Origin of the sequence: Pseudomonas sp. C5pp, assembly GCF_000814065.1 — a bacterium.
GTDB classification, from domain to species: Bacteria; Pseudomonadota; Gammaproteobacteria; order Pseudomonadales; family Pseudomonadaceae; genus Aquipseudomonas; species Aquipseudomonas asiatica.
This window is the reverse complement of sequence record NZ_JWLN01000026.1, coordinates 1-97,533: the sequence shown is the minus strand read 5'-3', so window position 1 is coordinate 97,533 and position 97,533 is coordinate 1. Positions and strand designations below refer to the sequence as shown.

General features: G+C 62.7%; 105 protein-coding genes and 3 tRNA genes. 38 read left to right on the top strand and 70 right to left on the bottom strand.

The window, feature by feature from the left end; genetic code table 11:
* Positions 1-134: 134 nt before the first annotated feature.
* From RR51_RS20310 to RR51_RS20280, 7 genes are all read right to left on the bottom strand, one after another.
* A complete protein-coding gene (locus RR51_RS20310; protein WP_003258855.1) occupies positions 135-563 on the bottom strand; it encodes a GNAT family N-acetyltransferase in 429 nt (142 codons plus the stop codon).
* Positions 556-1,722 (bottom strand): ribosomal protein uL16 3-hydroxylase, encoded by a 1,167-nt coding sequence (locus RR51_RS20305; RefSeq protein ID WP_013973298.1) that lies wholly within the window; start codon positions 1,720-1,722, stop codon positions 556-558. The genes RR51_RS20310 and RR51_RS20305 overlap by 8 nt, the downstream gene beginning before the upstream one ends.
* Before the next feature lie 81 nt (positions 1,723-1,803).
* Positions 1,804-3,174 carry an adenylosuccinate lyase gene (purB, locus tag RR51_RS20300; RefSeq protein WP_013973297.1) on the bottom strand — a complete coding sequence of 457 codons (1,371 nt, stop codon included), beginning with the start codon at positions 3,172-3,174 and terminating at the stop codon, positions 1,804-1,806.
* A gap of 237 nt (positions 3,175-3,411) precedes the next feature.
* The gene (gene hflD, locus RR51_RS20295) at positions 3,412-4,038 is read right to left on the bottom strand and encodes a high frequency lysogenization protein HflD (RefSeq protein ID WP_015270973.1); all 627 of its coding nucleotides are present in this window, start codon (positions 4,036-4,038) and stop codon (positions 3,412-3,414) included.
* Positions 4,035-5,159, bottom strand: a complete 1,125-nt coding sequence (mnmA, locus tag RR51_RS20290; protein ID WP_039614508.1) for a tRNA 2-thiouridine(34) synthase MnmA — start codon at positions 5,157-5,159, stop codon at positions 4,035-4,037. Before mnmA ends, hflD begins: the two co-directional genes overlap by 4 nt.
* Positions 5,160-5,219: 60 nt before the next feature.
* Positions 5,220-5,660: an NUDIX hydrolase gene (locus RR51_RS20285; protein WP_023662388.1), complete on the bottom strand. Its 441-nt coding sequence runs from the start codon at positions 5,658-5,660 to the stop codon at positions 5,220-5,222.
* A 191-nt stretch (positions 5,661-5,851) separates the two neighbouring features.
* Positions 5,852-8,077: an NADP-dependent isocitrate dehydrogenase gene (locus RR51_RS20280; protein WP_013973293.1), complete on the bottom strand. Its 2,226-nt coding sequence runs from the start codon at positions 8,075-8,077 to the stop codon at positions 5,852-5,854.
* Positions 8,078-8,504: 427 nt separating this feature from the next.
* Between RR51_RS20280 and icd the strand changes: the two genes are divergently transcribed.
* Positions 8,505-9,761 carry an NADP-dependent isocitrate dehydrogenase gene (icd, locus tag RR51_RS20275; RefSeq protein ID WP_013973292.1) on the top strand — a complete coding sequence of 419 codons (1,257 nt, stop codon included), beginning with the start codon at positions 8,505-8,507 and terminating at the stop codon, positions 9,759-9,761.
* 73 nt (positions 9,762-9,834) lie between these two features.
* On the opposite strand, the gene cspD is transcribed toward icd, so the two are convergent.
* Positions 9,835-10,095 (bottom strand): cold shock domain-containing protein CspD, encoded by a 261-nt coding sequence (gene cspD, locus RR51_RS20270; RefSeq protein WP_013973291.1) that lies wholly within the window; start codon positions 10,093-10,095, stop codon positions 9,835-9,837.
* 229 nt (positions 10,096-10,324) lie between these two features.
* Here cspD and clpS point away from each other — a divergent pair, with 229 nt between their 5' ends.
* Positions 10,325-10,687 (top strand): ATP-dependent Clp protease adapter ClpS, encoded by a 363-nt coding sequence (gene clpS / locus RR51_RS20265; RefSeq protein WP_013973290.1) that lies wholly within the window; start codon positions 10,325-10,327, stop codon positions 10,685-10,687.
* 30 nt (positions 10,688-10,717) lie between these two features.
* Positions 10,718-12,988, top strand: a complete 2,271-nt coding sequence (clpA, locus tag RR51_RS20260) for an ATP-dependent Clp protease ATP-binding subunit ClpA (protein ID WP_013973289.1) — start codon at positions 10,718-10,720, stop codon at positions 12,986-12,988.
* A 142-nt stretch (positions 12,989-13,130) separates the two neighbouring features.
* On the opposite strand, the gene infA is transcribed toward clpA, so the two are convergent.
* From infA to aat, 3 genes are all read right to left on the bottom strand, one after another.
* Positions 13,131-13,349: a translation initiation factor IF-1 gene (gene infA, locus RR51_RS20255; RefSeq protein ID WP_002553999.1), complete on the bottom strand. Its 219-nt coding sequence runs from the start codon at positions 13,347-13,349 to the stop codon at positions 13,131-13,133.
* Positions 13,350-13,451: 102 nt separating this feature from the next.
* The gene (locus tag RR51_RS20250) at positions 13,452-14,159 is read right to left on the bottom strand and encodes an arginyltransferase (RefSeq protein WP_039614507.1); all 708 of its coding nucleotides are present in this window, start codon (positions 14,157-14,159) and stop codon (positions 13,452-13,454) included.
* Positions 14,160-14,214: 55 nt separating this feature from the next.
* Positions 14,215-14,895, bottom strand: coding sequence for a leucyl/phenylalanyl-tRNA--protein transferase (aat, locus tag RR51_RS20245; RefSeq protein ID WP_015270969.1), 681 nt, complete (start codon positions 14,893-14,895; stop codon positions 14,215-14,217).
* 385 nt (positions 14,896-15,280) lie between these two features.
* On the opposite strand from aat, the gene RR51_RS20240 reads away from it, so the two are divergent.
* The 6 genes from RR51_RS20240 (at position 15,281) to cysG (ending at position 22,940) form a co-directional block, all read left to right on the top strand.
* The gene (locus RR51_RS20240) at positions 15,281-17,830 is read left to right on the top strand and encodes a DNA translocase FtsK 4TM domain-containing protein (RefSeq protein ID WP_442961533.1); all 2,550 of its coding nucleotides are present in this window, start codon (positions 15,281-15,283) and stop codon (positions 17,828-17,830) included.
* A gap of 62 nt (positions 17,831-17,892) precedes the next feature.
* Positions 17,893-18,528: an outer membrane lipoprotein chaperone LolA gene (gene lolA, locus RR51_RS20235; protein ID WP_003258873.1), complete on the top strand. Its 636-nt coding sequence runs from the start codon at positions 17,893-17,895 to the stop codon at positions 18,526-18,528.
* Between the two features lie 12 nt (positions 18,529-18,540).
* On the top strand, positions 18,541-19,866 hold the full coding sequence (locus RR51_RS20230) for a replication-associated recombination protein A (RefSeq protein ID WP_013973284.1): 1,326 nt from the start codon (positions 18,541-18,543) through the stop codon (positions 19,864-19,866).
* Positions 19,863-20,237 (top strand): fluoride efflux transporter CrcB, encoded by a 375-nt coding sequence (crcB, locus tag RR51_RS20225; protein WP_015270966.1) that lies wholly within the window; start codon positions 19,863-19,865, stop codon positions 20,235-20,237. The genes RR51_RS20230 and crcB overlap by 4 nt, the downstream gene beginning before the upstream one ends.
* A gap of 30 nt (positions 20,238-20,267) precedes the next feature.
* Positions 20,268-21,548 carry a serine--tRNA ligase gene (serS, locus tag RR51_RS20220; RefSeq protein ID WP_003258877.1) on the top strand — a complete coding sequence of 427 codons (1,281 nt, stop codon included), beginning with the start codon at positions 20,268-20,270 and terminating at the stop codon, positions 21,546-21,548.
* Positions 21,549-22,940, top strand: a complete 1,392-nt coding sequence (gene cysG / locus RR51_RS20215; RefSeq protein ID WP_039614505.1) for a siroheme synthase CysG — start codon at positions 21,549-21,551, stop codon at positions 22,938-22,940.
* Positions 22,941-23,057: 117 nt separating this feature from the next.
* Here the strand turns inward: cysG and RR51_RS20210 are convergent, their stop codons facing one another.
* The 8 genes from RR51_RS20210 to RR51_RS20175 form a co-directional block, all read right to left on the bottom strand.
* On the bottom strand, positions 23,058-24,017 hold the full coding sequence (locus RR51_RS20210; RefSeq protein WP_013973281.1) for a glutathione S-transferase family protein: 960 nt from the start codon (positions 24,015-24,017) through the stop codon (positions 23,058-23,060).
* Between the two features lie 92 nt (positions 24,018-24,109).
* A complete protein-coding gene (locus RR51_RS20205) occupies positions 24,110-25,114 on the bottom strand; it encodes a glycosyl transferase family protein (RefSeq protein WP_039614504.1) in 1,005 nt (334 codons plus the stop codon).
* Positions 25,111-25,446: a TusE/DsrC/DsvC family sulfur relay protein gene (locus RR51_RS20200; protein WP_003258880.1), complete on the bottom strand. Its 336-nt coding sequence runs from the start codon at positions 25,444-25,446 to the stop codon at positions 25,111-25,113. Before RR51_RS20200 ends, RR51_RS20205 begins: the two co-directional genes overlap by 4 nt.
* The gene (gene tusB, locus RR51_RS20195) at positions 25,443-25,739 is read right to left on the bottom strand and encodes a sulfurtransferase complex subunit TusB (RefSeq protein ID WP_003258882.1); all 297 of its coding nucleotides are present in this window, start codon (positions 25,737-25,739) and stop codon (positions 25,443-25,445) included. Before tusB ends, RR51_RS20200 begins: the two co-directional genes overlap by 4 nt.
* Positions 25,739-26,098 carry a sulfurtransferase complex subunit TusC gene (gene tusC, locus RR51_RS20190; protein WP_039614503.1) on the bottom strand — a complete coding sequence of 120 codons (360 nt, stop codon included), beginning with the start codon at positions 26,096-26,098 and terminating at the stop codon, positions 25,739-25,741. The genes tusB and tusC overlap by 1 nt, the downstream gene beginning before the upstream one ends.
* Position 26,099: 1 nt before the next feature.
* Entirely contained in the window at positions 26,100-26,492 is a 393-nt protein-coding gene (gene tusD, locus RR51_RS20185; RefSeq protein ID WP_013973276.1) for a sulfurtransferase complex subunit TusD, read from the bottom strand.
* A 184-nt stretch (positions 26,493-26,676) separates the two neighbouring features.
* A complete protein-coding gene (locus RR51_RS20180) occupies positions 26,677-28,056 on the bottom strand; it encodes a nucleobase:cation symporter-2 family protein (protein ID WP_039614502.1) in 1,380 nt (459 codons plus the stop codon).
* 287 nt (positions 28,057-28,343) lie between these two features.
* On the bottom strand, positions 28,344-29,015 hold the full coding sequence (locus RR51_RS20175) for a Bax inhibitor-1/YccA family protein (protein WP_003251184.1): 672 nt from the start codon (positions 29,013-29,015) through the stop codon (positions 28,344-28,346).
* A 134-nt stretch (positions 29,016-29,149) separates the two neighbouring features.
* On the opposite strand from RR51_RS20175, the gene RR51_RS20170 reads away from it, so the two are divergent.
* Positions 29,150-29,237 (top strand) — tRNA-Ser (locus RR51_RS20170).
* Between the two features lie 208 nt (positions 29,238-29,445).
* Here RR51_RS20170 and RR51_RS20165 read toward each other — a convergent pair.
* Positions 29,446-29,829, bottom strand: coding sequence for a hypothetical protein (locus RR51_RS20165; protein ID WP_039614501.1), 384 nt, complete (start codon positions 29,827-29,829; stop codon positions 29,446-29,448).
* Positions 29,830-29,979: 150 nt separating this feature from the next.
* Between RR51_RS20165 and RR51_RS31075 the strand changes: the two genes are divergently transcribed.
* Positions 29,980-30,138 (top strand): hypothetical protein, encoded by a 159-nt coding sequence (locus tag RR51_RS31075; RefSeq protein ID WP_161795754.1) that lies wholly within the window; start codon positions 29,980-29,982, stop codon positions 30,136-30,138.
* Positions 30,139-30,242: 104 nt separating this feature from the next.
* Here RR51_RS31075 and RR51_RS20155 read toward each other — a convergent pair whose 3' ends face one another.
* The 4 genes from RR51_RS20155 to RR51_RS20140 form a co-directional block, all read right to left on the bottom strand.
* A complete protein-coding gene (locus tag RR51_RS20155) occupies positions 30,243-30,428 on the bottom strand; it encodes a hypothetical protein (protein WP_015270917.1) in 186 nt (61 codons plus the stop codon).
* Positions 30,429-30,748: 320 nt separating this feature from the next.
* Positions 30,749-30,952 (bottom strand): hypothetical protein, encoded by a 204-nt coding sequence (locus RR51_RS20150; protein ID WP_177328678.1) that lies wholly within the window; start codon positions 30,950-30,952, stop codon positions 30,749-30,751.
* Positions 30,953-31,065: 113 nt separating this feature from the next.
* Positions 31,066-31,644, bottom strand: coding sequence for a cysteine hydrolase family protein (locus RR51_RS20145; RefSeq protein WP_039614499.1), 579 nt, complete (start codon positions 31,642-31,644; stop codon positions 31,066-31,068).
* An 834-nt stretch (positions 31,645-32,478) separates the two neighbouring features.
* Complete coding sequence (locus RR51_RS20140; protein ID WP_039614498.1) at positions 32,479-33,384, bottom strand: LysR family transcriptional regulator; 906 nt, start codon at positions 33,382-33,384, stop codon at positions 32,479-32,481.
* Positions 33,385-33,482: 98 nt separating this feature from the next.
* On the opposite strand from RR51_RS20140, the gene RR51_RS20135 reads away from it, so the two are divergent.
* Positions 33,483-34,244 carry a sulfite exporter TauE/SafE family protein gene (locus RR51_RS20135; protein WP_023662099.1) on the top strand — a complete coding sequence of 254 codons (762 nt, stop codon included), beginning with the start codon at positions 33,483-33,485 and terminating at the stop codon, positions 34,242-34,244.
* A gap of 1 nt (position 34,245) precedes the next feature.
* On the opposite strand, the gene RR51_RS20130 is transcribed toward RR51_RS20135, so the two are convergent.
* From RR51_RS20130 to RR51_RS20110, 5 genes are all read right to left on the bottom strand, one after another.
* The gene (locus RR51_RS20130) at positions 34,246-35,670 is read right to left on the bottom strand and encodes a GGDEF domain-containing protein (RefSeq protein ID WP_039614497.1); all 1,425 of its coding nucleotides are present in this window, start codon (positions 35,668-35,670) and stop codon (positions 34,246-34,248) included.
* A gap of 137 nt (positions 35,671-35,807) precedes the next feature.
* Positions 35,808-37,637, bottom strand: a complete 1,830-nt coding sequence (locus tag RR51_RS20125; protein ID WP_039614496.1) for an SLC13 family permease — start codon at positions 37,635-37,637, stop codon at positions 35,808-35,810.
* 138 nt (positions 37,638-37,775) lie between these two features.
* Positions 37,776-38,159, bottom strand: a complete 384-nt coding sequence (locus RR51_RS20120) for a glycine zipper domain-containing protein (protein WP_013973215.1) — start codon at positions 38,157-38,159, stop codon at positions 37,776-37,778.
* A 74-nt stretch (positions 38,160-38,233) separates the two neighbouring features.
* The gene (locus RR51_RS29535; protein ID WP_003257401.1) at positions 38,234-38,425 is read right to left on the bottom strand and encodes a hypothetical protein; all 192 of its coding nucleotides are present in this window, start codon (positions 38,423-38,425) and stop codon (positions 38,234-38,236) included.
* A gap of 129 nt (positions 38,426-38,554) precedes the next feature.
* A complete protein-coding gene (locus RR51_RS20110) occupies positions 38,555-38,845 on the bottom strand; it encodes an RcnB family protein (protein ID WP_003257402.1) in 291 nt (96 codons plus the stop codon).
* A gap of 114 nt (positions 38,846-38,959) precedes the next feature.
* Here RR51_RS20110 and RR51_RS20105 point away from each other — a divergent pair, with 114 nt between their 5' ends.
* Positions 38,960-39,310, top strand: a complete 351-nt coding sequence (locus RR51_RS20105) for a hypothetical protein (protein ID WP_015270907.1) — start codon at positions 38,960-38,962, stop codon at positions 39,308-39,310.
* A 215-nt stretch (positions 39,311-39,525) separates the two neighbouring features.
* Entirely contained in the window at positions 39,526-40,347 is an 822-nt protein-coding gene (locus RR51_RS20100; RefSeq protein WP_039614495.1) for a class I SAM-dependent methyltransferase, read from the top strand.
* On the opposite strand, the gene RR51_RS20095 is transcribed toward RR51_RS20100, so the two are convergent.
* From RR51_RS20095 to RR51_RS20080, 4 genes are all read right to left on the bottom strand, one after another.
* Entirely contained in the window at positions 40,348-41,115 is a 768-nt protein-coding gene (locus tag RR51_RS20095) for an SDR family oxidoreductase (protein ID WP_039614494.1), read from the bottom strand.
* Positions 41,116-41,151: 36 nt separating this feature from the next.
* A complete protein-coding gene (locus RR51_RS20090; protein ID WP_023662816.1) occupies positions 41,152-42,219 on the bottom strand; it encodes a phosphotransferase family protein in 1,068 nt (355 codons plus the stop codon).
* Positions 42,220-42,424: 205 nt separating this feature from the next.
* A complete protein-coding gene (locus tag RR51_RS20085; RefSeq protein WP_003257405.1) occupies positions 42,425-42,742 on the bottom strand; it encodes an SCP2 sterol-binding domain-containing protein in 318 nt (105 codons plus the stop codon).
* 56 nt (positions 42,743-42,798) lie between these two features.
* A complete protein-coding gene (locus tag RR51_RS20080; protein WP_039614493.1) occupies positions 42,799-43,509 on the bottom strand; it encodes a histidine phosphatase family protein in 711 nt (236 codons plus the stop codon).
* Positions 43,510-43,706: 197 nt separating this feature from the next.
* Here RR51_RS20080 and sohB point away from each other — a divergent pair, with 197 nt between their 5' ends.
* Positions 43,707-44,726: a protease SohB gene (gene sohB, locus RR51_RS20075; RefSeq protein WP_023662815.1), complete on the top strand. Its 1,020-nt coding sequence runs from the start codon at positions 43,707-43,709 to the stop codon at positions 44,724-44,726.
* Positions 44,727-44,880: 154 nt separating this feature from the next.
* Positions 44,881-44,954 (top strand) — tRNA-Cys (locus tag RR51_RS20070).
* 283 nt (positions 44,955-45,237) lie between these two features.
* Here RR51_RS20070 and RR51_RS20065 read toward each other — a convergent pair.
* The 4 genes from RR51_RS20065 to RR51_RS20050 all read right to left on the bottom strand — a co-directional run bounded on the left by RR51_RS20065 (position 45,238) and on the right by RR51_RS20050 (position 47,875).
* A complete protein-coding gene (locus tag RR51_RS20065; RefSeq protein ID WP_003257408.1) occupies positions 45,238-45,528 on the bottom strand; it encodes a DUF1330 domain-containing protein in 291 nt (96 codons plus the stop codon).
* Positions 45,529-45,568: 40 nt separating this feature from the next.
* Positions 45,569-46,123, bottom strand: a complete 555-nt coding sequence (locus tag RR51_RS20060; protein ID WP_039614492.1) for a pyridoxamine 5'-phosphate oxidase family protein — start codon at positions 46,121-46,123, stop codon at positions 45,569-45,571.
* Between the two features lie 55 nt (positions 46,124-46,178).
* On the bottom strand, positions 46,179-46,883 hold the full coding sequence (locus RR51_RS20055) for an SDR family oxidoreductase (RefSeq protein ID WP_039614491.1): 705 nt from the start codon (positions 46,881-46,883) through the stop codon (positions 46,179-46,181).
* 98 nt (positions 46,884-46,981) lie between these two features.
* Entirely contained in the window at positions 46,982-47,875 is an 894-nt protein-coding gene (locus RR51_RS20050) for a LysR substrate-binding domain-containing protein (protein WP_003257411.1), read from the bottom strand.
* Between the two features lie 217 nt (positions 47,876-48,092).
* On the opposite strand from RR51_RS20050, the gene RR51_RS20045 reads away from it, so the two are divergent.
* A complete protein-coding gene (locus RR51_RS20045) occupies positions 48,093-49,307 on the top strand; it encodes an aldose 1-epimerase family protein (protein WP_039614490.1) in 1,215 nt (404 codons plus the stop codon).
* Between the two features lie 314 nt (positions 49,308-49,621).
* On the opposite strand, the gene RR51_RS20040 is transcribed toward RR51_RS20045, so the two are convergent.
* From RR51_RS20040 to RR51_RS20030, 3 genes are all read right to left on the bottom strand, one after another.
* The gene (locus RR51_RS20040) at positions 49,622-49,858 is read right to left on the bottom strand and encodes a hypothetical protein (protein WP_039614489.1); all 237 of its coding nucleotides are present in this window, start codon (positions 49,856-49,858) and stop codon (positions 49,622-49,624) included.
* Positions 49,859-50,023: 165 nt separating this feature from the next.
* Positions 50,024-51,034 carry an alcohol dehydrogenase AdhP gene (gene adhP, locus RR51_RS20035; protein ID WP_039614488.1) on the bottom strand — a complete coding sequence of 337 codons (1,011 nt, stop codon included), beginning with the start codon at positions 51,032-51,034 and terminating at the stop codon, positions 50,024-50,026.
* Positions 51,035-51,256: 222 nt separating this feature from the next.
* Complete coding sequence (locus tag RR51_RS20030; RefSeq protein ID WP_039614487.1) at positions 51,257-51,931, bottom strand: polysaccharide lyase family 7 protein; 675 nt, start codon at positions 51,929-51,931, stop codon at positions 51,257-51,259.
* 260 nt (positions 51,932-52,191) lie between these two features.
* On the opposite strand from RR51_RS20030, the gene RR51_RS20025 reads away from it, so the two are divergent.
* Complete coding sequence (locus RR51_RS20025; RefSeq protein WP_003257414.1) at positions 52,192-52,389, top strand: hypothetical protein; 198 nt, start codon at positions 52,192-52,194, stop codon at positions 52,387-52,389.
* Position 52,390: 1 nt separating this feature from the next.
* Here RR51_RS20025 and RR51_RS20020 read toward each other — a convergent pair whose 3' ends face one another.
* Complete coding sequence (locus RR51_RS20020) at positions 52,391-52,804, bottom strand: DoxX family protein (RefSeq protein WP_015270882.1); 414 nt, start codon at positions 52,802-52,804, stop codon at positions 52,391-52,393.
* Positions 52,805-52,909: 105 nt separating this feature from the next.
* Positions 52,910-52,994: transfer RNA gene (locus RR51_RS20015), tRNA-Leu, on the bottom strand.
* A gap of 202 nt (positions 52,995-53,196) precedes the next feature.
* Between RR51_RS20015 and RR51_RS20010 the strand changes: the two genes are divergently transcribed.
* Genes RR51_RS20010 through RR51_RS19995 form a run of 4 tightly spaced genes read left to right on the top strand, consistent with a single transcriptional unit; the run spans position 53,197 to position 56,492 of the window.
* A complete protein-coding gene (locus tag RR51_RS20010) occupies positions 53,197-53,472 on the top strand; it encodes a hypothetical protein (RefSeq protein WP_024087373.1) in 276 nt (91 codons plus the stop codon).
* A gap of 42 nt (positions 53,473-53,514) precedes the next feature.
* Positions 53,515-54,675 (top strand): two-component system sensor histidine kinase NtrB, encoded by a 1,161-nt coding sequence (locus RR51_RS20005; protein ID WP_039614486.1) that lies wholly within the window; start codon positions 53,515-53,517, stop codon positions 54,673-54,675.
* 6 nt (positions 54,676-54,681) lie between these two features.
* Positions 54,682-56,127, top strand: a complete 1,446-nt coding sequence (locus RR51_RS20000) for an ATPase domain-containing protein (protein ID WP_039614485.1) — start codon at positions 54,682-54,684, stop codon at positions 56,125-56,127.
* A gap of 11 nt (positions 56,128-56,138) precedes the next feature.
* On the top strand, positions 56,139-56,492 hold the full coding sequence (locus RR51_RS19995; protein WP_013973192.1) for a response regulator: 354 nt from the start codon (positions 56,139-56,141) through the stop codon (positions 56,490-56,492).
* 45 nt (positions 56,493-56,537) lie between these two features.
* Here RR51_RS19995 and csrA read toward each other — a convergent pair whose 3' ends face one another.
* The 8 genes from csrA to RR51_RS19960 form a co-directional block, all read right to left on the bottom strand.
* Positions 56,538-56,735, bottom strand: a complete 198-nt coding sequence (gene csrA / locus RR51_RS19990; protein WP_004375914.1) for a carbon storage regulator CsrA — start codon at positions 56,733-56,735, stop codon at positions 56,538-56,540.
* A gap of 253 nt (positions 56,736-56,988) precedes the next feature.
* Positions 56,989-58,011: a DNA topoisomerase IB gene (locus RR51_RS19985; RefSeq protein WP_039614484.1), complete on the bottom strand. Its 1,023-nt coding sequence runs from the start codon at positions 58,009-58,011 to the stop codon at positions 56,989-56,991.
* 57 nt (positions 58,012-58,068) lie between these two features.
* Positions 58,069-59,160, bottom strand: coding sequence for a molybdenum ABC transporter ATP-binding protein (gene modC, locus RR51_RS19980; RefSeq protein WP_039614483.1), 1,092 nt, complete (start codon positions 59,158-59,160; stop codon positions 58,069-58,071).
* A gap of 1 nt (position 59,161) precedes the next feature.
* Positions 59,162-59,842 (bottom strand): molybdate ABC transporter permease subunit, encoded by a 681-nt coding sequence (gene modB, locus RR51_RS19975; RefSeq protein WP_039614482.1) that lies wholly within the window; start codon positions 59,840-59,842, stop codon positions 59,162-59,164.
* Positions 59,842-60,600 carry a molybdate ABC transporter substrate-binding protein gene (gene modA / locus RR51_RS19970; protein WP_039614481.1) on the bottom strand — a complete coding sequence of 253 codons (759 nt, stop codon included), beginning with the start codon at positions 60,598-60,600 and terminating at the stop codon, positions 59,842-59,844. Before modA ends, modB begins: the two co-directional genes overlap by 1 nt.
* Positions 60,601-60,795: 195 nt before the next feature.
* Positions 60,796-61,884, bottom strand: a complete 1,089-nt coding sequence (locus RR51_RS19965; protein WP_039614480.1) for an NAD(P)H-dependent flavin oxidoreductase — start codon at positions 61,882-61,884, stop codon at positions 60,796-60,798.
* Between the two features lie 43 nt (positions 61,885-61,927).
* Positions 61,928-62,098, bottom strand: coding sequence for a hypothetical protein (locus RR51_RS31300; protein ID WP_013973186.1), 171 nt, complete (start codon positions 62,096-62,098; stop codon positions 61,928-61,930).
* A 7-nt stretch (positions 62,099-62,105) separates the two neighbouring features.
* The gene (locus tag RR51_RS19960; protein WP_004375922.1) at positions 62,106-62,408 is read right to left on the bottom strand and encodes a DUF1883 domain-containing protein; all 303 of its coding nucleotides are present in this window, start codon (positions 62,406-62,408) and stop codon (positions 62,106-62,108) included.
* A 160-nt stretch (positions 62,409-62,568) separates the two neighbouring features.
* Between RR51_RS19960 and RR51_RS19955 the strand changes: the two genes are divergently transcribed.
* The 8 genes from RR51_RS19955 (at position 62,569) to RR51_RS19920 (ending at position 70,131) form a co-directional block, all read left to right on the top strand.
* The gene (locus tag RR51_RS19955) at positions 62,569-62,928 is read left to right on the top strand and encodes a hypothetical protein (RefSeq protein ID WP_015270872.1); all 360 of its coding nucleotides are present in this window, start codon (positions 62,569-62,571) and stop codon (positions 62,926-62,928) included.
* A gap of 77 nt (positions 62,929-63,005) precedes the next feature.
* Positions 63,006-63,656 carry a c-type cytochrome gene (locus tag RR51_RS19950; protein ID WP_039614479.1) on the top strand — a complete coding sequence of 217 codons (651 nt, stop codon included), beginning with the start codon at positions 63,006-63,008 and terminating at the stop codon, positions 63,654-63,656.
* On the top strand, positions 63,653-64,567 hold the full coding sequence (locus RR51_RS19945; protein ID WP_039614478.1) for a c-type cytochrome: 915 nt from the start codon (positions 63,653-63,655) through the stop codon (positions 64,565-64,567). The genes RR51_RS19950 and RR51_RS19945 overlap by 4 nt, the downstream gene beginning before the upstream one ends.
* A gap of 302 nt (positions 64,568-64,869) precedes the next feature.
* A complete protein-coding gene (gene galU / locus RR51_RS19940; protein ID WP_013973181.1) occupies positions 64,870-65,709 on the top strand; it encodes a UTP--glucose-1-phosphate uridylyltransferase GalU in 840 nt (279 codons plus the stop codon).
* 188 nt (positions 65,710-65,897) lie between these two features.
* Positions 65,898-67,253 (top strand): glutathione-disulfide reductase, encoded by a 1,356-nt coding sequence (gene gorA / locus RR51_RS19935; RefSeq protein ID WP_039614477.1) that lies wholly within the window; start codon positions 65,898-65,900, stop codon positions 67,251-67,253.
* A 268-nt stretch (positions 67,254-67,521) separates the two neighbouring features.
* Positions 67,522-68,085 (top strand): alkyl hydroperoxide reductase subunit C, encoded by a 564-nt coding sequence (gene ahpC, locus RR51_RS19930; RefSeq protein ID WP_004375926.1) that lies wholly within the window; start codon positions 67,522-67,524, stop codon positions 68,083-68,085.
* A 125-nt stretch (positions 68,086-68,210) separates the two neighbouring features.
* Positions 68,211-69,773 carry an alkyl hydroperoxide reductase subunit F gene (gene ahpF, locus RR51_RS19925; protein WP_039614476.1) on the top strand — a complete coding sequence of 521 codons (1,563 nt, stop codon included), beginning with the start codon at positions 68,211-68,213 and terminating at the stop codon, positions 69,771-69,773.
* A gap of 169 nt (positions 69,774-69,942) precedes the next feature.
* Positions 69,943-70,131 carry a hypothetical protein gene (locus RR51_RS19920; RefSeq protein WP_013973178.1) on the top strand — a complete coding sequence of 63 codons (189 nt, stop codon included), beginning with the start codon at positions 69,943-69,945 and terminating at the stop codon, positions 70,129-70,131.
* Positions 70,132-70,135: 4 nt separating this feature from the next.
* Here the strand turns inward: RR51_RS19920 and RR51_RS19915 are convergent, their stop codons facing one another.
* From RR51_RS19915 to RR51_RS19890, 6 genes are all read right to left on the bottom strand, one after another.
* Positions 70,136-70,783: a YceH family protein gene (locus RR51_RS19915; protein WP_025339663.1), complete on the bottom strand. Its 648-nt coding sequence runs from the start codon at positions 70,781-70,783 to the stop codon at positions 70,136-70,138.
* A 167-nt stretch (positions 70,784-70,950) separates the two neighbouring features.
* Complete coding sequence (sstT, locus tag RR51_RS19910; protein ID WP_039614475.1) at positions 70,951-72,159, bottom strand: serine/threonine transporter SstT; 1,209 nt, start codon at positions 72,157-72,159, stop codon at positions 70,951-70,953.
* A 78-nt stretch (positions 72,160-72,237) separates the two neighbouring features.
* Positions 72,238-72,807, bottom strand: coding sequence for a GNAT family N-acetyltransferase (locus RR51_RS19905; protein WP_039614474.1), 570 nt, complete (start codon positions 72,805-72,807; stop codon positions 72,238-72,240).
* 78 nt (positions 72,808-72,885) lie between these two features.
* Positions 72,886-73,230: a carboxymuconolactone decarboxylase family protein gene (locus RR51_RS19900; protein ID WP_039614473.1), complete on the bottom strand. Its 345-nt coding sequence runs from the start codon at positions 73,228-73,230 to the stop codon at positions 72,886-72,888.
* A gap of 119 nt (positions 73,231-73,349) precedes the next feature.
* Positions 73,350-74,249: a lipid A hydroxylase LpxO gene (lpxO, locus tag RR51_RS19895; protein WP_004375932.1), complete on the bottom strand. Its 900-nt coding sequence runs from the start codon at positions 74,247-74,249 to the stop codon at positions 73,350-73,352.
* A 147-nt stretch (positions 74,250-74,396) separates the two neighbouring features.
* Positions 74,397-75,197: a hypothetical protein gene (locus tag RR51_RS19890; protein ID WP_039614472.1), complete on the bottom strand. Its 801-nt coding sequence runs from the start codon at positions 75,195-75,197 to the stop codon at positions 74,397-74,399.
* A gap of 125 nt (positions 75,198-75,322) precedes the next feature.
* Here RR51_RS19890 and thpR point away from each other — a divergent pair, with 125 nt between their 5' ends.
* On the top strand, positions 75,323-75,868 hold the full coding sequence (gene thpR, locus RR51_RS19885; protein ID WP_039614471.1) for an RNA 2',3'-cyclic phosphodiesterase: 546 nt from the start codon (positions 75,323-75,325) through the stop codon (positions 75,866-75,868).
* A 1-nt stretch (position 75,869) separates the two neighbouring features.
* Here the strand turns inward: thpR and RR51_RS19880 are convergent, their stop codons facing one another.
* The gene (locus tag RR51_RS19880) at positions 75,870-76,466 is read right to left on the bottom strand and encodes an NAD(P)H-dependent oxidoreductase (protein WP_039614470.1); all 597 of its coding nucleotides are present in this window, start codon (positions 76,464-76,466) and stop codon (positions 75,870-75,872) included.
* Positions 76,467-76,559: 93 nt separating this feature from the next.
* Between RR51_RS19880 and RR51_RS19875 the strand changes: the two genes are divergently transcribed.
* A complete protein-coding gene (locus RR51_RS19875) occupies positions 76,560-77,156 on the top strand; it encodes a TetR/AcrR family transcriptional regulator (RefSeq protein WP_039614469.1) in 597 nt (198 codons plus the stop codon).
* A gap of 329 nt (positions 77,157-77,485) precedes the next feature.
* On the opposite strand, the gene RR51_RS19870 is transcribed toward RR51_RS19875, so the two are convergent.
* Entirely contained in the window at positions 77,486-78,391 is a 906-nt protein-coding gene (locus RR51_RS19870) for an AraC family transcriptional regulator (RefSeq protein ID WP_004375934.1), read from the bottom strand.
* 180 nt (positions 78,392-78,571) lie between these two features.
* Between RR51_RS19870 and calA the strand changes: the two genes are divergently transcribed.
* Positions 78,572-79,624, top strand: a complete 1,053-nt coding sequence (gene calA, locus RR51_RS19865) for a vanillin reductase (RefSeq protein WP_039614468.1) — start codon at positions 78,572-78,574, stop codon at positions 79,622-79,624.
* 179 nt (positions 79,625-79,803) lie between these two features.
* Here the strand turns inward: calA and RR51_RS19860 are convergent, their stop codons facing one another.
* Complete coding sequence (locus RR51_RS19860) at positions 79,804-81,123, bottom strand: hypothetical protein (RefSeq protein ID WP_039614509.1); 1,320 nt, start codon at positions 81,121-81,123, stop codon at positions 79,804-79,806.
* 204 nt (positions 81,124-81,327) lie between these two features.
* Between RR51_RS19860 and RR51_RS19855 the strand changes: the two genes are divergently transcribed.
* Entirely contained in the window at positions 81,328-82,527 is a 1,200-nt protein-coding gene (locus RR51_RS19855; RefSeq protein ID WP_039614467.1) for a sugar transporter, read from the top strand.
* Between the two features lie 139 nt (positions 82,528-82,666).
* On the opposite strand, the gene RR51_RS19850 is transcribed toward RR51_RS19855, so the two are convergent.
* From RR51_RS19850 to RR51_RS19840, 3 genes are read right to left on the bottom strand one after another with little or no spacing between them, the layout of a single operon-like run.
* Positions 82,667-83,251, bottom strand: coding sequence for a LysE family translocator (locus RR51_RS19850; protein WP_039614466.1), 585 nt, complete (start codon positions 83,249-83,251; stop codon positions 82,667-82,669).
* 50 nt (positions 83,252-83,301) lie between these two features.
* Positions 83,302-84,132 (bottom strand): AraC family transcriptional regulator, encoded by an 831-nt coding sequence (locus tag RR51_RS19845; protein WP_039614465.1) that lies wholly within the window; start codon positions 84,130-84,132, stop codon positions 83,302-83,304.
* 47 nt (positions 84,133-84,179) lie between these two features.
* Complete coding sequence (locus tag RR51_RS19840) at positions 84,180-85,103, bottom strand: LysR family transcriptional regulator (RefSeq protein WP_039614464.1); 924 nt, start codon at positions 85,101-85,103, stop codon at positions 84,180-84,182.
* 104 nt (positions 85,104-85,207) lie between these two features.
* Between RR51_RS19840 and RR51_RS19835 the strand changes: the two genes are divergently transcribed.
* The 3 genes from RR51_RS19835 (at position 85,208) to RR51_RS19825 (ending at position 86,843) form a co-directional block, all read left to right on the top strand.
* Positions 85,208-85,861 carry an oxygen-insensitive NAD(P)H-dependent nitroreductase NfsB gene (locus tag RR51_RS19835; RefSeq protein ID WP_003260975.1) on the top strand — a complete coding sequence of 218 codons (654 nt, stop codon included), beginning with the start codon at positions 85,208-85,210 and terminating at the stop codon, positions 85,859-85,861.
* Positions 85,862-85,959: 98 nt separating this feature from the next.
* The gene (locus tag RR51_RS19830) at positions 85,960-86,409 is read left to right on the top strand and encodes an antitoxin Xre/MbcA/ParS toxin-binding domain-containing protein (RefSeq protein WP_013973163.1); all 450 of its coding nucleotides are present in this window, start codon (positions 85,960-85,962) and stop codon (positions 86,407-86,409) included.
* Positions 86,406-86,843 (top strand): RES family NAD+ phosphorylase, encoded by a 438-nt coding sequence (locus RR51_RS19825; protein ID WP_015270851.1) that lies wholly within the window; start codon positions 86,406-86,408, stop codon positions 86,841-86,843. The genes RR51_RS19830 and RR51_RS19825 overlap by 4 nt, the downstream gene beginning before the upstream one ends.
* Positions 86,844-86,850: 7 nt before the next feature.
* Here the strand turns inward: RR51_RS19825 and RR51_RS19820 are convergent, their stop codons facing one another.
* Together RR51_RS19820 and RR51_RS19815 are read right to left on the bottom strand one after the other, a co-directional pair.
* On the bottom strand, positions 86,851-88,005 hold the full coding sequence (locus RR51_RS19820; protein ID WP_039614463.1) for a cysteine desulfurase family protein: 1,155 nt from the start codon (positions 88,003-88,005) through the stop codon (positions 86,851-86,853).
* Positions 88,006-88,176: 171 nt separating this feature from the next.
* The gene (locus RR51_RS19815) at positions 88,177-89,103 is read right to left on the bottom strand and encodes a LysR family transcriptional regulator (protein ID WP_013973160.1); all 927 of its coding nucleotides are present in this window, start codon (positions 89,101-89,103) and stop codon (positions 88,177-88,179) included.
* A 140-nt stretch (positions 89,104-89,243) separates the two neighbouring features.
* Here RR51_RS19815 and RR51_RS19810 point away from each other — a divergent pair, with 140 nt between their 5' ends.
* Positions 89,244-90,473, top strand: coding sequence for an acyl-CoA dehydrogenase (locus RR51_RS19810; RefSeq protein ID WP_013973159.1), 1,230 nt, complete (start codon positions 89,244-89,246; stop codon positions 90,471-90,473).
* Between the two features lie 76 nt (positions 90,474-90,549).
* Here RR51_RS19810 and RR51_RS19805 read toward each other — a convergent pair whose 3' ends face one another.
* The 6 genes from RR51_RS19805 to RR51_RS19780 all read right to left on the bottom strand — a co-directional run bounded on the left by RR51_RS19805 (position 90,550) and on the right by RR51_RS19780 (position 97,279).
* Positions 90,550-91,614: a TerC family protein gene (locus RR51_RS19805; protein ID WP_039614462.1), complete on the bottom strand. Its 1,065-nt coding sequence runs from the start codon at positions 91,612-91,614 to the stop codon at positions 90,550-90,552.
* A 292-nt stretch (positions 91,615-91,906) separates the two neighbouring features.
* Positions 91,907-93,214 carry a substrate-binding domain-containing protein gene (locus tag RR51_RS19800; RefSeq protein ID WP_039614461.1) on the bottom strand — a complete coding sequence of 436 codons (1,308 nt, stop codon included), beginning with the start codon at positions 93,212-93,214 and terminating at the stop codon, positions 91,907-91,909.
* Positions 93,215-93,357: 143 nt separating this feature from the next.
* Positions 93,358-94,506, bottom strand: coding sequence for an ABC transporter ATP-binding protein (locus tag RR51_RS19795; RefSeq protein ID WP_013973156.1), 1,149 nt, complete (start codon positions 94,504-94,506; stop codon positions 93,358-93,360).
* A 17-nt stretch (positions 94,507-94,523) separates the two neighbouring features.
* Positions 94,524-95,333, bottom strand: coding sequence for an ABC transporter permease (locus RR51_RS19790; protein ID WP_039614460.1), 810 nt, complete (start codon positions 95,331-95,333; stop codon positions 94,524-94,526).
* A 6-nt stretch (positions 95,334-95,339) separates the two neighbouring features.
* A complete protein-coding gene (locus RR51_RS19785) occupies positions 95,340-96,257 on the bottom strand; it encodes an ABC transporter permease (RefSeq protein WP_015270844.1) in 918 nt (305 codons plus the stop codon).
* Entirely contained in the window at positions 96,254-97,279 is a 1,026-nt protein-coding gene (locus RR51_RS19780) for an ABC transporter substrate-binding protein (protein ID WP_013973153.1), read from the bottom strand. Before RR51_RS19780 ends, RR51_RS19785 begins: the two co-directional genes overlap by 4 nt.
* Between the last annotated feature and the right edge of the window lie 254 nt (positions 97,280-97,533).

Sequence of the window (97,533 nt, the reverse complement as noted above, 5' to 3'; positions counted from 1 at the left end):
CGCGCTGACTTGTGCCTGGAGATTGCTGAAAGAGGCGAAGACGGTTCTACTGAGAAATTGCCTTCGGCCATAGAATCTCCCACAGGCTCCCCACAATCTTCAGAATTTGTGGGGGCCTGTGCGAAGGTCGTGGATCAGGCGCGCGAGTCGCGCACCATGTCCACGTGCGGGATGCCGGCTTCGAGGAACTCTTCGCTGACTACGCGAAAGCCCAGCCGCTCGTAGAACGGCGTGGCGTGCACCTGGGCACTGAGCATCTGCTGCTTCAGGTCGCGGTTCTGTGCTTCGACAATCACCGCGTTCATCAGCGCGTCACCCACCTTCAGCCCGCGCCAGTCCTTCAGCACCGAGACCCGGCCAATGGTGCCGTCAGGCAGCAGGCGCGCGGTGCCGATCGGGTAGTCGCCTTCCAGGGCCAGGAAGTGCGCGGCGGTCGGGTCATCCGAATCCCACTCCAGTTCTGGTGGAACGTGCTGTTCGGCAATGAACACCGCTTCGCGGATGCGGCGGATGTCGGCGTTGTCCTTGTGCCAGTCGGCGAGGCGCACACGAATCTTATTCATTGGCGAATCCCAGGCTTCCTTGTTTGACCAGCTGCTGTACCAGCATAAGGCCATCTTCATCCTGCAGCCATTCGCCCAGGTTGTCGATGTGCAGGGCGTCGGCCGCGCAAACCAGCTTCAGCAGCTCGCGCAGTTTGCCCGGCAGCGGGCAGCTGCGGCCGCTGGCGAACAGCAGCAGGTCTTCTTCGAACTCCGACCAGGCCAGGCGCGCGCTCGGGTTGCGGATCAGGATGGCGCCTTGTTCCAGGGCATCGATCAGTTCTTCCTCGGACAGCTCTTCACCGACGATCTGCTCGGGGTAGCGCGGCTCGGTCATGAACTGGCCGAACCAGGTCAGCAGCAGGTCCTTGTCGCCCATGTGCTTGTCGAGCAGCGCCTTGAGGCGGTCGAGGGCATCGTGCTGGATCTGGTGCGGGTCACTGACCGGCTGGGCGTCGGCGTCGCTGTAGCGTTCTTCATCGGGCAGGAACTGGCCGAGGAAATCGGTGAAGTGGGTCAGCACTTCGGCGGCGCTTGGCGCGCGGAAGCCTACCGAGTAGGTCAGGCAGTCGTCCACGGCCACGCCGTAGTGGGCCAGGCGTGGTGGCAGGTAGAGCATGTCGCCCGGCTCCAGGGTCCACTCATCGCTCTGCTCGAAGTCGGCGAGGATGCGCAGGTCGGCGTGCTCCAGCAGCGAGCTGTCGCTGCTGCACATCTGGCCGATTTTCCAGTTGCGCTGGCCGTGGCCCTGCAGCAGGAACACGTCGTAGTTGTCGAAGTGCGGGCCGACGCTGCCACCAGGGGCGGCGAAGCTGATCATCACGTCATCGATGCGCCAGCTGGGCAGGAAGCGGAAGTTTTCCAGCAGTTCGGCTACTTCCGGGACGAACTGGTCCACGGCCTGCACCAGCAGGGTCCAGTCCTTTTCCGGCAGCTCGGCGAAGGTATCTTCGGTGAACGGGCCGCGGCGCAGCTCCCACGGGTGCGCGCCGTGCTCGAGCACGATACGCGACTCTACTTCCTCTTCCAGGGCCAGGCCGGCCAGCTCGTCGGGGTCGATCGGGCTGATGAAGTCCGGGAATGCCTGGCGCACCAGCAGCGGCTTCTTCTGCCAGTAGTCGCGCATGAATTCGCGGGCCGAGATGCCGCCGAGCAGCTGCAGTGGAGTATCAGGATTCATGTTCAACCTATTGAAAAAATGTAATTTTCGTCCGGGAATAAAAACGCCCGGCCAGGCCGGGCGTTGAACGCGACGGTCAGCTTAGATGCGTTTGGCCTGTGCTGCCGCGTTGCCGATGTAGGTAGCAGGGGTCAGCTGCTTGAGCTCGGCCTTGGCTTCGGCTGGCATGTCCAGGCCGTCGATGAAGGTCAGCAGCGCTTCTGGGGTGATGCCCTTGCCACGGGTCAGCTCTTTGAGCTTCTCGTAGGGGTTTTCGATGTTGAAGCGGCGCATCACGGTCTGGATCGGCTCGGCCAGCACTTCCCAGCAGGCGTCCAGGTCGGCGGCGATGCGGGCTTCGTTGACTTCCAGCTTGCCGATGCCTTTCAGGCTGGCTTCGTAGGCGATGACGCTGTGGGCAAAGCCCACGCCCAGGTTGCGCAGCACGGTGGAGTCGGTCAGGTCACGCTGCCAGCGCGAGATCGGCAGCTTGCTGGCCAGGTGCTGGAACAGCGCGTTGGCGATACCCAGGTTGCCTTCGGAGTTTTCGAAGTCGATCGGGTTGACCTTGTGCGGCATGGTCGACGAGCCGATTTCGCCGGCAACGGTCTTCTGCTTGAAGTAGCCCAGCGAGATGTAGCCCCACACATCGCGGTCGAAGTCGATCAGGATGGTGTTGAAGCGGGCGATGGCGTCGAACAACTCGGCGATGTAGTCGTGCGGCTCGATCTGGGTGGTGTACGGGTTGAACTGCAGGCCCAGCTCGTCTTCGATGAAGGCGCGGGCGTTCTGCTCCCAGTCGATCTGCGAGTAGGCCGACAGGTGGGCGTTGTAGTTGCCCACGGCGCCGTTGATCTTGCCCAGCAGCGGTACGGCGGCAACCTGGGCGATCTGGCGCTCCAGGCGGTACACAACGTTGGCCAGTTCTTTACCCAGGGTGGTCGGCGAAGCCGGCTGGCCGTGGGTGCGCGACAGCATGGGCACGTCGGCGTGGGCGTGAGCCAGGGCGCGGATGGCGTCGGCGATCTGGCGCATCAGCGGCAGCAGCACTTCGTCACGGCCGGCGCGCAGCATCAGGGCGTGGGACAGGTTGTTGATGTCCTCGCTGGTGCAGGCGAAGTGGATGAACTCGCTGACCTTGGCCAGCTCAGGCAGCTTGGCGGCCTGCTCCTTGAGGAGGTATTCGATCGCCTTGACGTCGTGGTTGGTGGTGCGCTCGATTTCCTTGACGCGTTCGGCGTGCTCGAGCTTGAAGTCGGTGGCCAGGCTGTCCAGCAGGGCGTTGGCTTCGGCGGAGAACGCCGGCACTTCGCCGATCTGCGGGTGGGCGGCCAGGCGCTGCAGCCAGCGCACTTCGACCAGGGCGCGGAAACGGATCAGGCCGAATTCGCTGAAAATGGGGCGCAAGGCCTGGGTTTTGCCGGCATAACGGCCGTCTACAGGGGAAACCGCAGTGAGCGAAGAGAGCTGCATGGGGTGTTCTCGGACAGTCAGGCTTTTGGAAGGGCGCATATCATACATGAATTTCGCGCCCGAGTCGGGTGGCTGACCAAAGGTCGGGCCATAAATCAGCTGTGGCATTGTGCATTGCCTGTTCTGGCCCTATCACCAGCAAGGCAGCTCCCGCAGGTACTGCACCGGTCTTGAGCACAGTGCATATCCTGCGGGAGCTGGCTTGCCGGCGATGAGGCCGGAACTGTCAAACCCCTGTCAGGAGGGGCTGCGCATCATGTCGTACAGTTCGTTCAACAGCTTGCGCCGGCTGAATACCAGCTGCCAGCGGTGCCCGCCCAGCTGGCGCCACAGGCGTGCGGCGCGGATGCCGGCCAGCAGCAGGGCGCGGATTTTCGAGGCATTGCTGGCCTGCTGCAGGAAGCGCATGTCGCCATGCACCTGGATGCGCTGGCGCAAGGTGCTCAGGGTGTCCTGGTACAAGGCTCCGCTGGAAGCGATGACGTTTTCATGAACCAGGCCAAAATGCTCGGCCTGGGACTGGATTTGCGGCAGGCGGTTGCCGATGGTGTCGAGCAGGTCGCCGCGCTTGTTCAACTGGCGTTCAAGGCCCAGCATCGACAGGGCGTAGCGCAGTGGCTCGCGCTGCAGGCTGCTGGGGTCGCGCTCCAGCGCACCGACCAGCGCGCGATAGCCGTCGCGCAGGTTCAGGTCGTCACCGCCGAAAACTTCCAGGGTGTCCTTGGGGTCACGGACCAGCAGGCTGCCCAGCATGCAGCCGATGTTGGCCTCGCTGGCCTGGCCGGTGCGGGCGATGCGGTCGACCAGTACGGCGGCCTGGAACACACCGCCCAACGCAATCAGCTGCTCCTGCAGGTTGCTCATGCGCGCGGGCTCCACGGCTCGGCAGCTTCGATCACGCCGCCGCCCAGGCACACTTCGCCGTCGTAGAACACCACCGACTGGCCCGGGGTGACGGCGCGTTGCGGTTCGTCGAACACTGCGCGGTAGCCGCTTTCGGTCAGCTCCAGGGTGCACTGCTGGTCGCTTTGGCGGTAACGCACCTTGGCGGTGAGCTGGCGTGGGTTGCTGAGGTCGACCGGGTTGACCCAGAAAATTTCCGAAGCGAGCAGGGCGCGGGAGAACAGCCACGGGTGTTCATTACCCTGGCCGACCACCAGCACGTTGCGGGTCAGGTCCTTGTGCAGCACGTACCACGGCTCGTCACCGGCGTCCTTCAGGCCGCCAATGCCCAGGCCCTGGCGCTGGCCGATGGTGTGGTACATCAGGCCGTGGTGGCGGCCGATCACTTCACCGTCGGTGGTCTCGATGTTGCCCGGCTGGGCCGGCAGGTATTGCTTGAGGAAGTCGCTGAAGCGACGCTCGCCGATGAAGCAGATGCCGGTGGAATCCTTTTTCTTGGCGGTGGCCAGGCCGTGCTTTTCGGCAATGGCGCGTACTTCGGGCTTTTCCAGCTCGCCAACCGGGAACAGGGTACGTGCGATTTCCTTGCCGCCGACGGCGTGCAGGAAGTAGCTCTGGTCCTTGTTCGGGTCCAGGCCCTTGAGCAGCTCGGTGAGTTCACCGGTGTCGCGGCGGCGCACGTAGTGGCCGGTGGCGATCAGGTCGGCACCCAGCGACAGGGCGTAGTCGAGGAACGCCTTGAACTTGATTTCGCGGTTGCAGAGGATGTCCGGGTTGGGCGTGCGGCCGGCCTTGTACTCTTCGAGGAAGTGCTCGAACACGTTGTCCCAGTATTCGGCGGCGAAGTTGGCGGTGTGCAGCTTGATGCCGATGCGGTCGCACACGGCCTGGGCGTCGGCCAGGTCTTCACGGGCGGTGCAGTATTCGGTGCCGTCGTCTTCTTCCCAGTTCTTCATGAACAGCCCTTCCACCTGGTAGCCCTGCTCCATGAGCAGAAGGGCGGAGACGGAAGAGTCCACGCCGCCGGACATGCCGACGATGACGCGGGTCTTGGCGGGGTCTTTGAGTGCTGGGCTGGTCATGGGTACCGGTGTGTATCAAAGGGGGAAAAACGCCAATTCTATCAAACCTGCGGCGGCGCGTCAGTCGCGCAGCAGGTCGAGGCTGTGCAAGGGGCCTTTGAGGTAATCGTCGAGACAGCGTGGCACCAGTTCGCTGCGCCAGCGGGCGGGGTCGGCCAGCAGTTCGTCGCGGGTCAGCCACACGGCGCGGACGATGTCGCTGTCCAGTGCCAGGTCGGCGTGATGGCGCACGGGGCGGGCGGCGAAGCAGACGCGCTGGTAGGTCACGCCGTTGCTTGGGGCGGTGTACAGGTAGATGCCGACCACGCCGGTGAGCTCGACTTCCCAGGCGGTTTCTTCGAGGGTTTCGCGCAGGGCGGCCTGGGGCAGGGTCTCGTTGGGTTCGAGGTGGCCGGCGGGCTGGTTGAAGACGTGCTGGTTGGCTTTGAACTCTTCGACGAAAAGGAACTTGCCTTCGTGTTCGACGATGGTGGCGACGGTGATGTGGGGTTGCCAGGTCATGAACAGCTCCTTAGAGGCCTGCACAGCCCTTGTGGGAGCGGGTTTACCCGCGAATGCGTCAGTGGATTCGCCATCGCATTCGCGGGTAAACCCGCTCCTAAAGAGTCCGCGCTGGCGGCCAGAAATCGTTTATCCAGAAAGCACAAACCCCGGTGCGTGGCCGGGGTTTGTGCTGTTACTTCAAGCGGACCTTACAGGGCGGCAATGGCGCTGTTCAGGGTCTGGCTTGGGCGCATCACCTTGGCGGTCAGCTCGGCATCCGGAGCGTAGTAGCCACCGATGTCGGCCGGCTTGCCCTGGACGGCGTTGAGCTCGGCGACGATGGTCTCCTCGTTCTCGGTCAGGGTCTTGGCCAGTGGTGCGAAGCGTGCCTGCAGGGCAGCGTCGTCGTTCTGCGCAGCCAGGGCCTGGGCCCAGTACAGGGTCAGGTAGAAGTGGCTGCCGCGGTTGTCGATACCGCCCACTTTGCGCGAAGGCGACTTGTTGGTGTCGAGGAACTTGCCGGTGGCCTGGTCCAGGGTATTGGCCAGCACTTTGGCGCGCGGGTTGTCGTAGGTGTTGCCCAGGTGCTCCAGGGAAGCGGCCAGGGCCAGGAATTCACCCAGCGAGTCCCAACGCAGGAAGTTCTCTTCCACCAGCTGCTGCACGTGCTTCGGTGCCGAACCGCCGGCGCCGGTTTCGAACAGGCCACCGCCGTTCATCAGCGGCACGATCGACAGCATCTTGGCGCTGGTGCCCAGTTCCATGATCGGGAACAGGTCGGTCAGGTAGTCGCGCAGCACGTTGCCGGTCACCGAGATGGTGTCCTTGCCTTCGCGGATGCGGGCCAGGGAGAACTTGATGGCGTCGACCGGTGCCAGGATGCGGATGTCCAGGCCGGTGGTGTCGTGATCCTTCAGGTACTTCTGCACCTTCTCGATCATCACGCCGTCGTGGGCGCGGGCCGGGTCCAGCCAGAACACTGCAGGGGTGTTGCTCAGGCGGGCACGGTTGACGGCCAGCTTGACCCAGTCCTGGATCGGCGCGTCCTTGACCTGGCACATGCGGAAGATGTCGCCGGCTTCGACGTTCTGCTCGAGAACGACCTGGCCTTTGCTGTCGACCACGCGCACGACGCCGTCGGCCTTGATCTGGAAGGTCTTGTCGTGGGAGCCGTATTCTTCGGCCTTCTGTGCCATCAGGCCGACGTTTGGTACGCTGCCCATGGTGGTCGGGTCGAAGGCGCCGTTGGCCTTGCAGTCTTCGATGGTGGCCTGGTAGATGCCGGCGTAGCAGCGGTCCGGGATGATCGCCTTGGCATCCTGCAGTTCGCCAGCGGCGTTCCACATCTTGCCCGAGTCACGGATCATGGCCGGCATCGAGGCGTCGACGATGACGTCGCTCGGCACGTGCAGGTTGGTGATGCCTTTGTCGGAGTTGACCATGGCCAGGGCCGGACGCTGGGCGTACAGGGCCTGGATGTCGGCTTCGATCTCGGCCTGCTTCTCGGCTGGCAGGTCCTTGATGCGGGCGTACAGGTCGCCGATGCCGTTGTTGGCGTTGAAGCCTACTTCAGCCAGGGCGGCGGCGTGCTTGGCCAGCACGTCGTTGTAGAACTCTTCGACGATGACGCCGAACATGATCGGGTCGGAGACCTTCATCATGGTGGCTTTCAGGTGTACCGACAGCAGCACGCCGGAAGCCTTGGCATCGGCGATCTGCTCGGCGATGAAGGCTTTCAGGGCCTTGCGGCTCATGGTGGCGCAGTCGATGACTTCGGCAGCTTTTACCGCAGTCTTTTCTTTCAGTACGGTGGTGTTGCCGTCTTTGCCGACCAGCTCGATGCGCAGGCTGTCGTCAGCTTCGATCAGTGCGGCTTTCTCGCTGCCGTAGAAGTCGCCCTGGGTCATGTGGGCAACGTGCGACTTGGAGTCGGCAGCCCAGGCGCCCATCTTGTGCGGGTGCTTGCGGGCGTAGTTCTTGACCGACAGCGGCGCGCGGCGGTCGGAGTTGCCTTCGCGCAGGACCGGGTTCACGGCGGAACCTTTGATGCGGTCGTAGCGGGCGCGGGATTCTTTCTCTTCCGCGGTGGCCGGCTCGTCGGCGTAGTCAGGGATGTTGAAGCCCTTGCCTTGCAGTTCCTTGATCGCGGCTTTCAGCTGCGGTACCGAGGCGCTGATGTTCGGCAGCTTGATGATGTTGGCTTCCGGGGTGGTAGCCAGCTGGCCCAGTTCCGCCAGGTGATCGCCTACTTGCTTCTCTGCGCCCAGTTGCTCCGGGAAGGCGGCGAGGATGCGGCCAGCCAGGGAGATGTCGCGGGTTTCGACGGCGATGTCAGCCGAAGCGGTGAAGGCTTCGATGATTGGCAGCAGCGAGTAAGTGGCGAGGGCGGGGGCTTCGTCGGTGAAGGTATAGATGATCTTGGAACGGGTGGGCATGCGGGTTAACTCTCTGTGTGCTGAGCGTGCTCGAGTCTCGTGGTGCGCAGGGTAGGCGCATCGCCCTGGCAGCGCCATGAGCGGAAAGTCGAGAGGCTGCGAGCGGTGATGGTGGATGCATCAGTCGAGCGTCAAGTGCTGAGCTGCGGTAACAACCCAGGCTTTATGGCCAGGCTTTGTGTCCATTCATGGCCAAGGGCGGTCCGCATTTTTCCAAGGGATCGCCCCGATGACCCTTCGGTCGCGGCGGAGTATACCAAACCATTCGGGCTAATCAGCAAGGCCAAGTGATATCGGCCCATTTATAAGACCAAAGACTAAGCGGCAATGTGGTGGGTTGTCGCATGCCTTGCAGGTCGGCAGATGTGGTTTAGGCTCAGTGGATCGCATGATGTCCAATCACACCCGACAGCGGAGTAGTGCAAGCATGGGATACCAGAAAATCAAGGTTCCGACCGACGGCACCAAGATCACCGTCAATGCCGACCATTCGCTCAACGTTCCTGACAACCCGATCATTCCCTATATCGAGGGCGACGGGATTGGCGTCGATGTCTCGCCGGTAATGATCAAGGTGGTCGACGCCGCCGTGCAGAAGGCCTACGGCGGCAAACGCAAGATCGCCTGGATGGAGGTGTACGCCGGCGAAAAAGCCACCCAGGTGTACGACCAGGACACCTGGTTGCCGCAGGAAACCCTCGATGCCGTGCGTGATTACGTGGTGTCGATCAAGGGGCCGCTGACCACCCCGGTGGGCGGCGGTATCCGGTCGCTCAACGTGGCCTTGCGCCAGCAACTGGACCTGTACGTGTGCCTGCGCCCGGTGCTGTGGTTCCAGGGGGTGCCCAGCCCGGTGAAGAAGCCAGGCGATGTGGACATGGTGATCTTTCGCGAGAACTCCGAGGATATCTATGCCGGCATCGAGTGGAAGGCCGGTTCGCCCGAGGCGAACAAGGTGATCAAGTTCCTCAAGGAGGAAATGGGCGTTACCAAGATCCGCTTCGACCAGGACTGTGGCATTGGCGTCAAGCCGGTGTCTCGCGAGGGCACCAAGCGCTTGGTGCGCAAGGCCCTGCAGTATGTGGTGGATAACGACCGCGAGTCGCTGACCCTGGTGCACAAGGGCAACATCATGAAGTTCACCGAGGGTGCCTTCAAGGACTGGGGTTATGAAGTGGCGCGCGACGAGTTCGGGGCCGAGTTGCTCGATGGTGGCCCGTGGATGAAGTTCAAGAACCCCAAGAGTGGGCGCGAGGTCATCGTCAAGGACGCCATCGCCGACGCCATGCTGCAGCAGATCCTGCTGCGCCCGGCCGAGTACGACGTGATCGCCACCCTCAACCTCAACGGTGACTACCTGTCCGACGCCCTGGCGGCGGAAGTGGGTGGTATCGGCATTGCGCCGGGTGCCAACCTGTCCGATACCGTGGCCATGTTCGAGGCCACCCACGGCACCGCGCCCAAGTATGCCGGGCAGGACAAGGTCAACCCGGGTTCGGTGATCCTGTCGGCGGAGATGATGCTGCGGCACATGGGCTGGACCGAGGCGGCAGACCTGATCATCAAGGGTACCAACGGCGCGATTGCCGCCAAGACCGTGACCTATGACTTCGAGCGCCTGATGGACGGCGCCACACTGGTGAGCAGTTCAGGCTTTGGCGATGAAATGATCAAGCATATGTAGGGCAATGGAAAACCGGCCGCTTCCATTAAAGTAGCGGCCGGCTTGTTCGTATACCGGCAGGCGGCTCAGCAGATCAGGCGTCGGCAGTGCTGCCGGCTGGCCGTGCGCTGGTCGGCGCAGGCGCGGCAGTGGAAGCGCTGCAGATCTTGACTGCGTGCAGGCCTTTGGGGCCTTGGATAATCTCGAAACTCACGGCCTGGCCGGCCTTGAGCGTCTTGTATCCGTCCATCTGGATGGCTGAGTAATGAGCGAACAAGTCTTCATCCTTGCCCTCTTCATTGATGAATCCGTAGCCCTTGGCATTGTTGAACCACTTGACTTTACCGCTTGCCATCCCTATGTCCCTCTGCAAAGGACTCCATCACTGGAGTATCATCCACTCATCCGCATACGAACCATGCGAAAAATCTGGTTGACTGCGCGGATCTTTATCGACCACGGTGGGTTCTTATTGGTTGTAACACCGTTTTGCCGATAGTCAAGGTCGCCCGGCGCCTGCGCTGGCCGTGCCCTTCGCAGTCAACCCACAACCTTAACCTGTCGCTCATGATGAAATTCTTTCCATGCATGCACCTAGTGAGATTCGACTAACATTCAATCAGGATCGCCCGCAATCGAATGAGGACGACGGCTCAGGTCTTGCAGTTCAGGAAGCCAAGCCGATCCTGCAGGCGCCACCTATGTACAAGGTGGTTTTGTTCAACGATGACTACACGCCGATGGATTTCGTCGTCGAAGTGCTCGAGACGTTCTTCAATCTGAACCGCGAGCTGGCGACCAAGATCATGCTGACCGTCCATACCGAAGGGCGGGCAGTGTGCGGATTGTTTACCCGTGACATCGCCGAAACAAAGGCTATGCAGGTCAACCAATACGCCAGGGAAAGCCAGCATCCGCTACTCTGTGAAATCGAGAAGGACGGTTAATCGCCGACCACTTGGGTATGAGGTGAAGCTATGTTAAACCGCGAGCTCGAAGTCACCCTCAATCTTGCCTTCAAGGAGGCTCGTTCGAAGCGTCATGAGTTCATGACCGTCGAACATCTGCTGCTGGCACTCCTTGACAATGAGGCTGCCGCGACCGTTCTGCGCGCCTGTGGCGCCAATCTCGACAAACTCAAGCACGACCTGCAAGAGTTCATCGATTCCACCACACCCCTGATTCCGGTCAACGACGAAGATCGTGAAACCCAGCCGACCCTGGGCTTCCAGCGTGTGCTGCAGCGTGCCGTGTTCCACGTGCAAAGCTCCGGCAAGCGTGAAGTCACTGGCGCCAACGTGCTGGTTGCGATCTTCAGCGAACAGGAAAGCCAGGCCGTGTTCCTGCTCAAGCAGCAGAGCGTGGCCCGCATCGACGTGGTCAACTACATCGCCCATGGCATCTCCAAGGTGCCGGGCCATGGTTCGCATTCCGAAAGCGACCAGGAAATGCAGGACGAAGAGGGCGGCGATACCGCCTCTTCGAGCAACCCGCTGGATGCCTACGCCAGCAACCTGAACGAACTGGCCCGTGCCGGCCGTATCGACCCGCTGGTAGGCCGCGAGCAGGAAGTGGAGCGCGTGGCGCAAATCCTTGCCCGTCGGCGCAAGAACAACCCGCTGCTGGTGGGTGAGGCAGGCGTGGGCAAGACCGCCATCGCCGAAGGCCTGGCCAAGCGCATCGTCGATGGCCAGGTGCCCGACCTGCTGGCGCAAAGCGTGGTGTATTCCCTCGACCTCGGCGCACTGCTGGCTGGTACCAAATACCGTGGCGATTTCGAGAAGCGTTTCAAGGCGCTGCTCGGCGAGCTGCGCAAACGCCCGCAGGCGATCCTGTTCATCGATGAAATCCACACCATCATTGGTGCCGGCGCGGCGTCGGGCGGGGTGATGGATGCTTCCAACCTGCTCAAGCCACTGCTGTCGTCCGGTGAGATCCGTTGCATCGGTTCGACCACCTTCCAGGAATTCCGCGGCATCTTCGAGAAGGACCGTGCCCTGGCACGACGCTTCCAGAAGGTTGATGTCAGCGAGCCGTCGGTCGAAGACACCGTGGGCATCCTGCGTGGCCTGAAAGGGCGCTTCGAAAGCCACCACAACATCGAGTACAGCGACGAAGCCTTGCGCGCCGCCGCTGAACTGGCCTCGCGCTATATCAATGACCGGCACATGCCGGACAAGGCCATCGACGTGATCGACGAAGCCGGTGCCTACCAGCGCCTGCAGCCGGAGGCCAACCGCGTCAAGCGCATCGACGTGCCGCAGGTCGAAGACATCGTCGCCAAGATTGCGCGCATTCCGCCGAAGCACGTCACCAGTTCCGACAAGGAACTGCTGCGCAACCTCGAGCGTGACCTGAAGTTGACCGTATTTGGTCAGGACCAGGCGATCGATTCGCTGGCCACCGCTATCAAGCTGTCCCGCGCCGGCCTCAAGTCGCCGGACAAGCCTGTCGGTTCGTTCCTGTTCGCCGGCCCGACCGGCGTCGGCAAGACCGAAGCAGCACGGCAGCTGGCCAAGGCGCTGGGTGTCGAGCTGGTGCGCTTCGACATGTCCGAGTACATGGAGCGCCACACCGTGTCGCGCCTGATCGGTGCGCCTCCTGGCTATGTTGGCTTCGATCAGGGTGGCTTGCTGACCGAGGCGATCACCAAGCAACCGCACTGCGTATTGCTGCTCGACGAAATCGAGAAGGCCCACCCGGAAGTCTTCAACCTGCTGCTGCAGGTGATGGACCACGGTACCCTGACCGACAACAACGGGCGCAAGGCCGACTTCCGCAACGTGATCCTGATCATGACCACCAACGCTGGCGCTGAAACCGCCGCGCGGGCCTCGATCGGCTTTACCCATCAGGACCATGCGTCCGATGCCATGGAAGTCATCCGCAAGAGCTTCACGCCGGAGTTCCGCAACCGCCTGGACACCATCATCCAGTTCGGCCGCCTGAGCCACGAGACGATCAAGAGCATCGTCGACAAGTTCCTTATCGAACTGCAGGCGCAGCTGGAGGACAAGCGTGTGCTGCTGGAAGTCAGCGATGATGCGCGCGGTTGGCTGGCGGCCTCGGGCTACGACGTGCAGATGGGTGCGCGGCCGATGGCGCGGCTGATCCAGGACAAGATCAAGCGGCCGCTGGCCGAGGAGATCCTGTTTGGCGAACTGGCCGAGCATGGTGGCGTGGTGCACGTCGACCTGCGCGATGGCGAGCTGGTGTTCGACTTCGAGACCACGGCTGAGGTTGCGTGACAGCGGGGGCCGCGTTGCGGCCCATTCGCAGCACAAGGCTGCTCCTACAGGGAATGCACGCTCCCCTTGTAGGAGCGGCCCCCTGCAATCTGACAGGCACAAAAAAGCCCGGCACATGGCCGGGCTTTTTCATGGCTTGAGCTTAGCGCGCACGGTAGGTGATGCGGCCCTTGCTCAGGTCGTAGGGCGTCAGTTCGACGCGGACCTTGTCGCCAGTGAGAATACGGATGTAGTTCTTGCGCATCTTTCCGGAGATGTGCGCGGTTACGACGTGCCCGTTTTCCAACTCCACGCGGAACATGGTGTTGGGCAGGGTGTCGACGACAGTACCTTCCATTTCGAAGCTGTCTTCTTTCGACATGCAGTAGAGCCCTCGGATCCAGTGTTGGCCCGACGCATAACCGCACCGGGCAAAAAAGTGGCGTGGATTATGCCCGAAAACTGTGTGTCAAGCCAATGCCTTTCAGTTGAGGGTGACCCAGCGCTGGTTTATCAGCAATTCGATAGGCCGATACTGTGTCTTGTAGTTCATTTTCTTGCAGTTCTTGATCCAGTAACCCAGGTAAACCGCTTCCAGGTCCTGGCGCAGGGCTTCGGTGATCTGCCAGAGAATGGCAAAGCGGCCCAGGCTCCGGCGTTCTTCGTCCGGCTCGTAGAAGGTGTACACAGCCGACAGGCCGTTGGGCAGCAGGTCGCACACCGCCACCGCCATCAAGCGGCCATCCAGGCGGAACTCATAGAACCAGCAGAACGGCAGGTCGCGCACCAGGAAGGTGGAGAACTGATCGCGGCTGGGCGGGTACATGTCACCGTCGGCATGGCGCGTTTCGATATAGCGCCGGTACAGGTCGAAGTACTCTTCCTTGAACGCTGGACGTGCGGCGGTCACGGTCAGGTCGGCGTTGCGCTTGAGGATGCGCCGTTGCTGGCGGTTGGGGATGAAGCGCGCCGCCGGGATGCGTGCCGGCACGCAGGCATTGCAGTTCTGGCAGTGCGGGCGGTACAGGTGGTCGCCACTGCGGCGGAAGCCCATTTCCGACAAATCGGCGTACACGTGCACGTCCATCGGCTGGCTGGGGTCGAGGAACAGTGTGGTTGCCTGTTCGTCGGGCAGGTAGCTGCAGGAGTGGGGTTGAGTGGCATAGAACTTCAACCGCGCCAACTCTGTCATGATCAACCCCCTCGGTGAGACTTTGTTTAAGTGTAAGCCAGCTACGGGAACTCGCCTAGGGAAGCCATGTGGCGCTGTTGGGCTGGTCGAGGTGGCGTGCCAGGTAGTCGGCAAACTCGGCGCGGCTGATGGCGTGGGCTCCCAGGCTGTGCAAATGGTTGGTTGGCATCTGGCAGTCGATGAGGACGAAACCGGCCTGGCGCAGGTGGTTGACCAAAGTCACGAAGCCGACCTTGGAAGCGTTGTCGGCGCGGCTGAACATCGATTCACCGAAGAACAGCTGGCCCATGGCCAAGCCATACAGACCACCGACCAGCTCGCCGTCCTGTCGCACCTCCACCGAATGGGCGATGCCGCGTCGGTGCAGCTCGCAGTAGGCGGCACGCATGGTGTCGGTGATCCAGGTGCCGTCGGCGTAGTCACGCGGCGCGGCGCAGGCGGCGATCACCGCGGGGAAGTCTGTGTCGAAGCTGACCTGGTAACGGCCCTGGCGCATCAGCTTGGCCAGCGAGCGCGACACGTGCAGCTGGTCCGGGAGCAGCACCGTGCGCGGGTCGGGTGACCACCAGAGGATCGGCTGGCCGTCCTGATACCATGGGAAGCAGCCATGGCGATAGGCCTGCACCAGGCGCTCGGGGCTCAGGTCGCCGCCGGCAGCGAGCAGGCCGTTGGGGTCATGCAGGGCCTTTTCCAGAGGCGGGAAGGTCAGCGAGTCGCGGGTCAGCCAGGTGAGCATGGTCTATCGTGCGGTGGGGGAGGGGAGAGGGCAGCATGGCGCGGGTGAAAAGCAGGGTCAATCTCTTTGGCTTCTTCGCGGGCGCGCCCGCTCCCACAGGCCATGTGCAGGCTCTGGAGCCTGCGGGGTGCCTGTGGGAGCGGGCAAGCCCGCGAAGAGGCCGGCACAGGTAATGAAAATAGGCAATTTCCTACACATTCATGAAACCGCAGGCACCATCCGCTACATTTGCTGTCACACCTGTGCAAAAACACAGCATAAGCCTTTGTCACAAAAGAAAATGCATGCTCAAATTGCAGCTATATGAAAGTCGCCCCCGGCCAAACCCCCATCTGGCGTGCCGCCATGGCGGCTGGCGGGCAGTAATGTTAAAAGTAGTGGTTCATTGGCCGCACCGTCGGCCGATCACTATTGGACGCGCAGCACGCGCAGGAATAGACGCGTTTTGAAGAAATCCACCGCAACTCCAGCTCCCTTGCCCGTCCCTCTGTGGCGGCAGCAGCTGCATTATCGCCTCAAGGAAGGTGCGTTGATCGCTGTCGGCGCCCTGTGCCTGTACCTGTGGATGGCGCTGCTGACCTACGATACGTCGGACCCGGGCTTCAGCCACACCAGCAACGTCGACCAGGTGCAGAACGCCGCCGGGCGTGCCGGTGCCTACTTCGCCGACATCCTGTTCATGGTGCTGGGGTACTTCGCCTACATCTTCCCGCTGCTGCTGGCGATAAAGACCTGGCAGATCTTCCGCGAACGCCACCAGCCCTGGGACTGGAGCGGCTGGCTGTTCTCCTGGCGGCTGATCGGCCTGGTGTTTCTGGTGCTGTCTGGTGCGGCGCTGGCCCATATCCATTTCCACCCGCCTGCGAGCATGCCGTTCTCCGCCGGTGGTGCCTTGGGCGAGAGCCTCGGCGACCTAGCGCGCAACCTGCTGAACGTGCAGGGCAGCACGCTGATGTTCATTGCCCTGTTCCTGTTCGGCCTGACCGTGTTCACCGACCTGTCGTGGTTCAAGGTGATGGACCTGACCGGCAAGATCACCCTCGACCTGTTCGAGCTGGTGCAGGGCGCCGCCAACCGTTGGTGGGAAGCGCGCAACGAGCGCAAGCGCCTGGAGGCGCAGCTGCGCGAGGATGAACCGGTGATCAAGGCCGCGCCAATGGCCGCCGACAAGCGCGAACCGGCCAAGCCGGCGCTGCGCGAGCGCATTTTCAAGCGTGAAGAAGCACCTGCCCAGCCGGTCGAACCACGTGAGCCAACCCTGTCGCGCGAGCCTGTGGTGCCACGCGAGTCGCCGGCACCTCGTGAGCCGGTAATCTCTCGCGAACCACCTGCCGCGGCCCCGATGATCGTGCCGCCGACACCCGCCAGGGCGCCGGAGCCGAGCAAGCGGGTGATGAAGGAGAAGCAGGCGCCGCTGTTCGTCGACAGCGCGGTGGAAGGCACCTTGCCGTCGATCTCCATCCTCGACCCGGCCGAACAGAAGAAGATCGAGTACTCGCCGGAATCCCTGGCCGGTGTCGGCCAGCTGCTGGAAATCAAACTCAAGGAATTCGGCGTGGAAGTGGCGGTGGACTCGATCCATCCGGGCCCGGTGATTACCCGCTACGAAATCCAGCCGGCCGCCGGTGTGAAGGTCAGCCGTATCGCCAACCTGGCCAAGGACCTGGCGCGTTCGCTGGCAGTGACCAGTGTGCGTGTGGTCGAGGTCATCCCCGGCAAGACCACCGTGGGTATCGAGATCCCCAACGAGAACCGGCAGATGGTGCGTTTCTCCGAAGTGCTGGCCACGCCGCAGTACGACGAGCAGAAATCGCCGGTCACCCTGGCCCTGGGCCACGACATCGGCGGCAAGCCGGTGATCACCGACCTGGCCAAGATGCCGCACCTGCTGGTGGCCGGTACCACCGGTTCCGGTAAGTCGGTGGGTGTGAACGCGATGATCCTGTCGATCCTGTTCAAGTCCAGCCCGGAAGACGCGCGGCTGATCATGATCGACCCGAAAATGCTCGAACTGTCGATCTACGAGGGCATCCCGCACCTGCTGTGCCCGGTGGTCACCGACATGAAGGACGCCGCCAACGCCTTGCGCTGGAGCGTGGCTGAGATGGAGCGGCGCTACAAGCTGATGGCGGCCATGGGCGTGCGTAACCTGGCCGGCTTCAACCGCAAGATCAAGGACGCCCAGGAAGCCGGCGAGATCATCCATGACCCGCTGTACCGCCGCGAGAGCATGGACGACGAGCCGCCTGCGCTGAAAACCCTGCCGACCATCGTGGTGGTGGTCGACGAATTCGCCGACATGATGATGATCGTCGGCAAGAAGGTCGAAGAGCTGATCGCCCGTATCGCCCAGAAGGCGCGGGCCGCCGGTATCCACCTGATCCTCGCTACCCAGCGCCCGTCGGTGGACGTGATTACCGGCCTGATCAAGGCCAACATCCCGACCCGCATGGCATTCCAGGTATCGAGCAAGATCGACTCGCGGACCATCATCGACCAGGGTGGTGCCGAGCAGCTGCTGGGCCACGGTGACATGCTGTACATGCCGCCGGGCACCAGCCTGCCGATTCGTGTGCACGGCGCGTTCGTCTCCGACGACGAGGTGCACCGCGTGGTCGAAGCGTGGAAGCTGCGCGGCGCTCCGGACTACAACGACGACATCCTCAACGGCGTCGAGGAGGCCGGCAGCGGCTTCGAAGGCGGCGGTGGTGGTGGCGATGGCGAAGATTCGGAAAGCGACGCCCTGTATGATGAGGCCGTGCAGTTCGTGCTGGAAAGCCGCCGCGCGTCCATCTCGGCTGTGCAGCGCAAACTGAAGATCGGCTACAACCGCGCCGCCCGCATGATCGAAGCCATGGAAATGGCCGGCGTGGTCACCCCCATGAACAGCAACGGCTCGCGGGAAGTGATAGCCCCGGGCGGCCCGCGCGACTGACGAACACCTTGCCGGGCGCCAACGGTGGCGCCCGGCCTTTTCAATGCTCGATGAGGACTCCCATGCGCGCGATTCGCATGCTGTTGGTTTCTGCCCTGGCCGCGGCTTCTGTGTCGGCCACCGTATCGGCTTTTGCCGGTGAGCAAGACGTACAACGCCTGACCCAATTGCTGGAAAAGTCGCAGACCATCGAGGCCAACTTTTCCCAGCTGACCCTGGACGCTGGCGGCACCAGCCTGCAGGAAACATCCGGCAAGATGACCGTCAAGCGCCCGGGCCTGTTCTACTGGCACACCGATGCGCCGCAGGAGCAGGTGGTGGTATCCGACGGCAAGAACGTCACCCTGTGGGACCCGGACCTGGAACAGGCGACCATCAAGAAGCTCGACCAGCGCCTGAACCAGACCCCGGCGCTGCTGCTGTCCGGTGACGTGTCGAAGATCAGCCAGAGCTTCGACATCAGCTCGAAGGAGCAGGGCGAAGTGATGGACTTCACCCTCAAGCCGAAGACCAAGGACACGCTGTTCGACTCGCTGCGCGTGTCGTTCCGCAAGGGCCTGATCAACGACATGCAACTGATCGACAGCGTCGGCCAGCGCACCAACATCCTGTTCAATGGCGTGAAAGCCAACCAGGCGGTGCCGGACAGCAAGTTCAAGTTCGACATCCCCAAAGGCGCGGACGTCATCAAGGAGTAACCAGAGCTCGCCATGGACCTGTTTCGAAGCGAACCCGTCGCCCAGCCCCTGGCCGCTCGTCTGCGCCCGTCCAACCTGGACGAGTACGTCGGCCAGGAGCACCTGCTGGCGCGCGGCAAACCGCTGCGCGAAGCGCTGGAGCAGGGTGCGCTGCACTCGATGATCTTCTGGGGGCCGCCGGGGGTGGGCAAGACCACCCTCGCGCGGCTGCTGGCGCAGTTCTGCGACGCGCACTTCGAAACGGTATCGGCGGTATTGGCCGGGGTGAAGGAGATTCGCCAGGCGGTCGAGGTGGCCAAGCAGCAGGCTGGCCAGTACGGCCGCCGAACCATCCTGTTCGTCGACGAAGTGCACCGCTTCAACAAGTCACAGCAGGATGCCTTCCTGCCCTATGTGGAAGACGGCACCCTGCTGTTCATTGGCGCCACCACCGAAAACCCGTCGTTCGAGCTGAACAACGCACTGCTTTCGCGGGCGCGGGTGTATGTGCTCAAGAGCCTGGACGAGGCGGCGCTGCGCAAGCTGGTCAACCGCGCGTTGACGGAAGAGCGCGGCCTGGGCAAGCGCAACCTGCGGGTTGGCGATGACGCCTTCAAGATGCTGATGGCCGCCGCCGACGGCGATGGCCGGCGCATGCTCAACTTCCTGGAAAACGCCTCGGACCTGGCTGAAGACGGCAGCGAGATCGATGTCGAGATGTTGCAGAGCCTGCTCGGCGACAGCCGCCGCCGCTTCGACAAGGGTGGCGAGGCGTTCTACGACCAGATTTCCGCGCTGCACAAGTCAGTGCGTGGCTCCAACCCCGATGGCGCCCTGTACTGGTTCGCGCGCATGCTCGATGGCGGCTGCGATCCGCTGTACATTGCCCGCCGCGTGGTGCGCATGGCCAGCGAAGACATCGGCAACGCCGACCCGCGCGCGCTCAGCCTGTGCCTGGCGGCCTGGGATGTGCAAGAGCGCCTGGGCAGCCCCGAGGGCGAACTGGCGGTGGCCCAGGCCATCACCTACCTTGCCTGCGCGCCGAAGAGCAACGCGGTGTACATGGGCTTCAAGACCGCCCTGCGCGAGGCCGCCGAGCATGGCTCGCTGGAAGTGCCGTTGCACCTGCGCAACGCCCCGACCAAGCTGATGAAGCAACTGGGCTACGGCGACGAGTACCGCTATGCCCACGATGAACCCGACGCCTATGCCGCCGGCGAAGACTACTTCCCCGAGGAGCTCGAGCCGCGCCAGTACTACCAGCCGGTGCCCCGTGGCCTGGAACTGAAGATTGGCGAGAAGCTGCGCCACCTTGCCGACCTTGACCGCAACAGCCCCCGCCAGCGGAGAAAGCCGTGATTGCACTGATTGCCGCCGTCAGCGCTGGCGGTATTGCCGGTACCTTGTTGCGCTTTGCCACCACCAACTGGGTGTCTGCCCACTGGCCACGGCACTTCTATCTCGGTACGCTGGCGGTCAACCTGGTTGGCTGCCTGCTGATCGGCCTGCTTTATGGTCTGTTCTTGCACAAGCCGATCGTGCCGGTCGAGCTGCGCGCCGGGCTGATCGTCGGCTTCCTCGGCGGCCTGACGACTTTTTCCTCCTTTTCGCTGGATACCGTACGCCTGCTGGAAAGCGGGCAAGTGCCCCTGGCTTTGGGCTATACCGGTATCAGCGTGGTGGGCGGGCTGCTCGCGACCTGGGCCGGCCTGTCCCTGACCCGATTCTGAACCAACACCTACACATAACGAGAGAACGATATGCTCGATTCCAAACTGTTACGCGGCCAACTTCAGGAAGTGGCGGATCGCCTGGCCTCCCGTGGCTTCAGCCTGGATGTCGCGCGCATCGAATCACTGGAAGAGCGCCGCAAGGCGGTGCAGACCCGCACCGAGCAGCTGCAGGCCGAGCGTAACGCCCGTTCCAAGTCCATCGGCCAGGCCAAGGCCAAGGGCGAAGATATTGCGCCGCTGATGGCTGACGTCGAGCGCATGGCCAACGAACTGGCTGCCGGCAAGACCGAACTGGACGGCATCCAGGCCGAACTGGATGGCATCCTGCTGACCATCCCCAACCTGCCGGACGCCAGCGTACCGGTTGGTGCCAGCGAAGACGACAACGTCGAAGTGCGCCGTTGGGGTACGCCGAAGGCTTTCGACTTCGAAATCAAGGACCATGTCGCCCTTGGCGAAGTCAGCGGTGGCCTGGACTTCGAAGCTGCCGCCAAGCTGTCTGGCGCGCGTTTTGCCGTGCTGCGTGGTCCAGTTGCCCGCCTGCACCGCGCACTGGCGCAATTCATGATCAACCTGCACACCGGCGAGCACGGTTACGAGGAGCACTACACCCCGTACCTGGTCCAGGCCCCGGCCCTGCAGGGTACCGGCCAGCTGCCGAAGTTCGAGGAAGACCTGTTCAAGATCAGCCGCGAAGGCGAGGCCGACTTCTACCTGATCCCGACTGCCGAAGTGTCGCTGACCAACCTGGTGGCCGGTGAAATCCTCGATGCCAAGCAGCTGCCACTGAAGCTGGTTGCCCACACCCCGTGCTTCCGCAGCGAAGCCGGTGCTTCCGGCCGTGACACCCGCGGCATGATCCGCCAGCACCAGTTCGACAAGGTCGAGATGGTGCAGGTGGTCGAGCCGTCCAAGTCGATGGAAGCCCTGGAAGGCCTGACTGCCAACGCCGAGCGCGTGCTGCAGCTGCTGGAGCTGCCGTACCGCGTGCTGGCCCTGTGCACCGGCGACATGGGCTTTGGCGCGGTGAAGACCTACGACCTGGAAGTGTGGGTACCAAGCCAGGACAAGTACCGCGAAATCAGCTCGTGCTCCAACTGCGGCGACTTCCAGGCGCGCCGCATGCAGGCCCGCTGGCGTAACCCGGAAACCGGCAAGCCAGAGCTGGTGCACACCCTCAACGGCTCCGGCCTGGCCGTAGGCCGTACCTTGGTTGCCGTACTGGAAAACTACCAGCAGGCCGACGGTTCCATCCGTGTGCCGGAAGTGCTGAAGCCTTACATGGGCGGCGTCGAGGTCATCCGCTAAATGGATTACCTGCCGCTGTTCCACAAGCTGCAGGGCGGCCGCGTGCTGGTCGTTGGCGGCGGTGAGATCGCCTTGCGCAAGGCGCGCCTGCTGGCCGATGCTGGCGCCGCGCTGCGCGTGGTGGCACCGGATGTCGACGGCCAGTTGGCCGCGCTGGCCCGGGAAGGTGGCGGCGAGGTGCTGGTGCGCGGCTATCAGGCAGCCGACCTGGTCGGTTGCCGGCTGGTGATTGCGGCCACCGACGACCCCGGGCTCAATGCCCAGGTGTCGGCGGATGCGCAGGCCCTCAGCCTGCCGGTCAACGTGGTGGATGCGCCGGCCCTGTGCACGGTGATCTTCCCGGCGATCGTCGACCGTTCGCCGTTGGTGGTTGCGGTGTCCAGTGGCGGTGATGCTCCGGTGCTGGCGCGTTTGATTCGCGCCAAGCTGGAGGCCTGGATCCCGTCCGCCTACGGCGAACTGGCCGGCCTGGCCGCACGCTTCCGCGACAAGGTCAAGGCCTTGTACCCGGACGTCAACCAGCGCCGAGGCTTCTGGGAAACCGTGTTCCAGGGGCCGATTGCCGAGCGTCAGCTGGCCGGGCAGGGCGCCGAGGCCGAGCGCCTGTTGCAGGCGATGGTCGACGGTGCACCGGTGCAGCAGGGCGGTGAGGTGTACCTGGTGGGGGCTGGCCCGGGCGATCCGGACTTGCTGACCTTCCGCGCCTTGCGCCTGATGCAGCAGGCCGACGTGGTGCTGTACGACCGCCTGGTGGCACCGGCGATTATCGAGATGTGCCGACGTGATGCCGAGCGTATCTACGTGGGCAAGCGTCGCGCCGACCATGCCGTGCCTCAGGACCAGATCAACCGCCTGCTGGTCCACCTGGCCCGGCAGGGCAAGCGTGTGCTGCGCCTGAAGGGCGGCGACCCGTTCATCTTCGGCCGGGGCGGCGAAGAGATCGAAGAGCTGGCCGAGCACGGCATCCCGTTCCAGGTGGTGCCGGGCATTACCGCAGCCAGCGGTTGTTCCGCCTATGGCGGGATTCCGCTGACTCACCGCGACTATGCACAATCGGTGCGTTTCGTGACCGGGCACCTGAAGGATGGCACCAGCAATCTGCCGTGGCATGACCTGGTAGCGCCGGCGCAGACCCTGGTGTTCTACATGGGCTTGGTGGGGTTGCCGACCATCTGTGCCGAGCTGATTCGCCATGGCCGCGCGGCCAGTACCCCTGCGGCGCTGGTGCAGCAGGGGACTACGCGTAATCAGCGGGTGTTCACCGGCACCCTGGCGGACTTGCCGGACCTGGTGGCGCAGCATGAAGTGCATGCGCCGACCCTGGTGATTGTCGGGGAGGTGGTGCAGTTGCGTGACAAGCTGGCCTGGTTCGAAGGTTCGCAGAACAGCTGAAATCGTTGGGGCCGCTTTGCGGCCCGTTCGCAGCACAAGGCTGCTCCTACAGGGGGTCGCGTTTCCTGTAGGAGCAGCCTTGTGCTGCGAACGGGCTGCAAAGCAGCCCCTGCAATCTCAAGCCTGCCAAATCCCCTTGCCTGCCAACCGCTCCCGATCATGCGGCAGATTGAAGTCCTGCAGTGGCCCCTTGGGCACGATCCCGTTCGGGTTGATGGTCTTGTGGCTCATGTAGTAATGCTTCTGGATATGCTCCATGTCCACTGTGCCCGCCACCCCCGGCCACTGGTACAGCTCACGCAGCCAGTTCGACAGGTTGTGATAATCGCTCAGGCGGCGCAGGTTGCACTTGAAGTGCCCGTGGTACACCGCATCGAAGCGCACCAGGGTGGTGAACAGTCGCACATCGGCCTCGGTCAGGTATTCCCCGGCCAGGTAGCGGTTGCGGCTCAGCAAGTCTTCCAGGTAGTCCAGTTCGTTGAACACTTCGTCAAACGCAGCCTCGTAGGCTTCCTGCGTAGTGGCAAAGCCTGCGCGATACACGCCGTTGTTCACTGCTGGGTAGATGCGCTCGTTCAGTGCCTCGATGGTCGGGCGCAGCGGCTCTGGATACAGGTCCAGTGTATTGCCGGTCAGTTCGTTGAACGCGCTGTTGAAGATGCGGATGATCTCCGACGACTCGTTGTTGACGATGCGTTTCTCTTTCTTGTCCCACAGCACCGGTACAGTCACGCGGCCAGTGTAGTGCGGGTCATCCTGGGTGTAGCGCTGGTGGAGGTACTGTAGCGCGTCGAGGTGGTCGCCGCTGGAACCTTGCTGCTGGTCGAAAGTCCAGCCATGGTCCTGCATCAGCCAGCTGACCACCGACACGTCGATCAGTGGCTCCAGGCCCTTGAGGGCACGGAAGATCAGGGTGCGGTGCGCCCATGGGCAGGCCAGCGAGACGTACAGGTGGTAACGGCCAGCTTCGGGAGCGGGCAGCTGATTGCGGCGTTGGGCGTTTTCGCGTTTGAACGTGCCGTCCTTGCCGTTTTCATACCACTGGTCATGCCAGCGGCCGTCGATCAAAAGGCCCATGGTGAGCTCCTCGGAACAAAGTTGTTTGTCGTTGGAGCCCAGTCTAGGGAAAAACGTTCGAATAACTAGCGCAAAGACTGCACTCTTACTATCTAGTTATTAGATTGGTTGCGTGCGCCCCAGTAACCGCGTGCCGTGGCGAAAGCCTGCTCACGGTCTTGGCCCAGGCCGCGCAGGGCAAGGGCGATGGTCGCGACCACGGCCATTTCACCGTAGCTGTCCTCGGCCTCGCCGCGCCAGACCGCCAGCAATTGCTCGGGCTGCAGGCTTGGCGGCTTCACGTGGCGGCGTTCGCTCAGCGCAGGCCATTCCTCGTCCCAGGCTTTGCCGGCGGTGGTGCCGTACAGATGGCTGATGACATCGGGGTTGACCTCGATCTCGCCGCCATCACCCTTGATTACCACGGCATGGTCGCCCAGCAGGCGGCTGGCCTCGCGGTGTACTGCCTGGTAGCCGGGGTGGAAGATGCTCTGCAGGCCACAACGCGCAGCCAGCGGGTTGAGCACCCGGGCCAGCGAATGGATGGGCGAACGCAGGCCCAGGGTGTTGCGCAGGTCGATCATGCGCTGCAACTGCGGCGCCCAGTCCTGCAGCGGGAAGAAGGCCAGGCGTTGCTGGCCCAGGGCCCGGCTGACCGCAGCCCAGTCACGGCACAACGGAATTTCCAGCAAGGACAGCAACTGCTCGGTGTACATGCGCCCGGCGGTATGTGCACCGCCACCGTGCATGAGGATGCGCACGCCATTGTTGGCCAGGCATTTGGCAGCCAGCAGGTACCAGGGTAGGTGGCGCTTCTTGCCGGCGTAGGTGGGCCAGTCCAGGTCCACGGCGATGCGCGGCGACTGCAAGTGGGCGCGCAGGGCCTCGGTGAAGCCGGCCAGTTCTTCGGCGCTTTCTTCCTTGTGCCGCAGCAGCATGAGGAAGGCACCGAGCTGGGCATCTTCGACCTTGCCTTCCAGCAGCAGGGTCATGGCCGTGCGGGCTTCTTCACGGGTCAGGCCACGCGCGCCGCGCTTGCCTTTGCCAAGAATGCGCACGAACTCGGCGAACGGGTGTTCGGCAGGGGTTTCCAGGGTAAGCGGGCGAGGTTCTGTCATATGCAGTTGGTCGGCTTGGGCAGGCCCGCCAGCTTGGCGGCGAGTTTGGCGGGAGTGCCGTTGAACAGGCGGTTGAGGTGAGGGCTGTTGCCCTTGTCCGGGCCCAGTTTGAGGGCCGTGTACTTGATCAGCGGGCGCGTGGCCGGGGACAGCTGGAATTCCTGGTAGAACTGGCGCAGCAGTTCGAGGATTTCCCAGTGGTCCGCCGTCAAAGGGATGCCCTCGCGCGCGGCCAAAGCCTCGGCGGCGGCATGCGACCAGTCTTGCAGGTCGACCAGGAAACCGTCCTTGTCCAGGGCGATCGCCTGATCGCCAACGTTGAGGGTATTCATAGCCAGCTGTTGACCTTGTCGTAATGCAGCGACAGTTCGACGAACCCGGCGTAGTCCACGGCCTTGGCCAGCTCGTTGCCGACCGCGCGGGCCTGCACGTCTTCTTCCAGGGCGAACAGGCGCTGGGCCAGGCCGGCGGCTTGCAGCTGGCGGTGCGGTTCGCTGCCGCTGCGCAGGGCATATACAGCATCGCCGCACAGCAGCAGGGCGTCGTCGGTGCCGAGCAGGCGCAGGCAGGTGGCCAGGCGCTCGTCGCCAAACGGGGAGTGGGCAATTACATGCAGGGTCGTCATCAGAGCGTTACCACCTGGTCGAAACGGGCGATCAGTGCGGTCAGGGCCGCGTCGTCCAGCACTTGCACCGGCAGCGCCAGAGTGTCGGCTTCCAGGCCGCGGCGAGTGAGGCTGTGGCTGCAGGCGAACAGGTCCTCGACGCCGAACATTGGCAGCGCCTGCAAGTTGGCGGCCAGGTTCTTCTGTTGCACGGCGGTGGGCTGCTGGTCTGCGGCGAGCTGGAACACGCCGTCATCGAGGAACAGCATGCCCAGCGGCAGATCGAACGCGCCGCCAGCCAGGGCGATGTCCAGTGCTTCACGGGCCGATGGGCCGTTCCAGGGCGCCTGGCGGCTGATGATCAACAAGGATTTGGCCATTTCAGTCGCCTCCGAAGCAGACAAGGCGATCGGCAACTTGCGCCGCCTCATGCAGCTGGCCAAGCCCCGACAGCTCCCAAGGCTTGGGCAGGTTCACGGCCGGCCGCTGGTAGCGGTTGGCCTCGGCCTCGTCGAGCACGCCACGGCGCAGGGCAGCGGCGATGCACACCACTGCGTCCAGCTGGTTGGCTGCAATGAAGGCGCGCCATTGGCCGGCAACATCCAGCTCGTCCTGGGGAGCGACCACGTTGGCCGAGGCACTGTGTACCCCGTCCTGGTAGAAAAACAACCGGGCAATCTCATGCCCGCCGGCCAGCACCGCCTCGGCGTAGCGCAGGGCGCGCCGCGAGGAGGGCGCATGGGCCGGGGAGAACACCGCGATAGCGAATTTCATGGATAACTCATGCAAAAGGAATGGTGCCATGATAAAGCAAAAAAGCCCGCGCCCGCTTGTGCATGGCGGGGCGGGCTTTCTGTCTTGCACCAATCTTCAGGTTTACGCGGCCTCGTGTAGGAGCGGCCTTGCGTCGCGATGGGCTGCATAGCAGCCCCATGGCCCTGACAGAAGGGCTCCAGGCTCAAACCTGTTCCTTGCTCTCCGGCAAGAACCAGTTCAACACCAGGGCACAGATACCCCCGGTAGCCACGCCCGACTCCAGCACATTGCGAATCGCCGCCGGCATGTGCGCCAGGAACTCCGGTACCTGCGCCACACCCAGGCCCAGGGCCAGCGATACAGCAATGATCAGCAGGGCACGACGGTCCAGGCGAGTGCTGGCCAGGATATTGATCCCCGAAGCCGCAACCGCCCCGAACATGACCATGGCCGCACCGCCCAGCACCGGCTCCGGCACCGCCTGGATCACCCCGGCAACGCTCGGGAACAGCCCCAGCAGCACCAGCATCACGGCAATCCACATACCGATATGGCGGCTGGCGATCCCGGTCAGCTGAATCACGCCATTGTTCTGGGCAAAGATCGAGCTCGGGAAGGTGTTGAACAAACCGGCCAGCAGCGAGTTGGCCCCGTTCACCAGCACACCGCCCTTGATCCGCTGCATCCACACTGGCCCTTCGACCGGCTGGCGAGACACCTTGCTAGTGGCGGTGACGTCACCGATGGCTTCCAGCGAAGTTACCAGGTAGATCACCAGCATCGGGATGAACAGTGCCCAGGAGAAACCCAGGCCGAAGTGCAGCGGCGTCGGCACTTGGAACAGCGCGGCTTCGTGCATGCCGGTGAAATCCAGGCGGCCCAGGTAGCCGGCCAGCGCATAACCGACCGCCAGGGCGATAACGATGGCGCAGCTGCGCATCCACACCACCGGGATGCGGTTGAGGATGACGATGATCGCCAGCACCACGCCCGACAGCAGCAGGTTCTCGCCATTGGCGAAGGTGCCATTGGCCATGGCGCCGAAGCCGCCACCCATGCTGATCAGGCCGACCTTGATCAGGGTCAGGCCGATCATCAGCACCACGATGCCGGTTACCAGCGGGGTAATCAGGCGTTTGACGAAGGGCAGGATGCGCGACACGCCCATCTCGACGAACGAGCCAGCGATTACTACGCCAAAGATGGCTGCCATGACGCCTTCAACCGGGGTGCCTTGCTTGACCATGAGCGCTCCGCCGGCGATCAGCGGGCCGACGAAGTTGAAGCTGGTGCCCTGGACGATCAGCAGCCCGGCACCGAATGGCCCGAAGCGCTTGCACTGGACGAAAGTGGCGATACCCGAGATTACCAGTGACATGGAGACGATCAGGTTGGTATCTCGTGCCGAAACACCCAGAGCCTGGCAAATCAGCAGGCCAGGAGTGACGATGGGCACGATGATCGCCAATAGGTGCTGCAGTGCTGCCAGCAGGCCGATCAACAGCCGTGGCTTGTCCTCCAGACCAAGCACCAGTTCATTGGCAGGCGCCGCCGCGCCTGGGCTGTGTTCGTGTGAGCTCATTGCGAAAAGCTGCCCCGGAAGAAAAAAGGAGCGCATTCTACGGGGTGATGGCGAATTGGGGTAGAGCAAAGCACGATGGCGGCATGATCGACGGCTATTTGCCCGTTTATCTGACTTTATGGTCAATTATTGGTGCTTTTGGCCTGAATCCTGCGCGGACCCAGTGGGAGCGGGTTCACCCGCGAAGAAACCAACGCGGTGCCTGGCACCGGCTGCGCCGGTGTTCGCGGGTGAACCCGCTCCCACAAAAAAGCCCGCCGAAGCGGGCTTTCTCTTGCAGCAATCAATCAGTCATCACGACCCATGATGCCAAACAGCTGTAGCAGGCTGACAAACAGGTTGTAGATCGACACATATAGGCTGATGGTCGCCATGATGTAGTTACGCTCGCCACCATGAATGATCGCGCTGGTCTGGAACAGGATGCAGACCGACGAGAACAGCACGAAGCCAGCGCTGATCGCCAGTTGCAGGCCGCTGATCTGGAAGAAGAAGCTGGCCACGACAGCACCCAGCAGGACAAAGAAGCCCGCAGTGATGAAGCCGCTGAGGAAGCTCATGTCCTTGCGGGTAATCAGCACATAAGCCGACAGGCCGCCGAACACCAGGGCAGTCATGGCAAATGCCGAGCTGACCACCTCGGCGCCACCGGCCATGCCCAGGTAACGGTTGAGGATGGGGCCGAGGATAAAGCCCATGAAACCGGTGAGGGCGAAGGTGGACACCAGCCCCCAGGCCGAATCACGAAGCTTGTTGGTAAGGAAGAACAACCCGTAGAAGCCGATCAGCACCACGAACACGTTCGGGTAGCCGACGCGCATCTGCTGGGCCACGAAGGCCATGACACCGCTGAAGGCGAGGGTGAGCGCCAGCAGGCTGTATGTGTTGCGCAGGACCTTGCTGATCTCCTGCTGCTCGACCTGCTGGCCGTGGTGTACGGCGTAATCCTGTTCGCGCATGGCGACACTCCTTGGTAAACCTGTGGTTTTCAAACGTTCAGATGCTAGGAGTCTATCAGAGCTCCCGCAACCCGCGACACAGAGAGTTTGACAGCTTGTTTCATTACGGTATTATGGCGGCCGCAAAACGAGCTGGAAGCGTGGCCGAGTGGTTTAAGGCAACGGTCTTGAAAACCGTCGATGGGCAACTATCCTAGAGTTCGAATCTCTACGCTTCCGCCATATTCAAAGCCCTGATTATTCAGGGCTTTTTGCGTTTTTGGGGCATAGGAAACCATCCATGGGACCATCCGTGGGTATCGTTTGTTTAGGCGCTTCCGATACTTCTTGCTTGGTCGGTTTCGCCAAGGCTCCAACTTAACTGGCTTCATCCCATTCTTACAGGCACGAAAAAGCCCGCCGAGGCGGGCTCCTCGCTTGCTACTGAGCGCTAGCCGCAGCCTCTTAAGCCAAATTGCATTACTGACAACTGCGCGGAAATCTGATCCGTAGGCTGGACCCAAACCTTGTCTCCCAACGTTTCCATACGGTAGTCAATGGAAATAACGCTGTCGTTCTTCCCGGTAATGTAAAGAACGGCGGATCCCTTCATGCCAAGCAATCCGTCAGTATCAAGGGCGACCGAGTCGATTCTGGCCACGGACCTGCAAGTGGCATTCATCTGCCCAAGATTGGTAACGATTTGTGAGCCCAGCTGGCGGACTAGGTCCTCCCCAGTCTTTTCAAAGTCTGCGTGCCTCTTCCATTCGACAGATGCATAGCCGGAACCTACGAGCAGAATGATAAAAACACCTAGCTTTTTGATACGTGACACGGGTGATCCCGATAGATGTAATGTGGCTACGAAATGCGGGGCAAATCAGACTGGATAGGCGTTCCACGCCAGCAGCACCCAGACCTGGATACAGGTTAGTCCCAGGCGCATGAGCCGATCCTTGTGCCCGGTGTTCTACTAGATCTCGAAATGCTCCACATCAGTGCCCTGCAGGCGTTTGATGCAGGCGTGGTCATCCTAGTAGAAGAGGTAGATCCCGTCACCTACAAAACCGCGGACGTTGATGTTCACAATCCGTGGCGCAGCGCGGAGGTGGGTAATATTCTGCAGAGATTGCATAAAGCTTGAGGTCTGCACTGTATCTGTGGGAGCGGCATCAGCCGCGAACACCGGCGCAGCCGGAGGCATACACCGCTTTGCATTCTTCGCGGGCATGCCCGCTCCCGCAGGTTTTATTGCAGGGTCACTGGCTTCATGTCATCCGGTAATTGACGAATAGCTGCCTCTATCCGCTCGATCGGTGCCGCAAGTTCGTCCGCCTCCTTGTCCTTGCCCTCCCTTCTCAGGCGGTCACGCTCAAGGCGCAGGTTAAGCAAATTCTTCTGTAGTTTCAGGGCCGAGGTATTGAACGGATCCATGCTTTTCTCATGCTGAAGGCTTCCGTGCCGCTGTAGGAAAACTGGACCGTAGCAGTTCGAATTTGCTGGAGAAACTGATGTTTCATACAGGCAAATCCCACTACATAGATTCTTCCTACATTGCACGGTAAAAGATCCTACAGGCAGCGTTTCAAATCATGTCTTTCAAACCCTCCTGAGCCCGCATGGTAGGTGGCGATGATAGGTGTTTGGCAATGCAAGCCCTCAAGGCGGATTGATCCAGAGGCTGCAGTGCTTTTCGAAACCTTATGTAGCAATTGCCGCCCCGCGCGCTACAGGTGGTCCGCATCCACCACCGCCTAGGTGAATGTCTGAGGCGCTTCCTGCGGCAAGTTGTTAAGCGGGTTGAAGTCATCCGCCGCTGTAGCGGCTGGCTGGGGCTGCTGTGCTGCAGCCGTGGTGATGTCCGCCGTCAGCAGGCCAGGTGGCAGCAGGGTACAGGCGAGCAGTGGCTGAAACGGTGTGGCAGGGTGGTGGTCGAGTGGCGGGTAGACATCGGGCATGTGCGCCCATCCGCTTCGCCAAGAGCAGGTGCAGATGGTGCGCCCGCTCAATGGCTGGGTCTGGTGTCGCCGCCATGGCAATGACGAGTTGGCTGGTTGCCTGCGCAGAAGCTTCAGCGGTTGACCTGAAGCGAGTCAGCAATCAGAACCTGCTCCGTGCGCAGGATGCGCGCGTAATCCAGAGCCAGGTTGCTCAACGACAGCGCATGTACATCCTCCGCCGGCCAAAGCCGGCCTTGCAGGTCGTGCTGGTCAAAGGTGAAGCAGGCATCTTCCACCACCACCACATCAAAACCGAGATTGTCCGCCGAGCGTGCGGTGGATTCCACGGAGTTGTTGGTAATTACCCCGGCGATGACCAGTGCGTTGATGCTGCGCGCATGCAGCCAGCGCTCCAGGCCGGAGTTGGCGAAGGCATCGGGCACATGTTTGTCGAACACGGTTTCGCTGGCCAGAGGGGTAAATGCGGGCTGGAATTCGCAACCGGACTGGCCCGGCCAGAACACCGAGTCTACCGAGCGGGACAGGTGGCGCACATGGATCACCGGGCGTCCTGACCGACGCCACGCAGCCAGCAGATCGCCTATACGCAGTTCGGCCTCAGGGTTGTTGCGCCGGCCCAGGCGCGGGTGGTGGATGCCAATCTGTAGGTCGATCAACAACAAGGCAGCGTTGGTCGCGAAAGCGGTCATGAAGGGATGGCACTCCTGGGCAGGTTCGAGCGCTTGACCCTAGCACAGCGTGGATGACTACAAAAATTGCTGTCACGCGTACGGGCCAGATGCGCTGCTCTTGTGGGAGATGGCCCAGCCCTTTGGGCTGCGCTGTCGCGTAGATAACTGAAATTGCAAGCAATCCGCGTACCCGGTGGGAGCGGCTTTAGCCGCGCAGAATCCAACGCGGTGCATGGCACCGGCTGCGCCGGTGTTCGCGGCTGAAGCCGCTCCCACAGGGCCCCTGCTAATTCAATGAGTTATGTGCAGTTCTATGGGAGCGGCGCCTTGTGTCGCGAAAGGGGCGCGCAGCGGCCCCATATTTGCATCCCTCAAGAGTGCCGGGGCCGCCCTGCGGCCCTTTCGCGACGCAAGGCCGCTCCCACAAAAGCACCGGTGTCTCACATCTGATCCGCTTTTTTTCCATAAACCTGAATCTGTAACGGTATCAGCCCAAGCCCGACAATATGCCCATTCCCGCATCACACTTGTAGAGGTTCCAATGGGCAAGCTCGCGCTATTCCTGGGTGGTTTTCTGCTGCTGACCATTCTGATCGGTATTCTTGGCACCATTCCGCCAAGCTGACGTTCACCACCGATATCCCTCGCGGCCTGCCTGTCCTTCGGGCGGGCCCATTCCTCTTCGTTGTTGGCCGATTCACCCTACCGATTTGTACGATAAGTCATTCTTTGCACTGGGAAAACTGTCCACAAAAAACGTGGGTAGGTCTGTGGATAAAGTGCTGCAAGCCAAGCCCGCGGCGGGCTCTGTTAAATTGAGCAGAAATTGAACAGCCGTTTCGGGGCGTTGTTTCAGTAGGCCAGGCCGGCGCGGCGCAGGGCTGCCAGCAGGTCGCGTACCCGCGCCGGCAGCTCGCCGGCGGGGTACACGGCATGCATCTGCGGGTCCTGGCCGTTGCTGGAGGTCAGGCGGTACTGCGGGCATACCCGCACCAGCCGCCCGGCCTTGACCTGTGCTTCGCCGACCCAGGCGGCCAGGCGGGCGATACCGGCGCCGGCCAAGGTGCTGTGGTACACCGCGTCACCTGAGTCCAGGCGCAGCCTGGGCCTGGGGCGCAGGCTGGTGATCTGGCCGTCGCGGCAGAAGTGCCAGGCCTTGAGGATGCGCGGGGCGGTGTGCAGGATCAGCGCGTGGCCTTCGAGGTCCTCGGGTTGTTGTGGCGTGCCGGCCAGGGCCAGGTATTCAGGGCTTGCATACAGGTGGCGCTGGTAATCCCACAGTGGGTAGCCGATCAGCTCGCTCGACTGCGGGAAGGCACCGCGCACCACGAAATCGAACTTGCCTTGCAGCGGGTCCAGGGCCTCGTCGCTGTACTGCACATCCAGGGTTACCCGGGGGTGGCAGCGGGAAAACTCGGCAAGCACCTGGGGCAGTACATGTTCACCCAGTACCTGCGGCACGGCGAAGCGAATCCAGCCTTGTGCACTGCCGCTGAGCGCGGCCAGTTCGTCGGCGGCATCACGTTGCACATCCAGCAAGCGTTCGGCGTGTGGCAGCAGGCGCTCGCCGGCTTCGGTCAGGGTCACGGCATTGGCGTTGCGGTTGAGCAGTTTGCTCCCGGCGTTGTCTTCCAGGGTTTGCACCGCGCGGGTAACCGCGCTGGGTGAGCGCCCCAGGGCGCGGGCGGCGGCGACGAAGCTGCGCTTGTGCGCCACGCTGACGAACGCCTGTATTTCCCGCAGCATGTCCAACGCCATTGCCTGCTCCTCGTTGCAGTTTTCGCAATATGGCATTTCAACACAAGCGCGGCACTTTGATTAGCCTTGCAGGCGTCTTAACTGCCTGGAACCGCGTCATGATGGATATCGCTGTGCTTTCCGTGTTCGCCTTCGCCGCTGGGCTGATCGACGCCGCCGTGGGTGGCGGTGGGCTGATCCAGATTCCGGCCTTGTTCAACGTGCTGCCCACCGCGCAACCGGCGGCACTGCTCGGTAGCAACAAGCTGGCGTCGGTGTGTGGCACGGCCTTCGCTGCGCGTTCGTTCATCCGCAGGGTGACGCTGGACTGGGGATTGATCGTGCCGGCAGCGCTCAGTGCGTTCGTAATGTCGTTCGCCGGTGCCGCCACGGTGTCGCTGGTGCCGCCCAGCGTGATGCGCCCGGCGGTGCTGGTGCTGATTGTGCTGATGGCCATCTACACCTTCTGCAAGAAGGACTTCGGCACGCTGCACAAACCCACAAGGATCGGCCGCAAGGAGCAGTGCCTGGCGGTACTGATCGGTGGTGCGATCGGCTTTTACGATGGCCTGTTCGGGCCGGGTACCGGCAGCTTCCTGATCTTCCTGTTCATCCGCTTCTTCGCCTTGGACTTCCTGCACGCCTCGGCGTCGGCCAAGGTGGTGAACATCGCCACCAACCTGGCGGCGCTGGTGTTCTTCGTACCATCAGGCAATGTGCTGTACGCCATCGCCTTGCCCATGGCGGTGTGCAACATCCTCGGCGCGCTGACCGGTACCTGGCTGGCGGTGCGCAAGGGCGCGGGCTTTGTGCGTGGGTTGTTCCTGGTGCTCTTGTGCGTGCTGATCGCCAAGTTGACGTGGGACCTGCTGGGTGGCTAGTTCACATCGCCTGGCGTTGTGGCTCGGCCTGTTCGACGCGATTGCGGCCATGGGCCTTGGCCCGGTACAGCGCCTGGTCGGCGCGTGCCAGCAGTTCATCAAGGGTGGGGGCCGGCATGTCGGTGGCACAACCGGCCAGGCCGATACTGACGGTGATCTGCAGGGACTGGCCGGCCTGCATCACATGCAGGTCCTGCACCGCACGGCGCAGGCGCTCGGCAGTGAACTTGGCCCGATCTGGCGCTAGGCCCGGTAGGATCACGACAAATTCCTCGCCGCCCAGGCGAGCGAACAGTTCACCATCGTGCAACTGGTCCTGCAGGGTGCTGGCGAACTGGCGCAGCACCTGGTCACCGACCGCATGGCCATGGACATCATTGATCGACTTGAAGTGGTCGATGTCTAGCATCATCAGGGTCAGCGGCAGCGCCTGGGCGTGTTGCTGGCGGCTTTCCAGCAGCGCGTTGGCGCGGCGGGTGAAGGCGCTGCGGGTGAGCACACCTGTGAGGTGGTCGATGCTGGCCTGATGCGCCAGGCGGGCCATCAGGCTGCGGTTGGCCTGGCTGACGCAGGCCACCACCAGCGGCCCGAGCACCAGCATGGCGATGCCCAGGCGCGCCGACATCAGTGTGGTCACTCCGGGCTCGCTTTGCGGCACGCTGAAATGCATGAGGTTTTGCGCCACCGCCACGATCAGCGTGCTGCCAGCGGTGAGTGTCAGCAGAGAAACCAGGAACGGTGAGTAAGTCCAGGCGCACCACAGCAGCGCGGCAATCGGGAAGGCAATGGCCCCGGGGCCGCCGAAGGCAATGCTGAACGCCAGCGAGGCCAGCAGCACCAGCAACGGCGCCAGGCGGATGGCCTGGGCGCCACCGCGCACCAGCGCTCGTGCCGAAGGGGCTGTCAGCAGCACTGGCAGCACCAGCACGCTGGTCGAGAACTGTTCACTGAACCAGGCCAGCCAGGTAGCGCGCAACGACTGTTCGAACCACGGCGCGGCCACTGCCGCCGCCATGCTGGCAGCCACTATTGCCCCGGCGGCACTGGCGCCGAACACGCTGAGGACGCCGTGGGGAGTACGCATCCGTCGGTGCAGGCGTGGCAAGCGCGAGAGCATCAGCCAGAGGGTGACCACCACGCCCAGGTTGCACAGGTTGAACCACAGGGCAGGCACCCAGGCGCTGCCGCACAGCAGGTCGGCGCCGACCATGGCCAGCCAGACCAGGGTAAAGCCCGTCAGCGTGGCTTGGCGGGGGTAGCGCAGTAGCACCCCAGCCAGGACCGCATTGACCGGCCAGAACAGCGACAGGGATTCGATCGGGCGGGCCAGGATGCCGCCCAGGGTCAGGGCGAAGGTCAGGCCGAGTAGAACGACGTAGTGCAACAAGCGCGATTGGGCTGGAAAAACCATGGGCTCGACCGGCAAGGCGGAAACGAAATCCAGGACAACGGCTTGAACCACCTGGGGCAATTGCGCATAAGTGTGTTTCGTCAGGGGACTTGATGTCAATCTGCCGCGATCGGTCGAGATAATGCCAAATCGCCTTCATTCGTAGCCAAACCCTACAGCCCGAAGAACCACGGCACCATCAACACGGTCACCAGCATCACCAGTATGGTGAACGGCACGCCAACTTTGACAAAGTCAGCGAAGCGGTATTGCCCCGGGCCAAGTACCAGGGTGTTCACCGGCGATGACACCGGCGTCATGAAGGCCGCCGAGGCAGCCAGTGCCACGGTCATGGCAAAAGGGTAGGGCGACATGCCCAGCTGCGTGGCGGTGCTGACGGCCACGGGGGCCATCAGTACCGCAGTGGCCGTGTTGGAGATGAACAGGCCGATCACCGCCGTGACCGCGAACAGGCAGGCAAGGATGGCACTGGGGCCGGCACCGCCCAGCACGCTGACCAGGCCGCCCACTGCCAGGTCGATGCCGCCGGTTTTCTGCAGCGCCTGGGCAAAGGGCAGCATACCGACGATCAGCACCAGGCTTTGCCAGTGGATGGCCCGGTAGGCGCTGTTCATGTCGATGCAGCGGCCTGCGCCCATCAGCAGGCAGCCGATCAGCGCGGCAATGACATTGGGGACCGCGCCGCTGACCATCAGCCCGACCATCACCGCCAGGCTCAGCAACGCCTGTGGTGCGCGGGTGCGGGCGGGCGCGACCAGGTCGATTTCCGCGGGCAGGCTCAGTACCAGGAAGTCCTTGGGCTTGCTTTGCAACTGGCGCACGGCTTTCCACGGGCCGACTACCAGCAGGGTGTCGCCCAGGCGCAGCTTTTCTTCCACCAGCTGTTCTTCGATCGCCACCTGCTCGCGGCGCAATCCGACAACGTTGAGGTCGAAGCGCGTGCGGAAGGCCAGTTCGAGGATGCTCTTGCCGAGCAGTTTCGAACCCGGTGGCAGCAATACCTCGGCCATGCCCAGCTCCTGGGACTGGTCGATGAAGTAGGCCGCCTTGAAGTGCAGCGGCTCCAGCTGCATGGTCTGGCACAGGCTGCGCAGGTCGTCGCGGTTGGCGAACAGGTCGAGCAGCAGCACATCGCCCTGGTGCAGCACGGTGCTGGAGTCGGCGGCGATCACCCGCGTGGTGAACTTGTGCTGGCGCTCGATGCCGATCACGTTGGCGCCATGCCGGGTGCGCAGCTCCAGCTCGCCCAGGGTATGACCGATCAGCGGTGAATGGGGGCGGATGCGCAGGCGCCGTTCACGGCCATTGAGTTTGTAGTCCAGCACCAGGTCCAGCAGGGTGCGGCGGCTTTCCACGCGGCCGTCCTTGCGCACTTCGCCATTCAGCCAGTGCCGGGTCAGCAGCATGTAGCCGATGCCCAGCACCAGCACCACCAGGCCGAACGGGGTGAAGCTGAAGAAGCTGAAGCCTGCTTCGCCATGGCGTACCAGCTCGCTGTGTACAACCACGTTGGGGGGGGTGGCCACCAGGCTGAGCATGCCGCTGATCAGGCCGGCGAAAGCCAGCGGCATCATCAGGCGGGCGGGCGAAAGCTGCAGGCGTGCAGCGATGCTCAGCACCACCGGAATGAAAATGGCCACCACGCCGGTGGAGCTCATCATCGAACCCAGCCCCGCCACGGCTACCATAAGCAACACCAGCAGGCGCGCCTCGCTGTTGCCGGCCCGCTCGCTCATCCATTCGCCGATACGGTAGGCAATGCCGGTGCGCACCAGGCCTTCACCGATCACGAACAAGGCGGCGATCAACACCACGTTGGGGTCACTGAAACCGGCCAGCGCCTGCTCCACGGTGAGGATGCCCGACAGCGGCAGGGCGAGGATCACCAGTAGCGCGACCACGTCCATGCGTGGGCGGTTGATGACGAACAGGGTGATGACGATGGCCAGCAGGCCAAGGACCCATAGCAGCTCTTGGTTCATGGGGAGGGGGTGTTCCTTCACACGGGGGCACGATAGACAGTAGCAGCCAGTGTGCCGGATTGTGCTGAAGGGGGTGTTGATGTACTGCAGGGTTTGCAAAACAAAAGGGGCCGCTGTGCGGCCCCTTTGTCACTGGAATCAGTGACGGTGACGGTGGTGCTTGCCGTTGTTGTCGCCCAGGTGGTTGCCGATGGCACCACCGGCCGCACCACCCAGGCCGGCACCCACGGTGGAGCCGGTCTTGCCGCCCACCGCGCCGCCCAGCAGCGAACCGCCCGCCGAGCCCAGGCCACCGCCAATGGCGGCTTCGGTACGGTTGCCCTTGCGTGCACCTACCGCACTGCCGGCTGCGCCGCCGAGGCCGGCGCCGATGGCCGCCCCCGTTTTGCCGCCGATCTGTTGACCGACAACGTTACCCAGAACACCACCCAGGCCACCGCCAATGGCGGCGGTACCGTCACCGGCGAAAGCGCCCTGGCACAGCAGCAGGCCGAGGGCAAGGGAAGGCAGAGTCAGACGCATGATACGAACCTCAAAGGAATCATCAGGTTAAGGTGCCGCGCAATGGGCGGCGGGCCAGGGTTGAAAAAGACGTTTCAGCGGTAGTAGCGGTCACCACGATATCGACGATAGTCGTCATCATCGTCGTCGCGGTCATGCCGATGGTGGTGGCGATGGTCACGGTCACGGTCACGCCAGCCATCGTCGTCGTCATGGTAGCGATGGCTATGGCACCCGGCAGTCAGCAGGACAACAGCAATCAGCGAAAGGCTTGCAAGACGGGTCATCACGATATAGGTCCTTGATCCGCAATGGTTTACGGCACACCTCCTGAGACTGGAAAGGATCCATTTGGTTTCGCTGGCAGGCAAAAAATTGTCGTGCCAGCGAGAGCGGCGGGAGTGAAGAGTGTTGAATCAGCGGGCTGACTGGATCGCCAGCACCACACCGTTGGTGATCTGCACCAGCACGTAGCGCCCACCCATGTCTACCCAGTGGCTTTCCTTTTCCGGTGCTGGCAGGCCCTTGGCTTTCCAGTCCTTGATAGCCTGGTCATCGCGTTTGTACTGGTCGGGTGCCTTGTCGCCGACCTTGAGCTCGCGGTTGTGGGTTTCTGGTGCGGTGACGCTTTCTTCGCTGGAGGGGGCTGCGGTGGCAGCCAGGGGCAGGCTGGCAAGGACGGCGAACAGCAGGTGGTGCAGTTTCATGGTTATCTCCTTGTGACGGAATGCCTTATCTGCGACAGCCACCTGAGCGCGACAATTCACTCGCGATGCTTGCCAGTGCTAGAGTCGCCTTCTTTTTTATCCTGAGGATGGAACATGCGTGCGATTCTGCCGATGGCCGCGGCGTTGATGCTGGTCGGTTGTGCTTCTGCGACCATGGAAACGGCCCGAGGCGGCAAGCCGACCGCGCAGCTCGACTCGCACAAGGCGCCGGAACTGGTGGCCCAGTGCATCCAGTTCAGCTGGCAGGAAGAGAAGGTATTCGGCGACGACGCCAGTGGTTATCTCGAACCACGCAAGCAAGGTGGCTTCACCGTGTATACCCGTGAGGCCGAGGCGTTCGTGGACGTGTACCCGCAGGTGGGTGGGGCGCGGGTGGATTACTACGCGCAGAAGAACGACGGTGTGGCCCTGCAGCGCCGGGCGGCGGCGGCGACCTGCCTGTAACGGCTGGTTGACTTGGCAGGGGCTCTGTGTGGTCGGGTGGGAGCGGGCGCGCCCGCGAACACCGGCGTAGCCGGTGCCAGCCACCGCGTTGTTTCTTCGCGGGCACGCCCGCTCCCACAGTGACCGCACCAGCTTTACAATTTTCAGCAAGGCTGTCCTGTCGCAGGGAGATTGGTGGAGGCTAGCATGAGCCCCCACGAATCAAGGAAGACACCATGGACCGCTCACTGCAACTCAACCGCGCCAGCTGGGATGAACGTGCCCCGCTGCACGCTGCTTCCAACGACTACGAAGTCGAACGGCTCGTCCAGCATCCCGAACACCTTTCCGAAACCGTACGCTTCGACCTGCCATTGCTTGGCAATATCGACGGGCTCAACGCCGTCCACCTGCAGTGCCACATCGGTACCGATACCCTCTCGCTGGCGCGCCTTGGTGCCAAGGTCTGTGGCCTGGACTATTCCGCGGCTTCGCTGGCCGAGGCGCGTGCGTTGGCCCAGCGCTGTGCGGCACCCATCGCGTATGTCGAGTCCGACGTCTACGCCGCCGACAAGGTGTTGCCGGCCGGCACGTTCGACCTGGTCTACACCGGCATCGGCGCGCTCTGCTGGCTGCCTCGCATCGAGCCGTGGGCGCGTACTGTCGCGGCCCTGCTGAAGCCGGGTGGGCGGTTGTTCCTGCGCGACGGGCACCCGATGCTGATGGCAGTCAACGAAGACCACCAGGACCGCCTGCAACTCGAATACCCGTATTTCGAACACGAAGAGCCGACGGTGTGGCACAACGACCAGACCTACGTCGAAACCGATCAGCGTCTTTCCCACATCGAAACCCACGAGTGGAACCACGGCTTGGGCGAGGTGATCAGCGCCTTGCTGGCCCACGGCCTGCAACTGACCGCCCTGGTCGAGCACCAGAGCATCCCCTGGGAGGCGCTGCCGGGGCAGATGGTCAAGGGCGACGACGGTGAATATCGCCTGCGCGAGCAGCCCGCACGCCTGCCCCTGAGCTACACCCTGGTTGCAGTAAAAGCCTGATCAGGACAGGTAGCCACCGTCGACATTGAGTGCGGTACCGGTGGTGTAGCTGGAAGCATCGCTGGCCAGGTACAACACGGCGCCGGCCATTTCCTTGGGGTCGGCCACGCGCTTGAGCGGGATCTGCTGCAGCGCGGCGTTGAGGATGGCGTCGTTCTTCACCAGTGCCGAGGCGAACTTGGTGTCGGTCAGGCCTGGCAGCAGGGCGTTGCAGCGGATCCCGAACTGCGCGCACTCCTTGGCGAACACCTTGGTCATGTTGATGACTGCCGCCTTGGTCACCGAGTAGATGCCCTGGAACAGGCCGGGTGAAACCCCGTTGATCGACGCCACGTTGATGATGCTGCCGCCACCTTGCTCGCGCATCAGCTTGCCGGCCTCGACCGACATGAAGAAGTAGCCCCGGATGTTCACGTCCACGGTCTTCTGGAAAGCCCCTGGGTCGGTATCCAGCACGTTGCAGAACTGCGGGTTGGTCGCCGCATTGTTGACCAGGATGTCCAGCCGCCCGAATTGTTCGCGGATGCCGGCAAACACCTGCTGGATCTGCTCCAGTTCACCGATGTGGCAGGCCACCGCCGTTGCCTTGCCACCGGCGGCGATGATGGCATCAGCCACCTGCTGGCAACCGTCGAGCTTGCGGCTGGACACAATCACATGGGCACCTTGCTGGGCCAACAGGTGGGCGATGGCCTCGCCGATGCCACGGCTGGCGCCGGAAACGAAGGCAATCTTGCCGTCGAGGTCGAACAGGTGGGTCTTGGACATGCTGTTTTCCTTGTTATCCGTCGTCTAGGTCGGGGCTCAGAGGCTGGACTTGGCGATGACCTGCAAGGTCATCTGCTCCAGCAAGCGGTTCATGTGGATGAACTGGGCGAAGCGCTTGTCCTGGGTCTGGCCGTGGTAATAGCGGTAGTAAATCTGCTGGACGATGCCGGCCAGGCGGAACAGGCCGTAGCAATAGTAGTAATCGAAGTTGTCCAGGCGGATGCCGGCGCGCTCGGCGTAGTAATCGACGAACTGGCGGCGGGTGAGCATGCCCGGCGCGTTGCTCGGCTGGCGACGCATCAGCTGCACCGGCGCCGGGTCGTCGGCCTCGATCCAGTAGGCCAGGCTGTTGCCCAGGTCCATCAGCGGGTCGCCCAAGGTGGCCATTTCCCAGTCCAGCACGCCGATGATGCGCATGGGGTTGTCGGCATCGAGGATCACGTTGTCGAAACGGTAGTCGTTGTGCACGATGCCGGGCCTCGGGTGGTCGGCGGGCATTTTCTCGTGCAGCCAGGCAGTCACCTGTTCCCAGCGCGGGGCGTCGGGGGTCAGGGCCTTTTCATAGCGGCTGGTCCAGCCCTCGATCTGGCGCTGCACATAGCCTTCCGGTTTGCCCAGGTCGGCCAGGCCGCAGGCGTTGTAGTCCACCTGGTGCAGTTCCACCAGGCGGTCGATGAAGCTCTTGCACAGGGCCTCGGTGCGGTTGGCGTCGAGGCCCAGCTCGGCCGGGATGTCCGAGCGCAGGATAACGCCCTTGACCCGCTCCATCACATAGAACTCTCCGCCGATCAGGCTGCTATCGGTGCAGTGCACATAGGCCTTGGGGCAGTAGGGGAAGCCGCTGTTCAGCTGGTTGAGGATGCGAAACTCGCGGCCCATGTCGTGGGCCGACTTAGCCTTCTGCCCGAACGGTGGACGGCGCAGCACGAAGTCGCGGCCCGGGTAGCTGACCAGGTAGGTAAGGTTGGAGGCGCCGCCAGGGAACTGGCTGATGCTCGGCAGGCCATCCAGGCCGCGGATGTTGGCTTTGAGGTAAGGGTCGATGACAGCCGCGTCGAGTTCTTCGCCGGGGCGTACCTGGGTGGACTGGTCGGTGAGTGTCATGCGTTTTCCTTATTCTCGATCGCAAGGACTATTGGCTAATCTAATGGTCCGCCGGGGATGGGACAAGCGTGCCAGATGCCATATAGGTGGGGGTGTTGCTGTCTGATCAACTGCCTTGATGAAGCGACAGGGCCCGAACAGGCGGGCAAAAAAAAACCGAAGCCGGTCAGGCTTCGGTTTTTCGATCATCCGCTATTTCCAGCCCTCAGGACGGGAACAGCTCGCTGAGCTTCATCGACAGCATCATGTCGCCTTCAACGCGCAGCTTGCCGCCCATGAATGCCTGCATGCCGTCGGTTTCGCCGCTGACGATACCCTTCAGGGTTTCGCTGTCCATCACCAGGGTGCAGTTGGCATCCGGGTTTTCGCCTTCCTGCAGGTCGCAGGTGCCGTCCTTGACGATCAGTGCGTAGTGCTTGTCTTCGTCGGTGATGTTGAAGCCGAACACCAGGTCCAGGCCGGCGGCAGCGGATGGGTTGAACTTCTCTTGCATCTTTTTGACGGCATCAGCTACGGAGGTCATGGCGCATTCCTTATAGAGTGATTTACACGTCCCCGCAGGGACACAACAAGCCGGGCTCATCGATAGGTGACAAGCTCCGGCTCCCTCAACAGCTGCACATGGGCCTGGCTGTTGAAGGAAGACAGTGCCACGTCGCGGCCGCGGAACTTCAGTTGGCTGAGCGACGTGTTGATGATCTGCCAGTTCAGGGCGAACGCCTGGCCGGGGGTAATACAGGTAACCAGGTGGAGCAGGGCGGCAATGGTACCGCCCGAGGTGAATATGGCGATATTGTCACCGCTGCCGGCGGCATCCAGTACGCGCTGCAGGCCGCCTTGCACGCGGGCGGTGAACGCCTGCCAGGTCTCCAGGCCATCGTCGGCATGTTCGCCATCGTGCCAACGCTGCACCATCAGTGCGAACAGGCGCTGGAACTCGCTGCGGTGCTGCGCGCCATTGCGCAGGACGTGCAGGGCGTCGGGCTCCTGAGGCAGCAGCCCGGGCAACAAGGCGCGGATCACACCATCGGCATCGAACTCATTGAATGCTGCATCGGTCTCAACAGCCGGCACCGGGCAGCCATTGGCGTGCAATGCATCCAGGGCCAGGCGCGCGGTATCCTGCTGGCGGCGCAGGTCGCCTGCCACGCAGCGGTCCAGCCTTACACCGAGCTGTGCCAGGTGCTCACCCAGGGCCTGGCTCTGGCGCACACCCACGGGCGAGAGGACATCGTAGTCATCGGCGCCGAAGGAGGCTTGGCCATGTCGGATCAGGTAGAGGTTGCCCACGAAAGGTTCCGGCCTGTTGGAGGTTGCTGCGAGGTTAGGATGCGGCACACGGGCTGTCAACGAAAAAACATACAAGCGTTTGAAAAGGTTGTTTGAAAGATGTTGCCAGCGTTTACCGCGGCTGGCAGCACCTCAGGCGCAACGGTATGCTTGCTACAGTTACGCGCCGTAGTGGCGCAAGTCTTTAAGGAGTCAACGTGGAGTTTCTTGCTGAATACGCAAGCTTTCTCGCCAAAACCGCCACCCTGGTCATCGCCATCCTGATAGTGCTGTCGGCCATCGCCGGGCTGCGCGGCAAGGGGCGGCGCAAGTCGGGTGGGCAATTGCAGGTCACCCGCCTGAACGAGTTCTACAAGGACCTGCGCGAGCGCCTGGAATCCGGCCTGCTCGACAAGGCCCAGCTCAAGGCCCTGCGCAAGCAGCAGGCCAAGGCGGAAAAGCGGCAGAAGAAGGGCAAGGCCGAGGAAAAGGGCCGGGTCTTCGTGCTGGATTTCGATGGCGACATCAAAGCTTCTGCCACCGAAAGCCTGCGCAACGAAATCACCGCGCTGCTCACCCTCGCCACCCCGCGCGACGAGGTGGTGCTACGCCTTGAAAGCGGTGGTGGCCTGGTGCACAGCTACGGCCTGGCCGCATCGCAGCTGGCGCGCATTCGCCAAGCCGGCATCCCGTTGACCGTGTGCATCGACAAGGTAGCCGCCAGTGGCGGGTACATGATGGCCTGTATCGGCGAGAAGATCGTCAGCGCACCGTTCGCCGTATTGGGTTCCATTGGCGTGGTGGCGCAGCTGCCCAACGTCAACCGCCTGCTGAAGAAGCACGACATCGATTTCGAAGTGCTGACCGCCGGTGAATACAAGCGCACCCTAACTGTGTTCGGCGAGAACACCGAGAAGGGCCGGGAGAAGTTCCAGGAAGACCTGGACATCACCCATCAGCTGTTCAAGGACTTCGTTGCCCGCTATCGCCCGCAGCTGCACATCGACGAAGTGGCCACCGGCGAAGTCTGGCTGGGCGTCGCTGCACTCAACCGCAAGCTGGTGGACGAGCTGCAGACCAGCGACGAGTACCTCAGCGAACGCGCGCGCAACGCCAACCTGTTCCACCTGCACTACGCCGAACGCAAGAGCCTGCAGGAGCGAATCGGCATGGCTGCCAGTGGCACCGTGGAGAACACAGTGGTGGGCTTGTGGAGTAAACTCGGCCGCCTGCGCTAACACCTTGAACCCGTTGAAATTTTTTTTCGTTCAGGGGGTTGCAAGGTTAAAGGAATGAAGACATAATGGCGCCCATCGAAACGCAGCAAACTTTGAAAAAGGTTCAGCGTTTCAAGGAGATAGCGAAGCGCAAGCTGCTAGATCCGACCTTTGAGGCCGAGTAGCAAAGTGGTTATGCTCCGGATTGCAAATCCGTCTACGCCGGTTCGATTCCGACCTCGGCCTCCACCATTCGAAAGCCCCGCAGCCATTGAGGTTGCGGGGCTTTTTTCATGCCTGCGGATTTTGCTGACTCTCGTCATTTGGGACAATCCGGGGACATCCGAAGAAAATTGCATGTCCCAAGTGTCCCTGGCGGCCTCCACAATTCAAAACCCCGCAGATGACAGTCTGCGGGGTTTTTCGTTATGGGCCTTCAGTTCTGCTGGAGCCTCCTCCATTAGCGTCGAGAAAGGGGAACGATGCGGGCCGCTATCGCCCCATGGCGGCCGTATCAGCGCTCGACCCTTCATCAGCCTAAATCCCCCTCAACAATGATCAACTCACGACGATAGGCGCGTAATGCCATCGCCTTTGCTTCCGAATAGGCGGGATCGGCATAGCACGCTTTGGCCTGGGCATAACTGTCGAACTCGACCGCTAGCGCCCGCGTGCTGGTATGCGACTCGACCAGCGCTGTCGAATCGAGAACCTTGAGCCTGGCGCCATACTGCTCGGCGATTGGCGCCCACAACCGGACATATTCCTGCTGCGCCTGCGTGTCGGTAACAGCAGTCCCCAGAATGATCCAGTAACCTTTCATCAATTACTCCTGTTTGCATGTTCTGTACGAGAAGCCTGCCTCAGGGAGCCAGCCAGGAGGATTGCCACAATCCTTCATGGCGCAGGAAGCGAGCTCGTTGCTGAACGGGTCGTGTGAGATCCAACCACTCCAGCGTTCGCGGCTCGATGCATAGGATTGCGAAGTGCTCGAAACCGCCCTGGATGCGTTCGTAGGCTACTTCAGGGCTTTCAATCACCTGCCCCGGCACAGCGCCATGACGGAACAATGCCTGTGTCTTGTCACGCGCCGCCGACCAGCAGCGTCGTCGATACTCGATATCCTCGACCAGGGTGGCAAGCCCCTCCATGCGCACCTGGGTCAGGCCGCAAGGGCTCAGTGCCGTTAGTGCAACGCGTGGATCAACGGCAATCTGCGTGCATTTTGCCGAGCGCCTGTCCGCGTAAAAGTACAGCGCGCCTGCACGGGCATCGGCATCTCGCAGCACAACTGTTCTGGAGGCGGGCCATCCTTGCTCGTCCAAGGTGGACAGTTGCATGAGCCGATAAGGGTTGCGCACGGGGCCGACCGGGATCGCCAGTTGCGCCCATATGGTCTGAAACAGATCGTCCAGCATGAAATAACCATGTTCCATGAAACGAGGGCCGCAGCAATGCTGCGGCCACGGACGATCAAATGCTGCGTGTTACGCCGCCATCGACCCTGATGTTCTGCCCGGTGATGTAGGCCGCGCCTTCGCTAGCAAGGAACGCAATGGTCGCAGCGATTTCTTCGCTGGTGCCGTAGCGCTTGAGCGGCACGCTGTCGCGGCGTTGCTCGGTGCTCGGCAAGCTGTCGATCCAGCCAGGGAGGACGTTGTTGATTCGCACGTTATCGCCGGCGAAATTGTCGGCGAAGATCTTAGTGAACGCGGCAAGGCCCGAGCGGAATACCGCAGAAGTCGGGAACAGTTCGCTGGGTTCGAACGCCCAGGCAGTGGAGATGTTGATGATCACTCCGCTCTTCTGACGCTGCATGTAAGGCGTCACCAGCCGAGTCGGGCGAATGACATTGAGCAGGTAAGTATCCATGCCCTTGTGCCAATCCTCGTCGCTGATTTCCAGGATTGGCGCGCGTGGACCATGGCCGGCGCTATTGACCAGCACATCGATACGGCCCCACTTCTCCACGACAGCGTCGACCAGGCGTTGCAGGTCTTCAACCGACTGGTTGCTACCGGTTACACCAATACCGCCGAGTTCGGCAGCCAACGCCTCGCCCTTGCCCGAAGAGGAGAGAATCCCAACCTTGAAGCCTTCGGCGGCCAGGCGTCGTGCTGCCGCAGCGCCCATGCCGCTGCCACCTGCCGTGATAATCGCAACTTTTTCTACTGACATGCTGCCTCCAATCTCTCAATGCTGATTTTTCAGGTGCATTCACCTTAGCAGCAGCCCCATTGGTGAGGGAGACAGCTAAACTTCACTATTACGATAGATTAACTATCGGCAGCTTGTTGCTTGAGCCAGCGTTGGACCACGCTCAACGAGTCCGGCTGTTTCATCTTGCGTGGCCAGACCAGATAAAACGACTTGTCGATCCTGAGTTGCTGGCTAAAAACCTGCATCAGCCGGCCTGCGGCAATGTCATCACCGACGAACGCAGGGCTGGCCAGGGCAATGCCCTGGCCGCTGATTGCCGCTTCAATGGCTAATGAGGTCTGATTGAAACGCAGGTTTCTGGCTGTGGGCTGCATGTGTTGTGGGAACAGCTCTGCAAGGAACTGAGGCCAGAAATTATGGGCGTCGTGCAACATGACGAAATCCTGCAATTGCGCAAAGCTTGCAGGTATTTCGCTGCCTTCGAACAGCTTTGGGCTGGCCACCGCAACGATTAGCTGCTCCATCAGCAGTTCGCTATTCAAGCCCGCTCCGAACTCGGGCTTGCCATAACGGACAGCGATATCCACACCATCGGTGCTGAAGTGCGACAGCCGATCGGTTGCCAGCACACGCAAATCGATGTCTGGATGACTCTGCGCAAAATTGCCGAGCCTGGGAATCAGCCATTTTGAGGCGAAGGTAGGTGTAACGCTGACTGTCAGGTGAGAAGTCTGTGGCCGAAGCAGGCGTGTTGCCTCGTCGATCATGGCCAGTGCACTTCGAATGCTCCCGCTATAGCCCAGGCCTGCATCAGTCAACGCCAAACCGCGGGGTAGGCGTTCAAACAAACGCAGATCCAGGCTTGCTTCCAGCCCGCGTATCTGCTGGGCAACTGCCGCCTGGGTCACACCCAGTTCCTCGGCAGCCAAACGGAAGTTCAAGCGGCGAGCCACCACTTCAAAAACACGCAACGCGTTCAGCGAGGGCAAATCAGGGAAACCGTCTGGCATGGCAATGAAAATTCTATCGAGTTGTGCAGTTTTTCTGTTTCTCTGATGCCTTCACAAGGTTGATAACCTGATCGGGCTCGAAAGATTCACTGTGTCGAGGCTACTCCCCGAAAATAGCTAAAGAAACCCGTGCCACTCGAAAGCATCGCTTGGCTAGCTTGCTGAAACGTTTCTTCGTGTCTATAAAGGGGAACAACTCCAAGAAAGGCAACCTGTTATGCCCCTCCTCAAATTCTTCGTTGCACTTGGCGCCCTGACTGCGGCTTCCAACACCATGGCCTGGGATTACGTTCTGCTCGACACCGACAAAGCCGCCCAGAACTGGCAGATCACCAGCCAGCAACTTGGTGTAAAAACCGACAAGCCCTTCAGCGTTACCTTGCGCACCTTGCACGGCGGTCGGCAAGAGGGTGTCAGCATCGTCGACATCGATAACGGTACGATGAAACTTTCGGTCGTGCCGACCCGTGGAATGAACGTCTTGCAGGCGTCGGTCGGCAATGTGCGCATGGGCTGGGATTCGCCGGTCAAGGAAGTGGTCAACCCGTCCGTCATCGACCTCAACGGGCGCAATGGCCTGGGCTGGCTGGAAGGTTTCAATGAGCTGGTCACCCGCTGCGGTTACGAATGGGTCGGCCACCCTGGCATCGACAACGGCGAACTGCTGACCCTGCACGGTCGGGCTGCCAACATTCCTGCGAACCAAGTCACCCTGCACATTGATGAGAAGCCCCCTTACGCCATTACCTTGCGTGGTGTACTGAAAGAGCAGGCATTCAAGAAAGTCGACTTCTCCGTCGTGACCGAACTGGTCACCGAACCCGGCAGCGTGAAGTTCGCCCTCAACGACACCTTGACCAACAACGGTGACTATCCGAAGGAATACCAGGCGCTTTATCACAGTAACTTCAGCACCCCGTTTCTGGAGCAGGGCGCTCGTTTTGCCGCGCCAGTGAAACAGGTGTCGCCATTCAACGACAAGGCAAGGGCAGATCTGCCCGACTGGCAAACCTACCGAGCGCCGACCAAGGACTATGACGAAACGGTTTACAACGTGGTGCCGTATGCCGATGACCAGGGCAATACGTTGACTGTGTTGCATGACAAGGCTGGCAAGCTGGGCGTTTCGGTCGGCTTCAATACTCGGACATTGCCTGTATTTTCCCTGTGGAAAAATACCGATACACAAGGCCAGGGTTATGTGACCGGGCTCGAGCCGGGGACGAGTTTTTCCTACAACCGCCGTTACCAGCGGCCACTGAACCTAGTGCCGACAATCGGGCCGAAGGAACACAGGCAGTTCCACATCAGCTACAGCTTGTTGGCGGACAAGGTGGCAGTGGACAAGGCCTTGAAGCAGGTTGGCGAGATACAAGGTGGGCGCGAAACCGAGGTGCGGCAGACGCCATTGGTTGATCTGACCAAGGGGTAACGCCGACCAGGGCATGCCGGCCCTGTCGACTAGTCAGATCTATGTTGTTGGTTTCATACCTTTGCTGAAAGGCTGCTTTCGACCCACGGCGGACACTGATCCAAAGCTCTGTAGTCAGTACCGGCCTCATCGCCGGCAAGCCGGCTCCCACAGGAATATCACCAGCCTTCAGGCATGCGCTGTACCTGTGGGAGCCGCGCTTGCCGGCGATGGGCCGCGAAGCGGCCCTGCTTACAGATTTCCGCTCTGGGTCGATAGCTGTCTGTCGCCTACGGCCCTGGGATCCATCGCCCGCCGCTCCGCCCATTCAAACGCTAGCCTTCAGGCGGGGATATCCCACAAACGAATTCATCCGATCCCAGGCGGTGCGAGCCGAACTCCACAACATAGCCAGCCCCGCGGCGCACCGCCTCGGCCCTGGCGGCCTTCTGGTCGGCAAACACATCGACGAAATGCCAGGGATGCCGGTCTCTCAGTACGCCCCATCCAAGTACCCAGCCGTCATTGCCCGGGTCGGGTGGCAGGTTTTTCGCCAAGCTGCGGATGCCCATACGTTCACTCCGATGTGCTAGCCAGTCTTCTGCTTGCGAACCGACTACAAACCACGACTTGGATAAAATCGTGTATCAAGCATAGCGCTTACCTGAAACCAGGACCTAAGGCGCGCCCATTTCAGAGTAGTGTGCGCTGCACCAACAGCCAGCGCACATGGGTCATCACCCCTCGAACTGAATCACCATCCGCCCTTTGATCTTGCCCTCCAGCATCTCATCGAAGATCTGGTTGATATCCTCGATCGGTCGCAGGGTGACCTTCGGCACTACTTTCCCTTCCGCCGCAAACTGGAAAGCTTCCTGCAGGTCCTGGCGGGTACCGACCAGCGAGCCGATCACTTCGATGCCGTCCAGCACCAGACGAGGGATATTCAGGTTCATGGCTTCCGACGGCAGCCCGACCGCAACCAGGCGACCACCCGCACGCAGGGCGTCAACGGCCGAGTTGAAGGCGGCCTTGGCAACGGCGGTAACCACGGCGGCATGGGCACCACCGGTCTTGGCCTGTATGACCTTGGCGGCATCCTCGGTGCGTGAGTTGATGACCAGGTCAGCGCCCATCTCGCTGGCGAAGCGCAGTTGCTCTTCATTGATGTCGATGGCGATCACTTTGGCGTTGAAGACGTTCTTGGCATATTGCAGGGCAAGGTTGCCCAGGCCGCCGAGGCCGTAGATGGCGATCCATTGGCCGGGGCGGATGTTGGAGATCTTCACCGCCTTGTAGGTGGTCACGCCGGCGCAGGTAATACTGCTGGCGGCAGCGGAGTCGAGCCCGTCGGGCACTTTGACCGAGTAGTCGGCCTTGACGATGCAGGCTTCGGCCATGCCGCCGTCCACGGTGTAGCCGGAGTTCTTCACTTCGCGGCACAGGGTTTCGTTGCCGCTGTTGCAATACTCGCAATGTCCGCAGCCCTGGTAGAACCAGGCCACGCTGGCGCGGTCGCCCGGTTTGAGCGAGGTGACGCCTGGCCCTACTGCCTGGACCACGCCGATGCCTTCGTGACCTAGCACCACACCGGTCTTGTCACCGAAGTCGCCATTTTTCACATGCAGGTCGGTGTGGCACACACCGCAGCATTGCATCTTCAGCAACGCTTCACCGTGCTCGAGGGGGCGCAGGGTTTTCTCCACCACTTCCACGCGACGGCCTGGTGCAACAACAGCAGCTTTCATACGAGCCTCCGTATCCTGTTCCGAATGGGCTTGCTTATCGCCGGCTAAGCATAGCCCTGGGCCGATACGGTAAAACTGCCTCAGGTCATGGTCAGAGCCACTGTGCATGCCACAAAAAGAAAAGCCCGCGGCAACGATGCGGCGGGCTGTAAGAACATAGGGAGCAGGTTCAGTGTGCCCAGCGGGATGTCAGCATTTTGTGAAGCTCAGGTGATGGACTTGTCATGCATGGCTCAGCTCAAGCTGGCTGATGACGCACACCGAAGCATCCTCGGCTGGCGTGGTATCGGTGTAGTCCACCTGGTTGTACACCCCGCCATGGAAGTTCAGTGTTCGCGTGGCCCAGGTATCGTTGAACTGGAGCCCCGAGGTCGTGCTGGTGCGGCCATCACAGCTGGCGCTGACCGTGCAGGCACCCGCCCGCGTTACCTCGATGGTGACGGCGAAGCGAGCCCCCAGAGGGACGTCAGTCAGTACCGTACTGTTGGCTGGACTGATCTGGTTGAACTCGCTACGGAATCCGACGGTTATTCTGGCCTTGTTCCAGAACACCTTGATTGGTGGGCTGTCGTCGTCTTTGACATGCAGCTGAGCGATCACCACTTTCTGCGCCAGGTTGACCTTCTCCAGGACCATGGTCTGGTGGTTGCGATGCTGGGCGGCGCTGTTCAGTGCCCAATAGACGGGCTCCTTCCATTCACAGCGGGTGCGGTGGGTGCTTTTGCTGGAGGCGCCCTTGGTCGGGGCGGTCAGGCGCACCGAGCCATCATCCAGGCGGGCAACCACGTCGGGTAGCGTGGCCAGCGCCTGGGCGCCGGTCAGTTCAAGAGCGACCGGGTCGGTTTCGGATTTAGGTACAGGCGTGGTAATGATCAAGGTGTCGATGTTTACAGTCATGAAGGCTCTCCTTGAAAAAACAAAGGTCCTGCATCACTTGCGAGGGTGGCCAGCATGGGCCGGGTTCCATGTGATTTCACTGCACGGGACGGAGGGGGAGTGGCAGCAATAAAAAAGCCCGCCGGGTATGGCGGGCAAGCAACGTTTGAAGGGAGAGCCTGCAGCTTGGGTCCGGCCGGTTAACCCAGCATTAAGCGGTAATGCATTGACCTGTGCAGCCGATCCGCCTATACAGGCCTGCCACCAGCCCAGGAGTCAGCATGCGCGACGAAGATGACCTGCACGAACCCGAACATGATCACCTGCTTGATCACGAATTCCTCTACGACGACACTGAAGAAGAAGCCGATGCCCGAGGCGTCGAGGATGACATCGAGGAAGACGAAGAAACGCTGGATGACCTTGATGAAGAAGAGCGTGATCACCCAGCCTGGTTCGACGACTGCGAAGACGACTGACTCAGCGCCCGTCCACCGAAAAACGCCCGGGGCCGCTAACCGCCAGTAACAACATGCCGCCCATGATGCTGAGGTTTTTCAGGAACTGGGTCATGTTGGCGCTGCGCTCAGGGTCGACCATGTTCCAGAACGGGTGGCCCAGCAGCGCCGTGCCCAGTACGAACAACGCAAACAGGAAGGCCAGCGGCCGGGTGTAGAATCCGAGGATCAGCAGTATGCCGACGGCGAATTCCATGAGCACGGCTACTGCCGCTGCCAGCATGGGGGCAGGAGCGCCCAGTGAAGTCATGTAGCCGACCGTGCCTTCGAACCCGGTCAGCTTGCCCCAGCCAGACAAGACGAACAGGATCATCAGCAGCACACGGGCAATCAGGATAATGATGTCGCGTTGACCATCGAACAGGGAGTAGCGCATGGCGGCGTTCCAGTGGACGGGTTCAAGCTCCACTCTAGCAGCTGCGCAACACCTTGCAGGCGGGCAGCAAAAAGGCGCCGCGAGGGCGCCTTTTGCGAAGAAATTTGGTGCGAGTGGCGGGACTCGAACCCGCAAGGCTCACGCCGACAGATTTTAAGTCTGCTGTGTATACCAATTCCACCACACTCGCACGCTTGAAGGGGCCGTAACGACCAGCTCGCTTCTAAGCAGAAGGGCCTCGCAATCAAGCGCGCTTTATAACCCATTGTTATAGTTGAGTCAACCACAGCGCCTATGATCAACAGAATGAAGGGTCGATCGAATGGGCAATTGACACCTTGCTGTCATTACGCCACTGTTGCCCTTTTATTGGATCCAAAGAGTGTGCGGTGATGACTCTGTCCGATACTTCCGAGCGTATCGTGCACCCACGGCTGTTGTGGCGACTTTTGTTCGTGCTGGTCGTCGTGCTGGCGGCATTTCTCTACCTGAGCCTGATCAGCCTGGGCGGTTATCTGCTGATGCTGGGGTTCGATGCCGAACACTCTCAACCGCAGCGGCTGATGGCCCTGGCCGGTGGCGGGCTTATCCTGCTGGTCGGCTTGTGGCTGCTGAAAGTGGCGATGCCTCGGCGCATCAGCCCTGTGCTGGTTGAGCCTGGGCGTTGAACCTCGCAATGTTTTCCCTCCTGCTGTGCCGGTGGAGTTCGCATGGTTTCAGCTGACCGTCTCGATCACCCTGTCATGCCTGCCCACCGCTATGAACAGCTGGTTCAGTCGGTGGTGGATTACGCCATTTACATGCTCGATCCTTCCGGCCATGTGGTGTCGTGGAACGCAGGCGCGCAACGTATCAAGGGGTACCGAGCCGATGAAGTGATCGGCCAGCATTTCTCGTTGTTCTTCACCCCGCAGGATTGCACCGAGGGCCGCCCGGAGCGCTTGCTGCGCCAGGCGCTGGAGCAGGGCGTGGCGCAGGATGAGGGCTGGCGCGTACGCAAGGATGGCACGCAGTTCTGGGCGCTGGCCGCCCTGGATGTGATTCGCGATGACCAGGGCCAGATTGTCGGCCTGGCCAAGGTGACCCGGGACATCACCGACCGCCGCGAGTCGGCGCTGCAACTGGACGCGGTGCGCGCCCAGCTGTTCCAGGCACAGAAGCTGGAGGCCCTGGGCCAGTTGACCGGTGGCCTGGCGCATGATTTCAACAACATGTTGACCATCATCATCAGCTCGGCGCGCCTGGCGCTGGCCACCCAGGACCCGGCACGCGCCCAGCGCATGCTGCAGCATATTCTCGATGCCGGGCAGCGGGGCACCGAACTGACCCAGCAGCTGCTCAGCTTTGCCCGCCATCGCAAGCTTGATGTGGCTTGCGTCGCCCCGGCGCACCTTGTAACTGCCACCCGTGGTCTTCTGGAGCATGCGCTGCCTGGTTCGATCGACCTGAAGGTGCTGTTGCAACCGGACCTGCCCCTGATCGAGGTGGATGCCGGGCAATTGCAGATGGTCCTGCTCAACCTGTTGTTCAATGCCCGCGATGCCATCACGGGGCAGGGCCAGATCGGCTTGACCGTCGATGTGGTCGAACTGACCGGCGAGGTGGAGGGCCTGCACGGCGGGTTTGTGCGTTTCGAGGTCGAAGACAGCGGCGAGGGCATCGCGCCAGCGGTACTGCCGCGGATCTTCGAACCATTTTTCACTACCAAGCCCTTTGGCAAGGGGACTGGCCTGGGCCTCAGCCAGGTGTATGGTTTTGCCAGGCAGAGCGGTGGTGCCATTTGCGTCGACAGTGAGCCCGGCCGGGGAACTTGCATGCAGCTTTACTTGCCAATCTATCAGGGCCAGACGGACAGCCAACTCGACAGGTAGAACACCATGGCACAGGCACTCAGGCGGCTGGTGACGGGGATCGATGGGCTCGATGCGTTGCTCCAGGGTGGCCTGGTGGCTGGCGCGTCCTACATCATTCAGGGCCCGCCGGGGGCTGGCAAGACCATCCTCGCCAATCAGCTGGCCTGCGGGCATGTGCGCGGTGGTGGCCGGGTGCTGGTGGCCACGTTGCTCAGCGAGTCGCACGAGCGGCTGTTCCAGTACCTGGCGACCCTGGAGTTCTTCGACCCGGCGCTGGTCGGTGATCCGATCCAGTTCGTCAGTGCCTTCGATACCCTGGAGCAGGAAGGCCTGGACGCCGTGGTACGGCTGCTGCGTCAGGAAATCGCCCGCCAGCAGGCCAGCCTGCTGATCGTCGATGGCGTGCTAAATGCCCGGGTGCGTGCGGAAACCGCGCTGGATACCAAGAAATTCGTCTCTGAACTACAGGGCCATGCGGCCTTTGCGGGCTGCACCGTGCTGCTGCTGACCAGCGCCCGCCTGGAAGAGGGTAGCCCGGAGCACACGATGGTCGACGGGGTGATCGAACTGGGCGAGCAACTGTTTGGCAGCCGCGCCGTGCGTCATATACAGCTGCGCAAGACGCGGGGCAGTGCGGCGTTGTCGGGGCGCCATGAATGCCTCATCGATGAAACCGGCATGCATGTATACCCGCGCCTGGAGTCACTGTTCAGCCACCCCAGCCAGGCGGGCAGCGCCACCTTGGAGCGCATCGGCAGCGGGGTGGCGACCCTGGATGATATGCTCGGTGGCGGCCTGGCCACGGGCTCGGTCAGCCTGCTGATCGGGCCCTCGGGTATTGGCAAGACGTCATTGGGCCTGGCATTTCTCGGTGCCAGCAGCCTGCAGGCGCCGGGGCTGCATTTCGGCTTTTACGAAACGCCGGAGCGCCTGCGTATCAAGGCCGCGTCGCTGGGTTACGATTTTGCAGCCATGGAGCAGGCTGGCATCCTGCAGCTTTGCTGGCAACCGACTACCGAGGGCCTGCTGGACCAGGTCGGTGCGCGCCTGCTCGAGCGGGTCGAAGCGCAAGGCAGCAAGCGCGTGCTGATCGACAGCCTGGGGGCGTTCAGCCGCCTGGCCATCGACCCCGCGCGGCTCAATGCGTTTTTCCGCGCCTTGGTCGGCGAACTGCGCGCGCGCGATGTCAGCGTGATGCTGACCTGGGAAATGCGCGACATTTTCGGCGCGGAAATCAGCGCCCCGGCCCCGGACCTGTCGAGCATCGTCGACAACTTGATGCTGATGCGCTTCGTCGAGCTGGATTCGCAGCTGCGGCGCATGCTGTCGATCCTCAAGGTGCGTGACAGCCACCATGACCCTGCCTTGCACGAGCTGCTGATCGGGCCGCAGGGCATTACCCTGCGCAAGGCGTTCGAAGGTGCTTGCGGTGTGCTTTCGGGAACGCCGGTGCCGCAGGGAAGCGGGTGACGGGGCGGGCGATGAACACCATCCTCATCGTCGATGACGAGTACCTGATTGCCGACATCCTCGGTTTTGCCCTGGAGGACGAGGGTTTTCTGGTGGAAAAGGCGAGCAACGGCTGCAAGGCGCTGGAGGCACTGAAGGAAAAGCGCGTTCAGCTGGTCATCACCGACTACATGATGCCACTGCTCAACGGTGAGGAGCTTGTGCGCTCGATGCGTGAAGACCCGGCCTTGAGCGAGTTGCCGGTCATCCTCATGAGTGGCGCGCAGGCCAATCAGGGATGCCCGGAACTGTTCGCCGCGGTGTTCGACAAACCGTTCGACATGGACTGTATGATCGCCAAGGTGCACGAACTGCTAGGCACCTGAAGCGCGGGGCGATCAGGCGCGTCCGTGCGGCTTGAGGCAGGTCGCTCAGTGCGAGTCGTCGTGCTTTTCCGGGGCCGGGCTGCCGGCCTGGATACGCTTGAAAATCTCTTCTCGATGGACCTGGACGTCTTTCGGTGCATCGATACCGATCCTCACCTGCATCCCTTTGACGCCCAGAATGGTGACTTTGATGTCATCGTTGATGACGATGCTTTCGCCAACCTTGCGGGTGAGTATCAGCATGTAGTTCTCCTTGGTGATGTAAAAGTCCGTCGGGCTAGTTGCCACGGCGGCGGGAGCTTGTCCCTCTTCCTTCTCATTAAAGACGCTTTCGGCGGATAGTAATTCCCCGACAGACAAATTCTGTTGCGTGTCTTCAGTCGCAGGTGCCGAAGCAAACCGCCAGCGGTTTGTCGGCCAAGGTGCTCGGTGGCAAGAATAGGGGGCTTGGCGGCCAATGGGAAATTTCTTCGCATCATGGTCTGAATAGACCGGGTTAATGGTCATCCTGTTCCTCGAGTGCCTGAAGAAATAACAGCAAGGCTACTTCTTCACGGTCCAGGCCTTTGCGCACACGGTTCTTCGGCAAGTTGGCCAGGCGCCCCAGGGCATAGTGTTCAAGTACAGCCGGGTGAATGTAACAGCGCCTGCACACTGCCGGTGTATTGCCCAGGCGTGATGCTACCTGGCGGACGATGGCGGCGACCTGGCGCTTGGCTTCGCTCTCGGGCTCCCAGGCCAAGGGCCTCAGCAGGTCCAGGGCGAGGCTGCTACCGGCCCAGGTGCGGTAATCCTTGGCGGTGAAGTCGGCACCGGTCAGCTGCTGCAGAAACTGGTTGACCTCGCTGGAGCCGACGCTATGACGCTGGCCGTCGTCGTCCAGGTACTGGAACAACGCTTGGCCGGGCAGTTCCATGCAGCGCTTGAGCAGGTTGGCCAGGCGCCGATCGTTGAGGCTGACGTTGTGCTCGACGCCGCGCTTGCCGCGGAACTGGAAGCGGATGCTGCTGCCCTTCACCTCGACATGGCGGTTGCGCAGGGTGGTCAGTCCATAGGACTGGTTGTCACGCAGGTAGCGCTGATTGCCGATGCGGATCAGAGTGTGGTCCAGCAGGCTGATCACCAGCGCCATCACCTTTTCCCGGTCCAGGCCTGGCCGGGCAAGGTGGTCGTGCAGCTGTGCGCGCAATTTCGGCAGGGCCTGGGCAAACGCCAGCATGCGCCCGTACTTGTGCTGGTCGCGTATTTCGCGCCACTGCGCGTGGTAGCGGTATTGCTTGCGGCCACGGGCATCGCGACCTGTCGCCTGCAGGTGGCCCTGCGGGTCGGCGCAGATCCACACCTCGGTATAGGCAGGGGGGATTACCAGTGCAGCGATACGGGCGAGGGTATCGCTGTCGCGCACCCGCTGGCCGTCGGCATCCAGGTAGATGAAGCGCCCTCTCCAGCGCCGCCGGGTCAGGCCCGGCTGGCTGTCGTCGACGTAGTGCAGGGTGCGCGGCAGGGGGCAGTCAAGCATGGTTGGCAGGCCTCGATCAGGTCACTGATCAATGGACACCAGCGATGGGGCCGATGCTCAGCCCAGCAGCGCCACCGACTTGATCTGGGCAAACAGCACCTGGCCCGGGTGCAGGTCGAGCTGGTCTGCCGAGAAGCGGGTGATGCGCGCGAGCAAGGCATTGCCGCCAGCATCCAGGCTGACCAGTAAATGGGCCGGGTTGGCGGCCGGGCGGCTTTCGCGCACGCGCACCGGCAAGCGGTTGAGAATGCTCGAAGTGCTGTCGGCTGCCAGGGCCAGGCTGACGTCACGCGCCTGCACCTTGACCCGCAAGGTGCTGCCCATCACCTGGGCAGGGTGGGTGATACGCAACAGCGGCCCGTCGTTGCCGGGCAGGCGCAGGTCGAGCAGGTCGTAGTGCGCGTCATGTGCCACCACCAGGCCTTCGAACACCACGCCGGCATCCTCGCCCTCGGCCAGCGACAGGTCGAGACGGGCCAGGGTTTCGCCGATCGGGCCGCTGGCCACTGCCTGGCCTTGCTCCAGCAACACCAGGTGGTCGGCCAGCCGCGCCACTTCTTCCTGGGCATGGCTGACATATACCAGCGGGATGTCCAGTTCGTCGTGCAGGCGTTCCAGGTAGGGCAGGATTTCGCGTTTGCGCGGCCCGTCGAGTGCAGCCAGTGGCTCGTCCATCAACAGCAGGCGCGGGCTGCTGAGCAGGGCGCGGGCAATGCCCACCCGCTGCGCCTCGCCACCGGACAAGGTCGCCGGCCGGCGTGCCAGCAAGTGGCCGATACCCAGCAGCTGGCAGGCCAGGTCTAGGCTGACCTTGCGCTCGGCAGCGGCCACCCGGCGCCAGCCGAACTCCAGGTTGCCGCGTACCGACAGGTGCGGGAACAGGCTGGCCTCCTGGAACACGTAGCCTACCGGGCGCAGGTGTGGTGCCAGGAAGAATCCGCGGGCGCTGTCTTCCCAGACTTCGCCGTTGACCTCGATGTAGGCGCTGGCGGCCCGTTCCAGCCCCGCCAGGCAACGCAGGCAGCTGGTCTTGCCAGAACCGGAGTGGCCGAACAACGCACTGATGCCGCGGCCGGGCAGGTGCAGGTCTACGTCCAGGGTGAAGTCGTCGCGTGCCAGTTGCAGGCGCGCCACAATCGATGCGCTCATTTCAGCTCCAGCCAGCCTTGCCGCGGCGTCCTGCGTAAAGCAGGAGCAGCACCAGGAACGAGAACACCAGCATGGCACCGGCCAGCCAGTGCGCTTGCGAATAGGCCATGGCCTCGACATGGTCGAAGATCTGCACCGAGACCACGCGTGTCTTGTCGGGGATGTTGCCGCCAATCATCAGCACCACGCCGAACTCGCCCACCGTGTGGGCGAAACCGAGGATGCTGGCGGTGATGAAGCCCGGACGGGCCAACGGCAGCACCACGTGGACGAAGGTGTCCCAGGGGCTGGCGCGCAGCGTCGCGGCCACTTCCAGCGGGCGCTGGCCAATGGCGCCGAAGGCATTCTGCAGCGGCTGGACCACGAACGGCATGGAATAGATCACCGAGCCGATCACCAGGCCGGTGAAGCTGAACACCACGCTGCCCAGGCCCAGCGCCTGGGTCGCCTGGCCCAGCCAGCCATGCGGGCCGAGGGCGATCAGCAGGTAGAAGCCGATCACCGTGGGTGGCAGCACCAGCGGCAAGGCCACTACCGCGCCCACCGGCCCGCGCAGCCACGAGCGCGTGTGCGCCAGCCACCAGGCGATGGGCGTGCCGACGATCAGCAGGATGAGGGTGGTCATGCTGGCCAGTTTCACGGTCAGCCAGATGGCACCCAGGTCACTGGTATCCAGTGGCATCAGATTTCATAACCGTAGGATTTGATCACTGCCGCGGCTTTCGGGCCTTTCAGGTAGTCGACCAGGGCCTTGGCGGCGGGGTTGTCCTTGCCTTTTTCGAGGATTACCGCGTCCTGGCGGATGGGTTCGTGCAGGGACGAGGGAACGATCCAGGCCGAACCGCTTTCGACCTTGCCGTCCTTGTAGATTTGCGAAAGGGCGACAAAGCCCAGCTCGGCGTTGCCGGTGGATACGAACTGGAACGCCTGGGTAATGTTCTGCCCTTCGACCAGCTTGGGCCGGGTGGCTTCGGTCAGCTTCAGCTTGTCCAGCACCTGTGTGGCGGCCAGGCCGTAGGGCGCGGTTTTCGGGTTGGCAATGGACAGGTGCTTGAACTGGTTGTTCTTCAGCACTTCGCCGTTGGCGTCGACATAGCCGGGCTTGGCCGACCACAGCGCCAGGGTGCCGATGGCGTAGGTGAAGCGTGAGCCCGGGGCAATCGCGTTTTCCTGCTCGAGCTTGGCGGGGGTGCTGTCGTCGGCAGCGAGAAATACCTCGAACGGCGCGCCATTCTTGATTTGTGCGTAGAACTGGCCGGTGGCGCCATAGGCAGCGATCAGCTTGTGGCCGGTGTCTTTCTCGAAGTCCTTGGCAATGGCCTGGATAGGGGCTGTGAAGTTCGCTGCGACCGCGACCTGGACTTCATCGGCCCAGGCAGTGCTGAAGGCAAGCAGGCTGGTCAGGGCAGTGGCAGCCAAGTGGGGCGGGCGGATACGCATGAAGACAGCTCCTTGGGGCTTATCGTTATATCCTTAACTATATAGCGATCGGCCATGGGCCGGGAAGGGGGCAGGATGATGCATGGCCAGGTCCGGCCCCTTCGCGGGCTCGCCCGCTCCCACAGTACTGCGCAGCATTCAAAACCAGTGGTGGACCTGTGGGAGCGGGCAAGCCCGCGAAGAGGCCGAACCTGCTTATGCAGACGCCTGGCGGCCGATCACTGCCAGCGCCTTTTCGGCAATCTCCCGGGTCAACTCACCCGCCGGCATATGCCTGCCCAGCCGCAGCGCCTGCCCCGACCAGAGGTTGCTGAAATCGCTATTGCCCTGCGGATCCGTAATCGCCCGCAAAGGCATCAAGGCCCCACCGGCCAGCGGGAAGCGCGGGGCCAAATCGCTCATCGGCCCCAGCTCGCGCATGATGCGGTTGTTGATGCCACGCGCCGGTCGGCCGGTGAACAGGTTGGTCAGCGCCGTGTCGCTGGCAGGTGCGCTGTCCAGGGCCTGGCGATGCGCCGGCGACACCTTGGCCTCGGGGCAGAACAGGTACGCCGTTCCGATCTGCACTGCCGAAGCCCCCAAGGCCAATGCCGCCAACAGGCCGCGGTGGTCAGCAATGCCGCCGGCGGCAATCACCGGCACGCTGACCGCATCGGCCACCTGTGGCACCAGCGCGAAGGTGCCGATCTGGCTGGTGATATCGTCGCTGAGGAACATGCCGCGATGGCCGCCCGCCTCATAGCCCATGGCAATGATCGCATCACAGCCGTGATGCTCCAGCCACACGGCTTCCTCTACGGTTGTGGCGCTGGACAGCACCTTGGCACCACTGGCCTTTACCCGTTGCAGCAGGTCGGCATGTGGCAGGCCGAAGTGGAAGCTCACCACCTCCGGGCGCAGTTGCTCGACCAGCTGGCAGCTCTGTTCGTCGAAAGGCGCCCGGTTGGACACCGGCGTGGGCGCCGTGAAGTCGGCTCCCACTTCGCTGTAATAGGGCTGTAGCGCCTGCTTCCAGCGTGCATCGCGCTCGGCATCGGGCGCTGGCGGCTGGTGGCAGAAGAAGTTCAGGTTCAACGGGCGGCCCGGGCAGCCGGCGCGGAAGGCTGCGATCTCGGCGCGAACCTGGTCGGCCGTGAGCATGGCGCAGGGCAGGGCGCCCAAACCGCCCGCCAGGCCCACGGCAGTGGCCATGCCCGAGCCCGTCGCACCGGCCATGGGGGCCTGCAGAATGGGCAACTCGATACCCAGCAGGTCGAGGATGCGGCGGTCGGGCCAGTGGCTCATGCGATTCTCCTTGCGCGGGCGAGCGGTGCGGCGGGGCGGGTGCTTACAAGGCTTTGCTGACCTGGATGTCGCTGATCTTCTCGGCGTCTTCGCCGTGAATCTTGCGCAGGGCTTCCAGGGCTTGTTCGAGGGAGGCGTCGGGCATCAACGCGAAGTCCCAGCGGCGCTGGCCGTCGAGCTTGTACTTGATGACGTACTTGGTGGTCTGGGTCATGGTTGCCTTATCTGAGTTTCGACGATGAACGACGGACGATCTTGATCTTGTGGGTCAAGGTTGGCTTGCGGGTAACCGAGATCGGGCGGGTGGTCACGGTATCGATGGTGATGTTCCAGAAACCGGTGCTTGGCACGGTGATCTTCGCCGGGAACTTGTCGAAATGGCCACCGTGGTAGGTATGACGACCGCCATTCTTGAAGCTGCGGAAGTTGGCGTCGTTCATCAGGCGGATATTGCAGCGCTGGGAGCACTCGATGACGACGATATCGTCCTCGTTCAGGTGCTCGCGCTGGTGTACGAATTTCATGTGATGCTCCGCAAGGATTGGTTCTGCAAAGGCGAAAGATACCACGATGTCGGGTTACACTGCCGCGCTGTTCCGCCAGGCGTAGATAAATCTGCCAAAGCAGGGAGCAAAACAGCCTGGCTGTGGTCGAAACGGATTCTTGAAGGCAGAGGTGCTGCAAATGAAGTGGATGGTGGCGGCGTTGGCGATGACGCTGGGTGGCTGTGTGAGTGTTACGGAATTGGAACAGTCGCATGAAACGCTGGATGTAATCTCGGGCAAGTCCCCACGTGCGTATGCCGATTGCGTCAAGCAGAAGCTGGCCGATACCCGGGACCCGCTTGTGGAAGAGCAGCGTGGCGATGGCCTACGGCTGATCGTGCCGCAAAAAATCAGTTCGGGCGTCGGCCCGGCGGCGCTGGTGGATATCGACAAGCGTGGCAGCGGCAGCAGCATCAAGCTGCACGAGCGGCTGAACAATTTCCCGCTGCGCCTGGGCGACGTGCGCACCGCAGCCACCCAATGCATTTCGGGTAGTTGATCCAGGGCAACTGATTACGCTCCTTTTGCTTATATGTTTTAAGCCTAAGCTTATAACAATAGAAAAGGAGATTCGTGATGACACCGTTGAGTCGCGCCTTGGTCGGCAGCCTGCTGATCCTGGCCTGGCCCACGGCGCATGCCGCCGATGGCCAGAAAGTCTTCACCCAGGGTGGGGCCAACCCCGCCGCCATGGCTTGCCTGGGTTGCCATGGCCCGGACGGCAAAGGCATTGCCGCTGCCGGCTTCCCGCGTCTGGCCGGGCTGCCGGCCGCTTACCTCAGCAAGCAATTGCGTGACTGGCGCAGCGGCAGCCGCAAGCAGCCGGTGATGGAGCCGCTTGCCAAGGCCCTGACCGAGGATGAGATCAAGGCGGTCAGCACCTATCTGGCCAGCCTGCCGGCAGACCCTGCCGGCGACCTGCGTCGCCAGCAGATCGCCGATGATCCCACCACTCGCATGGCCCTGTACGGCGACTGGAGCCGGCAGATTCCTGGCTGCGTGCAATGCCATGGCCCGGGCGGTGGCGGGGTTGGCGAGCATTTCCCGCCCTTGGCCGGTCAGCCCGCGAGTTACCTGATGGCGCAGCTCAACGCCTGGCGTGACGGCACCCGCAGCAATGACCCCAACCAGCTGATGGTCGGTGTGGCCAAGGCCATGACCGATGACGAGATCAAGGCCGTTGCCGAGTTCTTCGCCCGTCTCGCCAGCCAGGAGGTCACGCCATGAAACCAATGATTCCAGCCCTGCTGCTGCTGGCCATGGGCAGCGTACACGCCGCCCAGATTGCCATGGAAGACCAGTCGCAGTTGAAAGTGCCTGGCGTGCAGGCCGCGCCGCTGTTCGTGCCACCAGCGGAAAGCGAGTTGCCTGACAATGCCTTTGGCAAGATGGTACGCGAGGGGCATGCCTTGTTCGTCGACACCCGCAGGTTGATGCCCGAGGCTGTGGGCAACGGCATGAATTGCAGCAACTGCCACCTTGACCAGGGGCGGCTGGCGCATTCCGCGCCGATGTGGGGGGCGTACCCGATGTACCCCGCCTACCGCAAGAAAAATGATAAGGTCAACACCTATGCCGAGCGCATCCAGGGCTGCTTCCAGTTCAGCATGAACGGCAAGCCGCCTGCGGCCGATAGCCCGCAGATGACGGCGCTGGCGGTGTATTCGTACTGGCTTTCGACCAAGGCGCCGACCGGCGTCGAGATTGCCGGGCGCGGGTACCCGGAGGTTCCGCAACCAAAGGGCGGATACGACTTCAAGCGCGGTCAGCAGGTTTATCGCGAGCAGTGTGCGATTTGTCACGGCGACAATGGCGAAGGGCAGAAGGTGGCGGGCGAGTACGTGATGCCGCCGTTGTGGGGCAAGGACTCCTACAACTGGGGCGCCGGCATGCACCGGATCAATACCGCGGCGTCGTTCATCAAGTACAACATGCCGCTGGGCAAGCCGGGCAGCCTTAGCGATCAGCAGGCCTGGGATGTGGCGGCCTGGGTCAATCGCCATGAACGGCCGCAGGACCCGCGGCTGGTGGAAGGCTCCATCGAGAAGACACGGGTGAAGTTCCATGCCAATGACGGGGTGAACCTGTATGGGCAGAAGGTCGATGGTGTGTTGATCGGGCAGGGCACCGGTAGCTGATGTATTGCCTGTACTGGCCTCTTCGCGGGCAAGCCCGCTCCCACAAGGATCACCACAGACTCTGAATGCTGTGCAGTACCTGTGGGAGCGGGCTTGCCCGCGAAGAGGCCAGTACAGGAAACCCCGATTTCCTGTCATCCAACGGTCATGGATGACAGCAATATTTACGATCCCCCGGAACTATCTACACTGGGTTATCTCTATCTTCCCATCGATCGGCCACAGGTAGGGCATTGTAAGGTGACTGCCGCCTGATTAGACTGCGCCGAATTCCACTGGCCTAGCCTTTTGTAAGGACGTATATGATCAAAAAATGCTTGTTCCCGGCAGCCGGTTACGGCACCCGCTTCCTGCCTGCTACCAAAGCCATGCCCAAGGAAATGCTGCCGGTGGTCAACAAGCCACTGATCCAGTATGGCGTTGAAGAGGCACTGGATGCCGGCCTGAACGAGATCTCCATCGTCACCGGGCGCGGCAAGCGTGCTTTGGAAGACCACTTCGACATCAGCTACGAGCTGGAAAACCAGATCAAGGGCACCGACAAGGAAAAATACCTGGTTGGTATCCGTCGCCTGCTCGACGAGTGCTCGTTCTCCTACACCCGCCAGACCGAAATGAAAGGCCTGGGCCACGCCATCCTGACTGGCCGCCCGCTGATCGGCGACGAGCCGTTCGCCGTGGTGCTGGCGGACGACCTGTGCGTGAACCCGGAAGGTGACGGCGTACTGACCCAGATGGTCAAGCTGTACAACCAGTTCCGTTGCTCGATCGTCGCCATCCAGGAAGTCGATCCGCAGGAAACCAACAAGTACGGCGTGATCGCCGGCGACATGATCCGTGACGACATTTTCCGTGTCACCAACATGGTCGAGAAGCCAAAACCGGAAGACGCCCCGTCGAACCTGGCGATCATTGGTCGCTACATCCTGACCCCGGACATCTTCGACATCATCGCCAACACCGAGCCGGGCAAAGGTGGCGAGATCCAGATCACCGACGCCCTGATGCAACAGGCGCAGAACGGCTGCGTGATCGCCTACAAGTTCAAAGGCAAGCGTTTCGACTGCGGTGGCGCCGAGGGTTACATCGACGCGACCAACTTCTGCTTCGAGAACTACTACAAGACTGGCAAGGCTTACTGATAAGCCGCTACTTGTATCAAAGCTGATAACTGGGGCTGCTTTGCAGCCCTTCGCGGGCACGCCCGCTCCTACAGGTATTGTGCAGGCCTTCAAGGTTGCGCCGGTACTGTGGGAGCGGGCGGGCCCGCGAAGGGTCGCAAAGCGGCCCCAGTGCGTTATGCTGGGCGCCTGCCTAGGAGAGTGAATACATGGCCTACGATTTTGATCTGTTCGTGATTGGTGCCGGGTCCGGCGGTGTGCGCGCGGCGCGGTTTGCCGCCGGCTTCGGGGCAAAGGTGGCAGTGGCCGAGAGCCGCTACCTGGGCGGCACCTGCGTCAACGTCGGCTGCGTGCCGAAAAAGCTGCTGGTGTACGGCGCACACGTCGCCGACGAACTGGAACAGGCCGCAGGCTTCGGCTGGACCCTGGAAGAAGGGCACTTCGACTGGGGCACCCTGATTGCCAACAAGAACCGGGAAATCGAGCGCCTCAACGGCATCTACCGCAACCTGCTGGTCAACAGCGGGGTTACCTTGCTGCAGGGGCATGCGCGTCTGACCGGTGCCAATGAAGTGGAAGTGGAAGGCCAGCGCTACACCGCCGAGCACATCCTCATCGCCACCGGTGGCTGGCCACAGGTGCCGGACATTCCGGGCAAGGAACTGGCCATCACCTCCAACGAAGCCTTCTACCTCAAGGACCTGCCACGCCGGGTGCTGGTGGTGGGCGGTGGCTACATCGCCGTCGAGTTCGCCGGTATCTTCCAGGGCCTGGGGTCGGCTACCACGCTGCTGTACCGTGGCGACCTGTTCCTGCGTGGCTTCGACGGTTCGGTGCGCACGCACCTGAAGGAAGAACTGGAAAAGCGCGGCCTTGACCTGCAGTTCAATGCCGACATCCAGCGCATCGACAAGCTCGAGGACGGCAGCCTCAAGGCCACCCTCAAGGATGGCCGCGAGCTGGTCACCGATTGCGTGTTCTATGCCACCGGCCGGCGCCCGATGCTGGACAACCTTGGCCTGGAGAACACCGGCGTCGAGCTGGATGAACGCGGTTATATCCGGGTAGACCCGCAATACCAGACCACCGCGCCGTCGATTCTGGCGATTGGCGATGTGATTGGCCGCGTGCAACTGACCCCGGTGGCACTCGCCGAGGGCATGGCCGTGGCCCGGCGCCTGTTCAAGCCTGAGCAATACCGCCCGGTGGACTACCAGAACATCCCCACCGCAGTCTTCAGCCAGCCGCCCATCGGCACCGTGGGCCTGACCGAGGAGCAGGCGCTGGAGGCAGGGCACAAGGTGCAGGTATTCGAGAGCCGCTTCCGTGCGATGAAACTGACCCTGACCGACATCCAGGAAAAGACCTTGATGAAGCTGGTGGTCGATGCTGAAACCGACAAGGTGCTGGGCTGCCACATGGTTGGCCCTGATGCTGGCGAGATCATCCAGGGCCTGGGCATTGCCCTGAAGGCCGGTGCGACCAAGCAACAGTTCGACGAAACCATCGGCGTGCACCCGACGGCGGCCGAAGAGTTCGTGACCATGCGCACGGTCACTCGCTGATGCCACTGGCCCCATCGCCGGCAAGCCAGCTCCCACAGGGATTGCACAAGTGCAGAGACCTGCGCGGTACTTGTGGGAGCTGGCTTGCCGGCGATGGGGCCCTTGAATGCCCCGCAATCCTTTGCTCAGCCCATTCCCTTCTATCAATTATCCTCGGTTATAGCCAAAACCAATCAAAAGCATGAGCTTTGCCAATGAGCCTTTATCGGGACCAGCGGTTAGGATTCTCTCCATCAACTGATTCCAACCCCATGAAGGAGCGTCTCTCATGCCAATCATCAACAGCCAGGTCAAACCGTTCAACGCCACCGCCTACCACAAAGGCGAGTTCGTCCAGGTCAGCGAAGCCGACCTGAAAGGCAAGTGGTCTGTCGTGTTCTTCTACCCGGCCGACTTCACCTTCGTCTGCCCGACCGAGCTGGGTGACCTTGCTGACAACTACGCCGAGTTCCAGAAGCTGGGCGTGGAAATCTACGGTGTGTCCACCGACACCCACTTCACCCATAAAGCCTGGCACGACACTTCGGACACCATCGGCAAGATCCAGTACCCGCTGATCGGTGACCCGACCCACGTCATCTCGCGCAACTTCGACGTGCTGATCGAAGAAGCCGGCCTGGCCGATCGCGGTACCTTCGTGATCAACCCGGAAGGCCAGATCAAGATCGTCGAACTGAACGACGGTGGTGTAGGCCGCGATGCTGCCGAACTGCTGCGCAAGGTGAAGGCTGCCCAGTACGTTGCCGCTCACCCAGGCGAAGTTTGCCCGGCCAAGTGGAAAGAAGGCGAAGCCACCCTGGCCCCGTCGCTGGACCTCGTCGGCAAGATCTAAGCCGATGTGTATGTCGCGGGCGGTAGCCAGCCGCCAAAGCTGAAGTACCTACCGCCCCGTAAAAGCGCCCGGGCGACCTCGCCTGGGCGTTTTTGTATCCGAGTTTTGAAAAAGGAATCGCCCGTATGTTGGACGCCACGCTTAAATCGCAACTGAAAACCTACCTGGAGCGGGTCACCCAGCCGATCGAGATCGTTGCCTCCCTCGACGACGGCGCGAAATCCCGCGAATTGCACGACCTGCTGGTGGAAATTGCCAGCCTGTCGAACCTTATTACCTTCAGCGCGGACGGCAGCGATGCCCGTCGTCCATCGTTCTCGCTGAACCGCCCGGGAGCCGACATAAACCTGCGCTTCGCCGGCATCCCCATGGGCCACGAATTTACCTCGCTGGTGCTGGCACTCCTGCAGGTCGGGGGCCACCCGTCCAAGGCCAGTGCCGAAGTGATCGAACAGATCCAGGCGCTGGAAGGCGAGTTCACCTTCGAGACCTACTTCTCGCTGTCGTGCCAGAACTGCCCGGACGTGGTCCAGGCGCTGAACCTGATGGCGGTCCTCAACCCCAACGTGCGCCACGTGGCCATCGATGGCGCGCTGTTCCAGGCGGAAGTGGAATCGCGCAAGATCATGGCGGTGCCGAGCATTTACCTGAACGGCGAAGTGTTTGGCCAGGGCCGCATGGGCCTGGAAGAAATCCTCGGCAAGATCGACACCAACGCAGGCAGCCGCCAGGCCGAAAAGATCAACGCCAAGGGCGCCTTCGACGTGCTGGTGGTCGGTGGTGGCCCCGCCGGCGCCTCGGCAGCTATCTATGCCGCGCGTAAAGGCATCCGCACCGGTATTGCGGCCGAGCGTTTCGGCGGCCAGGTGCTCGACACCCTGGCCATCGAGAACTTCATCTCGGTACAGGAAACCGAAGGGCCGAAGCTGGCCACGGCGCTGGAAGAGCACGTCAAGCAGTACGACGTGGACATCATGAACCTGCAGCGCGGTGAAGCGCTGATCCCGGCCACCGATGGCGGCCTGCACGAAGTACGCCTGGCCGGCGGTGCCTCACTCAAGGCCAAGACCGTTATCCTGGCTACCGGTGCCCGCTGGCGTGAGATGAATGTGCCGGGCGAACAGGAATACCGCGCCCGCGGCGTGGCTTACTGCCCGCACTGTGACGGCCCGCTGTTCAAGGGCAAGCGCGTGGCGGTGATCGGTGGTGGCAACTCGGGTGTGGAAGCGGCCATCGACCTGGCGGGTATCGTCGCCCAGGTGACGCTGATCGAGTTCGACAGCCAGCTGCGTGCCGATGCGGTACTGCAGCGCAAGTTGCACAGCCTGCCGAACGTCAAGGTGATCACCAGTGCACTGACCACCGAAGTGCTGGGCAATGGCGAAAAGGTGACCGGCCTGCGTTACAAGGACCGCACCACCGACCAACAGCATGAAGTGGCGCTGGAAGGCATCTTCGTGCAGATCGGCCTGCTGCCGAACACCGACTGGCTGAAAGGCACCGTCGAGTTGTCGCCGCGTGGCGAGATCATCGTCGATGCCAAGGGCCAGACCAGCATCCCTGGTGTGTTTGCGGCGGGTGACGTGACGACTGTGCCGTACAAGCAGATCGTGATTGCGGTAGGTGAGGGGGCCAAGGCATCGCTGGCGGCCTTTGACCACCTGATCCGCACTTCGGCACCGGCGTAAGCCCGTACTGGCCTCTTCGCGGCTAAAGCCGCTCCCACAGGTACTGCGCAGATTTTGAAAACTGTACAGATCCCTGTAGGAGCGGCTTTAGCCGCGAAAGGGCCGGCAAAAGCAAAGAAATAACCGAGGATGTCTATGATTACTGCAGACACCCTCAGGAATCACACCCATGACCCTGATCAGCCGCGAACCCTGGTGGCTAGTCCCCCCAAAGCCCGGGCAGCAAGAGCAGGACCTGCATTGGGGCTACCTGGAAATCTACGCCGACGGCCGCACCGTGTTCGTCGACCAGCGCCCCAGTGACCGGGAGCTGGCCGAGCGCAAGAGCTGCCGCAACTTCCCCGACCCCGAGCCGTGACGGCTCAGCCTTCCAGTTCGGCCAGGCGTGCCTCCAGCGCCGCGATGCGGGCTTCGAGGGCTTCGATGCGTTCTTCCGACACATTGCCGCCGCTGCTGCGTGCCCCGCCTTCCTGCTGCCGGGCAGCCAGGATTGCCTCGATTTCGGCAGGGTCGCCCAAAGCATGGGTGTAACGGTCTTCGCGCTGGCCGGCCTGACGCGGCAGGTGCAAGGCCAGGCCGCGCGATATCAGGCGCTCCAGCTGGTGCTGGATCTGCTCGGTGTCGTCGAAGTCGTGCAGGCGGTTGCTGCGGGTCAGCAGTTCGTTGAGGGTTTGCGGCCCGCGCAGGAACATCAGGCCCATCAGCACCAGTTGCGCCGGCACCAGCTCAAGTGCCTTGTCCACCCGTTGTTCCCAGCGGTCGGCGCGGCTGCCCATCTGCAGACGGGTCATGTCCTGCCCTTCGAGGGCGCGCAGGGCTTGGCCGACCTGGCCTTGGGTGAGGTTCATGACCGGCTCGCGACTGGTCTTCTGGTTGCAGGCCAGGACCAGGGCGTTGAGGGTCAGCGGGTAGCTTTCCGGGCTGGTGGCCTGCTTCTCGATCAGCGAGCCGAGAATACGGATCTCGATGCTGTTGAAGCGGCCTTCGCCGGCGGTTTCGTGTTCTGACATGGCCCTGTCTCATTGCTGGGGAAAGGCCACTAGGGTAGGTAATGCCATCGTGTTAGGCAATTGGCCCCTGTGGGAGCGGGTTCACCCGCGAACACCGGCGCAGCCGGTGCCATGCACCGCGTCGCCTGATTCGCGGGTGAACCCGCTCCCACAGGGGCCCTGCAAACTCAGGCTTTACGCTCTTCAGCCTGGCACGCCGCTGCGGTAAACAGCACATCGGTCGAAGAATTCAGCGCCGTCTCGGCCGAATCCTGCAGCACGCCGATGATGAAGCCCACCGCCACCACCTGCATGGCAATTTCGCTAGGGATACCAAACAGGCTGCACGCCAGTGGAATCAGCAGCAGCGAGCCACCGGCCACGCCCGAGGCGCCGCAGGCACAGACCGCCGCCACCACGCTGAGCAGCACGGCGGTCGGCAGGTCCACCATAATACCCAGAGTATGCACTGCCGCCAGGGTCAGCACGGTAATGGTGATGGCGGCACCGGCCATGTTGATGGTCGCACCCAGCGGGATCGACACCGAATAGGTGTCCTCATGCAGGCCAAGGCGCTCCGACAGGGCCAGGTTGACCGGGATGTTGGCTGCCGAGCTGCGAGTGAAGAACGCGGTGATACCGCTTTCGCGCAGGCAGAGCAGGGTCAGCGGGTAGGGGTTGCGGCGGATCTTCCAATACACGATCAGCGGGTTCATCACCAGCGCCACGAACAGCATGCAGCCGATCAGCACCGCCAGCAGGTGCAAGTAGCCGAGCAGGGCGTCCAGGCCCGATTGGGCCAGCGTGGCGCTGACCAGGCCAAAGATGCCCACCGGGGCGAAGCGGATGACCACGCGTACGATCAGGGTCACGCCATTGGACAGGTCCTCTACCACGGTGCGGGTGGTTTCGCCGGCATGGCGCAGGGCCACGCCCAGGCCGATGGCCCAGGTCAGTATCCCGATGAAGTTGGCGTTGAGCAGCGCGTTGATCGGGTTGTCGACCGCACTCAGCAGCAGGTTCTGCAGCACCTCGGTAATGCCCCCCGGCGCGCTCAGCGCAGCGTCGCTGGTAGTCAGCACCAGGTTGGACGGGAACAGCATGCTGGCGACCACGGCGACTACCGCTGCGCTGAAGGTGCCCAGCAGGTACAGCCAGAGGATCGGGCGAATATGGGTTTCCTGGCCGTGACGGTGGTTGGCGATCGATGCCATGACCAGAATGAACACCAGCACGGGCGCCACCGCCTTGAGGGCGCTGACGAAGACTTTCCCGAGGAAGGCCATGTCGCGGGCGATGGCGGGCGCAAGCAGGGCCAGGGCGATGCCGGCGATCAGGCCGATGACGATCTGCGTCACCAGGCTGGTGCGGTTGAGGAAGCGGAGGACGGGGGTCATGTGCAACGATATCCCAGCATGTTCAAAAAGGGCGCGACTTTACCATAGACCTTCGTCGAGCAGGGCGGCCTGAAGAAGTCAGCGCCCGCGCCGCCGCGACACCCGCGCCTCGATGTTCTTGCGCCCGATCAGCAGTGGCGGCTTCTCCACTACCGGCTCGTCCGCCAGCCACTTGTACATCACCAGGCAGTCCACCAGCCCCAGGCGGGCATGGCGGTAGGCCTTGGGCAAGCGGCCAACGGTTTCGAAGCCCAGCTTGTGCCACAGCGCCACTGCCACCTCGTTGGTGGCCACCACCGAGTTGAACTGCAGGGCCAGAAAGCCCTCCTGGCGTGCCTGTTTCTGGGAGTGCTCGCACATCAACCGCGCGACGCCGCGGCCGCGTGCCGTTTCACAGACCATGTAGCCGCAATTGCCCACGTGCCCACCGGGCCCGGCGGCATTGGCCTTGAGGTAATACGACCCCAGCATCGCGCCGTCTTCTTCGGCCACGAATGTGCGCATGGGCAGTTCCAGCCACAGCTGGCGGGCCTGTTCGAAGCTGAGGGCCGGGTCGAATGCGTAGGTTTCACGGGCTTGTACGACGGCCTGGAAGGTGGGCCAGAAGTGTTCGAAGTCTTCCGGCGTCATGGGGCGGATGTGGATCATGCGGGTTCCTGCAAGGGCTGGGCCGCCCAGTCTGGGTGGCGCGGCGCCGTCGCGCAAGGGCGGCGACGCCATTTGCGTTCAGCTGTTGGCCTTGCCCACCGCATCCATGGCACGTGCCGAGTAGACCAGCGCGGCGCCGGCATTCATCGCCACGGCCACGCCCAGGGCCTCGGCGATTTCCTCGCGGCTGGCGCCGTGTTTGACGGCCTGCTGTGAATGCACGGCGATGCAACCATCGCAGCGGGTGGTCACGGCCACGGCAAGTGAGATCAGCTCGCGAGTCTTGGCGTCCAGGTGGTTGGTCTTGGCCCCTGCGCCGCTGGCGGTCATGTAGCCGGCCACGGTGTCAGGGGATAGCTGCTTGAGATCGCCGATGCCGGCCATCAACTGCTTACGGTAGGCGTCCCAGTCCATCATGCTCATCGTCTTCACCTTGGGGAGGTTGCGAGTGGAGCTTTCAGGCTAGTCGAAGAGTGGAAAGTGTGAGGCTTGTACTTTGGTTGGTTGCGCGCAGGCCTTTGGACTGCGCGCTCCCACATCGATCAGATATAGATGAACACCAGCACCAACGCCGCGACGAACGCCCACTTCTCCAGGTAGTAGCGCGTGCGGTTGCGCTTCTTCAGCGCCTTGCCACGTTCGCGGATCTTGTAGATACGAGTGAACAGCCGGTTGATGCCACCGGTCTTGTCGCCGGCATCGTTGGGGGCGGCAGCAGCGGCCATGACGTTGCGGCTGAACCAGCGGTTGAACGCGGTTGCCCAGCGGTACTTGAGCGGGCGTTCCACGTCGCAGAACAGGATGATGCGGTTGTGCTCGGTGGTATTGGCCGCGTAGTGGATGTAGGTCTCGTCGAAGATCACGCCCTCGCCATCGCGCCAGGAATACTTCTCACCGTCCACATCGATGTAGCAACCATCGTCGTTAGGCGTGTCCAGGCCCAGGTGGTAGCGGTACGAGCCGGCATACGGGTCGCGGTGGCGCACCAACTTGGCGCCCGGTGGCAGGGTGGCGAACATGGCGGCCTTGACCGTGCCGATGCCTTTGAGCAACTCGGTGGTGCGTGGGCAAAGGGTCATCGCCGACGGGTGGCTTTCGCCGTACCACTTCAGGTAGAAGCGCTTCCAGCCGGTCTTGAAGAATGAGTTGAAACCGACATCATCGTAATTGTCGGACTTCTTGATTTCGCCCACATGCAGCAGCTGTTGGGCTTCCTCGCGGATTTCCTGCCAATGGTCCTGCAGCGTCTGCAGTTCGGGGAAGGCCTCCACCGGCAGGTAAGGCTTGGCCGGGTGCCGGGAAAACAGGTACAGGAAGCTGTTGACCGGGGCCAGGAAACTGGAGTGGTCGCCCAGCTGACGGGTCAGCTTGTGGCGAACGCGACCGCGCAGGTGAACATAGGCGATCGAGAGGACGAAGATGAGGACTAAGGCGATTTTCATGGGCGGATACGTCAAGTAATGGCCATGCGTGATGGCTAAGCCCGCCAGCATAAACAATCGAGTCGATGCTTTATAGAAGAATGTGACGCAACAGTGGCAGACCTTGGTACAAGCGTCACCGCTGTGCCAAGGTCTGCAGGCGATGCATCAGGCCAGAGTCACCTCGATGCTGCCGCCGGTGATGTGATGGTCCTTGCCTTGGTAACTGATTACATAATCAGTGAATTCGGCGGTCAGGGTCCTGTTCTCCACGTTCCACTCATGCTTCACGCAGCCCCCAGTCATGGGAAAGCCCAAACTGCCAATCAAGAAAAGCAGGCGTGCATGTTGTTCATTGAACAGCATCAGGATGCCTTGGGAAGCGTTGTCCACTTGCTGCCTGGCGGAGAGTTGGATGCGCCCGTCTTGAAGTACCTTGGATTTGATGGTTTGAGCGTCAAGGTTGCCCAGCGAGGGGAAAATAGTGGGGTCGAGGTTGGCGGTGACCCGGCCGGTGCCGTTGGTCTTTGCATCGTCGGCCAGTGACAAGGACAACGAGCCATCCACGATCTCAACCATGCCCATGGTGTGTTCAATGGTGTAGTGGAACGTTGCGGCAAATGCCTTGGAAGCCTCATCCATCTCGGTAATATCGATTGAGCCCCCGGTCGCCCAACCTGAGCGACCAATCGAAGTCGAACCGAAATAGGCGTTGATCTCGGCTTTCTCACCTGCACCGATCTTGAGGGATGCGCCCGCCACCAGATAACGTTCCGGGATATTCAGGAATATATAGCTATAAGCGGTATCTGATCCCTCCGTGTACTGAATGGCGAAAAATGAGCGGTTGCCATTACTGATATCTGTATCTATGACATCAGTCGTGAACTCATGCTCACGCTGGTTGCCCCATTTCAGTTTCGCTTGCATGGCAGGCTGGGTATTCCGTGTTTGCTGACGCTGTTTCATAACCGTATCTATATGATTGAATGGAGACCTCAGCGTATGGTTTGGGTCCCTGCCCGCGAAACTGGCAGCCCTGCGAGTTTCCCAGCGCATCAGTACGTGCTTTGCGCATCTTCAGGAGCGGCACGATGACACCGGTCAGCGGACGTATCGAAAAACCATTCAAGCGCCTGTTCTTCGCCTTGCCGGTGAGCGATGCCCAGCGCCGCGCCCTGGCCCAGTGGCGACGTGGCCTGAGCCTGCGCAACGGCAAGCCAGTGCCGGCCGCCAACTTCCATGTGACACTGCTGTTTCTCGGTGACGTGGATACCGCCCATGTGCCTGCTATTTGCGCGGCGGTCGACCAGTTGGCGCTACCGGCCACGGCACCAAGGCTGTTGCTGGACCGCCTGCAGGTATGGCAGCGGGCCAGCGCCCTGGTGCTGGAGGCGCAGCAGACCCCACCGGCCCTGTTGCAACTGGTGTACAGCTTGCAGCAGGCGCTGCTGCCGTTGGGGGTGGAAGCGGCCGACCGTGAGTATCGCCCGCACCTGACGCTGGCCAGGGATTACCGCGGCCAGCCGCCAGAAGCCAGCAGCGCGCCGGATTTCTACCTCGCCGCCCGCCATTTCACACTGTACGAGTCGCGCAAGGGCGCTTACTGGCCATTGGCGCAATGGCCGCTTTCAGGCTGATTCAGGCCATGGCCTCGCAGTCTGCGAACATCTGCTCGCCCAGCGTGCGTGCAGTGTGCAGGTGCAGTGCCGGGGCTGCGCCTTCGCTGTCGTCCAGCAGGGTGGAGCTGAGTACCTCGGCGCCGCAGTAGTCGAAGATGCCGTGCTCGATCTGCACGCGCATCGCCTCGCCATAGCCGTGACGTTCGAAAGTGCCGCTGTCGGCACCGGCGACACCGACCAGGTGCACCTTCATGCCGCGCAGCTTCTTGACGGTGATGCCCCCTTCATAATCGAAGGCCCAGCCATTGCTGAACACCCGCTCGACCCAGCCTTTGAGCAAGGCCGGCAGCGACCACCAATAGATGGGGTAGACCAGCACCAGCGCATCGGCGCGATCAATACGCGCCTGCTCCCTGAGTACATCCGCCGGCGGGGCTGCCAGCCTGCGGTGCACCGCATGGTCGGCCAGGCCGAAACGCGGGTCGAAACCTTCACTGGCCAGGTCGGCGATTTCGCTGCCGTGGCCTGCGTTGGTCAGGCCGGCGGCGATCTGTCGGGCCAGGGCATGGGTGAGGGATTGCGGGTCGTGATGACCGACGACGATCAGGGCATGCATGGTGGGCTCTCCAAGATTGGGATGCAGGGTTACCCAGAGCGCTATATACTCAAGGTAAGTTACGTTTAGTAAGTTACTTTTGGTAGGTAAACGATGTCAAGCGATGATCAAGGCCGCTCGCGCAAGCGCCTGAGCCGCGAAGAGCGCCGTCTGCAGTTGCTCGATGTGGCCTGGCAGCTGGTACGGGAGGAGGGCACCGATGCCTTGAGCCTGGGGCGTTTGGCCGAGCAGGCGGGGGTGACCAAGCCGGTGGTCTATGACCATTTCGAGACCCGGACCGGGTTGTTGGTGGCGCTGTACCAGCAATACGATGCACGGCAGTCGCGGATGCTGGAGCAGGCGCTGGCGCGTTGTGACGCTAGCCTGGCCAGCCGCGCCGGGGTGATTGCCGAGGCGTATGTGGACTGTGTGATGAGCCAGGGGCTGGAGATACCCGGAGTATCGGCGGCATTGGCCGGCTCGCCGGAAATGGAAGCGCTGAAGCGGGCCTATGAGCAGCCGTTTCTGGACAAATGCCGTGAGGCGTTGGCCGGGTTTTCGCCCAGTGGCAACATCGGGGTGGCGGGCATGCGCTTGCTGGCGGGGGCGGCGGATGCCTTGTCGCAGGCGGCTGCTGCGGGGGAACTGGAGGTGGGGCAGGCCAAGGCCGAATTGCAGGCAGCAATAGTGGCGATGGTCGAGCGGCAATGAAGCCTTGAGAATGCCGGGGCTGCTCTGCAGCCCATCGCCGGCAAGCACCACCTCGACTGCATCGACCTCATGCCTTGTGCAGTATCTGCGGGAGATTGCCCAGCCCTTTTGGGCTGCGCTGTCGCGCAGAGAACAACTATCTCTCGTTTGCCGCGTCCTTTGTAGGAGCAGCCTTGTGCTGCGAAGAGGCCGGCACAAGCAATAGACAGGCTTTGGCAGTATCGACCTCTTCGCAGCACAAGGCTGCTCCTACAGAACCTTGCTGAACCAATAAGTCATGTGTTGTTCCATGAGAGCCGGCTTGCCGGCGATGGGGCCAGGGCAGGCGATTACACCGGCAGGCTCTGGTACGGCAATTCATCCCCCGGGCTGCGGGCGAACTGGCGCTTGTACTCGCGGCTGAACTGCGAGGTGCTCTGGTACCCCACCCGGTGCGCGGTCTGCGCCACCCCCAGGCCTTCGCCGATCAGCATCTGCTGCGCCTTCAGCAGCCGCAGGCGCTTGAGGTACTGCATCGGCGCCATGTCGGTGCAGCGCTTGAAGTGCTCGTGGAAGGTCGAAACGCTCATGTTGGCGCGTGCGGCCAGCGCTTCAACGCTCAGCGGCTCGGTGTAGTGTTCGCGCAGGTGGGCAAGGGCGGCGCCGATGCGGGCGAAGTGCCCTTGTTGCTCCACCAGCGCCCGCAACACGCCCGCCTGTGGGCCGCGCAAGGCGGTGTACAGCACCTCGCGTACCCGCGCCGGGCCCAGCACCTTGGCGTCCACCGGGTCCTGCAGGCAGCGCAGCAGCCGTTCCACGCATTCGCGCATCGGCGCATCGAGTGCAGCCGAGGTCATTGAATGCGGGGTTTGCGCCTGCACCGCGGCATCCGGCGCCAGGGCCATGCTTTGCACCAGTTCACCCAGCACGCCGCGGTCGATGTCCACCGCCACGCCCAGCAACGGTGCTTCGGGGGTGGCAAAGGTTTCGCACATGAACGGCACCGACAATGCCTGCACCAGATAATGCCCGGCGCCATATTCCAGGGTACGCGGCCCCAGGCGCGCCAGCTTGCTGCCCTGGGCCAGGATCATCAGGCTGGGTTCGTAGATCTGCGGGCTGCTGGCCACATAGTGGTCCCAGCTCAGCACCTGCACCTGGGGCAGGTGCGTGGGCACGAAGCCTGGGCGCGTGGCAAGGCTGCGGATCAGTGTGCAAAGCGGCGCATTGGCGTCGACGTGGCGGGTCAGTTGCATGATGGACCTGGGCAGAGGATCAGACAGTTTGATCATCGCAGAATGAACGCTCGGCGCCAGATGCTGCATGGCATCTTCGGAGAATCAGGCATCGATACCGGAGAATCAGTCGTGGGCGAAGCGACGCACGGCGCGCAGAATGCGCAGCCTGAATCGTTTCACTTCATAGCGAGGCCCTGCATGTATACCGCCATCGGTTACGCCGCCCAGACCCCCACCAGCCCTCTGGCTCCCATGACCTTCGAGCGTCGCAGCCCGCGCCCTGACGACGTCGCCATCGACATCCTTTACTGCGGCGTATGCCACTCCGACATCCACCAGGCGCGCAACGAATGGGGCATTGCCGTGTACCCGCTGATGCCTGGCCACGAGATCATCGGCCGCGTCACCGCTGTGGGCGACAAAGTGACCACACACAAGGTCGGCGACCTGGTCGGCGTTGGCTGCATGGTCGACTCGTGCCGCCACTGCGAAGCCTGTGCCAAGGACCTGGAGCAATACTGCCTGGAAGGGCCGACCATGACCTACGCCACCCCGGACCGGGTCGACGGTAGCAACACCATGGGCGGTTACTCCAGCAGCATCGTGGTCAGCGAGCACTTCGTGGTGCGCATCCCGGCCGGCATGGACCTGCCCAGCGCCGCGCCAATCCTCTGCGCTGGCATCACCACCTATTCGCCGCTCAAGCACCACGGTGTCGGCCCTGGTCACAAGATCGGCATCCTCGGCATGGGCGGCCTGGGCCACATGGCTATCAAGCTGGCCAAGGCCCTGGGCGCCGAAGTGACCCTGTTCACCCGTTCCCAGGCCAAGGCCGAGGAAGGCCGTCGCCAGGGTGCCGACCATGTGATCGTGTCCACCGATGCCGAGCAGATGCGCGCCGCGGCGGGCCGTTTCGACTTCCTGCTCGATACCATCCCGGTGCAGCACGACCTGAATCCGTACCTGGAAACCCTTAAATTCGATGGCGTGCACATCCTGGTCGGCCTGATCGAGCCGATCGACCCGGCAGTGCATGCGGCCAATCTGGTGATGAAGCGCCGGGTGCTGGCAGGGTCGTTGATCGGTGGTATTGCCGAGACGCAGGAAGTGCTGGATTTCTGCGCCGAGCACGCGATTCGTTGTGATATCGAGTTGCTGGATATCCGCAACATCAACCAGGCGTATGAGCGGATGATTGCCGGGGACGTGAAGTACCGGTTCGTGATCGATATGGCCACTTTGCAGGGCTGATTGGTTGCCTGCCCCGGCCTCTTCGCGGGTGAACCCGCTCCCACAGGTATCGTGCAGGTTTCAGGTTCTGTATTGAACCTTCCCACAGAGACTGCGCAGACCTTGGCGCCTGTGATGTCCCTGTGGGAGCGGGCGAGCCCGCGAAGAGGCCGGTACAGGCAATGAAGATGCTGGATCTGTTACCAGGCCAATGCCCTGTCCCAGCCTTTCCAGAACAACCACCGCCGTACCTCGCCATGCGCCCCGGTACCGATCTGCCAGGCCGGCCGCCCGTTGTCCAGGGCAATCACCGAAACGAACCCGGCATGGCTCGCCGCTACCAGCGTACGCCCGTCGGCACTGATATCCAGCGCGCTGATGGTCGACCCCAGGTAATGCTGCCAATGCTCCGTGCCATCTTCGCCAAATGCCCGCAGGTAACCATAGGCATCCCCCACGATATATTCGCCCTCGCGCGCCACGCCGGCATACACCCGTGCGCCATCCTGTACCAGCGGGGTACGCGGGTCCTGGCTGTAGTAGTCGGTATCCAGCCCCGGCAAGTCGGCCACCCTGACGGCCAGCGTGGCACCGCTATAGAAATGGCAGGCATTGACTATCAACTGGTCACCTGCACGATTGAACAGCGCAAAGTGCGGATACTCGCTGGCCGGGCCGATGGCCGCCACGGGCCGGAGCTGGTCATCCAGCACCAGATGGCGGCTGCCTTGCTCGCCAACCACGATCAACCGACCATCCGCCGATACCGCACCGTGCTCCATGCTCAGCCCCAGGCTGATGTCGTCCGGGTCGGTGCCTTCGTCCAGTTCGTCGAGCACCCGCGCCTGGTGCGGCAGCAGGCGGGTCGCACCGTGGCGGGTCAGCAGGAAGATACCCTCGGCGCTCACCAGCAGCACCCGCTGGCCATCCGGAAAGGGGATCAGCGTGGTCGGCGTGGGCGGCAGGTCGAAGGGCTCGAACGGGTAACCCGGCGGCAACCCCTCCAACCCCGTGGGCCAGGCCAGACGCAGCACCTGCGGGCCGCCCCAGCCATCGGTCACGCGTATGCCCTCGGCATTGGCCAGGGCGAAATAGCGGCGGGCCGGGCAGCGGCCGAAGTGATCGACGCCGATCACCGGGGTCACCCCGAAAGGGTCAATGCGCACCACCTGGCCTTTGTCATGCGGCATGCCGATACGTGCCAGCAGGCTGCCATCCTCCAGCAGCAGGACGTTGCCGATACCTTGCCCGTGCTCCTTGATCAGCGGCAGCAAGGGGTGGTGGGCGGGCGGCCAGGCTTCGCGGAAGGCTTGCTGCTCAAAGGCTTCGACGCCGGGCCGGTTGGCTGCTTGCAGGGCCTGCAGCCAGGCATCGAGCAAATGCTCGGTGGCCTGCGGCAGGGGCTCTTCGAGGTCATCCCAGCCTTGCGCGCGGCCCTGCGCGACATAGTCGTTGACGGCCTGGGCATAGGCGGTGACCGCCTGCTGCCACTGTTGCTGCTGGGAGTGCTGCTGGTCCATGAGCGGATCGGGCTCCTTGTTGCATACGCGTTCGCACAAAGCGCGCATGTTACTCCTTCTGCCCGCCTCGCGGTTGTGAGCCCCCGGCTTGACGCGTACCATGCCGGGCATTCCTTCCAATAACAAAGCGTGCGTCGACACCCCGGCAAGAGGGTGGCTGACGTGCGTCCTGTTGCCTTGCCTGCGGAGAAGCGGTTTGTACCCATGAATGGACCCATACCCACCAACATGCCACCCACGGCGGGTAGCGGCAGCTGGCTGAGCGTCATTGCCCTGGCCCTGGCGGCCTTCATCTTCAACACCACCGAGTTCGTCCCGGTGGCGCTGCTCAGCGACATTGGCCGCAGCTTCGACATGAGCACCGCGCAAGTCGGCCTGATGCTGACCATCTACGCCTGGGTGGTGGCGCTGGCCTCGCTGCCGATGATGCTGCTGACGCGCAACATCGAGCGGCGGCGGCTGTTGCTGTTCGTGTTCCTGGTGTTCATCGTCAGCCACTTGCTGTCGTGGATGTCACAGAGCTTTGCCATGTTGCTGGTCAGCCGTATCGGTATTGCCTTGGCGCATGCGGTGTTCTGGGCCATCACGGCTTCCCTGGCGGTGCGCGTGGCGCCGCCCGGGCAGCAGGCCAAGGCGCTGGGCCTTTTGGCCACTGGCACCACCCTGGCCATGGTCCTGGGCATCCCGCTGGGCCGCGTGGTGGGCGAAGCGCTGGGCTGGCGCATCACCTTCCTGAGCATTGCCGGGGTGGCGATGGCGACCATGCTGTGCCTGATGAAGTCGCTGCCGCTGCTGCCCAGCCAGAACTCGGGCTCGCTGCGCAGCCTGCCGATCCTGTTCAAGCGCCCTGCGCTGGTGATCACCTATGTGCTGGTGACGCTGGTGATTACCGCGCAGTTCACCGCCTACAGCTATATCGAGCCGTTCGCCCTGCACGTGGCGCAGATAGGCGCAGAGCGCACCACGCTATTGCTGCTGCTGTTCGGCGGAGCCGGGGTGTTCGGCTCGGTGCTGTTCAGCCGTTACAGCGACCGCTTCCCGCATGGCTTCCTGGTAGGTTCGATCGGCCTGCTGGCGGCGTGCCTGTTGCTGCTGTTGCCGCTGTCGGGCAACTTCTATGTTTTTGCCGCGTTGAGCATGTTCTGGGGTGTGGCGATCCTCAGCTTCAGCCTGTCGCTGCAGTCCAAGACCCTGAAACTGGCGTCCGATGCCACCGATGTGGCCATGGCGCTGTTCTCGGGTATCTACAACATCGGTATTGGCGGTGGCGCGTTGCTGGGCAGTATCGTCAGCAGCCAGCTGGATGTGGCGGATATCGGCCTGGTGGGCGGTAGCGTGGCAGTGGCCGGGTTGCTGCTGGCTGTGGCCAGCACCCGGCGTTTCCGCGAGGCGCTGACGCACTGACCTGGCGCTGGCGCGTTCTTTGTAGGAGCGGCCTTGTGTCGCGATGGGGCGCGCAGCGGCCCCGGATTTCAGCTTCACAGCGAATATCGCCGGGGGCTGCTGCGCAGCCCTATCGCGACACAAGGCCGCTCCTACAGGCTCAAGCCAGTACGGCAGCCCATGCAGAAATCAACAGCACCCCCGCCAATACCTGGTTGAACACCCGCAACCGCCGCGGTGCCTGCAACCATCGCGCGCTGCCCACCCCCAGCAGCGCCCACGCCGCCATGCATGGCAGGGCAATCAGCCAGAACACCAGCGCCAGCTGCCATACCGGCAACGACGGCGAGGCAAACACCCCGACCACCGCCACGGCCATCAACCACACCTTGGGGTTCACCACCTGCAACGAGGCCGCGCTGAGTGCGCTGAAGCCTTGCGCCGTGGCCGCCTGCAGCGGGGCGGCGGCACTGCGCAGCATCTTCCACGCCAGCCAGCTCAACCACAAAACCCCGGCCCAGCTCATCAACTGCTGGGCCAGCGGGTGGCGCAGCAGCAGTTCACCTAGCCCCAGGCCCACCATCAGCACGATCGCCGCTGCGGCACCGCAGGCCGCAACGACCGGCGCCAGGCTCGCGCACAGGCCAAAGCGGGCCCCATGGGCAAGAATCAACAGGTTGGTCGGCCCCGGGCTGATGCTGGATACCAAGGCAAACAGGATGAAGGGCAACAACGACTGCGACATGATCAAGGGCTCCGGATAAACGAAGCACCATGCTCGCTGCCCGCCGCCTTTCAGTCTGGAAGGTTTGAGCAGCGCCTGCGGTAGTCGGCCGGGGTCAGCTGGTAGGCACGGCGGAACCAGCGCCCCAGGTGGCTCTGGTCGGCAAAGCCCAGGGCCATGGCCACTTCGGTGGGAGTCTGGCCCTGGGCGAGCAGGCGCCGCGCCCGGGCCAGGCGCAGCTGGATCAGATAGGCATGCGGCGCCAGGCCGAATGCGCCCTTGAATGCGCGGGTGAGGCGGAAGCGGTCGATGCCACAGGCCTGGGCCAGGTCTTCCAGGCCGATGTCGCGTTCCAGGTTGGCGTGCAGGTAATCCCGCGCGCGCTGCGCGGTCAGTGGCAGGCGCGGGTCCGGGTTCAGGCGCCGGCGCCAGTGCAGGTGGCGGGTCAGGCAGGCCAGCAGGTCGTCCATGGCCGTCTGCCGGACAATGCGCAAATCCTGGGTATGCACGGCCTGGAAGGCGAGGGCAGTGGCACGCGCCAGGCGCTCATCGTGGCACAAGGTATCGGCGAAGCTGGGCAGGCTGTCGCCCGGCGCGTGTTCGAAAAGTGCCCGCAGTTGGCTGTCCACCCAGGTGGGTTCCAGGTACAGGGTCGAATAGGTGAAGCCGTCCTCGGTGGGCGCATGGCCGTTATGGATTTCACCTGGCTCCAGCAGGAATACGTTCCCCGGCGTGCTGCGATGGCGCACTCGCCGGCAATCGAATTGCTGCACGCCCTGCTCGGTAACGCCAACCAGGAAGCTGTCGTGCCAGTGCGGGTCGTAGGCATGCCCGACGAAATGCGCGCGGACCGACTCGATGCCGGTGTCGGCGTCTTGCTTGAGGTCGATCCAGTTGCTCATGGGGGCGTGCCGTGGCAGAAATCGCTACCTTAGCGCAACGGCCAGGCTCAGTCTGGAACGATTGTGCAGCCTTTGGCCAGCGCCCGGTTACGCAAGGCCTCGAAGCGTTCGCGCAGCCACAGATGCAGTTGTGCCACTGCGGGCGTGAGCTGCTTGCGGTGCGGGCACACCAGGGTGACCGGGGCGGGTTCACCAAAGTGCTCGGGCAGGATGATTTCCAGTTCGCCGGCCGCGATGTTGGCGCTTACATCCAGCCACGACTTGTAGACGATGCCTTCGCCCTGCAAGGCCAGGCGGCGGATCACGTCGGCATCGTCGCTGACCAGCGGCCCACTCACCTGCACGGTGCGGTTGCCCACCCGCCACTTGTCGTAGACCCGGTTGTACTGCATGTACAGCAGGCAGGCATGCTGCTGCAGGGCGTCGGGCGTGAGGGGGCGGCCGTGACGGGCCAGGTAGTCGGGCGCCGCCACCAGCACCCGGCGGTTCCAGTCTGCCAGCGGCAGGGCAATGTAGTTGGCGTCCTGGTTGAGGCCGTAGCGGATCGCCACATCTACCGGGTCGCGGTTGAGGTCGGCAATCTGGTCAGACAGGAAGAAGCGAAGGTGCAGGGCCGGGTGCTCGCGGCGGAAGGCGCTCAGCCACGGCAGCAACATGTTGCGGCCCAGGTCTGACGGTGCCGAAACCTGCAGGGTACCGCGCAGGGTGTTGGCGTTGCCATGCAGGTCTTCACGCCCCTGGCGCAGGCTCTCCAGCACATTCAGGGCAGTCGGCAGGTACAACTCGCCTTCGGCGGTCAGGCGCAGGCTGCGGGTAGTGCGGGCGAACAGGCGCACATCCAGGTCGCGCTCCAGGCGCTTGATCGCGGCGGCCACCTGCCCCGGCAGCAGTTCGGCCTCATGGGCGGCGGCGGTGAAGCTGCCCAGCACGCTGCTGCGGACGAACAGTTCGAGGTCGGCGATGCGCAGCATTTTCACTCCAGGGATGAAAGTGTTGCTGCATTGTGCCGGTTTTTCTTTACTGCAGGAAAGATAAGATGCCCGGCAAATCCTCTGTTCATTCCCGGAGTTGTTGCATGGATACCGTCTCTCTGGCCAAGCGCCGCTACACCACCAAAGCCTACGATGCCTCGCGCCGCATTCCCCAGGCGACTGTCGATGCCCTGCTCGAGCAACTGCGCCATAGCCCTTCCTCGGTCAACTCGCAGCCGTGGCATTTCATCGTTGCCGACAGCGCCGAAGGCAAGGCTCGCCTGGCCAAAAGCACCGCAGAGCGCTATGCCTACAATTCGCCGAAGATCCTCGATGCCTCGCATGTGATCGTGTTCTGCACCCGAACCGAGATGACCGAAGCGCACCTGGATGCCGTGCTTCACCAGGAAGCCGCCGATGGCCGCTTCCGCGATGAGCAGGCGCGTGCCGGGCAGAACCAGAGCCGTCGGCATTACGTCGACCTGCACCGCTTCGATCAGAAGGACGTGCAGCACTGGATGGAAAAGCAGACCTACCTGGCGTTGGGTACTGCCTTGCTGGGGGCTGCGGCACATGGGCTGGATGCCACCCCGATCGAAGGCTTCGACAGCAAGATTCTCGATGCCGAGCTGGGCTTGCGTGAGCGTGGATACACCAGTGTGGTCATTCTCAGCCTGGGCTATCGCAGCGAGGCGGACTTCAATGCCGGGCTGAACAAGTCGCGGTTGCCGGCTTCGCAGGTGTTCACCTTCCTGTGAGGTTGCCGGGGCCGCTCTGCGGCCCCGTCTTTCCGGTCGGCTTGCAAAATCCGGCATATGCCGCATACTTGTCGGCAAACGCCGGAAAGGAGAGAGCCATGCTTGCCGAAGTGCTTCGCGACAACGGTTACCACGAGTACCGGGCGCGCCTGCATGCACTGCTGGAAATCCCCGAGCTCGCCAGTGACTTCGAAATCCACACCCGCATCACCCATGGCTTCGCTGCCACCTGGCTGGTGAAACTGACCGAACTCGGCGTGTTCACCCCTGTGGAGCGTGACCAGATCATTCCCCTGCGCACGCTGAAAACCCGCATCGAACGTGACCAGCCGCTGACCGTGGAAGAAAGCGACCGGCTGTTCCGCTCGGCCCATATCACCGCCATGGCCGAAGCCGTGTTCGGTGAGGCAGGCAAGGCAAAACGCTGGCTGTCCAAGCCCAAGGAGCGCTTCTCGGGGCTGACGCCGATGCAGATGCTAACCACCCAGCAGGGCACCACCCAGGTCGAAGAGATGTTGCTGCAGATCGCCGAGGGCTTCGGCCTGTGATTCTGTGGCGTATCAGCGCCTATGCAGACTTGAGCGGAACGGGCGGCTTGCGTGTCAGCGGCCGCTGGCACCAGGCGGGCCGGCCAGTGGTGTATGCCGCCACCAGCCCGGCCGGGGCGATGCTGGAGGTGCTGGTGCACCTGGAGATCGATCCTGAGGATTTCCCCACCACCATGCGGCTGCTGCGTATCGAGTTGCCCGACACTGTTTCGCAAGCGCAGTTGCCCGCCTTGCAGCCTGGCTGGTCGAGCCAGACCGAACTGACCCGGGGCCTGGGCAACCGTTTTCTGGATGAGTGTTCGGCGTTGCTGCTGCCGGTGCCGAGCGCGATCATGCCCAGCACCACCAATTACCTGTTCAACCCGCGCCATCCGCAGGCAAACAGCGCCAGGCTCGAGGTCGAGGACTTCACCCCGGACAGCCGGCTGTTTTAGGGAAGTTTCACCAAAGTGCCGCTGACGCCGCTGTCAGCACCCGGCCAAACACTTCGAGGGCCTTGTCCACTTCGGCCTCGTTGCTGAAGCGCCCGATGCTCAGGCGCACGCTGTTGCGTGCCTGGCGTTCATCCAGCCCCAGCGCGAGCAGCACATGCGAGGCCGCATTGCTCGCCGAATTGCAGGCCGAGGTGGTCGACAACGCCAGCTCGCTGGCCAGCGCCGCGCTGTTGAAGCCCTTGCTGTCGATACACAGGTTCAGCGTATGGGGAATGCGTTGTTTGGCGCAGCCGTTGAGGGTGACGCCGGGCAGGGCCAGCAGGCCTTCACGCAGGCGCCTGGCCAGTTGTTCGAGGCGCAGGTGTTCGCTGTCGCCGGGCTGGCCGGCCAGGGCAAAGGCACTGCCCATGCCGGCAATCTGGTGGGTCGCCAGGGTGCCGGAGCGCAGGCCTTGCTCATGGCCGCCGCCGTGCATCTGCGCACGCATCAGCGTGCGGGCGCGTGGCCCCACGTAGAGCGCACCGATGCCCTTGGGCCCATACACCTTGTGCGCCGAGAACGACATCAAGTCCACGGCCATGGCGTTCAGGTCGATGGCCAGTTTGCCCACCGCCTGCGCCGCATCCACGTGCAGCAGGGCACCGTGGGCACGTACCTGTTCGCCAATCGCGGCAAAGTCGGTGATCGTGCCCAGTTCATTGTTCACCGCCATCAGCGATACCAGGCGTGTGTCGGCGCGCAACGCTGCCTGCACCGCCGCATGCTGAATCAGGCCGGCGGCATCCGGTGCCAGGCGGGTAACGGCCCAGCCCTGGCGCTCCAGTTCGGCCACCGTGTCGAGCACGGCCTTGTGTTCCAGTTGGCTGGTGATCAGGTGCCCGGGCTGGCCGAGGCCCTGGGCAATGCCCTTGAGCGCCAGGTTGTTGGACTCGGTCGCACCTGAGGTCCAGACCAGTGCATCGGCCTGTGCGCCGACGCGTTCGGCCACTTGCTGACGGGCCTGCTCCACGGCGTGGCGGGCTGCCTGGCCGAAGGCATGGCCACTGGACGCCGGGTTGCCGAAGTTGCCCTGGCCGCCAAGGCAGGCGAGCATGGTTTCGATGACCCGGTCGTCGACCGGAGTGGTGGCGGCGTAATCGAAATAGAGCGGGGCGCTGGGCATGAGGGCGGGTCCGTGTCTGTCGCCGTGAAATCGGCAATCGTTGGAGCAAGCGTACCCGCTACTTCGGAGATATTTTTCACTTCCAGCGGCTCTATTCTGGAAATTATCAAGAAAAATTTCTATCTATCGAGTTTTTCTTGGAATTTTTTTCTCCGCATCCCGCCATTCTGTTCAGGCTGGTTCCAAGGCCCTCTCTTCCTCGGCCACCACACGTTCGCACAACTCGGTGATCTGCTCGCGCATCCAGCGGTTGGCCGGGTCCTGATCGGTGCTTTCATGCCAGTACAGGTGCGTTTCCAGCGCAGGCACCTCCACCGGCAGTGGCTGGTAACGCAACTGATGGCGGCGGGCGAAGCGCTCGGGGACGGTCATCGCCATGTCGGTCTGCTGCAACACCTGCGAGGCCATCAGGTAATGCTGCGAGCGCAAGGCAACCTTGCGCTGCACGCCCATCTTGCCCAGGGCCAGGTCGACATAGCCCAGGCCGTTGCGGCGGCTGGAAATATGGATGTGGGTCATGCCGAGGTAGTTGTCGAGGGTCAGCTTGCTGTCGGCCAGCGGGTGGCCCTGGCGCAGGGCGCAGACATAGCGGTCTTGCATCAGTTTGACGTGGCGTACTTGCGGGTCGGTGTTCAACGGTGCGTCGATGGCGAAGTCCAGGCGGCCGGCGGCAAGTTCCTTGGTGGTCTCGCGGCGCTTGCACAAAAAGCTTTCGATCAGCACCGCCGGCGCCAGGCGACGCAAGCGCTGGAACAGCGGCGGCAGGATGACCGCTTCGGTCAGGTCGGTCATGCTGATGCGGAAGGTTTTGTTGGCCTGTTGCGGGTTGAAGATGCGGCTTTCCTGCACCGAGGTGCGCAGCAGTGCCAAGGCGTTGCGCACCGGCCCGATGATGTTCTGCGCCATGGGCGTTGGCACCATGCCTTGCGCGGTGCGCACGAACAGCGGGTCATTGAAGGTTTCGCGCAGCCGCGAAAGGGCGTTGGACACTGCCGGCTGGGTGATGCCGACGATCTGCCCGGCGCGGGTCAGGTTGGCTTCGGTGTAGATCGCATCGAACACGATGAACAGGTTGAGGTCGACCTTGCTGAGGTTCATGGGCGCCGCTCTTTGTTGGAATTATTGGCCGATCATATATCGGTTATGAATGTTTATACACGCGGAAAATAGGCTAGGTGGATGAGGCCATGCTGCTCTAGGCTCTGGCCCATGTACTCCGAACCGTGAAGGTAGCCCCGATGGATTTCGCCTATTCGCCCAAGGTCCAGGCACTGCGTGAGCGCGTCAGCGCGTTCATGGACGCCTATGTCTACCCCGCCGAGGCGGTGTTCGAGCGCCAGGTCGCCGAGGGTGACCGCTGGCAGCCCACCGCGATCATGGAAGAACTCAAGGCCAAGGCCCGCGCTGAAGGGCTGTGGAACCTGTTCCTGCCCGAATCGGAATACGGTGCCGGCCTGAGCAACCTGGAATACGCCCCGCTGGCGGAAATCATGGGCCGTTCGTTGCTCGGCCCGGAGCCGTTCAACTGCTCGGCGCCGGACACCGGCAACATGGAAGTGCTGGTGCGCTATGGCAGTGAAGCGCAGAAGCGCCAGTGGCTGGAGCCGCTGCTGCGTGGCGAGATCCGTTCGGCGTTCGCCATGACTGAACCGGACGTGGCCTCCTCGGATGCCACCAACATGGCCGCCACCGCCGTGCGTGACGGTGACCAATGGGTAATCAACGGCCGCAAGTGGTGGACCTCTGGCGCTTGCGACCCGCGCTGCAAGGTAATGATCTTCATGGGCCTGTCCGACCCTGAAGGGCCACGCCACCAGCAGCACTCGATGGTGCTGGTGCCCACCGATGCGCCTGGGGTGAAGATCGTCCGCCCGCTGCCGGTGTTCGGCTATGACGATGCTCCCCATGGCCACGCCGAGGTGCTCTTCGAGAATGTGCGGGTACCGTATGAGAACGTGATCCTGGGTGAAGGCCGTGGCTTCGAAATTGCCCAGGGGCGCCTTGGCCCTGGCCGTATCCACCACTGCATGCGCTCGATCGGCATGGCCGAGCGAGCGCTGGAACTGATGTGCAAGCGCTCGGTGGAGCGTACCGCCTTCGGCCGGCCACTGGCGCGTCTGGGCGGCAACGTCGACAAGATTGCCGACTCGCGCATGGAGATCGACATGGCCCGGCTGCTGACGTTGAAAGCGGCCTACATGATGGACACGGTCGGCAACAAGGTGGCCCGCAGCGAGATTGCGCAAATCAAGGTAGTGGCGCCGAACGTGGCACTGAAGGTGATCGACCGGGCGATCCAGATTCATGGCGGGGCAGGGGTGAGTGGCGATTTCCCGCTGGCTTACATGTACGCCATGCAACGCACCTTGCGCCTGGCCGACGGGCCAGATGAAGTGCACCGGGCGGCGATCGGCAAGTATGAGATCGGCAAGTACGTGCCGGCGGAGATGATGCGTAGCGGGCGGTGATTTACCGGCTTGTTCCGGCCTCTTCGCGGGCTTGCCCGCTAAGAGGCCCTTGAAGGCTCACTGGTTCTCTGGATGGTCAGACCCGCATCTGCGGGTCTTCCTCCTTCTCGCTGACCGTGCGATCGGCATTTGAAGGCTGTCTGGGTTGAGCACCCTTGACTTCCGGCTTTTTCCCCCGCGTCTTGACCAACGAAACCACCACCCCACCCAGCAACAACCCGAACGTCACCCCCAGCGACAGCAATGCCGGCACCTTGCCCACCATGCCGTGGTAGAAGATCTTGCAGCCAATGAAGATCAGCACCAGCGCGAGCGCGTACTTGAGGTAAACGAACCGGTGCATCAGCGCCGCCAGCGCAAAATACAACGAGCGCAAGCCGAGGATGGCGAAGATGTTCGAGGTGTAGACGATGAACGGGTCCTGGGTGATGGCGAAGATTGCCGGGACACTGTCGACGGCGAACACCAGGTCGGCCAGTTCGATCAGCACCAGCGCCATGAACAGCGGGGTGGCATGGCGTAGCGCCTTGTGCTGCCCGGGCGGGGTCTGCTGCACGAAGAAGTGCGAGCCGTGGATCTGCTCGGTGACCCGCATGTGCCGGCGCACGAACTTGAGGATCGGGTTGTTGGCCAGGTCGGGGCGGCTATCTTCCTTCGACAGCGCCATCTTCACCCCGGTAAACAGCAGGAAGGCACCGAAGATATAGAGTACCCAGGCGAAGTTCTGCACCAGCGCCGCGCCCACGCCGATCATGATCGCCCGCAGGAACACCACCCCGAGGATGCCCCAGAACAGCACGCGGTGCTGGTAGCGGCGGGGGATGGCGAAATAGCTGAAGATCATCGCCATGACGAACACGTTGTCCATCGACAGCGACTGTTCGACCAGGAACCCGGTGTAGAACTCCAGCGCCGACTGCGCGCCCAACTGGTACCAGACACCGACGCCGAACAGCACGCCGACGCTGAAATAGCCCGAATACAGCAGCAGGCTTTCGCGCATTTCGATTTCCCGGTCGTGGCGGTGCAGCACGCCCAGGTCGAGTACCAGCAAACCGATGACGATGGCCATGAACACCAGCCACAACCAGGTGCTGGTACCGAGGAACGGGGTGGTGAGGAATGTGTGTAGAGCTGTCATGAGCCCCTCCTTGAATGTCGACGTTGCATGGCAACAGTGATCCGACATGGCGGCCTGGCAGCCGTCAGAGGGGCCCGGTATCACATGGGCTTGAGCCTAGACCCGTTTGCCGGTGATGCCGAATGGGGAGCTGTTACATTTCTTTGCCAAGCACGGCACACACTTAAGCACGCTTCTTGTAGGAGCAGCCTTGTGCTGCGAAGAGGCCGGTCAACCTTGCACAAATGTGTTGGCCATACTGGCCTCTTCGCAGCACAAGGCTGCTCCTACAGGGATGTGTGCTGCTTTCAGATCAATGCACCCACACTTCCACCCGGCGATTACGCAGTCGCCCTTGCTCCAGTTCGTTCCCTGCCACTGGCAGTTCATCCCCCATCCCCGTCACCTCCAGCACCTCCACGCCATCGCGCGCCAGCTCACGACGCACCGCCTGGGCCCGCAGGCGGGAGAGCAGGGCGGCGCGACCGGGTGTCTCCTTGGGGTCGCCAAAGCCCACCAGCACCGCCTTGCGCTGCAACTTGCCCGCTTGGCGCAGGTAGTCGGCAACCCGCTGGACATCGCGCAGGGCCTTGTTGTCGAGGCTGGCGCTGCCTTCCTGGAAGCGGAAATTCACGCTCAACCGTTGCGCCTGTAGGGCGAGGGTGCGATAGCGCGGCGGCATGTCGGCCTGAAGGGGCACAGGTTGGGCCTTGATCTGCTGCGAAACGAAACCCTGTTGGGCGACGATCGCCTGGCCCGCGGGACTCTGGGTGAAATCGGCCAGCGCCTTGGCCTGGGGCTTGGGGTTGGCCGGCAGGTAGAAGTACAGGCGCCGTGATAGCGGGTAGTCCTCGCTGGCCACCAGTGCACGCTCCGGCAGCATGGCCGGCGCGTCACCCTCGGCAACCGCCAGCACCTTGGCCCCATGCACCGCCGCCAGGCTGCTGAAGCCGATGGCCTGGCGGTCGGCGCCCACTCGCGCGGCCAGCTCGTCGCTGGACTCGAAGCGTTGGGCCTTGGACGAAAGCTCGCTTTGCTGGGGTTCCAGCACCAGGGCCTTGAAGGTCTCGAAGGTACCGGAGCGGTCGTCACGGGCGTACAGGTGGATGGCCCCGCCGGCAACACCCAATTGCTCCCAGCGCTGGATCTGCCCGGCAAAGATCTGTGCCAGTTGCCCCGTGGTGAGCTGTGGTAGCGGGTTGTCGGGGTGAACGATGACCGCGACGCCATCCAGGCCGATGACTTGTTCGGCGGCAGCGGCGCGCAGGTCGCCCAAAGCCTGCAGTTGGCTTGCTTCGTTGTCGTTGATAGGCCGCGACGCGGCGGCCAGGTCGGCCTCGCCATGGCCCAGGGCGACGAAGCCGGTGCTGGAACCGTGTGCGGCGATGTCGATGCGCAAAGGCTGGCCATGCTTATCGCGAGCGGTGATGACAGTCTCGTTGGCCAGCTTGCCTGGGTATTGTTCGATGGCGGTAGCTTGCTGTGCGCGCAATTGCCCTTGCACCAGCGCTGGCAGCAAGGCCGCGCCGATGGTGTTGGAGCCTTGCACGCGCAGGTGAGCGGGCTCGGCCGGGGTCGCCAGCGGCAGCAGGGTGAGCAGCAAGACAAGCAGGCGGGGCATGCCGGAAGGCCTATGGCATAGAGATGGCCGGCAGATTACGACAGTGGCGTGATGATAATGTGACAGTCCATGGGGCAGTGAAAGGCCGCCCCTGTAGGAGCGGCCTTGTGTCGCGAAAGGGCCGCAGAGCGGCCCCAGCGGTTTCAATGCGCCCCGGCAGACTTGCTCAGGTCACTTTCCGCCCACTCGGTATAGATGCACGCATCCGCCACCGCCCAGCGCACCTTCACGGTATCCCCCGGCTGCATCGGCATGCCCGCCGCCGACAAAGCCTTGACCGTCAGCTCGGTACCGCCCGCGGTCACCACATGGCAGGTCTGGCTCTCGCCCAGGAACAGTACTTCGCCAACCTTGGCGCTGACCTCGTTCCAGCCCGCCGGCAGCGGCTCGCGCGCGGCCTGTTCGGCGGTCAGGGCCAGGGCCTTTTCCGGGCGTACCATGATCAGTGCATCCTGCGAGGCGGCCAGGCCCGGGGTCAGGCGGATGGCTACCGGCTGGCCCTCGAAGCTGCCCGCGCCATTGCTGCTGGCCTTGATCCGCAGGAAGTTGGAGTTGCCCAGGAACGAGGCGACGAAGGCATTCGGCGGGTTCTGGTACAGGTCGTAACCGGTGCCCAGGCCGACGATCTTGCCATGGCTGAAGATGGCGATGCGCTGGGACAGGCGCATGGCTTCTTCCTGGTCGTGGGTGACGTAGACGATGGTGATGCCCAGGCGCCGGTGCAACTGGCGCAGTTCATCCTGCAGGTCTTCGCGCAGCTTCTTGTCCAGCGCGCCGAGCGGTTCGTCCATCAGCAGGATGCGCGGTTCGTACACCAGCGCCCGGGCGATAGCCACGCGCTGCTGCTGGCCACCGGACATCTGCGACGGCTTGCGGTGGGCGAACTTCTCCAGCTGCACCAGCTTGAGCATGGCATCGACGCGCTTGCTGGTTTCGCTGGCACTGAGCTTGCGAATGGCCAGCGGAAAGCCGATGTTGTCGCGCACGTTCAGGTGCGGGAACAGCGAATAGCGCTGGAACACCATGCCGATGTCACGCTTGTGCGGCGGCACGTTGACCAGTGACTGGCCATCGACCAGGATCTCGCCGCTGCTCGGCGTTTCGAAGCCGGCCAGCATCGACAGGGTGGTGGACTTGCCCGAGCCGCTGGAACCGAGGAAGGTCAGGAACTCGCCGTCCTGGATTTCCAGGTCGAGGTTGTCCACGGCGGTGAAGTCGCCGTAGTGCTTGTTCAGGCCGCGCAGGCTGACCAGGGTCTTGCCGTGCGCGTTGTCTTTGATCACTGCACTCATTGTTGTTTTCTCCGCGCTCAGGCGTTGGCTTCGGTGCGCCGGCGCAAGGCGGCGGCAATGAACATGACAAGCAGCGACAGGCCGATCAGCAGGGTCGAGGCCACGGCGATGACCGGGCTGAGGTCCTGGCGCAGGGTGGTCCACATCTTCACCGGCAAGGTCTGCAGGTCGGGGCTGGCCATCATCACGCTCAGCACCACTTCATCCCACGACACCAGGAAGGCGAACAGGCCGCCGGCGATCATCCCCGGGCGAATCGCCGGGAAGGTTACCTTGAAGATCGCCTGCAGGCGCGAGGCGCCGCAGATCACCGCGGCATCCTCGATGGATTGGTCGAACAGCTTCAGCGAATTGATGATCGAGATGATGGTGAAGGGCAGGGCGACGATCACGTGGCTGACCACGAAGGCGAGCAGCGTGCCGGTGTAGCCGAGCTTGAGGAACAGCGCGTACACCGCCACGGCAATGATCACCAGCGGCACGATCATCGGCATGGTGAACAGCCCGTACAGCAGCTCGCGGCCGGGGAAGCGGCCACGCACCAGGGCAAACGCGGTGGGCAGGCCGAGCAGCACGGCGGCGATGGTGGTCAGCACGGCCACCTTCAGGCTGGCCAGCGCGGCGTCCATCCACTCCGGGTTGGAGAAGAACTGGCCGTACCACTTGAAGGTCCAGCCCGGTGGCGGGAACACCAGCCACTGCGACGAGCCGAACGACAGCAACACGATGAACACCACCGGCAGCAGCAGGAAGGCCGCGATGACCCCGGTGGTCAGGTACAGGCCCGTACGCAGCGGGCGGCCCATGGCATTGGGAGACAGGAGCATGGCGGTTTACCTCGCGTTGCCAACCGGGGATTCCGGCTGCAGCTTCAGGTACAGGTAGAAGAGCACCAGGGTGATCACCACCAGCAGTGCGGCGGCGGCGCTGGCCAGGCCCCAGTTGAGGAACGACTGCACCTGCTGGATGATGAATTCGGGCAGCATCATGTTCTGCGCACCGCCCAGCAGGGCCGGGGTGACGTAGTAACCGAGCGACATCACGAACACCATCAGTGCCCCGGAGAACAGCCCCGAGCGGCACAGCGGCAGGAACACTTTCCAGAAATTGGTCCACGGGCTGGCGCCACAGATCGAGCCGGCCTGCAGCACCATCGGGTCGATGGCGTGCATGGTCGCCTGCAGCGGCAGCACGATGAACGGGATCATGATGTAGCTCATGCCGATCACCACGCCGGTCAGGTTGTGCACCATTTCCAGCGGGGCATCGATGATACCCATGGCCATCAACGCCTTGTTGATCACCCCCGAGCTCTGCAGCAACACCAGCCACGAGTAGGTGCGCGCCAGCAGGCTGGTCCACATCGACAGCAGCACGATGTTCAGCAACCAGCGGCCCCAGCCCTTGGGCACCAGGGTAATTGCCCAGGCCAGCGGGAAGCCCAGCAGCACGCTGATCAGGGTGACCACGCCGGCCACCGAGAAGGTGTTGAACAGCACCCGCGCATAGGCCGAGTTGGCGAACAGCTGCTCGTAGTTGCCCAGGCCCGGCGTCGGCTCCAGCACACCGCGCAGCAACAGGCCGGCCAGCGGGGCGAAGAAGAACAGGCCAAGGAACAGCAGCGCCGGCAGCAGATTGCGGCTGCCTTTCCAGCGCTGGCTCAGGCTGACGCGGCGGGGGGCCGTTCCCGGGGCGCCGGTTCCCGTGGGGGCACCTTGCGCGTTATGCAGGGCGTTGATGGCGACTTTCATTTGACCAACCACTCATTCCAGCGGGCTGCGATGGCCTGGCCGTTCTTGGCCCAGTAGGCGAAGTCGAGGGTGACCTGGTCCTGGGCGTAGGCGGTTGGCAGGTTCTGCGCGAGGTCTTTGTCCAGCTTGGCCACGCTGTCGACGTTCACCGGCGCGTAGGCGGTCTTGTTGGCGAACTCGGCCTGGCCTTCGGCGCTGCTGGCGTTGGCCAGGAACTTCATGGCCGCGTCTTTGTTCTTGGCACCTTTGGGGATGACCAGGAAGTCGGCCATGACCAGGTTCTGCTTCCAGCTCACGCCCACCGGTGCACCGTCTTGCTGCAGGGCATAGACGCGGCCGTTCCAGAACTGGCCGAGCGAGGCTTCACCCGAGGCCAGCAGTTGCTGCGACTGGGCGCCACCGCCCCACCAGACGATGTCTTTCTTGATGGTGTCGAGCTTCTTGAAGGCGCGGTCCAGGTCCAGCGGGTACAGCTTGTCGGGGGCTACGCCGTCGGCCAGCAGCGCCAGTTCCAGTACGCCTGGGCTGGGCCACTTGTACAGGGCGCGCTTGCCGGGGTAGGTCTTGGTATCGAACAGTGCGGTCCAGTCCACCGGTTTGTTGGCACCGAGCTTGCCTTCGTTGTAGCCGAGCACGAAGGAGAAGAAGAACGAGCCGACGCCATGGTCGGAGACGAAGCGCGGGTCGATCTTGTCGCGCTTGATCTGGGTGAAATCGAGGGGTTCTAGCAGGCCTTCGCTGGCGGCACGCAGGGCGAAGTCGGCTTCGACGTCGACCACGTCCCACTGCACGTTGCCGCTCTCGACCATGGCCTTGAGCTTGCCATAGTCGGTGGGGCCGTCCTGGACGACTTTGATGTCGGTGGCTTTGGTGAAAGGTACGGCCCACGCTTCTTTCTGGGCGTCCTGGGTGGTACCGCCCCAGCTGACGAAGTTCAGGCTGTCGGCGGCCTGGGCAGCCTGACATGCCAGGGTCAGCAGGCTGGCGGACAGCACTGCGGTTACACGTTTGCTCAACAGCATGGTTACGCCCTCGTTGCTTTTGTTATTCGAGGCGGGGCTTGTGGTGCGCCCGCCAACAGTGTTCGGGGAGCAGCTAAAACAAAGTGTTTTTTGGCCGTTTTTGATTGTAGGTGCCGGCCTGCAGATTCAAGGTCTACGGGATGTCATATTATGGTATTCCAAACTTTTGGCAAGAGGTATGAGGCTACCGGCCATCACTCCGTCCCTTTCAGAAACAGCGCGGGCCCTGTGGGAGCGGGTTCACCCGCGAATGC

Coding starts and splice junctions, on each gene's coding strand:
- RR51_RS20310 (WP_003258855.1), bottom strand. CDS start 563: ATGAATAAGATTCGTGTGCGCCTCGCCGACTGGCACAAGGACAACGCC.
- RR51_RS20305 (WP_013973298.1), bottom strand. CDS start 1,722: ATGAATCCTGATACTCCACTGCAGCTGCTCGGCGGCATCTCGGCCCGC.
- purB (WP_013973297.1), bottom strand. CDS start 3,174: ATGCAGCTCTCTTCGCTCACTGCGGTTTCCCCTGTAGACGGCCGTTAT.
- hflD (WP_015270973.1), bottom strand. CDS start 4,038: ATGAGCAACCTGCAGGAGCAGCTGATTGCGTTGGGCGGTGTGTTCCAG.
- mnmA (WP_039614508.1), bottom strand. CDS start 5,159: ATGACCAGCCCAGCACTCAAAGACCCCGCCAAGACCCGCGTCATCGTC.
- RR51_RS20285 (WP_023662388.1), bottom strand. CDS start 5,660: ATGACCTGGCAACCCCACATCACCGTCGCCACCATCGTCGAACACGAA.
- RR51_RS20280 (WP_013973293.1), bottom strand. CDS start 8,077: ATGCCCACCCGTTCCAAGATCATCTATACCTTCACCGACGAAGCCCCC.
- icd (WP_013973292.1), top strand. CDS start 8,505: ATGGGATACCAGAAAATCAAGGTTCCGACCGACGGCACCAAGATCACC.
- cspD (WP_013973291.1), bottom strand. CDS start 10,095: ATGGCAAGCGGTAAAGTCAAGTGGTTCAACAATGCCAAGGGCTACGGA.
- clpS (WP_013973290.1), top strand. CDS start 10,325: ATGCATGCACCTAGTGAGATTCGACTAACATTCAATCAGGATCGCCCG.
- clpA (WP_013973289.1), top strand. CDS start 10,718: ATGTTAAACCGCGAGCTCGAAGTCACCCTCAATCTTGCCTTCAAGGAG.
- infA (WP_002553999.1), bottom strand. CDS start 13,349: ATGTCGAAAGAAGACAGCTTCGAAATGGAAGGTACTGTCGTCGACACC.
- RR51_RS20250 (WP_039614507.1), bottom strand. CDS start 14,159: ATGACAGAGTTGGCGCGGTTGAAGTTCTATGCCACTCAACCCCACTCC.
- aat (WP_015270969.1), bottom strand. CDS start 14,895: ATGCTCACCTGGCTGACCCGCGACTCGCTGACCTTCCCGCCTCTGGAA.
- lolA (WP_003258873.1), top strand. CDS start 17,893: ATGCGCGCGATTCGCATGCTGTTGGTTTCTGCCCTGGCCGCGGCTTCT.
- RR51_RS20230 (WP_013973284.1), top strand. CDS start 18,541: ATGGACCTGTTTCGAAGCGAACCCGTCGCCCAGCCCCTGGCCGCTCGT.
- serS (WP_003258877.1), top strand. CDS start 20,268: ATGCTCGATTCCAAACTGTTACGCGGCCAACTTCAGGAAGTGGCGGAT.
- cysG (WP_039614505.1), top strand. CDS start 21,549: ATGGATTACCTGCCGCTGTTCCACAAGCTGCAGGGCGGCCGCGTGCTG.
- RR51_RS20210 (WP_013973281.1), bottom strand. CDS start 24,017: ATGGGCCTTTTGATCGACGGCCGCTGGCATGACCAGTGGTATGAAAAC.
- RR51_RS20205 (WP_039614504.1), bottom strand. CDS start 25,114: ATGACAGAACCTCGCCCGCTTACCCTGGAAACCCCTGCCGAACACCCG.
- RR51_RS20200 (WP_003258880.1), bottom strand. CDS start 25,446: ATGAATACCCTCAACGTTGGCGATCAGGCGATCGCCCTGGACAAGGAC.
- tusB (WP_003258882.1), bottom strand. CDS start 25,739: ATGACGACCCTGCATGTAATTGCCCACTCCCCGTTTGGCGACGAGCGC.
- tusC (WP_039614503.1), bottom strand. CDS start 26,098: ATGGCCAAATCCTTGTTGATCATCAGCCGCCAGGCGCCCTGGAACGGC.
- tusD (WP_013973276.1), bottom strand. CDS start 26,492: ATGAAATTCGCTATCGCGGTGTTCTCCCCGGCCCATGCGCCCTCCTCG.
- RR51_RS20180 (WP_039614502.1), bottom strand. CDS start 28,056: ATGAGCTCACACGAACACAGCCCAGGCGCGGCGGCGCCTGCCAATGAA.
- RR51_RS20175 (WP_003251184.1), bottom strand. CDS start 29,015: ATGCGCGAACAGGATTACGCCGTACACCACGGCCAGCAGGTCGAGCAG.
- RR51_RS31075 (WP_161795754.1), top strand. CDS start 29,980: ATGCTCCACATCAGTGCCCTGCAGGCGTTTGATGCAGGCGTGGTCATC.
- RR51_RS20155 (WP_015270917.1), bottom strand. CDS start 30,428: ATGGATCCGTTCAATACCTCGGCCCTGAAACTACAGAAGAATTTGCTT.
- RR51_RS20150 (WP_177328678.1), bottom strand. CDS start 30,952: ATGCCCGATGTCTACCCGCCACTCGACCACCACCCTGCCACACCGTTT.
- RR51_RS20145 (WP_039614499.1), bottom strand. CDS start 31,644: ATGACCGCTTTCGCGACCAACGCTGCCTTGTTGTTGATCGACCTACAG.
- RR51_RS20140 (WP_039614498.1), bottom strand. CDS start 33,384: ATGGCGTTGGACATGCTGCGGGAAATACAGGCGTTCGTCAGCGTGGCG.
- RR51_RS20135 (WP_023662099.1), top strand. CDS start 33,483: ATGATGGATATCGCTGTGCTTTCCGTGTTCGCCTTCGCCGCTGGGCTG.
- RR51_RS20125 (WP_039614496.1), bottom strand. CDS start 37,637: ATGAACCAAGAGCTGCTATGGGTCCTTGGCCTGCTGGCCATCGTCATC.
- RR51_RS20120 (WP_013973215.1), bottom strand. CDS start 38,159: ATGCGTCTGACTCTGCCTTCCCTTGCCCTCGGCCTGCTGCTGTGCCAG.
- RR51_RS29535 (WP_003257401.1), bottom strand. CDS start 38,425: ATGACCCGTCTTGCAAGCCTTTCGCTGATTGCTGTTGTCCTGCTGACT.
- RR51_RS20110 (WP_003257402.1), bottom strand. CDS start 38,845: ATGAAACTGCACCACCTGCTGTTCGCCGTCCTTGCCAGCCTGCCCCTG.
- RR51_RS20105 (WP_015270907.1), top strand. CDS start 38,960: ATGCGTGCGATTCTGCCGATGGCCGCGGCGTTGATGCTGGTCGGTTGT.
- RR51_RS20100 (WP_039614495.1), top strand. CDS start 39,526: ATGGACCGCTCACTGCAACTCAACCGCGCCAGCTGGGATGAACGTGCC.
- RR51_RS20095 (WP_039614494.1), bottom strand. CDS start 41,115: ATGTCCAAGACCCACCTGTTCGACCTCGACGGCAAGATTGCCTTCGTT.
- RR51_RS20090 (WP_023662816.1), bottom strand. CDS start 42,219: ATGACACTCACCGACCAGTCCACCCAGGTACGCCCCGGCGAAGAACTC.
- RR51_RS20085 (WP_003257405.1), bottom strand. CDS start 42,742: ATGACCTCCGTAGCTGATGCCGTCAAAAAGATGCAAGAGAAGTTCAAC.
- RR51_RS20065 (WP_003257408.1), bottom strand. CDS start 45,528: ATGAAAGGTTACTGGATCATTCTGGGGACTGCTGTTACCGACACGCAG.
- RR51_RS20060 (WP_039614492.1), bottom strand. CDS start 46,123: ATGCTGGACGATCTGTTTCAGACCATATGGGCGCAACTGGCGATCCCG.
- RR51_RS20055 (WP_039614491.1), bottom strand. CDS start 46,883: ATGTCAGTAGAAAAAGTTGCGATTATCACGGCAGGTGGCAGCGGCATG.
- RR51_RS20050 (WP_003257411.1), bottom strand. CDS start 47,875: ATGCCAGACGGTTTCCCTGATTTGCCCTCGCTGAACGCGTTGCGTGTT.
- RR51_RS20045 (WP_039614490.1), top strand. CDS start 48,093: ATGCCCCTCCTCAAATTCTTCGTTGCACTTGGCGCCCTGACTGCGGCT.
- RR51_RS20040 (WP_039614489.1), bottom strand. CDS start 49,858: ATGGGCATCCGCAGCTTGGCGAAAAACCTGCCACCCGACCCGGGCAAT.
- adhP (WP_039614488.1), bottom strand. CDS start 51,034: ATGAAAGCTGCTGTTGTTGCACCAGGCCGTCGCGTGGAAGTGGTGGAG.
- RR51_RS20030 (WP_039614487.1), bottom strand. CDS start 51,931: ATGACTGTAAACATCGACACCTTGATCATTACCACGCCTGTACCTAAA.
- RR51_RS20025 (WP_003257414.1), top strand. CDS start 52,192: ATGCGCGACGAAGATGACCTGCACGAACCCGAACATGATCACCTGCTT.
- RR51_RS20020 (WP_015270882.1), bottom strand. CDS start 52,804: ATGCGCTACTCCCTGTTCGATGGTCAACGCGACATCATTATCCTGATT.
- RR51_RS20010 (WP_024087373.1), top strand. CDS start 53,197: ATGACTCTGTCCGATACTTCCGAGCGTATCGTGCACCCACGGCTGTTG.
- RR51_RS20005 (WP_039614486.1), top strand. CDS start 53,515: ATGGTTTCAGCTGACCGTCTCGATCACCCTGTCATGCCTGCCCACCGC.
- RR51_RS20000 (WP_039614485.1), top strand. CDS start 54,682: ATGGCACAGGCACTCAGGCGGCTGGTGACGGGGATCGATGGGCTCGAT.
- RR51_RS19995 (WP_013973192.1), top strand. CDS start 56,139: ATGAACACCATCCTCATCGTCGATGACGAGTACCTGATTGCCGACATC.
- csrA (WP_004375914.1), bottom strand. CDS start 56,735: ATGCTGATACTCACCCGCAAGGTTGGCGAAAGCATCGTCATCAACGAT.
- RR51_RS19985 (WP_039614484.1), bottom strand. CDS start 58,011: ATGCTTGACTGCCCCCTGCCGCGCACCCTGCACTACGTCGACGACAGC.
- modC (WP_039614483.1), bottom strand. CDS start 59,160: ATGAGCGCATCGATTGTGGCGCGCCTGCAACTGGCACGCGACGACTTC.
- modB (WP_039614482.1), bottom strand. CDS start 59,842: ATGCCACTGGATACCAGTGACCTGGGTGCCATCTGGCTGACCGTGAAA.
- modA (WP_039614481.1), bottom strand. CDS start 60,600: ATGCGTATCCGCCCGCCCCACTTGGCTGCCACTGCCCTGACCAGCCTG.
- RR51_RS19965 (WP_039614480.1), bottom strand. CDS start 61,884: ATGAGCCACTGGCCCGACCGCCGCATCCTCGACCTGCTGGGTATCGAG.
- RR51_RS31300 (WP_013973186.1), bottom strand. CDS start 62,098: ATGACCCAGACCACCAAGTACGTCATCAAGTACAAGCTCGACGGCCAG.
- RR51_RS19960 (WP_004375922.1), bottom strand. CDS start 62,408: ATGAAATTCGTACACCAGCGCGAGCACCTGAACGAGGACGATATCGTC.
- RR51_RS19955 (WP_015270872.1), top strand. CDS start 62,569: ATGAAGTGGATGGTGGCGGCGTTGGCGATGACGCTGGGTGGCTGTGTG.
- RR51_RS19950 (WP_039614479.1), top strand. CDS start 63,006: ATGACACCGTTGAGTCGCGCCTTGGTCGGCAGCCTGCTGATCCTGGCC.
- RR51_RS19945 (WP_039614478.1), top strand. CDS start 63,653: ATGAAACCAATGATTCCAGCCCTGCTGCTGCTGGCCATGGGCAGCGTA.
- galU (WP_013973181.1), top strand. CDS start 64,870: ATGATCAAAAAATGCTTGTTCCCGGCAGCCGGTTACGGCACCCGCTTC.
- gorA (WP_039614477.1), top strand. CDS start 65,898: ATGGCCTACGATTTTGATCTGTTCGTGATTGGTGCCGGGTCCGGCGGT.
- ahpC (WP_004375926.1), top strand. CDS start 67,522: ATGCCAATCATCAACAGCCAGGTCAAACCGTTCAACGCCACCGCCTAC.
- ahpF (WP_039614476.1), top strand. CDS start 68,211: ATGTTGGACGCCACGCTTAAATCGCAACTGAAAACCTACCTGGAGCGG.
- RR51_RS19920 (WP_013973178.1), top strand. CDS start 69,943: ATGACCCTGATCAGCCGCGAACCCTGGTGGCTAGTCCCCCCAAAGCCC.
- RR51_RS19915 (WP_025339663.1), bottom strand. CDS start 70,783: ATGTCAGAACACGAAACCGCCGGCGAAGGCCGCTTCAACAGCATCGAG.
- sstT (WP_039614475.1), bottom strand. CDS start 72,159: ATGACCCCCGTCCTCCGCTTCCTCAACCGCACCAGCCTGGTGACGCAG.
- RR51_RS19905 (WP_039614474.1), bottom strand. CDS start 72,807: ATGATCCACATCCGCCCCATGACGCCGGAAGACTTCGAACACTTCTGG.
- RR51_RS19900 (WP_039614473.1), bottom strand. CDS start 73,230: ATGAGCATGATGGACTGGGACGCCTACCGTAAGCAGTTGATGGCCGGC.
- lpxO (WP_004375932.1), bottom strand. CDS start 74,249: ATGAAAATCGCCTTAGTCCTCATCTTCGTCCTCTCGATCGCCTATGTT.
- RR51_RS19890 (WP_039614472.1), bottom strand. CDS start 75,197: ATGAAACAGCGTCAGCAAACACGGAATACCCAGCCTGCCATGCAAGCG.
- thpR (WP_039614471.1), top strand. CDS start 75,323: ATGACACCGGTCAGCGGACGTATCGAAAAACCATTCAAGCGCCTGTTC.
- RR51_RS19880 (WP_039614470.1), bottom strand. CDS start 76,466: ATGCATGCCCTGATCGTCGTCGGTCATCACGACCCGCAATCCCTCACC.
- RR51_RS19875 (WP_039614469.1), top strand. CDS start 76,560: ATGTCAAGCGATGATCAAGGCCGCTCGCGCAAGCGCCTGAGCCGCGAA.
- RR51_RS19870 (WP_004375934.1), bottom strand. CDS start 78,391: ATGCAACTGACCCGCCACGTCGACGCCAATGCGCCGCTTTGCACACTG.
- calA (WP_039614468.1), top strand. CDS start 78,572: ATGTATACCGCCATCGGTTACGCCGCCCAGACCCCCACCAGCCCTCTG.
- RR51_RS19860 (WP_039614509.1), bottom strand. CDS start 81,123: ATGGACCAGCAGCACTCCCAGCAGCAACAGTGGCAGCAGGCGGTCACC.
- RR51_RS19855 (WP_039614467.1), top strand. CDS start 81,328: ATGAATGGACCCATACCCACCAACATGCCACCCACGGCGGGTAGCGGC.
- RR51_RS19850 (WP_039614466.1), bottom strand. CDS start 83,251: ATGTCGCAGTCGTTGTTGCCCTTCATCCTGTTTGCCTTGGTATCCAGC.
- RR51_RS19845 (WP_039614465.1), bottom strand. CDS start 84,132: ATGAGCAACTGGATCGACCTCAAGCAAGACGCCGACACCGGCATCGAG.
- RR51_RS19840 (WP_039614464.1), bottom strand. CDS start 85,103: ATGCTGCGCATCGCCGACCTCGAACTGTTCGTCCGCAGCAGCGTGCTG.
- RR51_RS19835 (WP_003260975.1), top strand. CDS start 85,208: ATGGATACCGTCTCTCTGGCCAAGCGCCGCTACACCACCAAAGCCTAC.
- RR51_RS19830 (WP_013973163.1), top strand. CDS start 85,960: ATGCTTGCCGAAGTGCTTCGCGACAACGGTTACCACGAGTACCGGGCG.
- RR51_RS19820 (WP_039614463.1), bottom strand. CDS start 88,005: ATGCCCAGCGCCCCGCTCTATTTCGATTACGCCGCCACCACTCCGGTC.
- RR51_RS19815 (WP_013973160.1), bottom strand. CDS start 89,103: ATGAACCTCAGCAAGGTCGACCTCAACCTGTTCATCGTGTTCGATGCG.
- RR51_RS19810 (WP_013973159.1), top strand. CDS start 89,244: ATGGATTTCGCCTATTCGCCCAAGGTCCAGGCACTGCGTGAGCGCGTC.
- RR51_RS19805 (WP_039614462.1), bottom strand. CDS start 91,614: ATGACAGCTCTACACACATTCCTCACCACCCCGTTCCTCGGTACCAGC.
- RR51_RS19800 (WP_039614461.1), bottom strand. CDS start 93,214: ATGCCCCGCCTGCTTGTCTTGCTGCTCACCCTGCTGCCGCTGGCGACC.
- RR51_RS19795 (WP_013973156.1), bottom strand. CDS start 94,506: ATGAGTGCAGTGATCAAAGACAACGCGCACGGCAAGACCCTGGTCAGC.
- RR51_RS19790 (WP_039614460.1), bottom strand. CDS start 95,333: ATGCTCCTGTCTCCCAATGCCATGGGCCGCCCGCTGCGTACGGGCCTG.
- RR51_RS19785 (WP_015270844.1), bottom strand. CDS start 96,257: ATGAAAGTCGCCATCAACGCCCTGCATAACGCGCAAGGTGCCCCCACG.
- RR51_RS19780 (WP_013973153.1), bottom strand. CDS start 97,279: ATGCTGTTGAGCAAACGTGTAACCGCAGTGCTGTCCGCCAGCCTGCTG.